Here is a 112,833-nt window from a genome sequence, read left to right as displayed (position 1 = left end):
CAGCGACAAGGTCAAGGACGTCGGCAGGCACCTCGTGGAGGACCACACCAAGCTCGACGCGGCGGTCAGGGAACTCGCCGCCAAGCTCGCCGTCCCGCTGCCGGACCAGCCCAACCCGGACCAGCGCGGGTGGCTGGACGAGATGGCCGCCGCGCGCGGCGCCGGCTTCGACCGCGTCTTCGCCGCCCGCCTGCGCGACGCGCACGGCAAGGTGTTCACCTTCGTCTCCGCCGTACGCGCGGGCACCCGCAACAGCTTGATCCGCGACTTCGCCGGGCAGGCGGTGGACGTCGTGATGAAGCACATGACGCTGCTCGAAGGCACGGGCCTCGTCGACTACTCCACCCTGCCCACCCCCACGGTCTAGAAGGCACTGTCCAAGGAGCATCCATGCGAAAACGGCTCGTGCTCGCGATGGCGGGCGTACTGATCGCAGGTTCGCTGACCGGTGTGGGCCGGCCCGCGTTCGCCGACCACTGCGATCCCTCCGTCCAGGGCGCGGAGTGCGAGGACGTCGGCCCGGCCCTGGAGGACTTCGTCGACATCCGGCAGGTCCCCCCGGGCGACACCGGCGTACGCGCCGGGCGCGGCACGTTCACCTCACGCTGCGGACGCAACGAGAACGGCCACCGCAACTCCGACAACCACATCGTCACGCCCGGGGTGTCGAACGGCGCGCACCACGTGCACGACTACGTCGGCAACCTCACCACCAACGGCTTCTCCACCGACGACAGCCTCGCCGCGGGCGGCACCACCTGCAGGTTCGGCGACAGGTCGGCGTACTTCTGGCCCGTGCTGCGCGCCCGGACCGGTGCCGGCGCCCAGGCGACCGCCTCCCCCTCGTCCTCCCCGGACAACAGCGAGCAGTTCCGGACCGGGCAGAACCGCGGCCGGGGCACAGGCACGGGCACGGGTACGGGCACGGGCACGGGCGCGGACGAGCCCGGCGGCGCGTCCGAGGGCAACGTCGGCAGGATCCTCCTGGCCCGGTCGGTCACGCTGCAGTTCCGCGGCAACCCGGTCGGCAGGGTCGTGGCGATGCCCCGCTTCCTCCGCATGATCACCGGCGACGCGAAGGCGGCCACCAACGGCGGCGCCAACGCCCGGGCGCAGTGGACCTGCACCGGCTTCGCCAACCGGCTGACGAGCAAATATCCGCTCTGCCCGCGAGGCAGCCTGGTGCTGCGCGTGCTCGACTTCCCCAGCTGCTGGGACGGACAGAACACCGACAGCGCCAACCACAGGACGCACGTCGTGTTCCCCGGTGCGAACGGCGCCTGCCCCGCGGGCACCCGGGCGATCCCGCAGCTGCGCATGACCCTGGCCTATTCGGTGCCGGGCGGGCCGTCGTTCGCGGTGGACAGCTTCCCCGAGCAGCAGCACAACCCGATCACCGACCACGCCGACTTCGAGAACGTCATGCCCGACCGGCTGATGAGCACGGTCGTCTCCTGTGTCAACCGCGGCCTGCGCTGCTGAGCCGCCTAACCCCGATGATCGTGCCGTTCCCCGTCCGGTCCTTCGCAGACCACCCCCGCCTGAGGACGGGGAGCGGCGCCCCCCCACTTCGAGCCCGCATTGATCAGACGGAGGAATCATTGCCCAGCAGACGGGCTCCCCGGCACACCCGGCCCGATTCCGGCCTCGATCTCGAAAGGCGCGGCGTGCGGATCGGCCTCGGCGCCGTGGCCACTCTGGCCCTCGTCGGAGGGCTCGCCGCCTCCCAGACCAGCGGCGGCGCGGTGTTCCTCGCCGACGCCCAGTCGTTCCTCACGTTCTACGCCGGGGTCTTCTCGCTCGTCGGCCTCACGACGACGGTCGCCCTCGGCCTGGCGGCGACCGACCGCGTCGTCCTGCCGATCTCCCAGCGGGTGCGCGTCCAGCTCGTGCACCGGGCCATGGCGCTGCTCGGCATCGGCTTCCTGATCGTCCACATCGGCATGAAGATCGCCGCCGGGCTGGTGCCGCCGTACGGGTCGGTGATCCCCTCCACCGACGTCTACGTGTCGCTGGGGGCCGTGGCCTCGGACCTGTTCGTCGTCATCGTCGCGACGGGCGTGATGCGCGGCAGGTTCGCCCAGGCGGAGCGGCCCTGGCTGTGGCGCGGGCTGCACGACCTGGCCTACCTCGCCTGGCCGGTGGCGATCCTGCACGGCCTGACCGCGGGCCGGGCCGCCGCCCCCTGGGTGACCTTCAGCTATGTGGCCTGCCTGGCGGCGGTCGCCGCCGCTCTGCTGATCCGGCTCGCCGCGGCCACCCGGCCCGCCCGGCAGGCGGCGACCGGCGACTGGAACGCCGAGTGGAGCGCCGGCCGCACCTCCCGGGAGGACCGCACCTCCCGGGAGGACCTCGCGACGCCGCGGCCCGCCATGCGGCGGCGGCAGACGCCGCGTGAGGCCGCCGTCCTCGGGCGCACCGGCACCGATCCCTTCGACGTCCTCGACACACCTCCCACCCCCCAGGAACCCCGTCTCCGGAGGATCGTTTGATTCCCTACCGCGTCTCCCACGTACGGCGCCTCGGCCCGGCCCGGCTCACCGCGGGTCTGGACGACCACCGCAGGCTCGACCTGAACGCGCACTACAAGTTCCACGACCGGCTCGCGGGCCAGACCGTGGACGAGCTCATCTCGATGGCCGAGGAGGTGGACCTGCGGGGCCGGGGCGGGGCCGCGTTCCCGTTCGCGCGCAAGCTGCGCGCCGTGGCCTCCCGCGCCCGCGACAGCGAGACGGTCGTGCTGGTGAACGCCGCCGAGGGCGAGCCCGCCAGCCTGAAGGACAAGACCCTGCTCACCCGGGCGCCCCACCTGGTTCTGGAAGGCGCCCTGCTCGCGGCGAGCGCGCTCGGCTCGCGGGAGGTGGTGATCGCGGTCGGCGCCGGCGAGCTGGCCGAGGCCTCGGTCACCGCCGCCGTGGCCGAGCGCGGCCTGACCGGCCTGGTCCGGGTCGCGGGCGTCCAGGAGCGGTTCATCTCCGGCGAGGGCGGCGCGCTCGTCCGCGCGGTCAACGGCGAGGCGGGCCTGCCCCCGGGGCGGAAGGTCCGCTCCAGCGACAGCGGGGTGCACGGGCTGCCCACCCTGCTGTCGAACACCGAGACCTTCGCCCAGCTCGCCGTGCTCGCCGAGCTGGGGCCGGAGGAGTACGCCGCGGTGGGCACCGTGCAGGAGCCGGGGACGATCCTGCTGACCGTCGGCGGCTCGGTGACGACCCCCGCGGTCGTGGAGGCCGCGCCGGGCGTGCCGCTGGCCGACGTGCTCACCCTGTGCGAGGCGAAGATCGGCGACGGCCTGCTGCTCGGCGGCTACCACGGCATGTGGATGTCCGCCGAGGACGCGTACGGCGCGATCCTGTCCCGCCGCGGCGCGAAGGAGGCGGGCGGCGAGCTGGGCGCGGGCATCGTGGTGGTGCTGGGCGAGGACACCTGCCCGCTCGGCGAGACGGCGCGGGTGGCGAACTACCTCGCCGCGCAGTCGGCCGGGCAGTGCGGGCCGTGCCGCCTCGGCCTGCCGGACCTCGCGCGGGCCTGCCGCCGGCTCCAGGACGGCGACCCGGACGGCCCCGACCTGGTCCGCCGCGCCGCCGCCGCGGTGAAGGGCCGGGGCGCCTGCTTCCACCCGGACGGCTCGGCCAGGTTCGTGCTGTCGGCGCTGGACGCGTTCGCCGACGACGTGGAGGAGCACCGCTTCCACGGCGGCTGCGGGCGGGCGGCGAAGGGCGTGCTGCCGCTGCCGATCGAGGACGCGCAGGACGCCAGGCTCGTCGTCGACTGGACCCGCTGCCAGGGCCACGGCCTGTGCGCGCACCTCGTGCCCGAGCTGGTCAAGCTCGACCGCCACGGCTTTCCGGTGTTCATGGACACCGGCGTGCCCTCGTGGCTGCTGGGCGAGGCGCAGAAGGCCGTGGAGATGTGCCCCGCGCTGGCCCTGCGTGTAGGAACGAAGTGATGGGCTTGTTACCAACCGGACCGGTTCCATGAGCGTCTCAACGAGGTAGATCACCACCTCGGGAGTACGACCATGATCGACAGACGGAGTTTCCTTCGCGTCTCGGCCCTGGCCGGGGCCGCCGCCTTTTCCGGCACGGCTTTCGCCGCGGCGGGTCCCCGTCCCGCGGACTGGTCCGCGCTCGGCCGGGGACTCGACGGCAAACTGATCCGTCCCGGCGACGCGTCGTACGACAACGCCCGCCACGTGTTCAACTCGGCCTTCGACTCCCTGCGGCCGGCCGGGGTGGCCTACTGCACGACGGCGGCGGACGTGTCGGAGTGCCTGGCGTTCGCCCGGCGATACGGCGTGCCGGTGACCTCCCGGTCGGGCGGCCACAGTTACGCGGGCTGGTCCACGGGCAGCGGGCTCGTCGTCGACGTGTCGCCGATGAGCGGCGTGTCCTACTCGGGCGGCCACGCGACGGTCGGCGCCGGGGCGCGCCTGGTCGACGTGTACGCCAAGCTGGCCGCGCACGGCGTCAGCATCCCGGCGGGTTCCTGCCCGACGGTCGGGGTGGCCGGGCTCACGCTGGGCGGCGGCATCGGCGTCGTGTCGCGGCAGTACGGCCTGACCTGCGACGTGCTGGAGTCCCTGAAGGTCGTCACGGCGGACGGGAAAGTGGTGACCTGCTCGCCGAGCTCGCACCCGGACCTCTACTGGGCCTCCCGGGGAGGCGGCGGCGGCAACTTCGGCGTGGCGACGTCGTTCACGTTCCGGACCCATCCGACGCGTTCTGTGACCCTGTTCTTCCTGCACTGGCCCTGGTCGAAGGCCGCGGCGGTGCTGAAGGCGTGGCAGGCGTGGGCACCCTCCGCGCCCGACGCGATGTGGTCGAACTGCCATCTCGACCGCGACCCGTCGCTCGACGTGATGGTCGGCGGCCTCTACCTCGGCGGCAGGACGGCGTGCGAGAACCTGCTGCAGAAGCTCGTCGACCGCGTCGGCTCGGGTCCTTCGACCCGCTACGTGGCGACCTCCGCCTACGACCACGCGATGATGGTGGAGGCGGGCTGCGCCTCGATGTCGGTGGCCCAGTGCCACCGTCCCGGCACCCTTCCCGGGCAGAACGCGAGCGGAAAGCTCGTCCGCGACTCGTTCTCGGCCAAGTCGCACTTCGCCTACACGCCGCTGTCGTCCGCCGGGATCAAGGCGCTGCTGGCCCAGGTCGCCGCCCCGGGCCGGCACTCGGTGATGCTCGACGCGCTCGGCGGCGCCGTCGCCCGGGTCCGCCCCGACGCCACCGCCTTCCCGCACCGCAAGGCGCTGTTCAGCGTGCAGTACTACTCCCACTTCTCCGGCGCCGCCGGCTGGGCCCGGGCCGCCCACGCCGCCATGCGGCCGTACTTCGGCGACCACGCGTACGTGAACTACATCGATCCGGAGCTCAAGGACTGGCGGCAGCAGTACTACGGTGCCAACGCCGCGCGCCTGGCCCAGGTCAAGGCCGCGTACGACCCGAATCGCCTGTTCCGCCTCCCCCAGGGCGTCTAGTTCTCTTCCTTCCCGTGCAGCGCCAGACGGGAGAGCAGGGTGTCGGGGGCGATCGCGAGGTGCTCCTGGAGGAGTGGGTGGGGGAAGGCGTAGCCGCCGCCGATGCGGCGCAGGAGGATGCGCTGTTCGGCGTCGTGCAGGAACTGCTTGCAGCGGAAGGGGGAATCGCCGCTCGCGGCCAAGCAGGCCCGGATCGTCCAGTGACGGACGAGGGCCAGGCCGCCGTAACGGTAGGCGCGGGCCATGCCGAACAGCGACGCCGGGAAGCCGGCCATGAGGAGCGCGTTCGGCAGGGGTGCTCCCGCGGTGCGGAAGACCGCGAGCAGGCAGCCCGCGACCAGGGTCGCGTGGGCGGCGCCTTGGACGATCGCGAAGCGTAGCGACCTGCGGATTCCCTCGTTGGGAGTCGCGCGCTCCTCCTTGAGCGAGGGTTCGAAGTTGTTGCCGGCGAGGTAGAGGGCCACGAGGACGAGGCCGGCCGCGGCCGTGGCCCACCTGTGGCCGGGGAGCAGCACGCCGGACAGGTAGATCAGCAGTGCTGTCATCGCGACGGTGGTCGCGACGGTGAAGACGCCTCTGTGCGGAAGGGATCCTCGAAGGGAGGGTCCGGCTTCGCGGGGCGTCCAGCACCACCGGATCTGCTCCACGGGTGTGAACACCGGGAAATACCAGGTCTCGAGGCTGCCGAGCTGCAGCCACGCCCAGGTGAGGATCATGGCGATGATGCCGGGGGCCAGCCAGTCGACCTTCGTGAGGGGCAGCCACATGACCATCACCACCGGAACGTTGGGCATGACCCCGCGCAGGCGCGGCCTCGGGTTCCGGATCCATGTGGCCTGCGTGATCAGAGCCTGGGTCGCGCTCGTGACCAGCATGGCGCGGGTGACCTGGAAGGCGTCGGAAAGGCTCGTGTCGAGCGCTCCGGCGGCGACGGCCGCCGTCAGCCACAGCAGGGTGAGCACCTCTCCCGTCGCGGTCCGCAGGAAGGGCGGAAGCGCCCGTGGCAGCACCTGCCGGCTACCCAGGCGCAGCCACTCCAGGTCAAGCCGGTCCAGGTAGAAGATGTGCGCGCGCCGTTCGGTCAGGCTCCGCGCCAGCCAGGTGAGCCACGTCACCGTCCGCTCCGGCGGGTCGGATCTGCGGAGCGGGCGGTTGTCCAGCACCATGCGCCGCACGTACGCGTCGAAGATCATCTCTCGGCGCTGGTTGTCGGACTTCTCCGGAACATGCAGTGCGGTCGCGGATCTTTCCTGGTAGGCGACATAGATGACGTCGAGCATCAGCGGGGACCGAAGCAACGTCCCCAGAGCCGGATTCGCCTTGAGCGCGGCATGCACGTCGGCGAGGGCGTCCATGTTCTTCTGCAGATACTCCTCCACATCCTCCTTGGTGGGGGTGGACAACTGGACGTACCGGGCGGCCCCGACGCCCCTGGCTATCGAGAGGTCGTCATAGCGGCAGCTGACCACGATCCCTGTGCGGCGTGCCCGGAATCGGCGGATCTGCTCTGCGCACTCGGCGCGGCCCGCGTCGGACGGCACCTGGTCGAGGCCGTCCAGCAGGGGCAGCAGAAGATCCTGAGCGAGCCAGCCGCGCGCCAACTCCTCCGGAACGCCCAGGTACTGCCGGTTCACCGCGGCCGGCAGCCAGTCCTCCAGCGGTCCGCCGCGATAGTCCGACAGGTTGAGCAGGATCGGAACCGGCCGGATGGACGCCCCACCCAGCCGGTCGAGATCCTCGAGCGCCTCGGCGGCGAGCCGGTCCGCGAGCCGGGCCAGCTGAGTCGTCTTGCCCATGCCGGGCTTGGCGAGCAGGACCAGTTCTTCGGCGGCCTCCTCGTAGAGGTCTCTGATGTCGATCTCGCGGGCCTTCCCCTTCGAGTCGACATCGTGGAAGCGCGCGGTGAGGCAGTGGTAGGCCTCGGCAGGCTCGATGAGATCCCGCATGTCCCGGCGTATCTGCTTGAGCATCACCACCCGCTGGCGCTCGTTGTGGCGGGCTCGCATGTTCCGCCACGGACGCGCCGCGAGGACCATCGCGGCGCGTACGAACCGCAGGACCGGACGGCCGGACGCTGTGCGGTCCTGGGCGAAGGGGTCGGTCTCGTCGTCGTTCGCCCAGGGCAACGGGATGAGTTTCCGGTTCCGCTGAACCCTGAGGTACGCCTCCCGCCAGGCCGACATCGCGGAGGCCTCCTCGACCCCGCACGCGGCGAGCACCGCCTCGAGCTTCTTCCATCGCGGGAAACTCTTTCCCGACACCATGTCGTGCAGTGTCGACGTCGACATCTCCGCCTCGTTGGCGACGTCGAGATAGGTGCGGCCGTCGCGGCGGAAAAGCTCCCCGATCGCCTCGCTCAGCTCAGCCTGGCGGGTGACCCGCTCCAGCTCGATTCTCATTCCCGGCCCGGCCCTCCATTCGGTTCGGGCCGAGAGCCTAGGAATTCAGATCCCTGCGACCTGCCGTTGTTTCCGATTTGTGATCGCCGAATGACAGGGAACGCCGCTTGTCAGACCCTCGATCCCATGACCACATCGATTTTGGCGTTCATCGGCGCGCTCACCGTCATCCTCACGGCCGCCACCCGCGTTCCCGCCGCGCTGGCCTCCCTGATCCGCGCTTTCATCCCCGTCGTCGCCGCCCTGCGCGCCCTCCGCGCCTGCGCCGAGCAGCTCGGCTCCGGCAAGGCGGACAACCGTTAAGGCTTCCCGGCCGGCTTCGAATGACGATCGACCGCCGTCTCACCGGAAGCCCGTCCCCATCGGCCGCTTCTGCCGCACGGAAAAAGGCTCTCCCTTAATAGGATTTTCTTCATCTCGCCGTGTCGAGGGGGCGACGAACTCGCCATTCCCTCGACGGCGGCCCAATTCGATTGCCTATCCGGCCCGGCTGCGCGAACCTCGCGGTATGGGTGCGGAACGGCACGGACTGGCCGGGGCCGGCGGCGTCCCGGTGATGAGCTACATCGAGGGCGTGCGCGACGGCGGCCCCTGGGCCTACGCGATCGAGGACATCGGCCCGGGCGCCGCCGACGCGATCACGTCGCGGATGCCCGGTTGGGTGGTCTCCGCGCCGGTCGAGCTCGGCCGGGCCCTGCTCGACCGGGGCGCACGGCTGCTGCGGCACATGAACGTCATGCGGTGCGATCTGCCGATCGCCCGGCCGGTCGCGGGCGCCGCTCCGGACGGCTTTCGCATCGTCTCCTGCGACCGGTCGCCCGCCGACGTCTTCCCCGCGTGGTTCGCCGCCTACCCGCCCGGCCATCCCGACTACCGCCCCCGGGATCGCGAGAAGGCCCTGAAGGAGGAGCTCGTTCCGCTCCTCGGCGGCGAGGAGATCGGCCCCCTGCTTCCCTGCAGCGTCCTCGCCGTACGGGACGGTTCTTCTGGGATGGGCGAGGTCGTGGGGGGAGTTCTCGTCACGGACTCGAACCGGGGACCGTGGATCGCGGACGTGTTCCGGCACCCGGACCGGTCGCCGCGAGGTCTCGGCGCGCTCATGCTGTCGGCCACCCTGGCCCAGGCCGGCGCGGACGGTCTGACCTGTGTCGGCCTGGTGGTCACCGAGGGCAACCCCGCCCGCCGCCTGTACGAGAGGCTCGGTTTCCGAGTGGTGGACAGCGCGATGACGGTCAAGATCTGACAGCCGGACCACCGGACGTCGGGGTTCGGTAGCGACCCGGGGTCGTTCCGATGATGTTGGTGAACGCAGCGATGAAGCTGCTGGGGTTGGCCCATCCGCAGGCGTAGGCGGTTTGGGTGGTGCCGTGGCCGTCGGCGAGGAGCACGAGCGCGTGGTAGACGCGTAGCTGCGTGCGCCATTCGTAGAAGGTCATGCCGAGTTCGTTGTGGAACAGGCGGCTGAGGGTGCGGGTGCTGGCTCCGATCGTCTTCCCGAGTTCGGCCAGCGAGGTGTTGTCCGCCGGCTTCTCGTACAGCATCCGGGCGATGGCTTGCAGTCGATCGTCCCGTGGCTCCGGCAGGTGCAGTGGCTGTTCGTGTGCTTCGCCTAGTTCGTCGACGAGGACTCGAAGGAGGCGAGAGCGCGCGGAGCGGCTGTAGCCGGGCGCGGCGTCGCCGTAGTTGCGAGGGCCGGTCAGGGCGAGCAGGACCTCACGGGCGAGGTCGGAGGCCAGGAACACGGCGGGATGCTCCGGTATGAGCCGGGCGAGGGACGGCGGGAGAAAGACGATCCGCATGTCGGTGTCGCCGTGGGCGCGGTGGTAGTGCGTGAACCCGCCCGGGGTCCAGGCGACCCGGTTGGCGGGAACGATCGACGTGCCGCGCTCGGTGTGAACCGCCAAGACGCCGCTGGCCGCGTATACCAGGTGTCCTCGTGCGTGCGACTGCACTGCGCTTGTTTCGCCGGATGGCCAGATGTGGCGCCCGCCAGACGGCCATATATGTGACGTCACACCGGCGATCGGACGAGGTTGGCGGCGAACAGACATCGGTTGGCATCCTATCGGTGGCCGGCCACACCATGATCTGGCGACACTGCCTTATGCGGAGTGGTCTTCAGCGGCGCAGAGCGCCGGACCGAACCACATGTCATCAAGGCAGCGTGCCTCGGTGCCGCCGCGTGAGAGAGAAGGAGAAACGCATGGCGACGTTCGTCCTCGTGCCCGGCGGTTGGCACGGCGCCTGGTCGTTCGAGGCGGTGGTTCCGCTGCTGGAGCGTGCCGGTCATGCCGTACACGCCCTGACCCTGACCGGTCTGCGGCCGGACGACGACAACGCGACGGTCGCGACCGCCAACCTCGACACGCATGCCGAGGACGTCTTGCGGCTCCTCGATCGCGCCCACATCACGAGCGCGACGCTGGTCGGCCACAGCTATGGCGGGATGGTGATCGCCGCTGCCGCCGATCGCGCCGACGGCCGGATCTCACGGCTGGTGCATCTCGACGCCTACGTGCCGCGCGATGGCGACTCGTGCTGGTCGTCGGCTACCGAGCGCTACCGGGAAGCGTTCGCCGCCGGCGCTGCGAGCACCGGCTACGCCGTCCGGCCGCCCGGCGACGGCGATCCCCGCCGCCGCCCCCATCCCCTCGGCTCGTTCCTGCAAGCGATCCGGCTCACAGGCGCCGTCGACCGCGTGCCCCGCCGCGAGTTCGTCTACTGCTCCGGATGGGACGACCGCACACCCTTCGCCGAACTCCGCGCCCGGCTCCGAACCGATCCCGACTGGCAGGTCCACGACCTCCCAACCGGCCACGACGCAATGCATGAGGCCCCGGAGGCGGTCGCTGCACTGCTGCTCGGCGAACGCATCGCGGACGCGTCGACGCACGGGCGACAGACGTGCCGTTGACGGCTGGAGACAGCCCGGTTCATCCGTCCCCCGCGTGACTTCGCCCTCGGTTCCGCGATCTCACCGACTACAGGCCAAGCGCCTGCTCACTTACCACGAGCGCGTCTGATGCCCGGAGTGAAAGCTCAGGGACCTGCAGATGACCCGTGCCCAGTCACCAGCCCTCCCGTTACTGATTGTGATAAGTATCTTGCAGACAGCAATCACTCGGGGGGAAGTCCATGAACGTATCTCGATCCCGCGCGTACCTGGCCGGCGGCATCGGCGCCGCGGCGGCGGGTGTGGTGGCCCTGGCCCTGACGGTCGTCCCGTCGGTCGCCGAGGGCGCGTCGGGCGGCACCGGCGCGAGCATCAGGCCGGTCGCCGACCCCTCGCCGAAGCAGCCGGGCGGCCACACCGTGCTGACGTGCGCGATGAGCACGAGCAGCACCCAGCCGATCACCGCCGACCCGGTGGTGGGCAAGGAGGCCCGCACGGTGACCGCCAAGGGCACCCTGACGCTCACCAACTGCGCCTCGCCCGACGGCAGCTTCCCCAACATCCGCTCGGGGACGGTCGCCCTCCAGGGCAGCGCCCAGGCGTCCTGCACGGGCGTCCAGAACGTCACCGGCACGGGCACCGTCACCTGGAAGGACGCCCAGGGCCAGACGTTGGGCACCTCCACGATCGGGCCCAACATGGACGGAATCGCCTCGTACAACCCCGGCGACATGATGCTGGTCGGCGAGGTCACCGAAGGGAAGCTGAAGGGTAAGCGGATCGCCGGGAAGGCCGCTCCCACCTCGGACATCGGACAGTGCTCCACCAAGGGCGTGAGCAGCGTCCAGGGCAGCGGCGCGGTCGCGTTCATCGCCGTCGACACACCGCAGTAGCGACGCACCTCAGTGGCGCAGCCAGGTGGGACCGGGTCGGAGGAGGTGGCGCGTGCCGTCGGATGAGCCCGTGCTGCGGGTGCGGGACGTACGGAAGGGCTACCGGGGTGGCCCGGTCCTGCGTGGAGTCGATCTCGATCTGCCGCCCGGCCGGGTGGTGGGGGTCGTCGGGGAGAACGGCGCGGGCAAGACCACGCTGCTGCGCGTCCTCGCCGGCGACCTGCGGCCGGACGGCGGGTCGGTGCGCCACCGTGGGCGCGTGGGTCACTGCCCGCAGGAGACGGTGCTGCACGACGCGTTCACGGTCGAGCAGCACCTGCGGTTCTTCCAGGTCGCCTACGGCCTGGAGAGCCTGCGCAGGGCCGAGGAACTGCTGGAGGTGCTGCGGTTCTCCGGCTCCCGCCGGGCCCGGCCCACCACGCTGAGCGGAGGCACGCGCCAGAAGCTGAACCTCGTCCTCGCCCTGATGCACGACCCGGACGTGCTCCTGCTCGACGAGCCCTACCAGGGCTTCGACTGGGAGACGTACGTGCGGTTCTGGGACCTGGCCGAGGAGCTGCGCGCGCGTGGCCGCTCGGTGCTGGTCGTCTCCCACCTCGCGTACGACGCGGCACGCCTCGACACGCTCCATCGGCTGGAGGGCGGCCTGCTGCATGTCGCGGACAGGACCGGTGCCCTGTGAGACGCCATTGGGACTGTTACGCCACCGCGGTGCGCATGACGTTCGTGGAGCATCTGCGCAACCGGCTGGCCCTCGTGATCATTGTCGTCTTCATACCGGTGTGGGCGATCCTCATCTACGCCCTGTCGCTGGAGGTCGCGCTCCCGTTCCACGTCCGCGCCGCGGAGCGGGTCGTCACCCTGCCGGCCAACGTGCTCAACCAGCTCGCCGGGGCGCTGCAGATCCTCGCGTTGATCACCGGGTTCATGATGTTCGTGACCATGTTGAGCTCGGCGTCCTTCGATCGCCGGCTGGTGCGCTCGGGTCTCCCCCAACTGTGCCTCATCGCGGCGAAGCTCACCGCCTTGGTGGTGGTCGCGCTCTGCGTCGCGGCGTACGCGACCGGTCTGATCTGCCTGACCCACCGGCCCGCGCAGCCCCTGCTGCTCGCCGCCGCCCTCTTCGGCGGGGCGCTGATCTACGGGGGGATCGGCATCGTCCTGGCCGCCGTGCTCACCAGCGACCTGGCCGGTCTGGTCCTCGTCACCGTGATCTGCTCGGTCGATCTGGCCCTGCAGAGCCCGCTCGCCACTCCGGCCGCGGCCGGCGCCCTGGTGCGTTACCTGCCCGATTACGGGCCGATGCAGGGGGCGGTCGCGGCGGTGGCCCTGGACACGGTGCCCTGGAGCGCCGTCGCCCCCGCCGTGTGCTGGGCGTTCGGCACGGCGGTCCTCGGCATCTCCGCCTTCGCCGGCCGCACGCGCGTCCACCAGCCGGTGGGCGGGCCGTCGACGGTTTCCGCCTGAATCCCCCGTCAGGAGCATCCATGACATCTGAGATCGTTTCCCGTGTCTTCCCCGCCCTGGAGTCCGACCTGGAACGGGTGCGCGACATCGTCGGCCTGGCGGACGTGCCGAGCCGCGCTGATCTGACGGCGCTGACCAGGCAACCGGCCGGTCACCGCCACCTGATCCGGCCCATCGTGGCACTGCTGTCGTACTACGTGTTCGCCGGCCCGGAGCGGGCCGCCGACGTCCGCGCCGTCAAGTCCGCGGCCGCCGTCGAGCTGCTGCACATGGCATCGCTTCACCACGACGACGTCATCGACGACGCGCGGCAACGGAGGGGCCGGCCGAGCGTCAACAGCGTGTGGGGCGCACGCCTGGCGGTCCTGGCCGGTGACCTCCTGTTCATCAGCGGCAGCCGGATCGTCGCCGAGCTGGGCGAGCGCGAGGCGCGGGTGGCCGCCGAGGCCGTCCAGCACATCTGCTCGGGGATGATCGCCGAGACCGCCGATCGCTTCCTGCTCTCCCGCACCGAGGAGGCCTACCTGGAGGTGACCGGCGCCAAGACGGCCGAGTTGCTGTCCCTCGCCTGCCGGCTGGGCGCCATGCAGGCCGGGCGGGGCCCGGAGGCGGAGGAGGCCATGGCGCGGTTCGGCTGGCATCTCGGCATGGCCTATCAGGTGCGCGACGACATCCTCGACCTGACCGCCACGACCGAGGAGCTCGGGAAACCCGCCAACTCCGACATCGTCGAAGGCGTCTACACACTCCCCGTGATCAGGGCCCTGGCCGGCGAACCGGCGCTCGCCCGGCTGCTGCGTCGCGGCCTGACGACGGCCGAGGCCGAGCGCGCACGGCACCTGGTCCTGTCCTGCGGAGCCGTGGAGGAAGCCCGGAAGGTCGCCGACGAGCAGGCGGAGGCGGCCCTTCGGCAGCTCAAGGGCGTCGGCGATCGTGGGTCACGAGAGGCGCTGGCCGACTACGTGCGGTCGGTCATGGGCTCCGTCGGACAGGCCGGCCCGGCTGCTGTCACCGTGCCCGCGCCCTCCCCCGCATCCGCTTCCGCTCCCTCCCCCGCTTCCGCTTCCGCACCCTCCCCCGCTTCCGCTTCCGCTCAGGGCGACGTCCTGGTCCGGGCGGTGCAGGAGCGGTTGGACACCTGGTTGCTGGACACCGGGCTGGCCGCCACACCGGAGGAGACCCGCCACCCGCGATGGAGCGGCGTGGCCGCGGCCACCGCGCTGATGTGGCCGGGCGCCGACGCCGAGCAGCTCGAAACCCTGGCCCGGTGGATGCTGGTGTGCGTCGTGCTCGACGACCTCTTCGACGAACCGGGTCTCGCGGACCACGCGGAGGCCGCCCGGCTGCGCCACCGGCTCGCCGTACTCATCGGCGGGCTCGACGACACCCCTCTGACCGGTGGAGCGGTCGCCACGGCTCTGGCCCAGGCGTGGGAGCGGATCCGCCCGATGCAGCCGCCCTGGTGGCGGACGCGGGCCATCGGCCACCTGCTCGATTGGCTGGACGCGGCAGAGCGCGAGGCATGCCATCGGCTCAGCGGGTTCATCCCCAGCCTGCGCGACCAGTTCCCGCTGCGCCTGGGGAGCGCCGGGGTGCCCGTCTTCCTGGACGCCTTCGAGATGACATGTGGCAGCGGGTCGACGTCGTCCGTACGCGACCATCCGCTTCTGCGGCGGTTGCTGGACCTCGGCTCGGCCACCGTGCTCGCGGAGAACGACCTGCGGACCCTGGATCAGGACGAGGCCGCCGGCACTCCCTACAACCTCGTCAGGGTGCTCCGCCACGAGACCGGCTGCACGAGGCGGGAAGCGATCGCCGAGGTGACCCGCCAGGTCGAGGACGGGTACGCCCAGGTGGACGCCATACTCACCTCCGGGCCGGCCATCCTGGGGCCCGCTTCGGGCGGCGCGGACGCCGTGCCGGTCATCGGAATCCTGCGGATCGTCCGGGACCGGCTTCCGGGCTGGCGTGCCATTCACGACATCGACCGCTACAGCTCGTCGTCCTACGACGGCGGGACGCACCTGGCCCGGCTGCGCCGGGAACTCCTGCTCGACCACGCGGGGACCGGCGTGGCGCGCTGACTCCGGACGACGCGCCGGGAAGTCAGGCGGATCCGTCCGCGGCGAGGCGGTCGAGCCATTCGCCGAGCACGTGGCGTTCGCCGTCGGTGAGAGCCGTGGCGTCCGGCAGCGCGGCGCGCAGTGCCATCGCCGCCGCGGCCGGTCCGGGGGTTTCGACCGCGGGGGCGTCGGTGGTGATGGCAGCTATCACCGCGGCGCGGGCCACCTCCGACAGGCGCGGGTCGCGCCGTTCCTCGGGCAGGGCGAGCAGCGTGAAGACCGTGCCGCAGCCCGCGGCGTGCACGAGGTCCGCCGCCAGGCGCTCGCCGACCTTCAGACGGCCGGCGGCGGCGATGGCGCGGATGCGCTCCCCCAGCATGCGGAAGGCGGCGAGGGCGGCGGGCGACTGCCGCCCCGGCGTGGGATCGCCGTACATGAGGGAGAACAGGGCGGGGTTCGCCAGCCCGAAGCCGACGTGCAGATCCCATCCGGCACGCAACGCGTCGACCGGGTCGCCGGCCGGCGGGCTCGCCTTCTTGTCCTGCAGATAGGAGCTGAAGCCATACTCGGCGACCGCGTCGAGCAGGCCCTCCTTGTCGCCGAACAGCCGGTAGATCGTCGGCGCCTGCGTCCCCGCCGCGGCGGCCACCGCCCTGGTCGAGACGGCCTCTCGCCCGCCGCTCGCGAGCAGCCCGGCCGCGACCGACACGATGTGCGCCCGCGTCCTGTCTCGGCCGCTCGCCGACTCGCCCTCAGGATCACTCATGCTTTCAACGATATCAGCTTGTTGCTATCGATGATTTTCCAGTGTTAGCTTTCTTCCGATACCAGCGATAGCTTGGAGTGGATCGTGATCATCATCACCGGAGCGACCGGTCAGCTCGGCCGCGGCGTCGTCGAGCACCTGCTCGCCCGCGTCCCCGCCGGCCGGATCGGCGTCAGCGTCCGCGACCTCAACAAGGCCCAGGACCTCGCGCACCGCGGCGTACGCGTCCGGCAGGGCGACTTCGACGACCCGGCGAGCCTGGCGTACGCGTTCGAGGGCGCCTCGCAGGTGCTGATCATCTCCGGCCCGGCGGACGCCCGCCCGCACCGTACGGCGATCGAGGCCGCCACGGCCGCGGGCGCCGAGTGGATCCTCTACACCAGCCACATGGGCGCGAACCCGGCCTCCCCCTTCGCCCCGATGCCGTCCCACGCCGAGACCGAGCAGGACCTGCGCGCGTCCGGGGTCGCGTTCACCGCCCTGCGCAACGGCTTCTACGCGACCACCGCGATCCAGTTCGTGAGCCAGGCGCTCGAGAGCGGCACGCTCGTCGCACCCGAGGACGGACCGGTCTCCTGGACCGCCCACGCCGACCTCGCCGAGGCCACCGCCGTCACGCTGACCGAGGAGGGCAGGCTCGACGGGATCACGCCGCCGCTGACCGGTCCCGAGGCGCTCGACCTCGCGGACGTCGCCGCGATCGCCTCCGACCTGACGGGGCGCGAGATCACCCGCGTCACGGTCCCGGACGACGAGTGGGTCGCGGGCATGGTGGCGCGCGGCGTTCCCGAGCAGCAGGCCCGGTTCCTGCTGGGCATGTTCGAGGCCAGCCGTCAGGGAGAGTTCGCCGAGGCCGGACCCGGCCTCGGGGAGCTGCTCGGCCGTAAGCCGATCGCGCTCCGCGAGCTGCTGGCGGCCGCGCTCACGAGCTGACGCCCTTTTGCGCCTGATTCCGCCCGTTCGATTCGCGTGATCGTTACAGTACGTCGGACGGAGCGTTCCCAGGGGGTGCAGGCATTGGGCAGGCGCAAATACCGGAACGAACGCCGTCACTACAGATACATCGAGGCCGTGGCGCTCGAGCGGGTTCTCGACGAGAACACCCAGTCGGTGCTGCGAATGCTGCCCGGGCAGCCGATGGTGACGGCGGACCATTTCTCCGCATCCGTGGATTGGGACGACTACACGCGGGAGATGGAGAAATTCGTCGAGCAGACCTTCGACGCCTGGCTGTTCTTCGACAACTACGGTCCCCGTACGGTCGCCTTCCGGATCCCCGGCGAGGCGCTGCCGGCGCGGGCCGTCGCCCCGTACGCGCACGGCGACGCGCTGGAAGGGCTGACCGTGGAGACGGGCGGCGACCATCTGCTCCTGCGCTTCGGCATGTGGACCGAGGACGCCGAGCTGTTCAACCTGCACGAGTCGGGCACGGGATGGCTTCGCGACATCCTGCCGGTCCGCGAGGAACTGATGTCGGGCAGGCTGGACGCGCTGGAGCTGGGGCGGGTGGTCGGCACCCACTGGGACGAGGTCGACCGCGACCTGTCCGCCGAGTATGGGCTGTCGAAGGCGTCACGCGTCCTGGCGGCATACCTGCTCGTCGCGCCGCGCGAACTGGAGCGCTTGGCGGCCGAGCGGGGGGAGGCAGGGAGCGGGGAGTTGCCGCCGGGGTGGCTGTCCACCTGTTCCGGTCTCGAGCCGGTGGCCCTCTGGGAGTTCGCCGCCGCCGATCCGTCCAAGTCCTTCCAGATCACTCTGGGCCGGCTGCCGAGCGGCTGCGAGTACGGCGACTGGTACGTGACGTCGTCGGAGCCGCGCGGCAGGCCCCTGGCCTTCCGCACCGAGGAGGACGCCCGTCGTGGCTACCACGACGAGGCGCTACGACTGCAACGACTCAACGACCCCGGCCGATGGCGGCAGCTGGACCACCCCGTGTGAGCCACGCGGGCCCGGGACGAGGGCGGAAACTTTCATCGGCCGAGATCGCCCACCAGCACGTCCACGCCGCCCACGCCGCCGAAGATGGCCGCCGGGAAACGGCGAATCTACGCTGACTTTCGCGCGCCCCGAGATCGTGCCCATAAGCGGGGATCAGAGCACATCCTGCACTGTCGCTATTCATCAGGCCCTCACAGGAGGCGCGAATGGCTCAGCACGATGAACCGTACGGAAAATCCTGGCGTATTTCGCTCGCCGGCCGATTGACGATCCTGGTGGCGTTCGTCGTGGCGGGGATCGGCCTCAACTCGGCGGCGGCCCACGCCGACACCTGGCGGACGGCGACCGGCTCGGCATGGGGCCAGACGCAGGCCACGGCTTCGGCGGCGGCCCAGGCGAGCGCCCGTACGGCCCTCGCCAACATGGCCGCCCAGTTGGGGGAGGTCTGCACGAACGTGACCTCCTCGGCCACCCTCGTGTACGTCGTACCGAGCGGAGGCGGCTACCAGTACAGCGGGACCGCGACCGGCCTGTGCGCTCCCGCGCCGCCGCCGCCTTCCTACACGGTGCCGCGCACGGCGACGGCTCGCGGTGAGGCCGGCACGTACTCAGCGGCGGTGCAGAACGGCGCGACAGCGGCACGTGCCGCCATCCTCGCGGCCGGAGGCGACTGCACCGGCTACCAGACGACCGCCGTGAACTACGTGTACGTGACGCCTACCGGAAGCTGGTACATCTACGACGTGACCGTGTCCGCTCTCTGCGTCCAGTAGCTTTCCGGCTGATCGCGGGGCGCGATCTGCCGACGATCCAAGGCATTATCAGGCGTAATGCCTTCGAGCGGCCTCGTTTTCCGGGTCGATTTCCCTGCCGGGACATCCGGCGACCTCACCATGGCCAGATATAAAGTGTCAGGAAAACGTGTGAGGAGGCCGGAAATGCTGGTCGAGTGGCTGGCAGCGGTGGCCGCGGCGGGCGGCACCGCGGTGGTGCAGGCCGCGGGCACGGACGTGTGGGTGACCGTGCGGCAGCGGGTGGCCCAGGTGCTCGGCCGCGACGATCCCGAACGTGAGCAGGCGGAATTGATGCGGCTGGACCAGACCGCGACGGATCTCGCCTCGCTCGCCCCCGGGGAAGCGGCGCTGATACGGGCCCGGCAGGAGGCGTCCTGGACGGCCCGGTTCGAGATGCTGCTGGAGAGTCTCGGCGAGGCCGAACGCGAACGGGTCGCCCGCGAGCTGAACGACATCGCCGACCAGGCCCGGCAGGCGTCGGTGGGCGGAGTGTCGGGGAACGTCTTCCATGGACCGACCGCGTTTCAGGTCGGGGATCACAACCGTCAGGACAACCACTTCGGGCCGAGGGCATGACCCGCGACTCCGAATCAGGAAGAGACGGAGTATCGGGAAGAGACGGAGTATCGGGAAACGTCTTCCACGGCCCGGCCCCCTTCCAACTCGGCGATCGCAACGTCCAGATCAACCACATCCACCACCCGGCGCCGCAGCGCCGCCCGCTGGTCCTCGCGGGTGCGGCGGTCGCGACCCGGGAGGAGCTCGCCGCCGCCATCCGCGGCGACTGGACCGCCGCGAGGCGTCAGTTCTTCGAGGGCGCGGGCACACCCGGCGCGCCCTCCGACGGCTGGCTCGGCCTTCTCGCGTGGCTGCACGAGCTCGACGGTCTCACCGCCGACGACCTGACCGCTCAGATCGAGCTCGTCGACCACCGGCTCCGCGACGGCGGACTCCCGGCCGACCTGAAACTGCTTCACCTGCTGGGCTGGCTCGATCCTGCGGGAGAAGCCGTCTGGCGAGGGACGGTCGTGACGCCGGAGTCGCTCTCCGAGGCGCTCAGGATCGGTCGTCTGCGAGAAAGCGGCCCTGAGTGGGAGCTCTACCGGGATCTGTGCGAGGGCGGCTTGCTGGACGCCCTCTCCAGGTTCACGGTGCTGAGCGCGCTGCGCGGAACGCAACAGGCCTGGGACGAGGCCTGGGATTCGTGGCGGCGGTTGGCCGCCGAGGTTCCCGGACTGCCGACCGAAGCCCGGGAATGGGCCGAGAGCGGGGCGTGCGGGCTGCTGCTTGCGGCCCTCCTGCCCTACCCGGAGACCAAGGCGTGGTTGCGCGCCGCCTGCGAGCACGTGGCGCCACCCTCCGTTGGTGAGATCGCGTGGTACGACTGGCTGCGCGCGCGGGACGGCGGCTCGGATACCCCCATCGGGTGGCTCCTGCGCACCGACTTCACTGCCTTCGCCGCGGCCCAGGCGGACCAGCGACGGCACCAGGCGGCAGTCGACCGGCAGAACCAGCGGCTGACGACCGTGCTGGATCACGCCTCCGCACTGCGGGACCGTCAGTGGGCCGACTACGAACGCCGGCGGCTGTCGCCCACCGCCCGATTCGAAGCGGTCGTCCGCGCGACGCTGTGGCTCGGGGCCTGGGGTGCGGCCACGATCCCGGTGGCCTGGATCGTGTGGGGCTGGGCTCGTCCGGACATCGCGGCGACGTTGTCCTGGTATGTCGTCGCGCTGACCCTGGCGGCGTACGCAGGCTGGCTACCGAAAGTCATCCAGCTCGGCGAGGCGTACCAGCCTCCGCTGCGGCGCCTGCGCGAGTGGGCCGAGCAGGCCCGGGCCGACCGCCGGAGCATCCGGAGAGGTCTGATCAGAGTCGGCTTCGTGGCCGGAGCCGTCCTGATCGCCGGGGTGCTCCTGCACGACGTCGGCCCCATCGTGACGACGGTTCTCCTCACGCCCCTGCTGGCCGTGGCGTTCTACTTCGCCCGCATCGGGGCGATTCACGACTGGGCGGACGACCATCGGGAACGACTGCGGGACTACCAGTCCAGGCGGGCCGGCTCCGGCGGCATCCCGCAGAGCATCGTCCGAGGCGCTCGATCGCCGTCGGCCAGAGTCCGGGCCGACGCCTACCAGGCGTACGTGCGGCAGTTCATCGGCCTCGACCACGGCGGGAAGGACGACGCCGACGGCGGCCAATAGGATCCTTGTCGATCTGTCGAAGAGCATTCCGGGGGCGATGTGAACGGCGGCAGCGAGGCGGGGGGCTTACCCGGGCAGCATGAGCCCGGCCTGCGGGCAGGCGACCCGCACCAGGTCGGGCCGTACCGGCTGCTGCGCAGACTGGGCGAGGGCGGCATGGGCACCGTCTACCTGGGCGAGGCCCCGAACGGCACGCACGTGGCGGTCAAGCTGCTCCACCACACGATCGCCGCCGACCCCGACTTCCGCCGCAGATTCCGCCGCGAGGTGGAAGCGGCCAAGCGGGTCGCCCGCTTCTGCACCGCCGCCGTCCTGGACGCCGAAGTCGACGGTGAAACCGTCTACCTGGTCACCGAATACGTGCCCGGGCCGACCCTGAGGGAGGCCGTCGAACGAGACGGGGCGCTGCGCGGCTCCAGCCTGGACGGCCTCGCGGTCAGCATCGCGACCGCCCTGCGCGCCATCCACGCGGCCGGCATCATCCACCGCGACCTGAAACCCGGCAACGTCCTGCTGTCCCCCATCGGCCCCAAGGTCATCGACTTCGGCGTCGCCCACCTGTCCGACACCGCCACCCACAGCAGCGCCGTCGTCGGCACCCCCTCGTTCATGTCCCCCGAACAGTTCGACGGCGGCCCCCTCACACCCGCCTCCGACGTCTTCGCCTGGGCCGGCACAGTCGCGTACGCCGGCACCGGCCACGCCCCCTTCGGCAACGGGCCGCTGCCGGTCGTCATCAACCGGGTCATCAACGGAGAGCCCGACCTGACCGGCCTCGACGGGCCGCTGGGCACGCTCGTCGCCCGCGCCCTGGCCAAGAACCCCGCCGAACGCCCGACCGTACAGGACATTCTCGACACCCTCACCGGCTCGTCCCCGGTCGACGCGTCGTGGGTCACGACACTGCCGGGGGGCGGCAGACGCCGCCGCAGGCTGCTGACCGGGGTCGGGGCCGGAGTGGCCGGGCTAGCAGTGATCGCGACGGTGGTCGCCGCATGGCCCTCCGGCGGCGACCCGCATGCCTCGGCGTCCGCGACCTCCTCCGTCGCCTCCACGCACTCGGCCGTGGTGGTCTCCGGGGGGCCGACGCCCACCACTCCGGCCGCGTCGAAGGCTCCGACGGGCAGTGGCGGCAACCCGCTCCGCGAGCCCGGCGTACGGTTCGCGTACCGGCCGGATCCCGAGGCGCAACGCCAGGCGAGCGTCTGGAGCGCGCAGGGCAAGGAGACCGACGCGGCGTTGATGCGTGCTCTCGCCGCGGTGCCCCATCCCGTGGACCTGAACATGCCTGCCGCCGAGGCCGGGCGCACGGTCGCGTCCACCGTGCGGGTGGCCGCGGCCCGTCATGCCGTTCCCGTGTTCGTGACCGACCACGTGCCGATGAAGGACTGCTCCCAATGGGGAGAGCCGGACGAGCGGTCGTACCGTGACTGGATCGACCGTGTGGCGCAGGGCATCGGCGCGGCGCGGACGGTGGTCGTGCTGGAGCCGAACAGCCTGACCAGACTTCCCGGCTCCAACAGTTGCTCGCAGGGGACCAAGGCGGGCGCGGCCGAGCGCTACCGTGAGCTCGCGTACGCGGTGAACCGCCTGGGGAAGCTCCCGCACACCGCGGTGTACCTCGACGGCGGCATCAAGGGCTGGCCCAGTCTCGTCGAGATCGCCGATCGGCTCGTGAAGGCCGGGGTGAAGCGAGCCGACGGCTTCTACCTGAACACGGCGGACTTCCAGGAAACCGACGAGCTTCTCAGGTATGGGGAAAGCCTGTCCCGTTGCCTCTTTTTGAAGATGAGCAACGGAGGGAGCACCTGCACCGGCGCCGAGCTCGACGCGGTGCCGGCCGGGGCGGCCCTGACCCACTTCGTCATCGACACCAGCCGCAACGGCAAGGGTGTGTGGCAGCCGCCGGAGGGCAAGTACGCCGACCCGCAGATCTGGTGCAACCCTCCGGGCCGCGGCGTCGGCCGCCGCCCGACCGCCGACACGGGCAGCGAGCTGGCCGACGCGTTCCTGTGGCTCCGCTCCCCCGAGCAGTCCAACGGCCAGTGCACCCGGGGCGGCAAGGGTCCCCAGGACCCCGTCTACCACCAGGTCGACCCGATAGGCGGCACCTGGTGGTCGGTGCTCGCCCTCGACCGCGCCCGCAACGCCGTCCCCCCGCTGCGCTGACTCACTTCTACCTGTGCGCGTAGACCTGAACTGGACGCGACAACCCGGGAGGATTCTGTCCAATGGCGACTTACGTGTTGATCCACGCTGCGGCGGTCGATTCTTGGTATTGGGGACCGCTATCGGCCGCCCTGCGCGACCGGGGCCACGACGTGGTGGCACCGGACCTGCCGTGTGATCAGGAGTCGGCCGGGCTCGTGGAGTACGCGGACACGGTGGTCGAGGCGATCGGCGGGCGCACCGATCTGGTCGTCGTCGCCCACTCGTTCGGTGGGTTCACCGGCCCGCTGGTGTGTGACAGGGTGCCTGCCGACCTGCTCGTGATGCTCCAGGCTCAGATCCCGGCTCCCGCCGAATCGCCCGGCGAGTGGTGGGGCAACACCGGCTACTGGGCCGCACGGCAGGAAGCCGATCGGCGCCGAGGCGTCCCAGGCGACATGGAGGAGGACACGTTCTCCCTCGTGCTGCACGACACCCCAACCGACCTGGCCGCCGAGTTCGTAGCCCGGCACCAGCGGCACCAGGCGCCTACCCCATTCGGCAAGCCGTGGCCGCTGGCCTCCTGGCCGGACGTGCCGACCAGGTTCCTACTGGCCGCCGACGACCGCTTCTTCCCGGCCGAGTTCATGCGCGGAATCGTCACCGACCGTCTCGGTTTCCAACCGGACGAAATGCCGGGTGATCACTGTCCGATGCTCGGTCACCCGAAGGAACTGGCCGACCGCCTTGAGGCGTACCGCACCGGGCTCTGAACAGTGCCGGCCCGTCAGTCGCCGTTGGCCTGGCGGAAACAAACACGGACCGTACGGCGAACCAGCGGGCCCATGTCCTCCAGCGCGGCGACCAGGCCGGCGAGCTGCTCCAAGCTCTCGAACGCGCGCTCCGCGCCGTCCTTATCGACGCCCTAGTACAGTTCGAGGCCGACGAAGGCCGCCGCTGTGGCGGGGGCGAGTTTGTCGTCCATCTGGCTGCCCGCGAGCATCTGGGCGAGCACGGCGAGGTTCCCCGCCTCGCGCTCGTCTGTGTGCAGCGAACGGCCGAGGTCGAGCAGTTCCCGCAGGGAGTTCACGGCCGCGAAGCGGGCCCGTAGGCGGCCACCCGCTGTGTTTAAGGCGCCGCCGTACAGCGCATGCCACGTCCAGGGATGTGGGATTTGGGACAGCAGACGGCGTGCGAACGTCCAGGCGACGAAGCCGCACCTGCTTACCCCGTCATCCGGCGGCGCGAAACCGCTCGTAACGCTCCTCAAGCAACTCCCGCTTCGGCTGATCCACCCGCCTGCGGGGAACCACCAGCCGTAGACCATTCATCTCTTGCAAGCCGTGCTTGAGCATCGGCCCATCGACCTCCTCGAGGATGTCCGCACGCACCTCGATTGCGAGATCAGGCCGGACACCGAGGATATTTTGGTCGTAGGCAGCATGGTGGATCTTACATAAGGCCATTCCGTTGGAGACGGCTGGAACGCCCTGCTCCTCCCGGTCGGGGATGATGTGCGCCGCATCCAACAGGGACAAGTGCTTGAGATGGCACATCGCACACGCGGCTCCGTACGCCTGAATCACGCGCTGCCGGAAAACCGGTTGATGCAACCGTCGCTTGACCATGCCGTTGTAATAGCGGCGCTCAATCTCGCTGACCGGGCCCTCCAAGCTGAGATGCCGCTGGGCCTCTTCCAGCGCAACCGCCACCTGAGACTGTTCCGGCTCAACGGCCACGATCCAGACTGGGAAGTAGGGCAGATATAACCCCGGCTTCACCCCGAAGAACCACATCAACGGCACCCCGAACTCGTGAGCACGTTGAAGGCCGACGTTCGTGTAGTGGTTCGGATTGCCCTGGAACTTGTAGCGCAGCAGCCCATCGGCTCCGACACCGTCTTCGTACGGCGCACGCTCCCCTTCATGGGTATAGGTCGTCAGAATTGACAGCGCGGCGACCATCCCCTGGGGCTTACGTATACCGAGCTGGTTGTCGATCAGCGGGAATGTTCGCCCTTCGAACTGGAAACCCAGTAGCTCGCTCCGCTCCACCACCGGATTTTCCGGCGTGCATCGCTGCCGCAGCCACGTCATGGCTGCGGTCCGGATGCGGCCGTCGAAATCGTCACCCATTGGCATGATCACAACCGAGTTCTACACCGCTGCCCGGCGCGCCCGCCAGCCCGCCAATGATTCAGGGGACAATGTCGATCTCAGTCGACTGACCAGCTTCGCCTACCTGGACCGACTCCATGGAACGTGAGGCACACGCCTGGTACTCATCCTGGCCAGATGTCTCGGCCTACCGACCACAACTCGTTGACGTGGTACGCGAAGCGGTCGTAGAGGCCGTCCTCCTGATGGCGTTTGAGATGCAGGAGCGGCGAGTCGTGGCCGACCAGCTTGGCCAGGTGTGGGGTGACGAGCATCTCGTCGTCGAACTGGAATGCCGACAGGGCGATGTGCTCGTCACCGAAGCGCGCCTCGATGCCGGGTACGTCCTTGAGCTGGTCGAGCTCGGCCAGAGTGATACGGATCCGAGTGGACACCGTGAGCGGGACAGCTTCGGCTTCCTCCCGTCGGCGGGTTACCTCACTGTCTGGGTCACCGATCAGGAAACGGACGCGGCAGCCCTGCTCAGCTTTGCGCTTGAGCACCTTCGCCAGATTGGGGTGCTCCAGCCAAAGGAAGTAGTTCGTGTATCCGGCCAGGGTGATGTTCGACTTCGCCTCGGTGATGAGCGCCCGCCATACGCTCTTTGGGCAGGCTGACCGATAGGGGTAGACCGAAAGAACCTCCCGATCAGGCCCAGTCTTGACCGTGTTCCTTATCGCCTCGGGCCATAACACGGACTCATCCACTCCCAACGCTTCGGCAGCGGCCCACCGATGACGTGGGTGCGGCACGCGTGCCTCGTCAGCCAGCCAGCGGGACACCGTCTTGACGTCAACCTCGCATCGCAGCGCGAGATCCCTCTCGGTAAGTCTCGCATTGGTCATGGCATGGCGTAGAGAGTCGTTAGCCACTGGCGGCCTCGAATCGGGAGGACGTTGAGGACGTGTCCAGACGGTAACGCGGAACGTCCCGCACGTCCCGGAAACGCGGTGTAGACGACCTAGCGCGCTACGTCACGCTGTCGCCATGTCCACGACGACAACCTTCGAGGCCGCGTTCCCCCACTGGACGATCTGGCGGAGCTCAGCGGATCGCCTATGGGCCACACGCAATCAGCGACTCACCGACGCGCAGTTGAGTCACGGGCTGAGCCACACCATCGACGCTGATAACGCCGACCAACTCGTTGCGCAGCTCCACGACCAGGAGGAGCTCGCAGCAGGAGTGTTGCCCCAGTAAGTGCCCTCCGAGCGTCGGCCGTCGGGCGCTCGGATGCTCTGGCGCAGGCCGACTCCGCCTGTCCCGGGTTGCATGTGGCTCCCCAACAGACTGGCCACGTCGCGATCCGGTGGATGCGGGAGACCCGGCGCAGTGTCCGGGTCCGGGTCGTGGCCCACACCTGCGACCGCTGCTCGCCGCTGGCGTACGAGCTGTGTGCGTCGGGCGGGCTGCTGTTCGTCCGCCGTAGGGACCGAACCGACAGAACACCGGAAGTCTGTGAGACCGAACGCCTGCCCGACGCGCGGGCGCGCCAGCTGTGGATGGAACTGCTGCTCGGCCACGCCAGATGAAGACGCCCGCCCGGCGAACCGTCCGAGGTGGGACCACCAACAGGAAAGGAACGCGATGGAGCTGTACGACCGCGACCTCGCCGGAGTGCGCTTCCGGCGGCTGTGCGGCGGCAACCAGCAGGAGGAGGACATGGAGTCCTGCGTCGAGCTGGCCCCGATTCCGGGCGAGGCCGACGCCTTCGCCCTGCGTGACAGCAAGAACCCGGATGCCGGGACTCTCCGGTTCACCGGTGCCGAGCTTCGCGCGGCCGGCCTGACGACACTGTAGGAGCACGGTGGCCCCTGCCCGGTGATAGCAGGCAGGGGCCACCCCCACTGTACGGAGCGTCATGCACCTGCACTGCTACGTGTGGAGCGGGATCGGGGAAGAGCTGCGCAACGAGGCCGAGCGGCGGCCGCCGCTGCCGCCCGCCGACCCCGGCGCGTTCACGAGCTCCCCGCTGCCGCCGATGCGTACGTGCGACTGGCTGCTCAAGCCGGCCCGCCGGATCGACGCCTCTCCGGCCACGCCCGACGACGCACTCGCCTGGCTCGCGGAGCGCTATCGGTCGATGGAGAGCTCCTTCCTTCGCCCGGCCGACGAGGCCCGGATCGGGCTCGACCACCGGCTGCGCAACGCCCGCGAGGCGCTCACTCACGGCGTGGACGTGCAGTGGGGCATCTGGCTGACCGGCGGCCGGTTCCTCACCTGCGGCGTGGTCTGCTGCTCCCCCAACCGCCACGCCGCCTACCGCTGCCCCGCCTCCTGACCCTTCTCGTCAGTCCAGGACGAGGAACTGCCTGCCGTCGATCAGCTCGCGGACCGCGTCGAGATGACCGGCGTGGGTCGCCGTCTCGACGATGACGTGGAGGATCGCCGCACGCAGGTCGCGCGGCGGCCGATCGTCGCGGTAGTCCGGCCACCAGCGCGGCGCCTGGTCCAGGTCGCTGGAGGCGATCACCTCGTCGGCGCGCGCCGTCTCTTCGCGGTAGAGGTCGAACACCTCTGAGGCGGGCCGGTCGCCGGGCACCTGCCATGCGTCCGCCGGGGTGGCGAGAGAGGCCACCGCGTCGGGGTCGGCGCCGAAGACCGCGCGGAACCAGAAGCGCTCGACGTCGATGGCGAGATGGCGGACGAGGCCGGCCGGGGTCCACGCGGATGGAAGGACCGAGCGCCGGAGGTCGGCCTCGTCCAGGCCGTCCAGGATGTCGAGGACGTGCCGCCGCTTCCAGTTCAGGTAGCCGAGGAGGGACGTGACCTCACTCGACGCCGGTGACGGGCTCACGTTTGATCTCCTAGATGAAGGGCGTCCAGCAGCCGCTGGAGGGTCGCACGGTCGCCGGTGATCTCCAACTGCTCCCCTAGCTGGCCGGGCGGCGTTCCGTCGATCACCAGGGCCTTGAGGACGGCGGGATCGGTCCGCAGGGCCGCGTCCCACCGATCCGGCTCGCCTCGGCGGATCGCGAGGTCGCCCCCGGACACGCGGAGGGTGAAGACCTCCCCGCCGACGTCGACCAGGAACGTGGCGTCGAGGTCGCCCAGTCGGGCGGATTCGAGATGGCTTTTCACAGCGAGCATCAGCGAATCGGTCCCCAGGGGCGTCGCCGTCTCCTTCAGCGGGGAGTGCCGGCCCCATCGGCCCAGGTGCACGAGGATCGGCTCCAGGTCGTGGCCCCACTCGGTGAGCTCGTAGACCCATGCGCGCGCCGGCGGGCCCAGCTTGCGCCGCCGGATCACCCCGCCCTCCTCCAGATCGCGCAGCCGCTGCGAGAGCACGGTGGGACTGGCGTTGGGCAGGCCGCCCTGCAGGTCGCTGTAGCGCTTCGGACCGAAGAGCAGATCCCGGACGATCATCAATGCCCAGCGCTCGCCCAGCAGGTCGAGAGCGCGCGCGGCGGCGCAAGGGTCGCCGTACGTGCGTGCCGTGGTCACGCGCTCATCCTACTCATCCCGGAGCAGATGCTTGCTTTCCCGTAGTGCGGTCCGAAGCGTCAGCCGGGCATCGCGGCCGGTGAGCTGTGGTAGGCCTCGACAAGCCATTCGCCGCCGCGCCGCACGAGCGTCCAGGTCGCCAGCTCCCACCGGTCGGCCGGGGGTTCCGCCTCCCCGGCGAACGCGGTAGCGCTGCGCGTGACCACCAGGGCCACGTCCGGGCCGAGGAACCGGACGCTCTCCGTCGTGTGGAGGCGCCTGGACCCCTTCAGCGGCCCCGCGAAGGCGGCGCCCATGGCGGACCGGATGCCGTCCCTGCCCCGCAGGTACACCCCGGGCAGGATCACGGTGGCGTCCTGCGCATACCGACCGACGAACGCGCCGCTGTCGCCGTCCGACCACGCGGCCGACGTCGCCTCGAACAGGGCCCGTACGGCGCGCTCCTCCGCCGGTCCGATGGCCGCCTGGTGCAGTTCCGAACTCATTTCATCCTCCAGAGATGTCCGCATCGTCACCAGCGCCGGCCGCCACCCGCGCGCCCGAGGAACGCCGCCGCGTGGCCGCGGGCGAACTCGGCGAAGCTCGTGGGCCGCACGCCGAAGGTCCGGTGGGTCTCCAGCCGCACGTGGGACTCGGGACGCCGCCTGCGCTCGGCGAACAGCTCCCTCAGGATCCGGACGGACGGTTCGGGCACCCCCGCCTCTCCGCACTCGCGCAGCTTGTCCTCCAGAGGCAGCTCCACATGGCGGAAGGCGGTTCGCGTCGCCTCCGAGATGTGCTCGACGACCTCCTTCATCGTCAGCGCCTCCGGGCCGGTCATGTCGTACGCCCTGCCCTCGTGGCCGCCGGAGTGCAGCAGCGCGACCGCGACCTTCGCGACGTCCTCGATGGCGACGGGCGCCAGCCTGCTGTCGCCGATGGACATGCGCAGCTCCCGCCGGCGCGGATCCACGCCGGTGAGGGTGCCGGGCAGGTAGAACTCCATGAACTGGCTCGGGCGCAGGTGGGTCCAGGCCAGGCCGGACGCCTCGAGGTGGCGCTCAATCTCCAGGTGCTCGCGCGTCCCTGTGAAGCTGCCGGGATCGAAGCCGATGCCCGACTCCTTGCCGGAGTACTTCACGATGTGCGGCACGCCCGCGGCCTTGGCCGCGTCGATGAACGTGCACTGTGTCTCCACCATCCGCTCCCTCGGGGAGGAGATCAGGAGCACGCGCTCCACGCCGCGCAGGGCGGCCGTCAGGGTCTCGGGGCGCAGCATGTCGCCCTCGACCAGTTCCACACCGGGCAGCCCGTGCAACTTCCGGGCCTTGTCCGGGTTCCTGACCAGCGCCCGGACGGGAGCGTTCTGCCGGGCGAACTCCTGGACGACGAGCGATCCGCTGAGCCCCGTCGCTCCGGTGACAAGAATCATGTCTACGACGCTAGTACTCCTCACTACGGAAAAACAAGTAACTTGTACAAGAAGCGTATCTTGGCACGTACGAGCGAGAGGGGTCCGATGTCGGACCGCATGACCGACCGAGCCTCCGGCGGGCCGGCCTGCTCGTCGCCCGTGGCCCACTGCATTCGATCAGCGCCGCGACGACCGCAAGCGTTCCGCGACGGCGGAGCCTAGCTCACCGACGGGCCGTTCGCGACAACCAAGGCCGGACCTCGTACGGCCGTCGCCCGAGGTGCCACGCCAGAGCGCTCCACTGCGGCATGGGCCCGTGGGGCATTTGGCTAACCGGCGGTCGGTTCCTCATCTGCGGCGTGATGTGCTGCTCCCCCAACCGCCACGCCGCCTACCGCTGCTCCGCCCCTGATTCGCTATGAGCCTTCCGACCAGAAGAGCTGCAGGCGAGCAAGCGCCTCGTCCCTCGACATCCGGGCGACCTCGGCATCCGTGTGCCCCACTCGATGAATGAGGAGGTGCACGAGATCCGCAGGAAGAGCCTCTGGCGGCGCCTGAGGGCCTCCTCTATCAGGAACGACGCCATCCCGGACACAGCCCCAGAACTCCTCCTCGGAGACCTGGAGCTGGTCCCGCAGGATGTGAGCCCAAAGGCTGGGCCCGTAAGTCGTGCGGTCAGGTGGATGTGAGATTCGCGTCCGCAGGATGCCGCCCGTGGGGAGGTCGAACTCATACGTGACGTGGTGGGTGCCCACCCGTCCCCTGGCATCGCGAATTCGTCGCCAGCCTTCGTTCTTGCAGAAGCGCTCGTGATCCTCCCGAGTCGGCTGCGGCCACGTCATGGAGCCACCCCGGTTAGCCACTCCCGTAGCTGGTCGTCGCTGCTCAGGCAGATCATCTGCACCAGACCCCAGTTGTCCCGGTGGTTAGGTGCGTCCAACAGGTGGTCCTGCCAGTCCTCCGCGTACTCCCGAAGCGCGTCGATCATCTCGTCGATGGCCTCGTCGAACGTCGATCCGTCCGCGGCTACAGGCAGTCCTGGAATGAAGACCGACCATCCTCCATCCTCAGCCACTACCTGAGCGTTGGATGGGCAGATACGAGCCAGGAAGTAACGCAAGCGCTCGCCGTCTACTACGGCGGCGGTCCGATCGTCACGGCGGACGGTCGCACTCCGACCCCGCTCGGCCGCATCGAGGAGCTCCTTGAGCTTGGCTCTGGCCTCCGTGTAGCTGGCGAAATGCACTCCCATGCCACTTCCTCTCGTCCAACTGCCAGTATTGGATTGAGAGGCACGTACGTCAAGTACGTGAAGTACTTATGGATCCCGGCCTGGGTATCGAACCTCAGGCTCCGCCGGTCACTTTGATGGCCTGTCCGGTGATGCCGGTGTTGGCGGCCGAGCCCAGGTAGACGACGGCGCCCGCGACCTCGGCGGCGTCGAGCAGGCGGCCGATGGGAGCCCGCGCGCTGTAGTGCCCGCCCGCCTGCTCGACCATCGCGACGTTGGTCTCGGTCCTGGTGAAGCCGGGCATGACGACGTTGGACAGGATGTCGCCGTCCCTCCCGAGCCCGAACGCGGCGGACCTGCTGAAACCGTGCAGCGCCGCCTTGGCCGCCCCGTAGTACTCCCCACCAGGCATGCCGTCGACCGCGATGCTCGACGAGATGTGCACCATCCGGCCCCATCCGCGCTCCCGCATGGACGGGACGACCGCGCGACTGAGCCGCAGCGTGCCCTCGACGTTGGCCCGGATCGTCTTCTGCCATCTCTCGTCGGACACGGCCTCGAAGGGGAGGTCCGGCTCCGGCTCGGTGGCGCCCCAGTGCACGGCGTTGTTGACCAGCACGTCGATCCGGCCGGACCATCCGAGGACGGTCTCGACCAGACCGCGGGCCGATTCGTCGTCGTCCAGCGCGTACGGGGCGACGAGCGAGCGTCCGCCGATCTCCTTGGCGAGCCGCTCCGCGCCCTCCTGCGAGCGGTGATAGGCGAGCACCACGTCGGCCCCTTCGGCGGCGAAGCCGCGGGCGATCTCGCGCCCGATGCCGCCGGAGGCTCCCGTCACGATGACCGTACGGCCGGTGAGTCCCAGATCCATGTCGGCGCTCCTCACGAAGTAGAGAACTTGAGCAGGGCCAAGGATCCGGCGGCGGGAACCACGGGAGGGAGACCGGGCCGAGACTGGCCCCCGCAGGGCCACGATCGGAACCGTGGCCACTCGGTAGCCTGCCAATCGTGAGCGACAACAGTCTGGGCGAGTTCCTGCGGGCCCGCCGCGAGGCCGTCACCCCCACCGAGGTCGGGCTCCCCGGCGGCGGCCGGCGCCGCACCCCCGGCCTTCGCCGTTCCGAACTGGCCACGCTCGCCGGGATCAGCGTCGAGTACCTCACCCGGCTCGAGCAGGGACGTGATCGTCACCCCTCGGTGCCCGTGCTCGCCGCCCTCGCCGACGCGTTGCGCCTGTCCGCCGACGAGCGCCTCCATCTGCTCCACCATTTCAAGGCGGCCGACGGCGCCGGCCGGCTCGTCGGCCCGTGCCAGGGGCCGCCCGCGCAGTCGGTGCGTCCCACCGTCCGGGCGCTGCTCGACCGGCTCGAACCCGCCCCGGCGCTGGTGGTCAACCGGCTCGGTGACGTGCTCGCCCACACGAACGGCTACGAACGGCTGGCCGGCCCCATCGGGCTGCTGGACCGCCGGCCGCCCAACCTGGTGCGGTACGTCTTCGCCGATCCCCGCGCAAGAGCCGCCTATCCCGAGTGGGACCGGGTCGCCGACGAGCGGCTCGCCGGGCTGAAACTGGGCGTCTCCCGCGAGGACCCACACGTCGAGCATCTCGTCGACGAACTGACCCTCGCCGTCGGCGCGCCCTTCACCGACCGGCTGACGACCGCGCCCGGGCCGTCCAGGCGCACCGGCATCGAACGGCTGGCGCATCCGGAGGCGGGCGAACTACGGCTGGCCTACGAGACCCTCGGCCTGTCCGACGACGACAACCAGCTCCTGATCGCCTACCTCCCCGCGGACGACACCACCGCCGCCAGGCTCGACCGCCTCACCGGCCGCCACCCCGGGGCCCTTCGCGCCGTCACCGGCTGATGATCTCCGCGCTAGTGTCGAAGAGCATCGAGGGGAGGCGGCACGGTGAGCGAGCTTGAGGTACGGCTGCGGCCGGTGACAGAGGACGATCTCGCGATGTTCCGGCGTTTCGTCACGGAGCCGGGATTGATCGGCCTCGACTGGGCGGGGTTCCGCGACGCCCAGGCCCCGGCGCGGCGCTACGCCAAGGACGGATACCTGGGCGAGGACGACAGCAGGCTCGTCGTCGAGGCCGACGGCACGGCCGCAGGCCTGGTGAGCTGGTCGGCGCGGGGGTTCGGGCTCTCCCGATACTGGGAGATAGGCATCGCTCTGCTGCCCGACTGGCGCGGGCGCGGCATCGGCTGGCGCGCTCAGGCGATGCTGTGCGACTACCTGTTCACCCACACCCCGGTCGAGCGCATCCAGGCGTTCACCCATCCGGAGAACGTCGCGGAGCAGAAGTCGCTGGAGAAGGCCGGCTTCACGTTGGAGGGCGTCCTCCGCGCGGTGGAGTTCCTCCGCGGTCAGTGGCGCGACGGCTGGATGTACAGCAGGCTGCGCAGCGATCCGTATCCGTCGAATCCATGAGCAGGCCGGCGCTCACGCGGCGAGACGTTCGTCCACCCGGTCGAGCCATTCGCCGATGAACGCCGCGAGCAGCCCGGCCTGCTCGTGCGGCAGCGCGTGGCCGGCGCGGTCCAGGACGGCGTACGTGGCATGCGGATACCGCTCCACCAGATCCCATGCACCGGCGTATCCCACCGTGGCGTCCTGGCGCCCGGCGAGGATCAGGGTCGGGCCCGTGTACGGCGGCGCGTCCCCGGAGGCGTCGCTCAGCCGCCACCGTTCGGACATCCGCCCGAGGCCGTCCCGGTCGACGAGGGGCAGGGCCGGAGCCACGTACTCCCGGAACCGCTCCACGGTGGCGGGCGTCTGCACGACGAAGTAGTCCCGGAACGCGGCCTGCTCGGCCGGATCCAGGACGTCGGCCACGTCGACCGAGGCGTGCAGCACCGCATGCGGAGGCACGTCACGCGCTTCCTCGCCGAGGGGGCAGATCAGCGCCAGCCCCGCGACCTGGGCCGGGCGCCGGGCGGCGACGCCCCCGGCGAGATACCCGCCGAAGGAGTGGCCGACGACAGCGAGCTTCTCCTCCCCCACGACGGCGTCGATCAGGCCGAGCACGAGATCGAGGACATCGTCGGTGCCACGGAACCAGTCCGGCACCGGAGTGCGGCCCATGCCGGGCAGGTCCGGGTAGACGCGCCGATAACCAGGCCGTTCGCGGAAGACCGGCTCCAGGGCGCCGGCCATCTCGCGGTGGTCCACCCCCGCTCCGTGTAACACCAGAACGGGAAACCCGTCGCCGTGCTCGACGAAATGCACCGGTAAGCCGCTGATCTCTTCCATACCGACAACTTAATCAAGCAGCGAGCCACTGCTCTCGGGTGATCGCGTACTCGACCTCACCGAGATCTCTGCCGGGGAGCGGTTCCTCCCAGTCCATGTGGAACGTACGGACGTGCTGCATGCCGATCGCGGTCATCGTCGCGCGGGAGGCGGCGTTGACCGCCATGGTCTCGGCGAAGACGCGGGTCAGTCCGAGGTCTTCGAATCCGTAACGAAGGAGCTCGCGGGCGCCCTCACTGGCCAAGCCCTGGCGCCAGCAGCGTCGCAGGAGCCGGTATCCGAGTTCGGCCTGCCCTTCGACCGGGCCCTGGTCGGCACGCGTGGGTGCCTCCAGCAGCCACCAGCCGACGAACCGCCCGTCCACGAAACCGGCCCAGAAGCCGAGCCCCGCGACGCGGTCCGCGGCGGCGAGCCGCTCACGGTGGAGGGCCTCCACTTCCTCACGGCTGCGTGCACGGCCGGTGAGGTACCGCATGACCTCGGGATCGGCGTCGAGTTCGATCTCGTGCTCGAGGTGTTCGTCGGACAGCGGGACAAGCGTGATGCGGTCGGTGCGCAGTATCGGCTGAGACATGGCGGCGATTCTCGCGCGTGAGCCGCTTGCCGGTCATTCGCTTTTCCCGTGGCCGCGATGACGCTTCAGAGCCAGCCGTGCTCGTCGGCTATCAGTGCGGCCTCGGCGCGGGTGCTCGCGCCGGTTTTGCCGATCGCCGCCGACAGGTGGTTGCGTACGGTCCCGGCGGACAGGTGCAGGCTGCGCGCTATCTCCGCCACGGTGCCGCCCTGCCGGGCCGCACGAAGCACGTCGCGCTCCCGCGCGGTCAGCGGGCTCGACCCGCTGGCGAGCGACTCGGCCGCCAGGGCGGGATCGACCACGCGCAGGCCCGCGTGGACCCGGCGCACCGTGTCGACCAGGTGCTCCGGCGGCGCGTCCTTCACGACGAAGCCCGAGGCGCCGTTCTCCATGGCACGGGCGAAGTAGCCCGGCCGCCCGAAGGTCGTACAGATCACCACCCGGCAGGACGGGAGCGCGGCGCGCAGGTCGGCGGTGACTGCCAAACCGTCCCTGCCCGGCATCTGCACATCCAGCAGCGCCACGTCCGGCCGGCTGCGCCGCGCCGCCTCGACGACCTCCTCGCCCGAGCCGACCTGGGCCACCACCTCGATGTCGGGCTCCAGCGCGAGCATCGCCGCCAGCGCGCCGCGTACGAGCGCCTGGTCGTCGGCGAGCAACACCCTGATCATGCGCGGCTCGCCCGCAGCCGGAAGCCGCCCGCGGGCAGCGGGCCCGCCTCGATCCGCCCGCCGACGGCGCGCAGCCGTTCGGCCAGCCCGGACAGGCCGTTGCCCGGCTTCGCCGCCTTCTGCCCGTGGCCGTTGTCGCGCACCTCCAGCCAGTCGTCTCCGAGCACCACCTCGCACCGCGTGGCGCCGCTGTGCCGGATCACGTTGGTGACCGCCTCCCTCAGGACGTACGCGAAGGGCTCGGCCAGTTCGGCCGGCACGTGAGGCGCGGACGGCGGCAGGACGGCGCTGATCCCGGCGGCCCGCAGCGCGGCGCGCGCCCCCGCCAGTTCGGCGGCGAGCGACGGCCGGCGGCGGCCGGACACGGTCAGGCGCACCTCGCTGTGCGCCTGCCGCGACAGCCGCTCGACGTCGCGCAACTCGGCCAGCGCTTGTTCGGGGTCGCCGCCGCTCTCCAGCACCCGGCGGGCCAGGCCGGTCTTCACGGTGATCGTGGTCAGGCTGTGCCCGAGCACGTCGTGGAGGTCCCTGGCCAGCCGGTCGCGCTCCGCCGCGGCGGCCAGCGCCGCGATCTCCTCGCGGGCCTGGCCGAGCTGGACGACGAGCCGGATCAGCAGCGCCACGGCCACCGGGATCACGATCCCGGGGACGAGCCCGCCCACATGCTCCCAATGAACCGGACCGGGGGCCGAGCAGTACGCGAGCACCTGGACCACCCAGATCGCCACCGCGAGCAGCACGCCCCAGCGCGCCGGGAGCAGCCAGGCCGCCACCGCGAGCACGAAGCTGAACACGCCGGCGTGGCCGAGGTAGAGCGGGCCGTTGCGCAGCAGGGCCGCCACGACCGCCAGCGCGAACAGCGTCCCGACGAGCAGGATCCGCCGCCGGGGCGGCAGGCGGACCCCGGCGACCATGGCGCCGAGCCAGCCCGCCGCGTACACGAGCGTGACGACGCCGATCGCGATCCGCAGGGCCGGGGCCTTCGGCCAGGCCCCGTCCGGTCCCAGCGCCTCCCACAGCGGCCAGACCAGGAGGAGCGACAGCACGACGACGCCACGGATGTGGGCCACACGGGAGGCTGGTCCCGCCCGGTCCCACGTGGGCCAGGCGGAACGGCCCCACACGTCCTGCTCGCCCACGTCAGCCACCCTAGGCCCGAGCGGTGTCTCGGCGATACCGGACGGCCACGGCGGCGCCCAGCACGAGCGCGTACAGCGCCAGGACCAGCGCGGCCTGCCAGCCGTCGTTCCCGCCGCCGGCGCCGAGCGCGGCGGCGTGCCCGATCTGCGCGAGCCAGTAGCTCGGCAGGACCTCGGCCACCGTCGCGAGCGCCTGCGGGAACGTGCTCACCGGGATGAACAGCCCCCCGACGAAGCTCAGCACCAGCACCACCGCCCCCTGGTAGGCCTGCAGGTTCTGGGCGGTGGCGAACTGGCCGATCAGCAGGCCGAGCAGGGCGAACGGCACCGTGCCCGCCCACACGCCGAGCACGGCCAGCGCCCACCCGCCGGCAGACAGGCGCACCCCGCCGACGAGCGCGGCGACCAGCGACACCCCGGCCACCGGCGGCAGCGCCACGACCATCGCCACCGACGCCTTGGCCAGCAGGTAGCCGCCGCCGCTGAGCGGGGTCAGCCGCAGCTGGCGCTGCCAGCCGATGCCGCGCTCCACCGCCGCACGGGCGCCGACGTCGAGCGCGGCCTTCATCGCCCCGAACGCCGCGACGCCGCCCATGACGTACGACGCGGGAGCGCCCTGGTCGACGAAACGGTCGGCCATCAGCAGGTAGAGCCCCACCGGCAGGGCGACCGCGAACAACAGGAACTTGGCGTCGCGCAGGGTCCGCCTGATCTCGAACGCGAGATATCCGGTCATCGCACGGCCTCCGAGGCTCCGGTCAGGCGCAGGAAGGCGTCCTCCAGGCCCAGCGCGCCGACCTCGACGTCCCTGGCCTCGGGATAGCGCGTCAGCAGCTCCCGTACGACCAGGTCCGAGTCGGTGCAGCGCAGCTCGGCCCTGCCGTCGCGGACGTGCGCCGCCGTCACGCCCGGCAGCACGCCCAGGTCCTCGGCGCGGGCGCCGGGCACGGTCGCGGTCACCGTACGGCCGGACACCTCGGCCATGACCGCGGACACCGGGCCGTCGGCCACGACGCGGCCCGCGTGCATCAGCACGACCCGGTCCGCGTACGCCTCTGCCTCCTCCAGGTAGTGGGTGGAGAACAGCACGGTGCGGCCGGTCTCGGCGAGGGCGTGCATCGACTGCCAGAACTCGCGCCTGGCCGTCACGTCCATGGCCGCCGTCGGCTCGTCGAGCACCAGCAGGTCGGGGCCGGGCACCAGTGCCATGGCGAACCGGACCCGCTGCTTCTGGCCGCCGGACAGCAGCGCGGCCCGCCGGTCGGCGAGGTCGGCCACCCCGGCGCGGCTCAGCGCCTCCTCCACGGGCAGCGGCGTGCGGTGCAAGGACGCGATCAACGCCACCGTCTCCCGGACGGTCACGTCGTCGAGCAGCGCGCCCTCCTGCGGCATCACGCCCACCACGCCGCGGCGCACCGCCTCATGGGGAGACGCGCCGAACACGGCGATCTCCCCGGCGTCCGGGCGGGCCAGCCCGACGACCATGTCGATCGTGGTGGATTTGCCCGCGCCGTTGGGGCCGAGCAGGGCCACCACCTCCCCCCGGTCCACCACCAGGTCGATCCCGTCGACCGCACGGGTCTCGCCGTACGTCTTGCGCAGCCCCGCGACGGACAGGGCGGGGGCGCCGTCGTGAATGTTCATACGGCAAGCCTCCGCCGCCACCCCGGTGCGGACCCCCGCCATCTGTCACGACCCGCCCACGACAGATGTCACGGTTCCCGGAACCGAGGCGGCGTACGACCCAAGTCTTGTCGATCCGCAATATTTCGGTGAAACTCCGAAACATTCGCCATGAGGAAGGACGGACGCTGTGGAACCCCTCAAGGTCATGGCACGACCCGTGATCCGCCGCATGCTCGTCCTCGGCGCCGTCGCCGCGCTGTCGATGGGCCTCGCGGCGATCGCCATCGCCGACACATCCGCCGACACGCCCGGCACCACGCTGGGCACGGCGGCGGCGCGCAGCGGCCGCTACTTCGGCACGGCGATCAACGGGAGCAAGCTCGGCGACCCGGCGTACACCACGATCGCGGGCCGCGAGTTCGACATGGTGACGCCCGAGAACGAGATGAAGCTCGACGCCACCGAACCCCGGCAGGGCCAGTTCGTCTTCACCAGCGCCGACCGGATCGTCGACTGGGCCGTGCAGAACGGCAAGCGGGTCCGCGGCCACACCCTGGTCTGGCACTCCGGGCAGCCGCAGTGGCTGCAGAGCCTCAGCGGCAGCGCGCTGCGTCAGGCGATGGTCGACCACATCAACGGCGTGATGGCCCACTACAAGGGCAGGATCTACGCCTGGGACGTGGTCGACGAGGCCTTCGCCGACGGCACCGGAGCCCGGCGTGACTCGAACTTCCAGCGCACCGGCGACGACTGGATCGAGGTCGCCTTCCGCGCCGCGCGGGCCGCCGACCCGGCCGCCAAGCTGTGTTACAACGACTACAACATCGAGAACTGGACCTGGGCCAAGACCCAGGGCGTCTACGCCATGGTGAAGGACTTCAAGCAGCGCGGCGTGCCCATCGACTGCGTCGGCTTCCAGTCCCACTTCGCCGGCGGCAGCCCCTACGACGCCAACTTCCGCACCACGCTGCAGAACTTCGCCGCGCTCGGGGTCGACGTCCAGATCACCGAGCTGGACGTCCAGGGCGCCCCGGCCGCGACGTACGCCGCCGTGGTCGGCGACTGCCTGGCCGTCCCGCGCTGCGACGGCATCACGGTGTGGGGCGTGCGCGACCCCGACTCCTGGCGAAGCAGCGACACCCCGCTGCTGTTCGACGGCGACGGCGACAAGAAACCCGCCTACACGGCGGTCCTCGACGCCCTCAACGCCGCCGTTCCCGGCCCCTCGCCCAGCCCGGCGCAGTCTCCCGGGAGGAGTTGCACCGCGACGCTCTCCGCGGGCGCGAAGTGGCCCGACCGGTACAGCCTGCGCGTCACCGTCACGGGCTCGGACGACTGGGTCGTGACCATGACCCTGCCGCATCCCGAGAAGATCATCGCGACCTGGAACGTCAGCGCCACGTGGAACCCCGCCAGGACCGTCATGACCGCCAGGCCCGACGGCCACGGCAACACCTGGGGGGTGACGATCAAGCACCACGGCAACCGGACCTGGCCCACGGTCTCCTGCCGTGCCGCCCGCTAGATCGGATCTAGCGGGCCTGTGCGGCGGATCTGGCGCCTCTTCCGTGAACGGCTGAACGGAACGGAGACGACAGATCATGCGGGACCGGACAACAGATCTGGCGATAGAGACATCGGGCCTGGTCAAGACATTCGGCGAGAACCGCGCGGTGGACGGGCTCGACCTCACCGTGCCCGCGGGCACCGTGTACGGCGTGCTCGGCCCCAACGGGGCGGGCAAGACCACCGCGGTCAAGATGCTGGCGACCCTGCTGCGCCCGGACGGCGGCGAGGCCAGGGTGTTCGGCCACGACGTGCTGCGCGAGCCCGACGCCGTACGCGGCCGGGTGAGCCTGACGGGTCAGTACGCCTCGGTGGACGAGGAGATGACCGGGATGGAGAACCTGGTCCTGCTCGGCAGGCTGCTGGGCCACAGGAAGGCCGCCGCCAGGGACAGGGCCATGCGGCTGCTCGAGGCGTTCGGGCTGACCGAGGCCGCCGGCCGGCAGGTCAAGAACTACTCGGGCGGCATGCGCAGGAGGCTGGACATCGCGGCCAGCATCCTCAACACGCCCGACCTGTTGTTCCTGGACGAGCCCACGACCGGCCTCGACCCGCGCAGCCGCAACCAGGTCTGGGACATCGTGAGGATCGTCGTCGCCCACGGCACGACCGTGCTGCTGACCACGCAGTATCTGGACGAGGCCGACCGGCTCGCCGGGCGCGTCGCGGTCATCGACCACGGCAGAGTCATCGCCGAGGGCACGCCCGGCGAGCTCAAGTCGTCGGTCGGCTCGGGGTCGGTGCACGTGCGGCTGCGGGACGCCGCGCAACGGCCCGAGGCCGAGCGGGTGCTGGCCAAGGAGCTGAACACGCAGGTCCACCTGGAGGCCGATCCCGTGGCCCTGACCGCCCGCATCTCCGGAGAGGACGCCGACGCCGGTGCGGAGCGGGCCTCGCGCGCCCTCGCGGCGCTGGCGGCGTCGGGCATCGTCGTGGACGACTTCTCCCTCGGCCAGCCCAGCCTCGACGAGGCCTTCCTCGCGCTGACAGGCGCGCCCCCCGGGGAACCGGCCACCGACGAGGAAGTGAAGGAGGCGGCGGCATGAGTACCACGACCACCGAGACCGGCACGTCCTTCGTCCCCGCGGCCGACACGCTGGGCGCGGTCCTGGCTCCCGGGGCCCGCCCGCCGCGTCCCGGCGCCCTGTCGGCCTCGCTGACGTTCGGCTGGCGGGCGATGCTGAAGATCAAGCACGTGCCCGAGCAGCTGTTCGACGTCACCGCGTTCCCGATCATGATGACCTTGATGTTCACCTACCTGTTCGGCGGTGCGCTGGCGGGCTCGCCGACGGAGTATCTGCAGTTCCTGCTGCCGGGCATCATGGTGACGAGCGTCGTGATGATCACGATGTACACCGGGGTCGAGGTCAACAAGGACATCGAGAAGGGCGTCTTCGACCGCTTCCGTACGCTGCCGATCTGGCGGCCGTCGACCATGGTCGGCTACCTGCTCGGCGACGCGTTCCGCTACACGATGGCCGCGACGGTCATCCTCGTCGTCGGCCTGGTGCTGGGCTTCCGCCCGCAGGGCGGGGTCGCCGGCGTGGTGGCCGCGATCGCGCTGCTGGTGGCCTTCTCGTTCGCGTTCTCGTGGATCTGGACGATGTTCGGGCTGCTGCTGCGCAGCGAGAAGTCGGTGATGGGGGTCAGCATGCTGGTGCTGTTCCCGCTCACCTTCCTCAGCAACGTCTACGTGGACCCGCAGACCATGCCGGGCTGGCTGCAGGCGTTCGTCGGGGTGAACCCCATCTCCCACCTGGTCACCGCGGCGCGTTCGCTGATGGCGGGCAGCCCGGACACCGGGGAGATCACGTGGGTGCTGGTCAGCGGCGCGGTGTCGATCGTGGTCTTCGGCGCGCTGACCATGCGCCTCTACAACCGCAAATAGGTCACAGGCGCCAGGTGATCTCGTGGTCGGGCTGGTAGCGGCAGGTGGCGCCGGTGGAGACCGCCGCGCGCAGATGGGCGGCCATCGCGGGATGAAGCCGGTCGAGCTTGCGCAGCACGTCACGGATGCGGGCGGTGACGGCCTTGCGGGCGCGCTCGGCCTCGTCGCCGAGGCGGCGGTCGCGCCCGCCGAGCCCGGAGGCGGAGCGCAGCTCTGCCAGCAGGGCCGCCCGTTCCCTGTCGAACTCCGCCGCCCGGCCGTCGTCTCCCCGCTCGGCCGCCCGGTCGATCTCCTCGTCGAGCAGGGCGAGCCGGCGCCGGTAGCGCGCCTTGGCCTCCTCGTCGAGGACCGCGTCGCCGCCCATCCCCCGGGCGGCGACGACGAGCTCCCCGCCCTCCGGGTCGAGCAGCCGTACGGCGGACAGGTCGGTCCCGGGATGGCCCAGCAGGCAGTGGAGGTCGCGCAGGCCCTTGGCGTCGGGCAGGTGAACGGTGTGGCCGTCGAACCCCAGGGTCCAGACCGCTCCGTCCCGCCGGAACTCGGCTCCGGGGCCGGGCGCACGGCTCCTGCGGGCGCGCTCCAGGATGTGCCGCATGCCGAGCCGGGCCGCTTCGCCCTCCACGTCGTCCAGCAGCTTCCCGGCCTTCTCCGCGTCGCCCGGGCGGCCCCGCCGCAGCAGCGCCTCGCCGAGATGCGCCCGCGCCTCGACGGACCACGGGCGGGCGAGGAGCAGATCGGCGGAGTGCCAGGCGGCGGTGAACCCGTCGATCGCCTCGTCCCAGCGTTCCTGCGCCGCGTCGACGAGAGCACGCAGGAGGACCACCGGGCCGCCGATGTCCCAGCCGTACATCGACACCGCCCAATTGCCGAGGTAGGGGTCGAGCTCGGCCCTCGCCTTCTCGCACAACTCAGGGTCGCGCGACCACGCGGCGGCCATGGCCTGGAACCGCAGCCACAGGGGCCGGATCGAACGCCGCGGCTCGCCTCTGGCCACGGTGTCGCGCAGGTGGCGCAGCGCGGTCGCGCCGTCTCCCCTCCGCAGCGCGGTCATCGCCTCCAGCAGGCCCGGGCAGGGGTGCCGGCTCCTGCGCAGGGTTCGGTGGATCTCGTCGAGGCCGTCGTCGCGGCCCTGGAGCATCCGCACCGCCCAGCGGTGGTGGTCCAGCATGTACGCGAAGTTGTCGTGCCCGTGCTCGAACGCGGCGAGCTCGTCGAGCAGGGTCTCCGCCTGGTCGAAGTCGCCCGTGAGCGCGGCGATGATGCTGCGGTCGCTGGCCGTGGCCATGTCGAGGCGCGGCAGGTCGGCGCTGCCGCCGAGCGCGACGAACTCGCGGAACTGGCCGAGATAGGCGGGGTCGCCCTGCTCGAGCAGAGCCACCCAGCGCAACGCGGCGGCGATGCTCTCCATCTCCACGTCGCCGGTGCGGCGCGCCAGGGTCAGCAGCTCTCCGGTGAGCGCCGCCCTCTCCGGTGCGGTGCCGGGACCCCAGATGGCGTCGTGGAAGGCCCACAGGCTGAAGGCCAGCGCCTCGTCGTCCTCGCCGTGCCGGGCGAGCAGCGCCACGTGGATGGCCAGCTCCCGCGCGAGGTGGTCGAGGGAGAGCTCGTCGGAGGTCCGGCCGTCCCGGACCAGCGCCCCGTGCGCCTCCCGCAGCAGGTCGGCGGCCAGTGGACCGCCGTCGCCGCCACAGGCCGCGTAGACGGACAGCGCCACCCGGGCGACCAGCTCGGGCTCGGCGGCCTCCCGGGCGACGGCGGCCGCCTCCTCGAACGCACGCCGGCCGCCGTCGCGGTCGTCCCCGTGGTAGAGCTCGCGGCCGAGTTCGAGCGCGATCACGACACGACGGCGCGGCTCGCCGGCGACGGCGGCCAGTTCGAGCGCCCTGCGATAGTGCCCGAGCGCCTCCTCGCCGGCCAGGCGAGCGGCGGCGTCACGGGCCGCGGAGAGCAGCCGTTCCGCCGCGTGGGCCGGCTCGACGTGGTCACCGGCGAGATAGGCGTGCCGGGCCACGTCGGCGGGGAGCACATGCTCGGCGAGGGCGGGCGACCGGTCGACGGCGTGGACGACCGCGGCGTGCCGCCGGGATGCCGTCTTCTCGTCGAGAGACTCGTAGAGCGTCTGGCGGACCAGGTCGTGCGCGAACGCGAACTCCTCCCCGCCCTTCGCCGCCACGAGCCGGGCGGCCACCGCCTGGTCGAGCAGCCGTTCCACGTGGAGGACGGGAGCCGCGGCGACGGCGGCCAGCACCTGGCGGTGGAACTCACGCCCGAGCACCGCGGCGGTGACGAGAAGGTCGACGACCGGTGTGGGCAGCAGGGACAGCCGCCGCATCAGGGTGTCGCGGACGCCGGGAGCGATCGTGGTGACCGAACCGCCGCTGCGCCACAGCCGCGCCGTCTGCTCGACGAAGAAGGGGTTGCCGCCGGTGCGCCGGTGCACCTCGGCGACGAGGTCGGCGGACGGATTCCGGCCGGCGGCGCGGGTCATCAGCGCGCCGACCTCCTCGCGTTCGAGGCCGGTCAGGGTGACCGTGGTCGCCCGCGCCACGAGCGGCAGCACGAGAGGCCGCAGCGGATGGTCCGCCGACTCCACCTCCACGTCGCGGTAGGTGCCCACCAGCAGCACCCGCTCGAACCAGGTGTGCTGGGCCGCGAACTCCAGCAGCCTGAGCGACGCGGCGTCCGCCCAGTGGAGGTCTTCGAGCACGACCACCAGGGGACGGCTCTGGGACACCGCCACCAGGGCGCTCGTCACCGCGTCGTACAGCCGGAAGCCCTCGGCCGCGTCGGCGCTCGGCGACTCGCCGAGCAGCGCGGCCAGTCCGGCGCCCGCGGCGTCCTCGGCCGCCGCCCACTCCCCGGGCGCGGCGCACCGCCGCAGCCCCCGCAGGATCTGCACCCACGGCCAGTAGCCGGGGGCGCTGTCGGAGTCCCAGCACGATCCGCTGAGGACCAGCGCGCCCAGACGCCTTGCCTCCTCGGCCGCGCTGGTGACGAGCGTGGTCTTGCCGATGCCGGCCTCGCCGGCGACCAGCGTCAGGCCGCCGTGGCTGCCGACCGCCCTGGCGATCTCGGCGCGCAGCATCGCGGCAGGATGCTCCCTGCCGATCAGCCCGCTGCCGATCGACTCAGTGCCGATCGACTCAGTGGTCGCGCCGTCGATATGCATGCCGACTCGAAGGTATCCGCCCGCTCCGACAGTTTCCGGCGTCCGGCGCCGGAGGACGCTCAGCCGAAGAACTTCGTGAGGATCTGCGCCAGCGCCGCGGGCCGCTGCAAGACCGCGTGGTCCTCTCCGGGCATCACCGTCAGTTCGGCGCCGGGCACGGTCGCCGCGACGGCCTTCGTCCCCTCCGCCAGGTTCGGCGCGGTCTGGTCGCCGTAGACCGCAAGCACCGGCACGGCGATCCCCGCGAGCCGGTCGAACGGCATCACCTGCCAGGGCGCGCTGACCAGCACGTCGTACGGCAGGCTGGGCGCCTTGTCGGCCATGAACGACCACCCCTCACCGGACTTCATCCCGGCGATCGCCTCGGCCGGAACCCCGACCGCCTCGTGGAGGAACAGCTCCACCGCGCCGTCGCGGTCACCGGCGGCGACCAGGGCCTTGAGCCGGTCGTAGATGTCGGCCGCCGGCCTCGGCTGGTCCTCGTCCGCGCAGTACGGCGGCTCGTAGACGGCCACCCGGTCGATCGGCAGCCCGCGCATGGCCCCCTCCAGCACGAGGATGGCCCCAGAGGAGTGGCCGAACACCGAGGCCCGGCCGCCCACGTGCTCGATGACGGCCGCCAGGTCGTCGACCTCGTTGGCCACCTGGTAGTCGTCGCTCTTGTCGTCGCTGCCCACCCGGCCGCGCCGGTCGTAGGTCACGACGGTGAACGCCGACGCGAGCTCGGCGCCGAGCCCGGCCACCGTCGAGCGGTCGTTGAACGCGCCGCCGACGAGGATCACCGGCGCGCCCTGGCCGATCGTGTCGACGGCGAGGGTCGTGCCGTCCTTGGACGTGATGTTCTCGGTCATGTCTGTCAGCCTTTCAGGGGGCTAGCGTCGTGTGAAGGTCATGTGGGTGACGCCGCTCGGGGTGGTCACGGACTCGATCCGGAATCGCTTCTCCAGTCCTTCGAGCCCGTCCCACAGCCGTTCGCCGCGGCCGAGGATGATCGGGACGACGGCGACGTGCATGTGGTCGACCAGGTCCGCGGCCAGGAACTGGCGGACGGTGCTCGGCCCGCCGCCGATCCGCACGTCGAGTCCGCCCGCGGCCTCGCGGGCCTGCCGAAGCGCCTCCTCGGGGGTGGCGTCGACGAAGTGGAACGTGGTGCCCCCCTCCATCTCCACCGAGGGCCGGGGGTGGTGGGTCAGAACGAAGACCGGCGTGTGGAACGGCGGGTTCGGCCCCCACCATCCGGTCCACTCGTGGTCCTCCCACGGGCCGCGCTGCGGCCCGAACTTGTTGCGGCCCATGATCTCCGCGCCGATGCCCGCGTCCCACGTACCGGTGACGGCGTCGTCGACCCCGGTGCCGCCGCCGGGCTTCCCCTGCATGGCGTGGAAGGTCCGGGTCGTGAAGAACCACTCGTGGAGCCGTCCGCCGGCGTGGCCGAACGGCTCGTCCAGGCTCTGCCCCTCGCCAGTGGCGAAGCCGTCCAGTGAGACGGAGAAGTTGTGCACTCTGACACGAGACATTGCTGATCTCCTGTTTTCGACCACTGCTTGCGGATTGCAACTACCGAGAGGAACTGTAGACTAGGTGGTGGCAAAACGCAATCAGTTGGAGGTCGGCCATGCGAGACGAGCCGCGGTCGGGATGTGCGATCAACGCGGCAGTGGAGGCGTTCGGAGACAGATGGAGCCTCATCGTCCTGCGCGACGTGGTCTTCGGCGGGCGCCGGCACTTTCGCGACCTGCTCGCCAACTCCGAGGAGGGGATCGCGTCGAACATCCTCAGCAGCCGTCTCAAGGCCCTCGTCGCCGGAGGCCTGCTGACCCATGAGGACGCGGGACGGGGACGGCGAGGGACCTACAGCCTCACCGAAGCGGGCATCCAGACGGTCCCGGTCATGGTCGCGCTCGGTTCCTGGGGCCTGCGCCATCGGCCGACGACACCGGAGCTGACCGTCCGGGCGCGGCTGCTGGAGGAGGGCGGCCCGCCCCTCTGGGAGGACCTGATGGACGAACTGCGCGAGGCGCACCTGGGCATCCCCCGCCCCTACCCCGACCGCCCGCGCGCGTCCCAACTGCTCCAGGAGGCGTACGAACGGGTCCTGGCGACGTCGTCGACAATGAACACGTGACATCCCAGGATCAGCAGCACCCGCGCGGCCGTGTCGTCGAACTCAGTCATGTGGTCAGGCACGGCATGATCACCTATCCGGGCCTGCCCGCACCGGAGATCGGCGACCACCTGACGCGCGAGGATTCCCGGGGCCGGTACGCCCCGGGCACCGAGTTCCAGATCGGCCGCATCGCGATGGTGGCGAACACCGGCACCTACCTCGACACGCCGTTCCACCGGCTCGCGGACGGCGAGGACCTGGCCCAGGTCGACCTGTCCCGGCTGGTCGACGTCCCCGGCCTGCTGATCGACGTCTCCGGCTCCCCCGGGCGCGGCATCGGCACCGAGGTGTTCGAGAGCGTCGACGTCACGGGCCGCGCGGTCCTGCTGCGTACGGGCTGGGACAGACACTGGGGCGGCCCGTCCTACGGCGACCCGGAGCATCCCTTCCTGACGGCGGACGCGGCCGCCCTGCTCGCCGACCGGCAACCGGCCCTCGTCGGCATCGACAGCGTCAACATCGACGACATGGCCGACGGGCTCCGCCCGGCCCACACCGCCCTGCTCACCGCGGGCATCCCGATCATCGAGCACATGCGCGGTCTGGAACGGCTGCCGCACACCGGGTTCCGGTTCCACGCGGCGCCCGTCGCCGTGTCCGGCATGGGCACCTTCCCCGTTCGCGCGTACGCCCTCGTCTCCTGACCGCCTCACCCGTACGCGACGTTCGCGGCCCCCAGGAACGGCAGCAGGCGTTCGGCCTCCTCCGTCACCTCGTCCCTTTCGGCCGCCCGCAACGGCCGGAACGGGACGAGCCGCAGCGTGCCGTCCTTGACCGACCAGCTGCCGTGGACGAACCCGTCCACGAGGAAGGTCGGCAGCACCATCGCCGCACCCGGCATCACCCGCTTGCGGTCGGCGTCACTGATCACCCGGGTCCGGTCGGCGTGGCCGAGCAGCAGATTGTCGAAAGCGGGCAGGAACCGCACGGGAACCGGTGTGCCGGGATCAGGCAGCTCCGGCGCGGTCTCCCCGTCGAACTGCAGGTCGAACAGCTCCCTGCCCTCGGGGTCGCGATGGCAGCGCAGCTCGCCGCGCATGGCGTGGATCACCTCGCGCAGCCGCGTCAGCCCCGACCACGCCTGCACGTCCATGACACCGGCCGGGCCGTAGGCCGCCAGATAGCGCCGGACCAGTTCCTGGGTCGAGGCCGGTGTCATGGGCGCACCGAGCCAGTCCTCGGCGCGGGTGACCGAGACGGCGTTCCGGGTGCCCCAACTGCCCCACGTCGCGGTCTCGGGGGTATGGACCAGCGGGGTTCTCAGCTCCACCTCCCCGGCCAGGATCTTCCCCTCCCTGCCGGGGTAGCGCAGCGCCAGCAGCCGGGCCAGCTCCCGCCGGGGCAGCGTCCGGCCCGCCAGGATCCGCGCTCCGGCCGCCGTGAGCTCGCCGGTGTCGAGTTCCCCGCTCACCCGCCTGAAGTACGGCGTGCTCGCCGTACGGTCGAGAACCGGTTGCAGCACGGGACGGAACCGGCGGAAGTCGCCGGCCACGGCCAGGTGCTGGGTGCTGCGCAGCAGCGCCGAGCGGACCACCGTCCGCTCCTCCAGCAGGACGCTCAGCTGGGCCTGGGTGAAGCCGTCGACGCGGCTCCACAGTCCGACGTAGGGCCAGTTCGGCTCCTGTGCCTGCATGGCGACCAGGTGTCCGAGCACCTGCAGCGCGGTGCGGCCGGTGCGCTCCACCAGGAACTGCCGGTGCAACAGCGCCCGGTTGAGCGCGCGCGGGGAGAGCACGCTCACGTCAGCCGCACCGCGACGTTGCCCCGGTAGGAGCCCTTGAGCAGGGACAGGAACGCCCCGGGCACCTGCTCGATGCCGTCCACGACGTCGAAGAAGACCGTGATTCCCTCGCCCACGGCGAGATCCGGGCTTCCGGACCGGACCACGGTGCCCTCGACGGCGGCCCCCACGCGGTCACCGGGCTGCCAGGCGGGCACCGGGATCCGGCAGTCGGCCCGCATCAGCTCCAGGTAGGTCGCGGCCAGCCCCACGTAGTCGGTCCTGACGGTCACCTCGCCGCCCACCTCGGTCTCGGCGACGGTGAAGTGGCCGGGGCCCGGCTCGCCGGTGACGGGCGCGGCCAGCCGGATCTCACGAGTGATCATTCCTGTTTCCTTCCGCAGGGCTTCGAGATCCACGCTAGGGAGGCTTCCGGCCACTTTCCGGCCGGAAGTCCGGACAGACTGGAGCCATGGCGAACACGAGCTCACGCACCCTCCGGCTGCGCTGTCCCTCCTGCAGACCCACCGCCGCTGGGCGGGCGCGGATTGCGCCGCCGCGTGGACGTCCTGAGCGAGGCGATGGTCTCCACGACCCCGGCGCAACCGGTCGTCGCCGTGGACGTGCTGACCGTCGTCGCCCAGGCCTGCCGTGACGAGGAGCGGCTGCGCTTCTCCTACGCCGCGCGGGGCCGCGAGCCCTCCCCGCGGGAGGTCGAGCCCTACCGGCTGGTCACCGTCGGCCGCCGCTGGTATCACTAGACTGGCCGATTCAGGCGCTGGGCAACGTGGGCGCGGAGTTCGAGGTGCTGGGTCCGCCGGAGTTCGTCGCGTACGTCCGCGAATGGGGCGAGCGCTTCGTCCGGGCCACAGTCACTGCTCGGGCGCGAAATGGGTGAGGACCTCGGGGTTGGCCATGGCGTCGGGGTTGGCGGCCTTCTCGACCGGCGTGCCGAGCAGGATCTTCCGTACGGGGACCTCCAGCTTCTTGCCCGACAGCGTCCTCGGGATGCCGGGGACCACGTGGATCTCGTCGGGCACGTGCCGGGGCGACAGCTCGGTGCGCAGGGCCGTGCGCAGGCGAGAGGTCAGCTCGTCGGACAGCGCCGCGCCGTCGGCCAGGGTGACGAACAGCAGCAGCCTGCCCTCCTGGCCCAGCTGTCCGGTGTCGATGACGAGACTGTCGGCGATCTCCTCGAAGCGCTCCACGACCCGGTAGAACTCGCTGGTGCCCATCCGCACGCCGCCGCGGTTCAGGGTCGAGTCGGAGCGGCCGTAGATGACGCAGCCGCCGTCGGGGAGGATCTTGATCCAGTCGCCGTGCCGCCAGACGCCCGGGTAGTCGGCGAAGTACGACTCCCGGTAGCGGTCGCCCGAGGGGTCGTTCCAGAACATGACCGGCATGGACGGCATGGGCCGGGTGATGACGAGCTCCCCCACCTCGCCCACGATCGAGGCGCCCGCGGGGTCGAAGGACTCGACGGACGCGCCGAGGCAGCGGCACGGGATCACGCCGGCCCGGATCGGCAGCAGCGGCACCGCGCCCACGAACCCGGTGCACACGTCCGTGCCGCCGGAGAACGAGCCGAGCTGCACGTCGGGCTTCACGTCCGAATAGACCCAGGCGAACCCCTCGGGCGGCAGCGGCGAGCCGGTCGAGCCGATCCCGCGCAGCCGGTCGAGCCCCTGCGGCTTCACCCCGGCCTTCATCGACGCCATGATGTACGGCGCTCCGGTGCCGAAGTACGTCACGCCCTCCTCGGCGGCGAGCCGCCACAGGGCGCCGGTGTCGGGGTGGGCCGCGCTGCCGTCGTACAGCAGGACCGTGGACCCCACCAGCAGGCCGCCGATGAGGTAGTTCCACATCATCCAGCCGGTGGTGGTGTACCAGAAGAACACATCGCCCTCGCCGAGGTCCTGGTGGAAGGACAGCGACTTGAGGTGCTCCAGCACGATCCCGCCGTGACCGTGGACGATGGGCTTGGGCAGGCCGGTGGTGCCGGACGAGTACAGCACCCACAGGGGATGACCGAAGGGCACCCGCTCGAACTCCAGCGGCGCGGTCTCGGCGCGCAGGTCGTCCCAGCTCAGTGTGGTGCCGGCGGCGTCGTCGGGCGCGTCGGCGCCGAGCACGGGGATCCAGACGGTGGCCTGCAGCGTCGGCAGCTTCCCGGCGATCTCGCGCACCACCTCCGACCGGTCGTACGCCTTGCCGCCGTAGCGGTAGCCGTCCACCGCGACCAGCACCTTCGGCTCGATCTGGGCGAACCGGTCGGTCACGCTGGGCGCGCCGAAGTCGGGCGAGCAGGAGGACCAGATCGCCCCGAGCGAGGCGGTGGCCAGGAAGGCGATGAGGGCCTCGGGGATGTTCGGGACGTAGGCGGCGACCCGGTCACCACGCCCGACGCCCAGCCGCACGAGGCCCGCCCGGACCCGCGCGACCTCCTCGCGGAGCTCGCCGAGCGAGTACTGCCATCGGCTGCCCGATTCGTTGCGGAAGACGACCGCCGTCCTGCCGGGGTGGCCGCGCAGCGCGTTCTCGGCGTAATTCAGGGCCGATCCCGCGAACCATTCGGCGTCCGGCATCGTTCCTTGGATGACGGGCCCGTCGCCACGCGTACCGACCACGCCGAAGTAGTCCCATATGGATGTCCAGAAGTCGGCCGGAGACTCGACCGACCACTTCCAGACGTCCTCGTAGTCCCCCGTACGGCCCAGTCGTTCCATGTAACGGGTGATCCGGGCCGCACGTACGACGTCGGGCGTGGGTTCCCAGAGCAGAGCGCCTTCCTCGACCATGCCCCCATCTTTGCCACGCTTGGGCCGCATGTCACCCTCCCTGCCCACATAGAAAGGGTCCGTCATATGTGGGTTCTGAGCTGGTCGATCGCCATCCGGGCGGCGGCCCCGATCGCGGCGTCGGCGCGCGGCTGGTTCTGCGCCGTGCCGAACGACCGGGTGAACACGGCGACGGCGTAGCGTCCGCCGTCGGGATACTCGACCACCCCGACCTCGTTGCGGAGCGTGGGCAGCGTGCCCGTCTTGCCGCTCACCGCGACGTCGTCGAACGGGAACCCCGAGGCCAGCCGGTGCGGCCACACCTGCAGGGCCATGAGGCGGCGGATCGCCGCGCAGGAGGCCGCTCCCGCCGCCTCGTCACGCCAGATCAAGGCCAGCAGCCGGGTCATCTCACGCGGCGTGCTCCGGTTGCCCAGCGCCGGGTCGAGCGCGCGCAGCCGCGCCACCACCTCGGGGTCGGTGCACGCCTGGGTCACGGCCGACTGGTCCGCCACGCCCGCGTCCACCCACAGGCTGGTGAGCATGTCGCGGCAGTTCTGCACCACCCGCGTCGCCGTCAGCCCGAGGCCGTCGAGCAGCGCGTTGACCGCCTCCCGGCCCACCCGGGCGAGCAGCACGTCGGCCGCGGTGTTGTCGCTCACCGCCATCATCAGGTAGGCCAGGTCGCGCAGCGACAGCGTGGCGTCGTCCAGCATCGCCGCCAGCCCGGTGCCCCCAGCCGTACGGTCCGCCGCCGGCACGCCGACGCGTTCGGTGAGGTCGAGCAGCCCGCGCTCGGCCTGGCGGTGCAGTTCCAGCAGCAGGGGCACCTTGAAGACCGACGCGAGCACCACCGGCTCGTCGGCCCGCAGGCCCACCTCACGCCCGTCGTCGATGTCGACCGCGTGCAACCACCCGGTGACGCCTGCGTTGCGGAAGACGCGCTCCACGGAGTTGGTCGCGGGGTTCATGCCGGTGTTCATGCGAGGAACCCGGTCGCCGGACGTGGCGTCACCCGCGGCGCGGGCGGCACACCTTCGTCCACCATGCCGGCGCTCTCTTTCAGCACCTGTACGGCCACGGTCGTGAAGTCTCGCACGTACGGCCCCGGCTCGGTCCGCCAGGCCGGGGAGCAGCGCCAGGCCAGGGGCGTGCCCGCGAGGGGCCGCCACACCACGCCCGGCACCTCGGCGGGGGCGCCGAAGGCGACGGCCGTGCCGGACAGCACCAGGCCGAGGGCGAACTCCACGCGGTCGGTGCAGATGATCTCGGTGGGGACGAAGCCGCCCCGGCGGCACGAGGCCAGCGTGTCGTCGTACAGGCCGGGCTCGGCGTCCCGGGGAAACAGCACCAGATCCCGCCCGGCCAGGTCGCCGAGGTGCACGGTCGCCCAGGCGGTCAGCTCGTCGTCTTCGGCCAGCAGGACGCCCGGATGCCGCACGAGCACCGGCCCGTACGCGAGCCCGTTCGCGGCGACCGGATGGCGCAGCAGCCCGACGTCGAGCCTGCCCTCCAGCAACGCGGCGACCTGCGCGGCCGTGCCCATCTCAGTCAGCGACAGCCGTACGTCGGGGCGGCGGTCGCGAAACCCCGCGATGAGCGCGGCGAGCACGGCGGCGCCGAGGTCGGCGGGGACGCCCGCACGCACGACCGCCGCGTCGCCGCGCGCCAGGTCGGACATGAGGTCGCGCATCCGCTCGACCCTGGCGACGATCTCGCGGGCCTCGGGCACCAGCAGCCGCCCCGCCTCGGTCAGCGCCACCCGGCGGCTCGACCGCTCGAACAGCCGCACGCCCAGCTCCTCCTCCAGCCGCCTGATGCGCTGGCTCAGCGGCGGCTGGGCCATCCCCAGCCGCGCGGCCGCGTTCCCGAAATGCAGCTCTTCCGTCACAACGAGGAAGTAGCCGAGATGCCGGACAAGGTCCACGAGCTGGGAGCATATCCGAACTGCACATGAAGCACGTCGATATCCATATTGGACATACTCCTGACCGGTCTGCTGCTCTTGGCGTGCACTCGACTCGAAGGGGGACGCATGCGAGAGCGAAGAAGGCGCTGGCCGTACGTCACGGCGGCGGTGCTCGTGCCGGTGGTGGCCGCGGGGGTCACGGTGTGGGCGCTGCGGACGAAGGGATCGCCCGAGGAGACGGCGCGGGACTTCCTCGCGGCCTGGTCGCGCGCGGACTACGCGGCGATGCGCACGCTCGCCGCCGATCCGCCGGCCGGCTTCGAAAGCACCTACCGGCGCTTCCACGACGACCTGAAGCTCACGGGACAGCGATTCCAGGTGACGGGCGTCCAGAACGAGACCGTACGGTTCCGGGCCCGGCTGACCGGCCCGCTGCCCATCGCGTACGACGGGAGGCTCCGCCTGGTCGAGCGCGACCGCGCCTGGAAGGTGGCATGGACCCCGACGGCCATCCACCCCCGGATGACCGACGGCATCCGGGCCAAGCTCACCACCGTGGCCGCCGAACGCGCCCCGATCACCGCCGCCGACGGCACCCGCATCGACACCCCCGACGCCCCCGGCTCCGTGCAGCAGATCGTCGAGGGGCTGCGCGAGCAGTACGCCTCCCGCCTCACCGGCACCGTGTCCGCCCGGGCCGACCTGGTCGACAGCCGCACGGGCTCGAAGGTCGCCACGCTGGCCGAGGGCGGATCGAAGCCCGGCAAGCCGCTGCCGACCACCCTCGACCTGCGGGTGCACCGGGCGGGGGCACAGGCACTGGAGGGCGTGGACAAGCCCGCCTCGCTCGTCGCGCTGCGCTCGTCCACGGGTGAGGTCCTCGCGGTGGTCAACAAGCCGGGCGGCTACAACCGCGCCCTGCTCGGCGCGTACCCGCCCGGCTCGACCTTCAAGATCGTGACCGCCTCGGCCCTGGTCGCCGGTGGCGTCACGCCCGGCCAGACCGTCGAGTGCCCGGCCGAGAAGACGATCGGCGGCTTCCCGTTCCACAACGCCGAATTCCACGACTACGGCACGCTGCGCTTCGTCGACGCCTTCGCCCACTCGTGCAACACGACCTTCGGCGACATGGCGGTGCGGCGTCTCGGCGCCGACCGCCTGTCCAAGGTGGCCGCCGACTTCGGTTTCGGCGCCAGCATCAAGATCGGGGTGCCCGCTGTGGACGCCGCCTTCCCCGCGCCGCATGACGACACCGACCTCGCGTCCGCCGCCATCGGTCAGGGGCGCGTCCTGGCCAGCCCGCTGAACATGGCCGCCGTCGCCGGCACCATCGCCGCGGGCACCTGGCGGCAGCCCCGGCTGGTCCCGGCCTCACTCGTCCCGGAGGGCGGCACGCCCCCGCGCGCGCTGGAGCCCGCGGTGGTGTCCGCGCTGCGCCGCCTCATGCCCGCCGTCGTCAGCGAGGGCACCGCGAGCGGCATCTCCTTCCCCGCCGGCACGGCTGGCAAGACCGGCACGGCCGAGTTCGGCTCGGCCGAGAACGGCAAGAACCCGCCCACGCACTCCTGGTTCATCGGTTACAAGGGCGACCTCGCCTTCGCCGTCGTGGTCGAAGGCGGCGGCACCGGGGCCCAGGTTGCGGCTCCCGTCGCGGCCCGCTTCCTGCAAGCACTGTGATCAGGCAGCACCGGACCTCGCAGCACTGTGATCAGGCAGCACTGTGACCTCGCAGCGCTGTGATCTCGCCCATCGCGCCGCCGGCCGCCTCATTCCCTTAGCCGCCGGGCTCTGGTGCGCGCCGGGTGGTAGGTGAAGGCCCAGCGGTCGGTGCCGACTGTGCGGCGGGTGTAGCGGTCGGGGTGGCGGTAGCGGTCGCGGTTGTGGAACTGGCAGGCGGGGCCGAGCAGGTTCAGGTCGGTGAGGCCGCCGGTGCTCCAGTTGTCGGCGTGGTCGATCTGGCACATCGTTGCCGGGAGTGGGCAGCCGTCGATCCAGCAGGTGGCGTAGCGGGCGAACACGGCCCTGCGTTGGGCGGGGGTGGCCAGGCGGACCTTGCGGCCCATGTCCAGCACCTGCCCGTCGGCGTCCATGACCAGCCGCACCAGAGTGCTGGTGCGGGCAAGGCGGTGCACGCTGGAGACGGGCAGCATCTGCCCGGTCGCCAGCAACAACCCCGGCGCCGTCCCCAGCCACAGCCCTGGTCCCTGGCACTGCTCACCGCGCACGCCGGCCTGGTCTTCAGACGTGCCCTGCCCATGCCGGCAGTCCCCCGCAGGCCGATACCCAGCGTGGGCGTGATGCGCGGCAGCGTCCTCGGGAGGAGGATCCGGCTGCGCTGTCGGCAGAGGCGCTGTGGCCGGGGAAGCTGTGTGCGGGGGCACTGTGGACGGCGGCGCTGTCCGCGGAGGCGCTGTGGGCGAATGCGCGCTACCACCGCATGCGGGCCATGCTGCTGCGCGCCTCGGGTGCGTTGCTCCAACGTGGGCCGCACCACGGTCGCAGTCCCCGCCCTTGGCGCGCCCGATGTCGTCGCCCTCGACAGTGTCACCATCCTTGGCAACGGCGGCGCTGTCGACAACAGCACCCGCGGCTGCACCGGCATCTGCCCCGGCAGTGCTGAAATCGGCAAGACGGCAAGGGCCCTCATCCTCGGCAGGGGCAGCGGCGTCAGCATCGGCCACCTCATCGGCACCTCCGGCGTCGCGGGGGGCACAGGCGCTGGGGGCACGGTCGCCGGTGTCGTCGCCCTCGCCAGGAGCGTCAGTGCTTCCGCTGCCGCTGCGGGCATGGGTGCTGGGGGCGCGGTCGCCGGTGTCGTCGGCCTCGGCAGGGGCGTCAGCGCTTCCGGCCTCGCCGGGCTCGGCGGCTTCTGGCTGATCTGGCTGATCTGGCTGATCTGGGTGATCGGGGTGGCCGGCCTCGGCGGCTTCGGGGTGATCGGCGGCGTCGGGACGGGCGGGGTGCGAGTGGGCCGCGTCCTCGGGATCGGTAGGCAGGGATTCGGCGGTGACCAGGACCAGGAGTTCGGTGGCGATCTTCTCCTCCAGCAGCGCGATGAACGCATCCGCGTTGCGCACGCTCGGCGGGCGGTCATCGCCCTCCGCCCGCGGCTTGGCGTAGGCGTCCAGCAGGGCCCGCAACCGGGCGGCCGCCTCACGCGGCAGACAGAACTCCCCCTCCAGCCCCCCGCTGCGGGTCGGGCGGACCCGCAAGAACCGCCGCGCGTAGTCGGCCTGCTCATCGCGGTCTTCCCCGTCGGGGTCGAGCACCGCGCGCAGATAACGCCCGGCCTTGGCCACCTCCGCCGCGCCCGCCTTGCCCGCCAGCTCCAGCAAGATCGGCTCAGCCAGGGCGGCCTGCTCATCGTTCAACTGCGCGGTGGCCATGCAGATCGCCTCCACCACCCCCGCCGCCAACTTCCCGGCGGCGAACCTCTCCCGCACCCGCGGCAGACGCGCCAGCTCCACCGCCAAGGTGAGCAGGCGGCCCGCCCCCGCCACGGTCATTCCTCCGGCGGAGCGCAGCCAACTACGGGTCGAGGCATGCCCATGCTCCTTGGCCCGCCCCGCCCCATGCACCCGCCCCACCCGATCAGCAAGCGCACACGTGATCCGATCCCGGACGAACATCAACTCCTCAGCCTCAGCAAGGCAGACGTCCACGTCCTCAGGCAAAGGTGTCAGCGCCAACGCCTGCGCCGACTCACGCAGACCACCCACTAACACCCACGACGACCGGCCCTTGCCCCGAGCGGCACCGGGCACGCCGTCGCCGGTGTCCTGGCCCGCGTCCTGCGGCACCTCGGGGTCGTTGATCGGGAAATGCTCACGGACGGCCGAGCCCTCCGACGACCACAACGGCGAACCAGAGGCCAACCGGTCCCACCAACCGTCAGCGCTGTCAGAGCTATTCGAACGACGAAGGTGCTCAGAATCAGAGTCGAACAGATCCATCACACCTCCAACCAAGAATTCGAAATTATGTATGAATTCTTTCACCCCGTCTCCGCTGACAGCAACCAGCGGAACCGGATTAGTTGGAGTTGCAGGTGAATCGGGTGAACCGGAAAAAGCCACCCCTCGTGGTCCGCTCCTCCTTTACCCGGGTGGTAATCGACCCGCCGCGCCTCCACCGGACAAGCTTGCGTCATGAGCAATGACACGCGCGAAATCGTGGAAGAACTGCTGCGCCGGCTGGCCGAAGGCGATCACGACCGCACGGCGGAGTTGTTCGCCGAGCCGGTCGACTGGCTGCTCAGCTGGCCCGTCGAAGGGCATCCGGCGGTGCCATGGATCCGATCGCGGTCAAGCCGCGCCGACGTGGCCGACCATTTCCGATCGCTGGAGGCCCACCACGTACCCGAACTGAACGGCACCTCCGTGGCGCGGATCCTGGTGGACGGGCCGGACGCCGTCGTGCTCGGTGAGATCGCGCAGACGGTCCGGGACGGCGGCGCCTCGTACACCTCGCCGTTCGCGCTCCACCTCACGGTCGAAGACGGGCTCGTCACCCGCTACCACATCTATGAGGACAGCCTCACGGTCGCGCGGGCCCTGACCCCGCCTGATCAGCGCCTGTTCAGTGCGCCGTACGGTCCGGGGTGGTGAGGCGGGCGACAGCGGCGACGACTTCGGAGGGGTTGGACAGGTCGGACAGCACGATGTCCGCGCCCGCCTCGCGCAGCTCGGCGGCCGTGGACCGGCCCGACGTCACACCGATCATTGCCGCGCCGCCGATCTTCGCCGCCTGGACGTCACGGGTGGAGTCGCCGATCAGCACGGTGTTGCCGGCGGTGAAGGCCGCGCCATGCCTGGCCTTGGCCCGCCCCTGCGCTACCTGGAGCAGGGTGGCCTTCGGATACACCTCCTCGCCGTAGCCGCCCACCTCGACGTCGATCCACTTGTCCAGCCCGAACGCCTTGAGCTTGTGCACGGCGTTGCTCTTGATGGTGCCGGTGAGCACCGACTGCACGACGCCGTCGAGGCGGGACACGGCCTTGAGCGCGTCCTTGGCACCCGGCAGCGCGCGGCCGTCCTTGGCCAGCCGATCGCGCCGCTCGGCGAAGCTGACGGCCAGCGCATCGACGAACCTGGGCAGGTGGTGGTCCTCGACGGCGATGCCGTTGACGGCCAGGGTCTCGAAGATGATCTCCGAGTCGGGACGGCCCAGCGCCGGTGCGAGCTTCACCAGCGGCCGCCCTGTCACCATCCGGAACGCGTCCGCGTACGCGTCGCGGGTGACGATGGCGACGTCGACGAGCGTCAGGTCGATGTTCCAGAGAACGAGGCGGTTGATCGCGGCCTCCGTGGGGGTGCGGTGTGGATCGTGCTCAGCGTACGGCCCACGCGGGGCACCCGCCGCATCCACAGCCACGGCGGCGGCTACACCGGCGGCGGCGCTCCACACCACTCCGGCCCGAGCTTCGGCTCCACGGTCAGGAGCGACACCCCGGCCGGCGTCGCTCCGCGCACGTTCACCGCCCTGGGCGGACGGCGTACGGACCGGGCGGCCCCGCGGACATGCTCGACACCCGGGGTGAGAACTTCACGGAGAGCCGCAGGCCCGCTGATCAGACGAGGTCGAGGGCGTCGGCCAGCGAGTCCACCACCGGAACCCCGACGCCCTCCAGCTCCAACCGCCTGGTCATGCCGCCGGTGTAGAGGATGGCGCGGGCGCCCACGTGCTGGGCCGCGTGGGCGTCGTCCACACTGTCACCGATGACGACGACCTTCGCCGAGTCGAGGCCGAGCGCGCGCAGGTGCTCCACCATGTGCTCGGCCTTGTGGCCCCCGGTCGCCGAGCGCGAGCCGTCGATCCGGGTGAAGTGGCCGTCGATGCCGAACTCGCCGGTCTTGCGGACCAGCCGTTCGTGGCCCCACATGGACAGCAGCGACTGCGTGCGGCCCGACTCCTCCCAGGCGCGCAGGCTCGACAGCGCCCCCTCGGCGAGGCTGCACGCCTCCATCAGCCGGTGGTAGTGCTCGTGGAAGCCCGCGTCGAGCAGTTCCCACTCGCCCTCCCTGAGCGGCCGGCCGAGCATCCGCTCGTACGCCACCCAGATGGGGCGGGTGTACACCTCACGGAAGCCATCCGCGTCGTACGGCCCCAGGCCGTACGACTGGAAGAGCTCGTTGGTCGCGCCGACGACGGCGTCGATGTCGTGGAAGAGCGTCCCGTTCCAGTCCCAAACAATGTGTGTCATCTCGCTTCCAGCTTAGACGCCGGGCGTGACAACTCCATGAACTTCGCGGGTCAGGTGAGCAGATCGGGGATCTCCTGCGTGGCGTACCACAGCAGTTCGTGGTCCTCCGCGCCGTCCACGACGAACTGCGCGTCGTCGTCCCCGCCGTCGGCCGCGGGCAGCGCCGCGATCGCCGCCTCCACGTCCGGCGTGGCGTCGGCGTCGTCCACGTGGACCGCGGCGACCAGCCGCATCGGGATCGGCTCCAGCACCCGCACGCGGGCGCGCTCCTCCAGATCCGCCCCGGCCTTCACGGTCTCGTCGGGCACCTCGGCCGCGATCACCACCCGCCGGGCGGCCACCTCGACGCCGTCCTTGCGGTCGGCGGCCAGCATGCGCAGGGAGGTCCGGGCGGCCTCGGTCAGCGCGACGTACTCCAGCTCCTCGGTGTCACCCGAGACGTACCACTCGATCAACGCGGGGGTGACCGCGAAGCCGGTCAGCGGGGCCGGGCCCAGTTCCCCGGCGGCGACGACGCGCGCCAGCGCGGGGATCGTGGACGGCAGATAGACGCGCATGCGTTCCTCGACTCGGTCTCTGGTTCAAGCTACAGATAGGCGGCGGCGCCGGGCTCGCGGAAAGACAGGCCGAACAGACGCTCCATCTCGGCGATGGTCTCCGAGGGATCGCTGTGGTGGACGCCGACCAGGCCGATCGCGCGGGCCGCCACGATGTTCGCCTCGATGTCGTCGACGAACACGCACTGCCCCGGCTCGAGCCCCAGCAGGCCGAGCGCATGCCGGAAGATCCGTTCCTCGGGCTTGCGCATGCCGACCTCTCCCGAGATGACGACCGCGTCGAAGAGGACCTCCCAGCCCTCACGCGAGTAGTGGTCGCCCCAGGAGTTGGACACCAGGCAGGTGCCGAGCCCGGCCGCCCGGGCCTGGCGGAGCATCCCGTTCATCTCCTCAACCGGCCGGAACCCGGCGAACATCCGGACCAGCAGGCCGTCGGCCTTCGGCGGGCCGCCGTCGAGGGTCACCAGCCGGGCCGCCAGGGCGCGTTCGAACTCCAGGACCGGGATCTCGCCCCGTTCGAGCGCGTGGATGGGGTTCTCGCCGTCCGGCTCGACGCCGGCCCGGTACGCCTGCGTGACCAGCGCGCGCATGACCTCCCGGTAGTGACGGGGGTCGATCCGGTCCGCCTCGATCCACTCCGCGACGGACTCGGCCAGGCTCGTGGTCAGAACCCCGCCCCAGTCGATCAGCACACCCTTGAGCACCGCGCCTCCCACCCGACGTGCCTACAAATATAGGGAGTGGTCAGTCGGGCCGCTCGAACGGCCTGAGCAGGCCGCCGAACCACTCGTCGACGGCGTCCGGGCCGAACGACTCGCCGGGCGCCATCTCCCTCAGCGCATCGCTCACCATCTGACGGGTCTGCCGTTCCGCGTCCTGCTGCGCCCGGCGCAGGGCCAGCAGGAGTTCCTCGGCCAGCGTCCGGCTGGGCAGGCGCATGGCACGGGGCTCGATGACGACCTCACGCACCTGGCCGTACGCCGTCGTGACGACCTGGATCCGGCCGTCCGCCGCCCGGCCGTGGCCGGTGACGGCCTCGATCTCGCGCTGCCCGTCCTCCAGCCACGCCTCGATCCGTGCGGCCCGCTCCGCGTCCTGCTCCAGGTCGTCGCCCCGGCCTGCGGAGTGCCGGTCGGCAGAGTGCGGGCCGAAACCGTCCGCTCCCGCGTCCAGCTCCTCGGCGAGCTGGTCGAACCGGTAACGCACGAACGTCTCGTCGAGCGGGGCGGTCAGTCCGGTCACCCTGGTCTGGGCGGCGGCGACAAGCCCGTCCGTCCTCTCCTTGGCGGCGTCCTGGGCGGTCCTGATCGCCCTCGTCACCGCCGCACTCAAGGCGGCCGCGTCGAGCCGCATGACCCGCGGGTCCAGCGTGATCGCGGTGACCTCTCCCCGGCCGTCGGCCCTGGCCCTCACGAGGCCGTCGGCGCCTTCCCCTTCGCCGGTGACCCGCCGGATCTCGGCCTGGACGTCCGCGAGGCCGCGCATGACGTCCTCGGCCTGGCGAATCATCTGCTCCAGCAGCTCCAGGTCGCTGCCACCCGGAAACGACAGGGACAAGTACTCCTCCACAAAAGGGACAAAAGGCTTTTACTGTGCAATTCACCCGTCCGTAATTCGCGGGTCATGCTAACGTGCCGCGCATGTACGGGGAACTCGGTATCGAACACAGCGGGGTGGACCGGGCCTCTTCTCGCCTGGTGGAGCACGGCGACGAGTTCGTGACCGCCCTGCGGTATCTGCGCGAACGGGCGGGCGCCGCCTCGTGGGGCGACGACGGGCTGTTCGGCGCCTTCGTGGCCGCCTACAACCGTTCAGCCCTGACGGCCGTCGAGGCGTACGCGCACCTCGGAGGGACGGTGGGCGGCACGGGAGACGCGCTCGCGGTCGCGCGCCGGCGGGTGTCGGACGCCGAGGGCGACGCGGGGCGCCAGATCACAGGGGCGCACGAAGAAACGGGTCTGGCATGAGCGAGCGCAGCGAGCGCATCAGTCGGCACAGCGCCCGGCGCATGCCGCTCCGAGCCGAAGGCGAGGAGGTGGCATGGGCCTGATGCCGCCGGACTGGGCACAGCCGATCGCGAGCCTGGTCAACTTCCCGAAGATCGACGAGACCGACATTCGCGCGGAAATCCGCCCGTGGCAGGTCGTGCAGGCCGGCGCCGCCTCCGGGGGAAGCGGCGCGGAGGACGAGGTCAGGCGACTGCCGGGCGTGTACCAGGGCGTGTCCAGCGACGCGATGCGCACCAGCTGGAGCAAGACCGGCACCACAGAACACCTCCGTACGGCCGTCGGGGCCGCCGCGTACGCGCCGGCGGTGCTCGAGGGCACCGCCACCGCGGTGACCGCCACGAAAGTGGCCATCATCACGCAGGCCGTCGCGGGCGCGACCAAGCTGGCCGCGACCCTCGTCGCGGGCGGCCCGTTCGCCGCGGCCTCGGCCACGGCGGGGCTCCTCGCCACCCGGTACGCCATGCGGAAGATCCTCATGGAGGCCGAGGAGGGCGGCGCCCGGGTGCTGGCCCCGGCCGTCACGCGGCACATCACCGAACCGCTGGAACGCATCCTCAAGAACACCCGCGGCCCCTTCGGCGGCGGTCCGTCCCTGGCGGGGGCGGGCGGCCCTCACGTTCCCCTGAGGGGCACGCCCGTGCGGACGGCAGGTGAGACGGGGCCCCGCGGCGGCGTCAAGCTCGACATGGGCAGGAGCCGCAAGCCCTATTCGAGACAGAGCGGCCCCCAGCTGTCCGCCCAGGAGCAGGCCGCGCTGGATGCGAAGAAGGCCGGTCAGCCGTACGACAGGAAGGCCGCCAGAGCGGCCGAGCAGAAGGTGAAGACCGGCGAGAAGCTCGACGGTGAGCGCAACGCGCAGAAGCGCGGCACCCAGTCCAACCAGGGCAACGCGAACCAGCAGCAGGGCCAGCAGCAGGGCCAGCAGCAGGGCCAGCAGAATCAGAACACCCAGGGCAAGAAGAAAAGGCGTTTCCTGTAGGGACTGTCATGACCAAGCCAATTTCGAGCCAAATGTACCATTTTACCCAGAACAATCCGGAAGGAATTGGACAGGACAGCGTGCCTGCGCTGCTCCGCCGGGTCGCGACCACGATCGAGGAACTGGGCCAGGTCGAGGTGTACGACCTGATCATGCACAACGAGGTCACCGACGACGGGACCGACTGGCCGTCGATCACGGTGTACTTCGACTACACCAACGTCGACGAGCCGGAAGAGGACGCGCCCGAAGAGAACAAGCCCGGCGTCACCTGACGGCGGCGAAGACGCGCTCCGCGACCTTGCGGTGCGCGGCCGACTTCAGCGCGCCGGGGTCGGTGCGGATCGGGCCGAAGACGCCGCGCTTCTCCTTCAGCCGCAGGATCCGCAGCACCGACTCGTCGATCCTGCGTTCGGAGATCCTGCCCGACTTCACCGCGTCGAGGACGGCGTCGTACGCCTTCGGCAGGTTCGGCGGCATGAGGAGCATGTCGGCCCCGGCGAGCACGGCCCGCACGGCGACCTCGGCGTCGCCGTACTTCTTCCGCACCCCGGCCATGTCGAGCGCGTCGGTGCTGATCACGCCGTCGAAGCCGAGTTCCTCGCGGAGCAGGCCGGTGAGGATGCGGTGGGACAGCGTCGCGGGGTCGCCCGAGGGGTCGAGCTTCGGCATCACCACGTGGGCCGACATGATCGCGTCCACGTCGTGCGCGATCGCCGCGCGGAACGGCGGCGCGTCCAGCTTCCGCCACTGCGTCTTCGAATGCGTGATGACCGGCAGGCCCGTGTGGCTGTCGACCGAGGTGTCCCCGTGGCCGGGGAAGTGCTTGGCGACGGAGGCCACGTCCGCCGCGTGGAAGCCGTCGACGGCCGCCCCGACCATCGCGGCCACCTTGCCCGGGTCGGAGCCGTACGCGCGGGGCCCGATCACGGGGTTGCGGGGGTTGATGTTGACGTCGGCGACCGGCGCGAAGTCGAGCGAGATGCCGAGGTCGCGCAGTTCCTCACCGGTCGCCCTGGCGACGTCGCGCGCGTTCGCCGTCTTGCCGGTCTCGCCGATCTCCGACGCGCCGGGGAACTTGGTGACGAGAGACTTGAGCCGGGAGACGAGGCCGTTCTCCTGGTCCACGCCGATCATGAGCGGCGCCCCGCCGGACTCGGCCGCCGCCTCGCGCAGGCCGGTGGTGAGCGCGGCCACCTGGCCCGCGCCGGAGACGTTGCCCGCCCAGTCGAACAGGATCACTCCGCCGGGGCGGAACTTCTCCACCACCTGCGCCGGCGTCGCCACGCCGTACCGCGCCTCGTTCTCCTTGCTCGCCGCCCCGGCCTTCTGGCCCCACACCACGATGGTGAACAGCTGCGCGACCTTGTCCCGCAGGCTCATCTCCGCGAGCGTCCGCTCGGCCAGGCTTCCGGATGGGCGGACCGAGGGCGACGACGGGGACACGGACGACGGGGACACAGACGGCCGGGACACGGACGCCGGTGCGGACCCGCGCGGCGAGGGCGCCTGGCTCGCGGCGCCGATGCCGGACGAGCATCCGGTCACGAGGAGGGCGGCGATCATGACGACACCGTGTCTGATTCGTGGCACGTTCTTTACCGTAGCCGCGCCCGGCCGTGACCGGGCCCGGAACCCGGTCACGGACGGTCAGAGCGCGAGTGCGTCCAGGCCCGGCAGTTCCGCGCGGGCGGCGGCCTTGGCGGCCTGCGCCGACGTGGCCGAGCGCGCCGCGGCGGCGGCGTCGCGGCACTGCGCGAGCGTGTGCCGCGACAGGGCCGCGCGCACCCAGGGCAGTGCGGGAGCGCCCATGGACAGCGAGGTGACCCCCATGCCGACGAGCACGCAGGCGAGCACCGGATCGGCCGCGGCCTCGCCGCAGACCCCGCAGCCCTTGCCCGCCGCGGTGGCGGCCGAGGCCGCCGTCGCGATCAGGTCGAGCACGGCCGGATGCCACGGGTCCTGCAGTCCGGCGACGGCGCTGACCTGGCGGTCTGCCGCGAGCGCGTACTGCGTGAGGTCGTTGGTGCCGATCGAGAAGAAGCCGACGGCCCGGATGAGGTCCGCCGCGCGCAGCGCCGCCGACGGCACCTCGATCATGATGCCCGCGTCGTCGAGCCCCGCCGTACGGCAGGCATCGGCGAACCACTCGGCCTCCTCGACGGTGGCCACCATCGGCGCCATGACCTGGACCTTGGCCGAGACACCCGCGGCGGCCCGGGCCAGCGCGCCCAGCTGGGCGGTCATGATCTCCGGATACCGGCGGAACATGCGCAGGCCGCGCTCCCCGAGCGCCGGGTTCGGCTCCTCCTCCGGCGGCGGCAGGAACGCCAGCGGCTTGTCCGCGCCGGAGTCGAGCGTGCGCACCACCACGCGGCCCTGTGGGAACGCGTCGAACACCGCCCGGTAGGCCTCCTCCTGCTCGCTTCCCGACGGCGCGCTCTCACGGTCGAGGAAGAGGAACTCGGTGCGGTAGAGGCCGACGCCCTCGGCGCCGTTGGCCAGCGCGCTCTCCAGGTCGCGGGGGCCGCCGATGTTGGCGAGCAGGGGGACGGGATGGCCGTCGGCGGTCGCGCCGGGGCCGGTGGCCGCCGACAGCACCGCCCGCCGCGCCTCGTCGGCGGCGCGCGCCTCGGCCACGCGGGCCGGGCCGGGCGTGAGCAGCACCTGCCCGGACGCGCCGTCGACCAGCACGGGGGTGCCAGGGGCGATCGCGGTCGCGCCGGCGCAGCCCACGACGGCGGGCACGCCCATCGAGCGGGCGAGGATCGCCGTGTGGCTGGTCGGCCCGCCCTGCTCGGTGACGAACGCCGCGACCACGTCCTTGGACAGCAGCGCGGTGTCGGCCGGGGCGAGATCCTTGGCGACGAGCACGAACGGCTCGGCGGCGCTGGCCGGCACGCCGGGCATGGGCAGGCCGGTGAGCACGGCGATCACCCGGTCACGGATGTCGTCGAGGTCCGTGACGCGCTCGGCCAGGTAGCCGCCGGCCGCCGCGAGCAGGTCCCGATACTTGCCGAAGGCGTCGAAGACGGCACGTGGGGCGGCCACGCCCCGGTCGATGAGCTCGCCGACCTCCACGGCGAGGCTCGGGTCGCGGGCCATCAACGCCTGCGCGCCGAGCACCTCCTGGGCCTCGCCGCCCGCCCTGGCGCCCCGTGCCTCCAGGTCGGCGGCCACCTCCTCGACCGCCCGCTCGGCGCGGGCCCGTTCGGCGGCGGCGTCGCCGTCGTGGCGCGCCTCCTTGTCGGGCTCGGGGATCTCACCCGCGAGCACATGGGCCGGGCCGTACCCGGCGCCGGGGCTGACCCCAGTACCGGCAAGCACAGTGCCGGCAAGCACAGTGCCGGCCAGCGACGTGCCGGCCGGCGGCCGCGCGCCGCTCTCGTCCCCCGCCGTCGTCCCCGTCTTCTGCTGCCCGTCCACTGGCGTCAGGAGGCCGAGGCGATCTGGGCGAGCTCGTCGAGCAGGTCTTCTGCGCCATCGCCCTCCGCACTGATGACGATCGACTCCCCCTGCCGTACGTCGAGCGCCAGAACCGACAGGATGCTCTTCGCGCTCACCGGCGAACCACCCGCCTTCGCGATGGTGACGTCGTAGGGCGCCTTCGCCGCGGTCTGCACGAACGTCGCCGCCGGACGGGCGTGCAGCCCGACCTCGGACGCGACGCTGACTGTGCGTTCGGCCACGTTTCCTCCTCCTGCGGCGGTGGTCTAGACCGCCGGTAGTTCCGTCAAAGGCCAGTCAATACCCGACATATCGGGTATTACCAGATCCGCGTGCGACAGTTCATCCGGATGATGCGTGGTGGCCACCGCAACGCAGGTCATACCCGCGGCCCGAGCCGCCGCTATTCCGGCGAGCGAGTCCTCGAACACCACGCACTTGGCCGGGTCCACCGCGAGCAGGTCGGCCGCCAGGAGGTAGCCGGACGGGTCCGGCTTGCCCACGGCCACGTCCTCGGCGGAGACGATGGTCCTCACCACCTCCACGACGCCGATCTCCGTGAGCCGCTCCACCGCCCACCATCGCTGGGCCGAGGTGACCAGGGCCAGTGGAGCCCCCTGCTCCGCGACCCGGATCACCAGCTCCGCCGCCCCCGGAACCGGCACGATGTCGGGCAGGTCCGGATGGTCGTAGTAGGAGCGGATCTCCTCCAGCACGACCTCCGGATCCAGGCCGGGCAGCACCTCGGGGACGACGTCCACCCCGCGGCGGCCCATGACGCGCCGCAACAGCGTCTCGTCGTACGTGATGCCGTGGTCGTCCAGGAACATCCGCCACAGGGCGCGGCTGCGCACCTCGGTGTTGACCAGGGTGCCGTCGAGATCGAAGAGCGCGGCCTCCGTCACCTGAGCATCACGACCACTTGAAGAGAGGGTCGCCCGCGGTCACGCGGCCCTCGGCGACCTCGCCGACCGAGCCCGCCACGGCGTCGAGCGCCACCACCGGGCAGACCGGCGAGCGCCCCCCGGCCTCGACCGCCGCGGGGTCCCAGGCCACGACGGGCTGCCCGGCGCTCACGTGGTCCCCCTCGGCCGCGAGCAGGCGGAAGCCCTCGCCCTTGAGCTGCACGGTGTCGATGCCGAGATGCACCAGCACGCCCCTGCCGTCGTCCCCCACCACGACGTACGCGTGCGGGTGCAGCTTCACGATCGTGCCGCTGATCGGCGCCAGCGCCTCGACGGGCTGCCGGAGGGGATCGATCGCGGTTCCCGGGCCGACCATCGCCTGCGAGAACACCGGGTCCGGCACGGCGGCCAGGCCGATGGCCGCCCCCGCGACCGGGGCGAGAACAGTCGTCAATGAAGAGCCCTTCCCTGAGATCCGGGCAGGCGTCGTCACAGGTCCGGCCGAGACCGGCGGACCCGCGACGAACTTCCCGGTTCAGCCGATGATGTCCTCGATGTCGCTGGCGATGGTGTCGGCCTCGGGGCCCACCACGACCTGGACGACGTTGCCCGCCGCCATCACTCCGTGGGCGCCGGCCGCCTTGAGCGCGGCCTGGTTTACCTTCGAGGCGTCGTGCACCTCGGTGCGCAGCCGGGTGATGCACGGCTCCACTTCGATGATGTTGTCGGCGCCACCGAGCCCGGCGATGATCGCCTCGGCGTCTGCAGCCATGGGGGTCCTCCTGTTGTTGGGCCGGTCTGTCGTCAGTCGGTCTGCGTGACCTTCTTCAGACCGCGAGGGGAATCGGGGTCGATACCGAGCCTGCGCGCGAGCGCCTCGGTGAGCAACTGCCCGGGGACGATGAGTCCCAGCGGAGCCACCCACTCGGGCAGGTCCGGACCGTTCAGGGCGGCGGTCGAGGCCGCGGCGAGCCGTTCGCCGCCCCCGACGCCGAAGGCGGCGGCGCCCGCGCCGGTGACCCGCTCGGCCAGCGCGACCGTGCCCGCCAGTGTCGGGCCCTGTCCCGCCGCCACCAGGATCGCCGGGGTCTCGGCGTCCACGACCGCGATCGGGCCGTGCAGCAGGTCGGCGTACGACAGGCCCATGGCGTGCAGGTAGCACGCCTCCTTGAGCTTGAGCGCCAGCTCAAGCGCGGTCGAGAACGCCAGGCCGCGGCCGGACACGACGACGCCGGGCTTGTCGGCCAGGCCCTCGACCACGGCGTCCAGGTCGCCGGGGTCGGAGATCAGCTTCTCCACCGCGTCCGGCACCCGGCGCAGGTCGTCGGGGTCCACGTCGGCGCCGAGGCCGATGGCGAGCACGGCCAGCGCGGCGAGCTGGGTCGTGTAGGTCTTCGTGGCCGGGACGGCCTTCTCCTCGCCGGCGAGCGTGCACAGCGCGAGGTCGGCGGCCTGGGCCAGCGGCGACTCCTCGCCGCCGTTGGTGATCGCGACGGTCTTCGCCCCGCAGTCCTTCGCCCACTGGAGGGTCTCGACGATCTCCTCCGTACGGCCGGACTGGGACAGGCCGACGGCCAGCACCCCGTCGAGGTCGAGCCTGCGGCGGTAGGTGGTGGCGACCGAGGGGGCGCCCATCGCGGCCATCCGGCCCGCCCGCGCCTCGATCAGGTAGCGGCCGTAGACCGCCGCGTTGTCCGAGGTCCCCCGGGCGACGAACAGCAGGTGACGGGTGCCCCGCGCGACCGCCTCGACTTCCCCGGTCCTCGGAAGGAGGGCGTCCAGCGTCGCCCGGATCGCCGCCGGCTGCTCGGCGATCTCACCGCGCATTCTGGTCGTCATCGATGATCATCCTCTGCTTGGCGAGATTTGTCCGTTATCGATCCGTCGCCGGCCCATACATTGACACACATTTCCCGGCTGTGGTCTAGTCCGGACTAGACCAGTAAGAACCTTAACTTATTCGGACGATCCAGAGCGAGAGGGGAGGGATCAGTGGCCCAGATCGATCCGGACAGCCCGGTGCCCAAGTACTTCCAGCTACGGGAGATCCTGCTCGACCTCATCGAGAGCAACGAGCTGCCGATCGGCGCGGCGATCCCCTCCGAACGTGACCTGAGCCAGCGCTTCGACCTGTCTCGTATGACGGTACGGCAGGCCGTCGACCACCTGGTGTCCGAGGGCCGGTTGCACCGGGTCCCGGGCAAGGGAACGTTCGTGGCCCGCCCGAAGATCGAGCTGGCGCTCCAACTCACCTCATTCACCGACGACATGCGGGCGCGCGGCATGGAGCCGGGCTCCCGCGACCTGGACCGGCGGGTGGTCCGGGCCAGTGCCCACCTCGCACGGCAGCTCGGCATCCAGCCGGGAGACGCCGTCCACTTCATCGAGCGGCTGCGCACGGCGGACGGGGAACCGCTGAGCATCGAGCGCGCCCACATCCCGGTCGCGCTCGCACCCGATCTCGATGCTTACGACCTGACCGGACGATCCCTGTACGCCCTGCTCGAGTCGCGCTACGGGCTCGTGATGGACGCCGGGGAGCTGACCATCGACGGCGGCCTCGCCGATCCGAGCGACGCCGACCTGCTCAAACTGCCCCGGGGCGGAGCCGTGCTGCTGCTGCAGCGCCGGTCCTTCGCCGGCGGGGTGTGCGCCGAACTCGGCGTCTCCACCTATCGCGCCGACCGCTACCAGCTCCGGACACTCCTCGGAGCCCCGGCCAGACGCCTCTAGTAGTCCCCCCATCCTGGAGGAACACCCGATGAGTTCCACCTCCGCCGACGCGGGCCTGCCGGCCGCGCCTTCCGGCCAGAACGCGGTGATGACCGCACTGTCCCGCATCGGCCGTTCCCTGATGCTCCCGATCGCGGCGCTGCCCGCCGCGGCTCTCCTTCTCCGGATCGGCCAGGACGACCTGCTCGGCCGTACGGACAACGCGACGCTCGACAAGATCGCCCACGTCATCGGCAACGCCGGCGGCGCCCTGTTCGACGCGCTGCCGCTGCTGTTCGCGATCGGCGTCGCGGTCGGCTTCGCCCGGCGGGCCGACGGCTCGACTGCCCTGGCGGCCGTGGTCGGCTACCTCGTCTGGGACCGGGTCACCCACCTGATGTTCTTCGACGCCTCGGCGGACTCCGCCGTGCACAAGAAGGTGGCCCAGACGCTCGTGGGGGCGGACGGCAAGCCGGCGGAGGCGCTCAACCTGGCGGCGGCCAACCCGACCGGAGTGCTCGGCGGCATCCTCATGGGCCTCGTCACGGCCATCCTGTGGCAGCGGTACTACCGGACGAAGCTGCCGGCCTACCTGGCCTTCTTCGGCGGCCGCCGCTTCGTGCCGATCCTCACCGCGCTGGCCGGGCTCGTCCTCGGCGTCGTCTTCGGCCTGATCTGGCCGCCGATCGGGCAGGGCCTGACCAACTTCGGCGACTGGCTGGCGACCCACTCCACGCTCGGCGCGGGCATCTACGGCGTCGTCAACCGCGGCCTCATCCCCTTCGGCCTGCACCACTTCGTCAACTCGATCGTCTGGTTCACGGTGCCGGAGTGCACCGTCGGCGCGACCCACGCGGCGGGCGACCTGAACTGCTACTTCGCGGGCCAGGACGGCGCGGGCGCGTTCATGGCGGGCTTCTTCCCGGTCATGATGTTCGGCCTGCCGGCCGCCGCGATCGCCATGTGGCGGGCCGCGCCGCCGCACCGCCGCGCCACCGTCGGCGGCATCATGCTCTCCTCCGCCCTGATCTCCTTCTTCACCGGCATCACCGAGCCGATCGAGTTCGCGTTCATCTTCGTGGCCCCGGTCCTGTTCGCGGTGCACGCGCTGCTCACCGGCGTCTCGATGGCCGTGGTCGCGGCTCTCGACGGCCGGCTCGGCTTCGGGTTCTCCGCGGGCTTGATCGACGCCGGCCTCAACGCGTCCAAGGACAACACGCACAACTTCTTGCTGATCATGCTGATCGGCGTCGTCTACTTCGTCCTCTACTACCTGATCTTCAGCTTCCTCATCAAGAAGCTGAACATCATGACGCCCGGTCGCGAACCCGAGCCCGACGTGGACTCCGGGGAGAGCGCCGACACGGCGCGCGCCCGCGCCTGACGCGTCAGGTCCCCCTCTCAGGGAGCAGGGGCGCCCGGTGATCCCGGGCGCCCCTGTTGTGTTTCCCGCCATTGCGGATGCCGTTAATCGCCGATCAACCTGTGCTCAAATCCGATGCGGTCCCGCCAACCCGGGCGAATCTTTCCGGACGAACGGCGGCACAAAGGCTCGCCACTCGGCAAAGTTGGCGTTTCCCCGTATCAGGACGGATGACCGCAACCTCTATTAGGTGTCAGGTTCACGGCGCACGAGAGCGGAGTCCCCGATGCCCAAGCCCGTCCCCCTGCCACGGCTCGCGTCCGTCCCCCCGGCCGATCCTCCCTACGACGAGCGTGACGGCGCCGGCCATGTCACGCGTCCCGGCACGTACGGCGCGCTCGCCCTGGCCCCCGTCCCGCACCGCACGGGCACGCCCACGGACGAGCGCCGCCTGCGGGGACTCGGCCAGGCGCTCGCGGAAGTCCTGGCGGGCCGCAGACCGCCGGAGACGGTCGCCGGGCGGCTCACCGAGCGGGCCTACCGCGAACTGGTCCGGGCCGGGAAGATGATCGACACCGAGCGGCCGCCCCTGACGGGCCTCCCCCACGTGCAGCGACCCCGCGACGGCGTGATCGAGATGTGCCTGCTCGTCCACTGCGGGCCGCGCAGCCGCGTGCTCGCCGTACGGCTGGAACGGCGGGGCGTGCAGTGGCTGGTCACCGAGTTCGAGACGGCGTGACCGGAGGCCGTGGACGCGAAGGACCCCGCCGAGGCCGGCCCGGCGGGGTCCTCTCAGGTCATCTCACGCCTGCTGGTTGCGCGGGTCACCGTGGCAGCGCTTGTACTTCTTGCCCGAGCCGCAGGGGCAGGGCGCGTTGCGCTCGGTGTCGCCGTACGCGGCGCGCTGCTCGGGGGTCGACCGCACCCGGCTGACCTCCACGTCGCCGCTCTCGCCCGGCGCGGTGTAGACCATCTCGGTCGGCCGCGACGGCTGCCGCAGCGCCCGGGCGATGATCGAGCCGGTCTCGGAGAGCGCCGTGTCCTCCTCGGCGTTCTCCTCGACGATCGGGTTGGCCTGCACCTCGACCTCGAGGTTGAACAGGTAGCCGGCCGACTCCTCCTTGATGCCGTCGAGCATCGCGGAGAACATCTCGTAGCCCTCGCGCTGGTACTCGATCAGCGGGTCCTTCTGGGCATAGGCGCGCATGCCGATGCCCTCCTGGAGGTAGTCCATCTCGTAGAGGTGCTCGCGCCACTTGCGGTCGAGCACCGAGAGGATGACCCGGCGCTCCAGCTCGCGCATCGCCTCGGAGCCGAGCTGCTCCTCGCGGCGGTCGTAGGCCGCGAGCGCGTCCTCCTTGACCTTCTCGGCGATGAGGTCCGCCGTGAGCTCCTCCCGGTCGCCGCCGACCTGCTCGATGAGCTCGTCGACGGTGAAGGAGATCGGGTAGAGCTGGCCGAACGCCTTCCACAGCTTCTCGAGGTCCCACTCCTCGGCGAAGCCCTCGGCCGTGGCGCCCTTGACGTAGTCGTCGACGACGTCGGTGACGAAGCCGCGGACCTGCTCGTGCAGGTCGGCGCCTTCCAGCACCCGCCGCCGCTCGGCGTAGATCACCGTGCGCTGGCGGTTCATCACCTCGTCGTACTTCAGGACGTTCTTGCGGATCTCGAAGTTCTGCTGCTCGACCTGGTGCTGCGCGGAGGCGATGGCCTTGGAGACCATGCCCGACTCGATCGGCACGTCGTCCGGGATGTTGAGCCGCGTCATGATCATCTCGACCCTGGCCGAGTTGAACAGCCGCATGAGGTCGTCCTCGAGCGAGAGGTAGAAGCGCGACTCGCCGGGGTCGCCCTGACGGCCGGAACGGCCGCGGAGCTGGTTGTCGATGCGCCGCGACTCGTGCCGCTCGGTGCCCAGCACGTAGAGGCCGCCGAGCTCGGTGACCTCCTCGTGCTCGGCCTTGACGGCCTCCTTGGCCTTCTCCAGCGCCTCGGGATAGGCCTTCTCGTACTCCTCCGGAGTCTCGGAAGGCGACAGGCCGCGCTGGTGAAGCTCCAGGTCGGCGCGGAACTCGGGGTTGCCGCCGAGCATGATGTCGGTGCCTCGACCGGCCATGTTGGTCGCCACGGTGACCGCGCCCTTGCGGCCCGCCTCGGCGACGATCGCGGCCTCACGCGCGTGGTTCTTCGCGTTCAGCACCTCGTGCGGCACGCCCTGCCGCTTGAGCATCCGCGACAGCTTCTCGGACTTCTCGACGCTGGTGGTGCCGACGAGGACCGGCTGGCCCTTCTCGTAGCGCTCCTTGATGTCCTCGACGCACGCCTGGAACTTGGCGTCCTCGGTCTTGTAGACCACGTCGGGCTGGTCCTTGCGGACCATCGGCCGGTTCGTCGGGATCGGGACGACGCCCAGCTTGTAGGTCTGGTGGAACTCGTTGGCCTCGGTGGCGGCCGTACCGGTCATGCCGGCGAGCTTCTCGTAGAGGCGGAAGTAGTTCTGCAGCGTGATCGTGGCGAGAGTCTGGTTCTCGTCCTTGATCTTCACGCCTTCCTTGGCCTCGATGGCCTGGTGCATGCCCTCGTTGTAGCGACGGCCGTGCAGGACGCGTCCGGTGAACTCGTCGACGATCAGGACCTCGCCGTCGACGACGATGTAGTCCTTGTCCTTCTTGAACAGTTCCTTGGCCTTGAGCGCGTTGTTGAGGAACTGTACGAGGTGGGTGTGCTCGGGCTTGTAGAGGTTGTCGATGCCGAGCCAGTCCTCGACCTTCTCCACACCCGCCTCGAGGATGCCGACGGTGCGCTTCTTCTCGTCGACGACGTAGTCGCCGGTGCTCTCCTCGCCGTCCTTGCCCTCGGTGCCGCGCCGCAGCCTCGGCACGATCTTGGCGAACTCCTGGTACCACTTGCCCGACTGCTCGCCCGGGCCGGAGATGATGAGCGGCGTCCTGGCCTCGTCGATCAGGATCGAGTCGACCTCGTCCACGATGGCGAAGTTGTGGCCGCGCTGGACGCACTCCTCCATCGACCACGCCATGTTGTCGCGGAGGTAGTCGAAGCCGAACTCGTTGTTCGTGCCGTACGTGATGTCGGCGTTGTACTGCTTGCGGCGCTCCTCCGGCGGCATGTTGGCCAGGATGACGCCGACCTCCAGGCCGAGGAACCGGTGGACGCGGCCCATGGTCTCGGCGTCGCGCTTGGCCAGGTAGTCGTTGACCGTGACGACGTGAACGCCCTTGCCGGAGATGGCGTTGAGGTAGGCGGGAAGCGTACAGGTGAGCGTCTTGCCCTCACCGGTGCGCATCTCGGAGATGTTGCCCATGTGGAGGTTGGCGCCACCCATGAGCTGCACGTCGAAGTGACGCTGACCGAGGACCCTGCGGGCGGCCTCGCGGACGGTCGCGAACGCCTCCGGGAGCAGGTCGTCGAGGGACTCGCCCTCGGCGTGACGCTGCTTGTACTCGGCGGTCAGCGCGCGGAGCTCGGCGTCGGACAGGCTCTTGAAGTCCTCTTCGATGGAGTTGACCTGCTCGGCGATGCGCTTGAGCTTCCGCAGAGTCTTGCCTTCGCCGGCGCGAAGGATCTTGTCGAGAATGGCTGGCACTTTTAGTAAAGCTCCTCGCAGGTCTACCCCGGTTGATCACCGGGGTGTGAGGACGAGACATACTTCCCCGCTAGCCATCGTAGGCGGTTCCAGTACCAGACACACCCACCTGCAATCGACGGAGCGCCGCGGCACAATCGCATAACTCATAGGGGAAAACCGCCCCCAAGGTTCCCCCGATGTTCCGACCACCTCCGCCATCAGGTAGAAAACGGGGTATGGCACAGAGCGGACACCAGGGCAGCCACGCGGGAAGCGCCAAATCTTGGCTCGCCGTCAGCATCATCCTCATCGGCTTCACGATCGGGGGTGTGGCGCTGACCCTCGGCCCGAGCTGGCTCTTCGTCTGGATCGGCGTGGGCATCTGTGCGGTCGGCGGGCTGCTCGCGCTGGCGTTCGACATCTTCTCGGACGTGATCGTCGACGCCCCCCGGCAGGTGGCGGCGCAGGAGCACCACTCGCCGTTCGAGCACCGCTCCATCAGCTCCTGAGGCCTCCCGGCCCCACGCACGAACCGCCGTAAGCGTTTTGTCGGTCACGGCGTCTAGCATCTCTGGCTGTGACCGACCTGACCGCCGACGAGGCCCGCAGGATCATCCTCCGGGCCCAGGGTTTCCTCGGCGCCACCGCCCGCGGCGGCGGCGTCCCGGCCATGCTGCGGCGCGTCGGCGCCGTGCAGCTCGACACCATCTCCGTCCTCGCCCGCTCCCACGAGCTCGTCGCGTACGCGCGTCTCGGGCCGGTCGGCCGTTCCGTGGTCGAGCGGGCCTATTGGGACGACCCCGCCCGCGCCTTCGAGTACTGGTGCCACGCCGCCTGCGTCCTGCCCATCGAGCAGTGGCCGCTGTACGCCTTCCGCCGCCGCGCCTACCGGGAGCGGCGCTACCGCTGGCACGAGGTGCCACCCGTGGTCGACAAGGTCCTGGAGCAGGTGCGCTCGGACGGCCCGCTCACCACGGCCGACATCGGCGGCGCCAAGAACGGAGGCCCGTGGTGGGACTGGTCGGACACCAAGATCGCCATCGAGTTCCTGCTCGACATCGGTGAGGTCGTCTGCACCCGCCGCGTCGGCTGGCGGCGCGTCTACGAGCTCGCCGAGCGCGCGGTGCCGGCGGACCTGCTCGCCCAGGACCTGTCCGACGACGAGTGCGTGACCCGGCTGACCGCGATCGCCGGGCGTTCGCTCGGCGTGGCCACCAGGGCGGACCTGGTCGACTTCACCCGCGTCAAGGGCAGGCACGCCGCCATGCTCGACGCGGCGCTGCTGAGCGGCGCCGCCGGTCTCGTGCCCGTACGCGTGTCGGGCTGGCCCGCGCGGCGCGGCGCGGACCAGGACGGTCCGAACGCCTGGGCCGACCCCGCCGCGCTTGAGAGCGAGCCGCGCGGGCGGCACCGCACCACACCCTTGTCGCCGTTCGACTCGCTCATCTGGGAGCGGGCGCGGGCCGAGCGCGTGTTCGGGCTCAACCACCGCCTGGAGGCGTACGTCCCGAAGGACAAGCGGGTGCACGGCTACTTCGCGATGCCGGTGCTCGCGGGCGGGCGGATCATCGGCCGGGTCGACCCGGCCCGCGAGGGCGCCACGCTGGTCGCCCGGCAGGTCGGTTTCGAGCCGGGCGGCGGCCGGGCCAGGGCCGTGGAGGCGATGGCCGACGCTCTGTGGGAGGCCGCGAGCTGGGTCGGCTGCACCGACGTGCGGGTGGAGCGGGTCGGCGCACCGGACCTGGAGGCCCCGCTACGCGCCGCGGTGGCCCGCGGCCCTCGCTCGTCAACCTAGGTGATCTCCAGCAGCCGCTCGCGCACGGCGTAGACCACGGCCTCCATGCGCGAGTGGAGCTGGAGCTTCTCCAGGATGTTGCGGACGTGGTTCTTCACCGTGTTCTCGGAGATGAACAGGTCCTTGGCGATCTCGCGGTTGTTCATGCCCTTCGCGACGAGGCGCAGGACCTCCATCTCCCGGTCGGTCAGGCGGGGGACCGGAAGCTGGGGGGGCCGCTCGGCCTCCTTGCGGCTCATGTTCGCGAACTCGCTGATCAGCTTGGCCGCCATGGCGGGGTTGATGAGCGACTGGCCCTCGTGGACGCCGCGCACGGCGTCGGGCACCTCGTCGATCTGGACGTCCTTGAGCAGGTAACCGGTCGCACCCGCCTTGATCGCCTCGAAGAGGTCCTCCTCCTCGTCGCTGACGGTGAGCATGATGATCCGGGTGCTCGGCACCGACTCCTTGATCTTCCGAGTCGCCCCGATGCCGTCCAGCTTCGGCATGCGGACGTCCATCAGGACCACGTCCGGCATCAGCCGGTCCGCGAGCTCGACGGCCTCCTTGCCGTCGCTCGCCTCGCCTACCACCTCGATGTCCGCCTCCGCCGCCAGGGCGAGCTCCAGGCTGCGGCGGATCAGCGCGTGATCGTCGACGATCAGCACACGGATCGGCTCGCTTCGACCGGCTGCTCGAGCCGCCTCGTCGGGTCGGGTCACGGAACCTCCTTGCGGGGGCCAAGGACGCTGGATCGCCATCATTACACGGGTTCCAGGGTGGTTAGGGATCTTCGTCGCGCCGGTCTGCCCCTCTCCTCCCGATTCCCACCGGATCGTGCGGCGCCCCGGCCCGGAGCGTCCGGACCGGGGCGCCGGGAGAGCTAGCTCTCCACGAGCCTGAGGACTCCGTAGTCGTAGCCGCGGCGCCGGTAGACGACGCTCGGCTGGCCCCCTTCCTTGTCACGGAAGAGGTAGAAGTCGTGACCCACGAGCTCCATTTCCAGGAGCGCCTGGTCGATCGTCATGGGGTCGGCCTTGTGGAACTTCTCGCGTACGATCAGCGGTCCTTCGCCGTCCATCTCGATCGGCACGATGGGCTCGGAACTCTCGGTCCGCCCTCCGCCGGCCTCCGCCGGGATCTCGGCGACCGGCTCCGGCTCCTCCCGGACGGTCGTGACCACCCCCTGCGCGTTCTCCGTCACCGCGGTGAGCTCTGCCATCGAGGGAGGGCAGTTCTTCCCGTGATGGATCTTGCGGCGATCGGCGAGCCGCCTCAGCCGCTCCTCCAGCTTGCCGATGGCGATGTCCAGTGCGGAGAACCGGTCGTCCGCGCAGGCCTCCGCGCGGATGGCGGGGCCCCGCGAGTGGATGGTCAGCTCCACCCGTTCACGTTGCCCGCTTTGCCGGTGGTTAGGTTCCTTTGAGACCTCTACGTCGATCTGGATGAGCTTGTTGTTGAGCTTCTGGATCCTGGCCAGCTTGGACGTCACTTGATCGCGGAACCGGTCACCCACAGTGGTGTGCCGTCCCTTGACGATGATTTCCACGCAAAGCCCCCCTTCGCACATCGACGGTGGTGCACGCGCTCCTGGACACCCGTCCGGCCGACCTGGTCTTCGTCCCCACATCCGCCTGCTGAGGGGTTCGCAGCTCACTCGCCACTACTGCCCTTCTCCTCTTACGGGGGACATCTGGACCCCCGGGAGGGCAGGACTTACCTCTAAGCCGCACCGTGATCAGTCGACCAAGAGTCGCCTTACGTGGGCCGTTTCGCCTGCGGCTGGCATCGGCTAACCAGGCCGGACCCCGCGAGGGAGTCGGCCCGGCGCAACCACGGACCCGAACGGGTGCCATGTCTGAACGCTAGTCGCTACCGCCTCGGATGTCAGCCAGGAGATCGGCTAAACGATCACTTTGCGTGATCCCGGTTGCCGTCTCGCCGTCGGAAAATTCGTGGTCATATTCTGGGAATCCCCGCAACCGCGGCGTCCACACCTGCTTCGAGCAGGGAAGTCGCCGCGAATTCGACCGATGGTCACGCTCCGACGGCAAGCCCTGCGCTTACCCGATTCTTTACTGACCGTAATAATCACCAATCCGGCGTCTCCGGCGTGTCGCGGCGACGGTCACCGCCGCGGACGGCTCGGCGCCCGCGGCGCGCAGCGCCCTGGCCGCCTCCGCCAGCGTCGTCCCCGTCGTGACGACGTCGTCCACCAGGACCATGGCGACGGCCCCCGGACCGCTGCCGCAGGTCCGTGGCCGCGCCGCAGAGCCCGGCACGACCTCGAACGCCCCGGACAGGTTGGCGGCCCGCTCCGCCGATCCCAGCCCCGCCTGGTCGGCCACCCGCCGGCCTTGCCGCAGCAGGGGCGCGAGAGCGGCGGGCAGGCCTCGCCGGCACAGCTCGCGGGCCGCCGCCGCGGCGACGGCGCGGACGGGGTCGTGCCCCCGGCGGCGGGAGGCGGCCCTGGCGCTCGGAACCGGCACCAGCCACACCTCGCGGCGCGCTCCTGCCCCGCCCGCCGCCCACGCGGCCACACAGGCGCTCACGGAGGCCGCCAGGACCGGCACCAGGGCCGTACGGCCGCGTTCCTTATAAGCGAGGATCATCCGGCGGGCCGCGCCGTCGTAGGCGGTGGCCGACCAGCAGACCGGCAGGCCCGGAGGCGGTGGATCCGGCGGCCGGGGAGCCGGCTCCCGCAGCAACTCGGCCCTGCAGGACGGGCAGGCCAGGGCGCCCGGCGCGCCGCATCCGGCGCAGCGGGGCGGGAGGATCAGATCCAGCAGGGCGGGCGGCACGCCCTCAGCATGCCGCCCGCCACCGACAGTTCACCGTCGCCGGTCGCCGCGGTCGTTCCGGCCGGCTCAGCCGAGGGGATAGACGGGGTCGGTGGAGCCGTTGTCGGCCCGCGGGGTCCAGGCGTGCTTGTCCACGCTGTAGGTGAGCACCTGGCCCTCGTCGGCCGCCGCGAGGACGTGGTCGGGGACGGCAGCGATCGACTTGATCTTCGAGTCGAGCTTGATGGGGCCGTCGTTGGGGACGACGCCCTCCATCACCGACCAGGTGGCGAGCTCCTGGCCGCTGCTGCCTTCGGACAGCACGAGCAGATCGGCGGCGTCCTGCCAGGCGATGTCCTTGATCTTGCGCGCGTCGCGCGGCTCGATGAGCGTCCGTACGGACTCGATCCGCGTCTGCTGGCCGTTGCGGACGATCGTGCCGATCTTCACCGAGGTGCCGAGACCGTCGTCGACGATCGCGGCGATCCGGGCCCCGTCGCGGGAGACCCGCAGCTCGAGGATCCTCCCGTACGACAGCTCGTCGTCGATGTCCACACGGCGGGCCCGGCCGTTCTCGGCCGTCCAGACCCGGCTCTCGTGCGGGTTCACCCTCTCGGCCGACCAGACGGCCCCGTAGCGGTCCCAGGAGGGCGGGGTCATGTCGCCGCCCGCGATCCACCGCTGCCACTGGCTGCCGGGGGTCATCGTGGCGACGTAGACGCCGTCGCCGTTGACCAGGGCGGCCACGAGGGGCGGGAAGTCGTTGGTGTTGGAGACGGCCGGCTGGGAGAACTTCCCGGCCTGCTCGCCGGCCGCGCCCGGCACCGGGGTGCCGTCGCCCTTCTCCTTGAACTGCAGCAGTCTGCCGCCCTGCATGTAGTAGGCCTGCAGGGAGCCGGTCAGCACGTTCGGGTCGTAGCGGGCGTAGTCGGCGGGCCGGAACCGCATACCGGACTCGCCGTTCACGCGGATCTCGACGGTCCGGCCGGTGACCAGCTCGCCGAGCGTCCACACGAGCTGGGCCTTCAGCGCGTCGAGACGCTCGGAGGGCACCGACTCCAGCGCGGAGGAGAAGTCGAGCACGACCGTGTCGCCCTCGACGGTGATCCGGTTCAGGTCGGCGCCCGGTGGGAACGCGCTGCTCACCGCGTTCCTGATGGACGAGGTCGGCCCCGCGAGCAGGCGGCGGACCAGCGTCTCGGGCACGCCCCTGCTGGGTTCGATCGGCACCCACACCCGGTCGGCCACGAGGCCGATCTCCCGGGTGGCCGGCGGGTAGTACAGGTCCACTCTCCGGTAGGCGCGTTGCAGATCGTCGTACGACAGCAGGCGGCCGTCGGAGAGCACGTCGATCCGCCACTCGCCGTTCTGCTTGACCAGCGTGAACGGCTCGCCGATGGTGCCGGCGGCAGGCGTGGACCTGCCCTCGGGGTCGATCGTGGCGACCGCGGTGCCCTTCAGCGTCACCGTCGTCCGCGTGGCCTCCTGGAGGTTCTGCGTGTGGTCCGACTCGATCTTGCCCTCGTAGATCCGAGTCTGCCGCCACGGGTTCCAGCGCTTGGCCGCGCCCTGGGTCAGGTACTGACGGGCGACGCTCAGCTCGCGGTCGTCGAAGGCCGCCATGGCGGCCTGGAAGCCCTTCACGATGTCCTCGGGCGGGGCGCCCTTCTTGGGCGGGGTCGCGATGAGCCGCACGTACGGCTGGCTGAGCGTGTCCTTGCCGTGGTCCTCCTGGGCGGCGCGGGGGCTGCCGCTCGTGGGCACGGTGGCGCACCCGGCCCCGCCGCAGACCAGCACGAACGCCGCGCCCGCGGCCGCGGTGAGACGGCGGGCGCCGCGCCGCTCACTCCGCATCGAAGGCCCCCGCCTCGGCGTTCTCCCGCGCCCGCGGCGCCGCGTCCTGGACGGCGCCGACGGCCGGGGTCAGGACCGGCGTGGCGTGGCCGCGCCACGTGCGCCGCATCTCGACCTCCGGCGGCACGAGCGGGAGCGGCGACCCGCGCAGCGGGGCTCCCGCGACGCGCGGCAGCGACAGGCGGAACTGGCTGCCCTCCCCCGGCGCGCCCCACGCCTGGAGCCAGCCGCCGTGCAGCATGGCGTCCTCCCGCGAGATCGCCAGGCCGAGCCCGGTGCCGCCGATCGTCCGGGCGCGGGAGGGGTCGGCCCGCCAGAAGCGGTCGAACACCATCGTCTCCTCGCCCGGCTTCAGGCCGACGCCGTGATCGCGTACGGCCACGGCGACGGCGTCGCGGTCGGCGCCGAGCGTGACCACGATGTCCTTGCCCTCGCCGTGCTCGATGGCGTTGAAGAGCAGGTTGCGCAGGATGCGCTCGACCCTGCGGCTGTCCACCTCGGCCGTGCACGGCTCGTTGGGCAGGCGCAGCTCGAACCGGGTGGCCTGCCGCTCGGCGAGCGTCTCGGAGTCGCCCACCGCGCGCAGGACCACGTCGCGCATGTCGACGGGCTCCAAATCGAGGGTGGCCGCCCCCGCGTCGTACCGGCTGATCTCCAGCAGGTCGGCGAGCATCGACTCGAAGCGTTCGAGCTGGTTCTGCATGAGCTCGGCGGCCCGCGCGGAGGCGGGGTCGAAGTCCTCGCGGCCCTCGTACAGCAGGTCGGCGGCCATGCGGACGGTCGTCAGCGGCGTGCGCAGCTCGTGCGAGACGTCGGAGACGAACTGCCGCTGCACCTGGGAGAGCTCCTCCAGCTGGTGGATCTTCAGGGCGAGGTTGGACGCCATCTCGTTGAACGAGGTCGCCAGCCGGGCGAGGTCGTCCTCCCCGCGCACCTTGAGCCGCTCCTCGAGCCGGCCGGCGGCGAGCCGTTCCGCCGCCTGGCGCGCGAGCCGTACAGGTGTGACCACCTGCCGCGTGACCAGCGAGGCGACGCCGGCCAGCAGCAGCACGAGCGCCGCTCCCGCGCCGAAGACCATCTGCTGGACCGTGACCAGCGTCTTCTCCTCGTCGCCGAGCGGGAAGACGTGGTAGATCTCGTAGGCGCCGTTCACCCGGCCGCCCACCACCCAGGCGCTCTCCGGCTGCTTCGCGCCGATGTACCGGATCTTCACGGTCTGGGCGTAGAGCTTCTGCTCCTCGCCGCTTTGGACCTTCACCCGCATGGAGGACGGGATGCTCGACCAGTCGACCTGACCGGACGCCCGGCCCTCGCCGACCGAGCTGTCGTTGAAGACGACGACGTCGTAGCGGCCGCCGGAGCGGTCGGCCAGGGCCTTGGCCGCCGCGTCGACGGGGTTCATCGTCTGCCCCTGGGCGGTGGCGTCCTGCGTGAGGTCGGTCGAGTCCGCGGGCTGGGTGAGGTAACCGCTCGCGGTCGCGATGTTCGCCCGCGACTCCTCGACCGCGGACACCTCGCTGCTGGTCAGCACCGACGCGACGATCGACTGCATCAGGAAGACGCCGAGGACGATCACGACGGCCATCGACAGCACCAGCGTGCTGGTGACGACGCGGAGCTGCAGCGAGCGGCGCCAGGCGTGCCGCAGCCGGCCCGCGAGGCGGCGCGCGCGTCTACGGACCCCGCGGGCGATCTGGCCCGGGGTCCGGCGACGGGGTTTCCTCGCGGAGACCGGCATGACGGATGACGGGCGGCCTAGGCCGGGCCGGCCTTGTAACCCACACCCCGGACCGTGACGACGATCTCCGGGTGCTCGGGGTCCTTCTCGATCTTCGCGCGCAGGCGCTGGACGTGCACGTTCACCAGGCGGGTGTCGGCGGCGTGCCGGTAGCCCCAGACCTGCTCGAGCAGCACCTCGCGGGTGAAGACCTGGCGGGGCTTGCGGGCCAGCGCGACCAGCAGGTCGAACTCCAGCGGCGTGAGGTTGATGGTCTCCTCGCCGCGCTTGACCGAGTGGCCGGCCACGTCGATGGTGATGTCGCCGATCTGCAGGATCTCGGGCGTGGGCTCGTCGGTGCGGCGCAGGCGGGCGCGCACGCGGGCGACGAGCTCCTTGGGCTTGAACGGCTTGACGATGTAGTCGTCCGCACCGGACTCCAGGCCGAGCACCACGTCGATGGTGTCGCTCTTGGCCGTGAGCATCACGATCGGGACACCGGACTCGGCGCGGATGCGGCGGCAGACGTCGATTCCGTCGGCTCCGGGGAGCATCAGGTCGAGCAGGACGAGGTCCGGCCGGGTGTCCCTGAAGGCGTCGAGCGCCTTGTCGCCATCGGACACGAACGACGGCTCAAAGCCCTCCCCGCGCAAGACGATGCCGAGCATCTCGGCGAGAGCGGCGTCGTCGTCGACGACCAGCACGCGTCCTTTCATGGCCCCTCATTCGTACGCGTATGGGAGATTTGGGCGTTTGTCACAGTTTCCCCCGCAGGCTACCGTGGCCACCGCTTTGGTGTTACACGACCACGACAGAGGATGGAGTTTAGGCGCAGCAGACGTAGCGCGCGATTATCTGACCAGATGCGGTCACACCGGCGGGAATCCCCTGGTGCGGTCACGTTCCAAGTGTGCGCCCGCACCCCCTGTTTCGGCCATCCCCCCAGAGCCCTCCTGTACGACCGCGCGGCGCGCGCGTACATCATGCCAGGATTGGGACATGACAGACGGCCCCGGCTCCACCCCCGACATGCCCTCCGGCTGGGCGGCCGAGCAACCTCCCCCGTACGGCGGGGCCGCCGGGGCAGCCGGGTCCTCCTGGGCCTCTCCCGGCGCCGGCGCGCCGCAGGGCGCGAACCCGTCCGCTCCGCCCCCCTCCGCCCCGCCCCCGTCAGCGTCGTATCCGTCAGCGCCGTATCCGTCCGCTCCCCATCCGTCCGCTCCCTATGCGGCGCCGGCCGGCGGGCCGTACGGGCACGGGTACCGGGCGCCGGACGCGCCGCGGCCGGGCATCATCCCGCTGCGCCCGTTGACGCTCGGCGACATCCTCGACGGCACGATCAAGCTGATCCGATCGAACCCCAAGGCCACGCTCGGCCTGTCGGCGATCGTGGCGGCGGTGACCGGGATCCCGGCCGCGATCGGGCAGGCCATCTCCTTCGGCTCGATCGGCGACCTCCTCGCCGACCCGTACGCCGCCGACGCGGCGAACGCGCCGATCGCCGGGGTGGCCGCGCAGTACATCGGCGCCATCATCAGCTACGTCATGACGTTCGTCGGCACCACCGTCCTCACCGGCGTCCTCACCCGGGTGCTCGGCCGCGCGGTGTTCGGCGGGCGCATCACGGTGGGCGAGGCGTGGCGGCTGGCGCGCTCGCGGGTGCCCGCGCTGTTCGGGCTGGTGCTGCTGCAGGCGCTCATCCTCCTGCTGCCGCTGCTGGCGCTCGTCGCGGTGCTCGTGAGCCTCGCGGCGGCCAACGCGTTCGACGGCACGGGGAGCTCCGGCGCGGGGGTCGCTGTCCTCGTCGTCCTGCTGTTCTTCCTGGCCTACGTCCCTTATCTACTGTTCTTCTACACGCGCCTGTCGCTGTCGGCCCCCGCCATCGTGCTGGAGGGCCGCGGGGTCACCGACGCCATGAGCAGGTCGTGGCGGCTGGTGAAGGGCGACAGCTGGCGGGTGCTCGGCATCCTGCTGCTCACCGCCATACTCGCGGCCATCATCAGCAGCGTGCTGGCGATCCCGTTCACGTTCGGCGGCTCGCTGATCGGGATGCTGAGCGGCGGCACCGTCGCCGCGACAACGCTCGCGGCGCTCCTCCTGGCGATCGGCCAGGTCGTCGCCTCCATGATCTCTTATCCCTTCCAGGCGGGTGTGGCCGGGCTGCTGTACGCCGACCGGCGGATGCGGGCCGAGGCGTTCGACCTCGTGCTGCAGACGGCGGCGGCGCAGAACCAGTCGCAGGGCTGGGTCCACGCCGGGGTCGACGACCTGTGGCACCCGAGCTACGCCGCCGGGACGGGGCCGGGCTCCGGGCCGTACCACGGGGCTCCGCCGTACGGGCCGTACGGGCCCTACGGCCCGCAGGCGTGACGACCGTGCGGGCGGCGGCGCTGCTCGCCTCGCCGGTCGACGTCGGCCGCGACCAGGCCGCCCGGGAGGCCGCGCGCGAGCTGTCCAGGGCGGGCTACCAGCACGAGCCGCTGTTCGACCGGTTACAGCGGGAGATCTCCCAGTTCCTCGGCGACCTCATGAGCGGCGGGGGGACGGGCGGAGGCGGCGTGAGGTCGCTCGTCGTGATCGCCGTCGTCCTCGCCGTCCTGGCCGTGCTGCTCCTGTGGGCCCTGCGCCGCTTCTCCGGCGGCCGGCGTACGGAGAGCGGTGCGGTGTTCGGGCAGCGTGAGCGGACGGCCGCCGAGCATCGCGCCGAGGCCGAACGCCTGGCGGCCGAGGGCGGCTGGGCCGGGGCCATCCAGGAGCGGCTCCGCGCGATCGCCCGCGAGCTGGAGGAACGCGCGATCGTCACCCCGATGCCGGGGCGCACCGCCGTGGAACTGGCCGAGATCGCCGGGCAGGCGCTGCCGCCCCACGCGACGGACCTGCGCGCGGCGGCACGCCTGTTCGACGACGTGACCTACGGCGGGGCGGGCGGCACCAGGGAGGGCTACCTGTCGCTCACCGCCCTGGACGAGCGCCTGCGGTCGGCCCGCACGGGCGTGGCCGCATGACCGCCAGGACGTCGGGGCGCGCGCGGCGGACGGCCTGGGTCACGTTGCCGGTGGTGCTCGTGCTGGTCACGGCGGTGCTGCCCCTGCTGCTGACGGGCGGGCAGTCCGGCGGCCGCGCCCTCGATCCCGCCGACACCTCGCTGAACGGCAGCGCCGCACTCGCCCGGCTGCTGGAGGCGCACGGGGTGGAGGTGGTCCGGGTGGAGACCCCCGGCGCGGCGGTGGCCGCCGCCGGGCCGCAGACCCTGCTGCTGGTCACCGAGGCGAGCTTCCTGAACCGCGACGCCGCCCGCCGCATCGCCGAGGCCCCCGGAGACCGGCTCGTGGCGGGCTCCGTGCCGGACCTCGACGTGCTCGCCTCCGGCGTACGCAGGCAGGGCCCCGTGCGCACGCGGTCCCGGGCCCCGCAGTGCACGCTGCGGGAGGCGGCGCTGGCAGGCGACGCCTACACCGGCGGCACGTCCTTGGCCGGGCCGCCGGGAGCCACGGGCTGCTACCCGGCCGGCGACGGGAACACCCTGGTCCGCTACACCGCCGACGGGCACACGGTGACCGTGCTGGGCGACGCGTCGTTCATGACCAACCTGCGCCTCGCGGAGGACGGCAACGCGGCGCTCGCGCTGAACCTCGCCGGGGCGCGGCCGAAACTCGTCTGGCTCGCCGAGCCCGACGACCCCGACGAGGCAGGCGGCACCGGCGAAGGGACGGACGGGCAGGCCCGCTCGCTCGGCGACCTCATCCCCGGCGGCGTGAAGTGGGCGGTCGTCCAGCTCGTCGTCGCGGTGGCCCTGACCGCCCTGTGGCGGGGACGCAGGCTCGGGCCCGTCGTGGTCGAGCGCCTGCCCGTGGTCGTGCGGGCCGCGGAGACCGTGGAGGGGCGCGGACGCCTCTACCGGTCCCGCCGGGCCAGGGACCGGGCGGCCCTCGCCCTGCGGGCCGCCGCGGCCGACCGGCTCGCCCCCCGCCTCGGACTTCCCCGCACCGCGACCGCGGACGAGATCGCCGTCGCCGCGGCCGCGCGCACCGGCCGCGACCCGGAGCCGGTGCTGGCGCTGCTGTGCGGCCCGCCGCCCGGGGACGACACCGCGCTGGTGGCCCTCGCCGCCCACCTGGACACACTTGAAAGGCAGGTACGAGACTCGTGACCACACCTGAATCGGACGCGGACGCCGCCCGCGAGGCGCTCGCGGCGCTGCGGGCGGAGGTGGCCAAGGCGGTCGTGGGCCAGGACCCGGTCGTCACCGGCCTGGTCATCGCGCTGCTGTGCCGGGGTCACGTGCTGCTCGAAGGCGTGCCCGGCGTGGCCAAGACCCTGCTCGTACGCACGCTGTCGGCCACGCTCGCGCTGGACTTCAAGCGGGTGCAGTTCACCCCCGACCTGATGCCGGGCGACGTCACGGGGTCGCTGGTCTACGACGCCAGGACGGCGGAGTTCGAGTTCCGCGAGGGGCCGGTCTTCACCAACCTGCTGCTCGCCGACGAGATCAACCGCACGCCGCCGAAGACCCAGGCCGCCCTGCTCGAGGCCATGGAGGAACGGCAGGTCAGCGTCGAGGGGGCGGCCCGCGCGCTGCCGGACCCCTTCATCGTCGTGGCGACCCAGAACCCCGTCGAATACGAGGGCACCTACCAGCTCCCCGAGGCGCAGCTCGACCGGTTCCAGCTCAAGCTGACCGTGCCGCTGCCGCCGCGCGAGCAGGAGATCGCCGTCCTCGAACGGCACGCGCTCGGCTTCGACCCGCGCGACCTGACGGAGATCAAGCCCGTGGCCTCCGCGGCCGACCTCGCGGCGGGACGCCGGGCGGTCGCGCAGGTCCGCGCGAGTGCCGAGGTGCTCGGCTACATCGTGGACGTCGCCCGGGCCACCCGGCAGTCGCCCTCGCTCCAGCTCGGCGTCTCGCCCCGCGGGGCCACCGCGCTGCTCGCCGCCGCGCGGGCGTGGGCGTGGCTGTCGGGCCGGTCGTACGTGACGCCGGACGACGTGAAGGCCCTGGCGCGGCCCGCCCTGCGCCACCGCGTGGGGCTGCGCCCGGAGGCCGAGCTGGAGGGCGCGACTCCCGACGGCATCCTGGAGGGCATCCTGTCCGCCGTCCCCGTTCCCCGGTGAGGGCCGCGTGGCGCTGACCGGACGCGCGGGGCTGCTCGCCGCCCTCGCCGCGATCGTCGTGCTCCTCGCCCCCGAGCCCGGCCTGGTCGTGCCGGCCGCCGCGCTCGTGCTCATCGTGCTCGTGACGGCCGACCTGCTGCTCGCGGGCGCCGTACGCGGGCTGCGGTTCCAGCGCGACGGCGAACGGCGGGTGCGGCTCGGGCAGTCGGCGGCGATCGGCCTCGTCGTGGACAACCCGGGCCCGCGGCGGGTCCGGGGCGTGCTGCGCGACGCGTGGCAGCCCTCGGCCGGGGCCGCACCGCGGCGGGTGACGCTCGACGTGCCGTCCCGCGAGCGGCGGCGCCTGGTCACGACGCTGACGCCCACCCGCAGGGGCGACCGGGAGGCCGTCGCCGTGACGGTCCGCTCGGTCGGGCCGTTGGGCCTGGCGGCGCGGCAGCGGACCTTCCACGTGCCGTGGACCGTCAGGGTGCTGCCGCCGTTCCTCAGCCGCAGGCATCTGCCGGCGCGGCTGGCCCGCCTGCGCGAGCTCGACGGACGCCATCCGGCGCTGGTGCGCGGCCAGGGCACGGAGTTCGACTCGCTGCGCGAGTACGTGGTGGGCGACGACGTCCGCTCGATCGACTGGCGGGCGAGCGCCCGGCGCAGCGACGTCGTCGTGCGCACCTGGCGGCCCGAGCGCGACCGCCGCGTGCTGATCGTGCTCGACACGGGCCGCACCTCGGCGGGCCGGGTCGGCGTGGCCCCGGTCTCTGTGGCACCGGTCGGGGGTGACCGGACCTCCGGCTGGCCGCGTCTGGACTGGTCGATGGACGCCGCGCTGCTGCTGGCCGCGCTCGCCGCGCGGGCCGGCGACCGCGTCGACTTCCTCGCCTACGACCGGACCGTACGCGCCCAGGTGTCCGGCGCGTCGCGCACGGAACTGCTGTCGTCGCTGGTGGACGCGATGGCGCCGATCGAGGCGGAGCTGGTCGAGGCCGACGCCGCGGGGATGGTGGCGGCCGTGCTGTCCAGGGCCAGGCGGCGCTGCCTGGTGGTGCTGCTGACCGACCTGAACGCCACGGCCATGGAGGAGGGCCTGCTGCCCGTGCTGCCCGGCCTGTCGTCCCGGCACATGGTCGTGGTGGCCTCGGTCGCCGATCCGCGCGTGGCCGGCATGGCGGCCGGGCGCGGCACCGCCGAGGCCGTCTACGACGCCGCGGCGGCCGAGCGGCTGCGCGGCGAGCGGCGTGAGATCACCGCGGTGCTGCGCCGCCACGGCGTGGAGGTCGTGGACGCCCTGCCCGAGGACGTCGCCCCGGCGCTCGCGGACGCGTACCTCGCTCTGAAGGCCGCCGGCCGGCTCTGATCAGGCTGTCGGGGCGAGGTCGGGGGCCTGCTCGATGTCCCCCGTCTCGTTCGCGCGTTCCGCCCGGCGGCCGAAGACGATCACGTAGGCGAGGAAGAGGACCTCCGCGAGCGCCCCGATCGAGATGCGCGCCCAGGTCGGCAGGCCCGACGGGGTGACCCCCGCCTCGATGAGCCCGGAGACGAGCAGCACCACGACCAGGCCGAGCGCGACGCTCATCACGGCCCTGCCCTGCTCGGCCAGCGCCTCCGCGCGCCGCCTCGGGCCGGGGTCGACGACGGTCCAGCCCAGCCGCAGGCCGGCGGCCGCCGCCAGGAAGACCGCGGTCAGCTCCAGCATGCCGTGCGGCAGGATCAGGCCCCAGAACACGTCCGCCTTGCCGTGCGAGTGCATCAGGCCGCCCATGAGCCCCACGTTGGCCGCGTTCTGGAACAGGATCCAGGGGATGGGCAGGCCGAGCAGGATCGCCGAGACCACGACCTGCATGGACAGCCAGGCGTTGTTGAGCCACACGTGGCCGGCGAACGACGCCGCCGGGTTCTCCGAGTAGTAGTCGGCGAAATCGTGCTCGACGATCTGGCGGATCTCCTCGGGTGTGCCGATGAGGCTCTGCACGGCGGGATCGCGCGCCACCCACACGCCCACGACGTACGCGACCGCGAGCGAGGCCACCGTGACGCCGATCCACCATCGGCGCGCCCGGTAGGCCACCACGGGAAACGACACCGTGAAGAACCGGGCGACCTCCCGCCAGGCGGGGCTGTGGGCGCCCGTGACGGCCGAGCGCGCCCTCGCCACCAGCGACGACAGGCGTCCGACGAGAAGGGCGTCGGACGACCCCGACCGCACGATGGACAGATGGGTCGCCGCCCGCTGGTAGAGCTCGACCAGCTCGTCGACCTCCTCGCCGCGCAGCCTGCGCTGCCGCCGCACGAGGTCGTCCAACCGGTCCCAGGACGGCTTGCTCGCGGCGACGAACGCATCGATGTCCACGAATCGGACCCTATCGGCGGCGGCACAGTAGGGTGCGCAGTGTGTCCGAAGTCGTGACCGGCGAGGCGGTCGTCGTAGAGGTTCGCGTCGCCCAGCTCCCCAGCCGCGCCCTGGCCTTCCTCATCGACTGGGCCGTCCAGTGGGCCGTGATCATCCTGGCCGTCGTGCTGGTCGCGCAGGCGTCCCTGGTGACCGACGAGTCGCTGGCCACCGGCCTGCTCATCCTGTTCGTCGTGCTGGTCACGGTGGGCTACCCGGTCGCGTTCGAAACGATCACCAGGGGCCGCTCGCTGGGCAAGCTCGCCCTCGGCCTGCGCGTGGTGAGCGACGACGGCGGGCCCGAACGCTTCCGGCAGGCGCTGTTCCGCGGGCTCGCCGGGTTCCTGGAGTTCTGGACGTTCCTCGGCGCCCCCGCGCTCATCACCTCGCTCCTCAACCAGCGTGGCAAGCGCCTCGGGGACGTGTTCGCGGGGACGACCGTCATCGGGGAGCGTTCGCCGCACCAGGCCCCGCCGCCGGAGATGCCTCCGGCGCTCGCGTCGTGGGCCGCGACGCTCGAGCTGTCCGGGCTGTCGGACGACCTGGCCAACACCGCCCGGCAGTATCTGTCCCGGTGGAGCCAGCTCAGCCCGCGGACGCGGGACGAGATGGGGCTGCGTGTGGCCGGACAGGTCAGCGCGCAGGTGGCGCCGCCGCCACCGCCCGGCGTTCCGCCGTACGCCTACCTGGCCGCCGTGCTGGCCGAGCGCAGGCGCCGTGAGGAGCTGCGGCTGGCCCGGGTGCGTTCCACGCCCCCGCCGTACGGCCCGCAGGGGTACGGCCCGCAAAGGCAGGGCCCGCAGGGATATGGCATGCAGGGACACGGGGGGCAGGGGTACGGAGTGCCGGCGCCGGCCCCGCCGAGGGAGGCGGGACCGCCGCACGGAGAGGCTCCGACGACATCGGGAGGATTTGTTCCTCCCGTTTAGGTGTAGACCCCGATTTGCGGGGCACCTGTGGTCATTGCAGGTCATGGGGCATACCTGCAGTGGGGTTGAGGCGGGTATCGCCGGTGCGTTGAGGGAGAGGCCGCACCGGCGATGCCCGCCTCCTTGTATCACTCGCCGGACGGGTCACTCAGGCTTTCAGTGGCCGCCGGGCACACCCCCGCCGTGCTCGCGGTACGAGCCCTGGCTCTGCACGTTGAGGATGTCCGTCTTCACGCTGTTGGCCTGGTTCGTACGCGGGTCGTTGATCCTCAGGACGTCGAGTCCCTTGTTGAAGTCGCTGCCGTAGATGTAGCCGTTGTAGTAGTAGGCCGACCAGAAGCCGCCGCTCAGCGGCTGCGACCACGGGCCGCGCTCGAAGTAGCCGATCTCCTGCGGGTGCGCCGAGTCGGTGAAGTCCCAGATCGAGACGCCGCCCTGGTACCACGCCTGCACCATGATGTCGCGGCCCTTGACCGGGATCAGCGAGCCGTTGTGCGCCACGCAGTTCTCGGTGTCGGCCTGGTAGCGGCCGATCTTGAAGTAGCTCTTGAAGGTGAGCTTGTTGCCCGGAGCGATGTCGTAGATGGCGTCGGCGCCGCGGTTCGGGCCGATCGCCTCGTTGCAGGTCGCCGCGCCGCCGCCGCCGAGTTCGTCGGTGAAGACCACCTTGGTGCCGTCGTTGTTGAACGTCGCCGAGTGCCAGAAGGCGAAGTTCTCGTCGTCGCGGACGACGTCGAGAACCTTCGGGTGCTCGGGGTCGCGGATGTCCATCAGGATGCCGTCGCCCATGCAGGCGCCCGCGGCCAGGCCCTTCTCGGGGTAGGCGGTGATGTCGTGGCAGCCGGTCGTCGCGGACGTGCCGTAGGGGTAGGGCTGCTTGTCACCCGGGTTGCCGCCGTCAGGGAACAGCACGGGCGCCGCCACGACGGACGCGGCGGTGGGGTTCTTCAGCGGGACCTTGATGATGGAGATCAGGTCGTGGGGCGGCTGACAGTCGGGGAAGGCCGCCGACGGGCTGTAGGAGGAGACGTAGATGTAGACGTTCTCGCCCGTCTTGTCCGGCACGAGGGTGTGGGTGTGGGACCCGCAGTTCGTCTCGACCGACTTGATGTACTTCGGGTTCGACTTATCGCTGACGTCGAAGATGCGGACGCCCTCCCACGACTCCTTGACCGATGCCGGCTGGGCCGTGCTGGCGCACGAGTCGTTGTTGCGGGAGGAGTCGACGGACCCGAACAGCAGGTCGCCGTACACGGACATGTCCATCTGGGAGCCGGGGCAGACCACCGAGCTCACCACTGCCGGCTGCTTCGGGTTCCCGATGTCGAAGATCGTGAACCCGCCGTAGTTGCCGACGTAGGCGTAGTCGCCCTGGAAGGCCATGTCGGTGTTGATGGTGCCCGTCAGGGCGGCCGGGGTCGGCACGTTCGCGACGTGCGTGACGTTCGCGCTCATCGCGATCTCGTCCGGGGCCAGCACGTCGGCGGCCTGCGCGGGACCTGCGGACAGGGCCAGGACGACCGCCGCTCCTGCCACGGCCAGCGCACGACCGCTGCGGCGTAAGGTGAACAACTCGCTGTCCTCCATATAAGAGGGAGATAAATGATCAGATCGTCACCTTTGACAGGGATGTCCCGCCAGTTGTCAGTCTGTCAAGAAAACTGGCACATGTAGCCCTTTGACCTATTGCTCATGCCGGGTTAGCGTCGTGATCTCCATACGCTCCGTGACAGGGAGGCAGGGTGCGAATCGCATGGCAGGGCGGGGCGCGGCTGGGGCTCGTCCTCATGGCCGGTGCCGCGTTCTTCCTGAGCGCCTGCGCGGAGGACGTACGCGGAAGTGCCCCCGTCTCGACCGCCCCCGTGATCGCGCCCGGCCGACCCGGCGAGGATGCGAGGACCCTGGGCCCCGCCGAGGCCGCCACCGCGGTCCCCTCCCCCACGATCAACGCGGCCGACGTGCGGTATGTCCAGGACATGATCGTCCACCACCGGCAGGCGCTGGACATGGCGGCCCTGGCGCCCACGCGGGCCTCCTCCGCCAAGCTGAAGGCGCTCGCGGCCCGCATCCATGACGTGCAGGAGCCGGAGATCCGCGTCATGACGTCGTGGCTCGACCGGGAGCACCTTCCCCGGCCCGACCACCACGCCGACCACCACGACATGCCGGGCATGGCCACCCCCGAGCAGATGAACGCGCTCAGGGCGGCGTCCGGCGCCGCGTTCGACAGCCTGTTCCTCCAGATGATGGTCGCCCACCACGAGGGCGCGATCACGATGGCCACCAAGGCGCTCACCGAGGGCTCGCACCTCACCGTCGAGCAGTGGGCCACGGACGTGATCGCCGAGCAGACCGCCGAGATCCGGCGGATGCGCGAGATGCAGGGAACCTGACGCGCCTGGCGCAGGCAAGGGTCAGGCGAGCCGATACCCCACGCCCGGTGTCGTCATGACGACCGGTGGCTCGCCGAGCTTGCGGCGCAACCGCCCCATCGTCACGGTCACCGTGTTGGTGAAGGGGTCGGCGTTCTCGTCCCAGACCTGCTCCAGCAGGGCCTCCGCGCTGAGGAAGCCGGGACTCGCCCGCATCAGCGCGTGCAGCAGGGCGAACTCCTTGACGGAGAGGTTCAGCTGCCGGCCGTCGCGCACCGCGGTCCGGCGCACCGGGTCCAGCTCGATCCCGGCGGCGCGCAGGGTGCGCGGCCGCGCGCTCGGCTTGCGCCGGGCCAGCGCCTGGATGCGCAGGATCAGCTCCGGGAAGTGGAACGGCTTGGCGAGGTAGTCGTCCGCGCCGAGAGTCAGACCGCTGACGCGGTCGTCGGGCGTCCCGGCCGCGGTCAGCATCAGCACCATCGGGCGGCCGGGCCGCTCGCTGATCATCTGGCACAGCGCGTCGCCGTGCAGGCCGGGCAGGTCGCGGTCCAGGACCACCACGTCGTACGCCGTGAGGTCCAGTTTGGCGGCGGCGGACAACCCGTCGTGACTGACGTCGACGGCCATCCCCTGGTCGCGCAGGCCCTCGGCGACAACCTCGGCGAGCGACCGCTCGTCCTCGACGACCAGGATCCTCACGGCCGCGCCTCCGCCGGGACCGGGACGCACGGCAGCGCGATCGACACTCGCAGGCCGCCCTCCGGCCGGGCGAGCAGTTCGAGCCGCCCGCCGTGGGCCGCGGCGATCGCCGCCACGATGGACAGCCCGAGGCCGGAGCCGTTCTCCGACCCGGTTCGATCCGCGCCGAGCCGCTCGAAGGGCCGTGCGAGCCGGTCCACGTCCCGCTGGTCGAGGACGCGTCCGCCGGTCTGCACGACGAGCCGGACCTCGGCGCCCTCCCGGAAGGTCTCCACCTGGATCCAGCCGCCCTCCTCGTTGTGCGCCACGGCGTTGTCGACCACGTTCTCCACCATCCGGGAGAGCAGGGCGGCATCGCCCCTGGTGAGCGTGCCGGTCCGCAGATCCTCGGTCACGCTCAGCCGTCTCGCCGCGATCCCGGCGCCGCGGTCGCCCACCGCCCGCGCGACCAGCCGGGCCACGTCGACCTCGGCGGCGCCGTCGAACGTGCCGTGCTGCGCGCGGGCAAGCGCGAGGAAGCCGTCGAGCAGCTGGTCCACGCGGTCCAGCTGCGGACGCAGCCGGTCGCCCAGGGCGAGCGTCTGGGGAGCCACGCCGGGCTTGGCCACCGCGACGTCCAGGGACGCCCGCATGGTCGCCAGCGGAGTCCGCAGCTCGTGCGAGGCGTTGGCGACGAACCGGCGCTGGGCGGCGAAGGACGCCTCCAGCCGCTCCAACAGGCCGTCGATGGTGTCGGCCAGGTCCTTCACCTCGTCCGCCGGGCCGCTGACGGCCAGCCGCCGGTCCAGGTTGTCGGCGGAGATGCGCCGGGTCGCCGCGGTGATCACCCGCAGCGGGCGCAGCACCCGGCGGGCGAGCACCCGGCCGGCCAGCACGGAGACGACCGCCATCACCGTCAGCGCGAGCAGGGAGCCGATCAGCAGCTGCCGGGAGTGCTGCGCGTTCATCTCGGCCAGTTGCTCCTGCAGACGGCGAACCTGCTGGTTTATCCCGTCCGTGCCGCCGTCGGCGGGTGGTCGCCAGCCCGCGGGGGCGCTGGAACTTCCCCCGCCGGCGAGCAGGAAGGTGAGAGCCAGCAGCCCGATTCCCGACACGAGGAACACTCCGGCGTACAAGATCGTGAACCGGAGTCCCACGGTGCCGTTGCGCAGCCTTGTCACGCCTCCAGGATGCCCGGCCGGACCTAACACCAGGGTGACAGGGGCGGTTCTGGTGGTGTTAGGCACGCCCCCGTAGAACGACGGCGTGCTCACTGGAGAACTTCTTCGCCGGGAATGGACGGCCTTCCGCCGCCCCGCCCGGCTGATCGCCCTGGCCACGGCGGCTCTCGTCGTGATCGCCGCCGGCCTGCTCTACGCCTTCGGCAGCCAAACGTCCTGCGGCGGGCCCTGCCCGAGGGATGGAATCGCCGCGGACGGGTCGATGGTCGGCGACCAGTTCTGGTTCCTGCACCACGACCTCGGCCCGCGGGGCTCCATCACCGTACGGATGACCTCGATGACCGGCACGATCACCTACCCTCCGCCCGACCACGACAAGATCGTCTCCGGCCTGGTGCCGTGGGCGAAGGCCGGGATCATCGTCAAGGACGGCGTCCGGCAGGGCTCCTCCTATGCGGCGCTCATGATGACCGGCGGCCACGGCGTGCGGATGCAGTACGACTACCGGAACGACATCGCCGGGAGCGCGGGCGGCCTCTCACCGCGATACCCGCGGTGGCTGCGCCTGACGCGGTCCGGCGACACCGTCACCGGTGCCGAGTCGGCCGACGGCCGGCTCTGGCACACCGTCGGGACGGTGAAACTGGCCGGTCTCCCTGAGACGGCGCAGGTCGGGTTGTTCGCCACGTCCCCCGGCGACCTCACGCTGCGGAAGGTCGGATTCGGCGGAGCAGTCGAGGAGGTCCGCTTCACCCAGGCCACCGGCGTCTTCGATCACGTCACCCTGGCGGGCGCGCCCGCCGGCGCGTGGCGCAGCGAGGCCGTCGGCGAGATGAACCACACCGACTGGGAGAAGCACCACAACGCATCCGGCGTGGTCGAGAAGGACGGCGTCATCGCCGTGAGCGGGACCGGTGACATCGGCCCGAGCGGGAGCGAGGGCGAGGGCACCGTCGAGAGGTTGCTGCCCGGCCTGGTGATCGCACTGATCATCGTCGTCGTCCTGGCCGCCCGATTCGGCGCCCGGGCCGGCACATCGGCGTCTCGCCACGTTCTGGCCGCTCGGGCTGTGGTGGTCGGCGCAGCGACCTTCGTGACCGGGCTCGCCGCCGTCGGGGTGGTCCTGCCGGCCGGTGTCGCGATCCTGAGCGGCAACGGCGTCCCCGTGCAGCCGGTCTCCCCGCTGACCGGCGTCCGGGTCGTCGTCGGGGTCGCGGCGGTGCTCGCGCTCTGCGGTGTACTGTCGTACGGGCTGGGGGTCCTGCTGCGGCGTGGCTGGGCGGCCGTCATCCTCGCGCTGTCGCTCGTCGCCGTGCCCTACGCGGTGACCGCGTTCCCGTTCCTGCCCGACGTCGTGTCGCGGTGGCTGCTGCGGCTCACCCCGGCAGCGGGCTTCGCCGTCCAGCAGACGGCAGTGGAATATCCGCAGGTGGTCGCTCACTACGCGCCGTCCGCCGGATACTTCCCGCTCCCCGGCTGGGCCGGCTTCGCCGTGCTGTGCGCGTACACGCTGGCGGTGGTGTGGCCGGCCGTGAAGCGCAGGCCGGGCGACCAGGCGCTGTGACGGCCGCGGTGGTCTCAGGACCCGAGGCGCCAGGAGTGGAGATACTCCTGCTGCTCGGCGGTGAGCGCGTCGATCGAGATCCCGGCGGCGGCGAGCTTCAGCCGGGCCACCTCGGCGTCGATGTCGGCAGGGACGTCGTACACGCCGGGCGCCAGCCGGACCGACTCCCGGACCAGCCATGCGACGGCGAGGGCCTGGGCGGAGAACGACATGTCCATCACCGCGGCCGGGTGGCCCTCGGCGGCGGTCAGGTTCACCAGGCGCCCCTCGGCGAGCAGCAGCAGCCTGCGGCCGTCCTCCAGGACGTACTCGTCGGTGTTGGGGCGGATCCCGAAGCGCACCTCGCGCGCCATCTCCTCCAGCGCCCGCACGTCGATCTCGACGTCGAAGTGGCCCGCGTTCGCGAGGATCGCGCCGTCCTTCATGGCGGCCAGGTGCTCGGCGCGGATGACGTCCCGGTTGCCGGTGACGGTCACGAACACGTCGCCGGTCTCGGCGGCCAGGCTCATCGGCCGCACGTCATAGCCCTGCAGGGCGGCGTCGAGGGCCTTGACCGGGTCGATCTCGGTGACGATGACCCGCGCGCCCAGGCCCTTGGCCCGCTCCGCGACGCCCCGGCCGCAGAAGCCGAAGCCCGCCACGACCACGGTGCGGCCCGCCAGCAGGACGTTGGTGGCCCGCATGATGCCGTCGAGCGTCGACTGGCCGGTGCCGTAGCGGTTGTCGAACATCCGCTTGGTCCGGGTGTCGTTCACCGCGACCATCGGGAAGCGCAGCGCGTTCTCCGAGGCCATCTGGCGCAGCCGGATGATCCCGGTCGTGGTCTCCTCGCAGCCGCCGATCACGCCGTCGAGAAGTTCGACCCGCTCGGTGTGCAGGGTGTTGACGAGGTCGCATCCGTCGTCGAGCACTACGTTCGGCGCGATGTCGAGCGCCTGGTGGATGTGCCGGTAGTAGGTCGCCTTGTCCACCCCGGCGCGGGCGTGCACGGCGATGCCGTACGTTCGCAGCGCCTCGGCGACGTCGTCCTGCGTGGACAGGGGGTTGGACGCGGCCAGGGCGATCTGCGCGCCGCCCTCCCGCAGCGCCCCGAGGAGCACCGCCGTCTCGGCGGTCACGTGCATGCAGGCGGCGATGCGCAGGCCGTCGAGCGGCCGGTCGGCGCCGAAACCGGCGCCGATCGCCTGGAGGACCGGCATCGACCGGGCCGCCCACTCGATGCGCCACTCTCCGGCCTCCGCGATGTCCGGCTGAATCACGCCGTCTGCCTCCTGGCCGGGGGCGCGGGCCGGGCCCGCGCCCCCGTCGTGCGATCGCCGTCAGTAGCGGTAGTGGTCCGGCTTGTACGGGCCCTCGACGTCGACGCCGATGTACTCCGCCTGCTTCTTGCTGAGCTTGGTCAGCTTCACGCCGAGCGCGTCGAGGTGGAGACGGGCGACCTTCTCGTCGAGGTGCTTGGGCAGCACGTACACGCCGACCGGGTAGTCGTCGGTCTTCGTGAACAGCTCGATCTGGGCGATGACCTGGTTGGTGAACGAGTTCGACATGACGAACGACGGGTGGCCGGTGGCGCAGCCGAGGTTCATCAGGCGGCCCTCGGCGAGCACGATGATCGAGTGCCCGTCGGGGAACACCCACTCGTCGACCTGCGGCTTGATGTTGATCTTCTTGACGCCCGGGATGCGGGCCAGGCCGGCCATGTCGATCTCGTTGTCGAAGTGGCCGATGTTGGACACGATCGCCTGGTGCTTCATCTGCGACATGTGCTCGGCGCTGATGATGCCGTAGTTGCCGGTGCAGGTGACGAAGATGTCCGCGATGCCGACGACCTCCTCCAGGGTGGTGACCTGGAAGCCGTCCATGGCGGCCTGGAGCGCGCAGATCGGGTCGATCTCGGTGACGATGACCCGGGCGCCCTGACCGCGCAGCGCGTCGGCGCAGCCCTTGCCCACGTCGCCGTAGCCGCAGACCACGGCGACCTTGCCGCCGATCAGCACGTCGGTGGCGCGGTTGAGGCCGTCGATCACCGAGTGGCGGCAGCCGTACTTGTTGTCGAACTTCGACTTGGTCACCGAGTCGTTGACGTTGATCGCCGGGAACAGGAGCGTGCCGGACTTGTGCATCTCGTAGAGACGGTGCACGCCGGTCGTGGTCTCCTCGGTGACGCCCTTGATGTCCTCGGCCACGCGGGTCCACCACTTGTCCTCGGAGACCGTACGGCGGAGCGTGTCGAGGATGACCGCCCACTCTTCGGGGTCGTCCTCACCGGCGACCGGCACGGCGCCGGCCTTCTCGAACTCCACGCCCTTGTGCACGAGCAGCGTCGCGTCGCCGCCGTCGTCCAGGATCATGTTGGGGCCGGAGCCGTCGGGCCAGCGGAGGGCCTGCTCGGTGCACCACCAGTACTCCTCCAGCGTCTCGCCCTTCCAGGCGAAGACCGGGACACCGGAGGGGTTGTCCACCGTGCCATCCGGGCCGACGACGACCGCGGCGGCGGCGTGGTCCTGGGTGGAGAAGATGTTGCAGCTCACCCAGCGCACGTCGGCGCCGAGCGCGACCAGCGTCTCGATCAGCACCGCCGTCTGGATCGTCATGTGCAGCGAGCCCATGATCTTCGCGCCGCGCAGCGGCTGCGCCGCGGCGTACTCCTTACGGGTCGCCATGAGGCCCGGCATCTCGTGCTCCGCGAGGCGGATCTCTTTGCGGCCGAATTCCGCAAGCGAAAGGTCGGCGACCTTGAAGTCCATGAGTGTCTCCTCCGTTGTCCGTCGGTGCGAGTTTAGGCGTCGCGGACGCAGGAACGCATGCGCAGGCCCGCGAACCTGACACAAGAATGTGAGATTCCCTCGCCGACGGGTGCCGGAGGGCCGCCGGACTGTCTAGCGTGGACCCCAGGAACGGGGACCGGAGGCACGATGCGCATCACCGAGGCGGCCAGGCGGCTCGGCATGTCCCCCCGGATGTTGCGCTACCGGGAGGCTCTCGGCCTGCTGCCGCCCGTACGGGACAAGGGCGCCCATCGGCGCTTCGGGCCGGACGAGCTGGAGGCGGTGCGCCAGGCGATGGAGCTGGAGCGGCGGTTCGACGTCTCGCCGGCCGAGCTGGCCTTCGCGCTCCGGGCGCTGTCCGAGCCCGCGGTGGCCCAGGCCGTACGCGATCTCGGCGTGCGCATCGGGCGCATCCAGGCGCCGCGCCGGGCGCTGGACTTCGAGAAGGAGAAGGCCCTGCGGCTGCTGCGGCACCGGTGACGCGGGCGCTCCCAGGCCTTTGAGGGTCAGGCGCCGACCACGAGGTGGAGGTCGTCCGCCCGCAGGGAGTCGGCCGTGACGTACGGCTGCTCGCTGACGATGTCGGTCATCGTCAGCGGGACGTTCAGGGACGGCACCAGTTTGAGCGCCCTGACCAGGAGGTTCGGGTGGTCGGCCGTGAACTCCTGCGGCACGCCGAGGAGCTTGGCGGTCATCTTCGTCGTGCAGATCACCACGTTGCCCTCGAAGGTGAACATGCTGCCGGTCAGCGTCGTCGGGCCCATCGTCTGCTGAGGCCGCTCCAGCACGGCCTTGTCCATGGTGAAGCGGAGCATCTTCACGGTGCCGGTCGCGGTGGGCATCTCGACCACGCCGGTGAACTTCATCCCGGTCATGGTCAGCGAGGGCGCGCGGACGGCGGCCGTCTCGGTCGCGACCGTCACCGCTCCCTTCGCGGAGGAGGCCCCCGGCTCGTCCTCGCCGCCCTCCCCCGGCGACGGCGAGGGACTCCTCCTGCCGGTGAGCGACCCCACGGCGTCCTTCAGGTCCGTGGGCAGGGCACTGGGCAGGGCCGTGGGGACCGCGCTGGGCAGGACGCCGCCGAGGACGTCGGACAGGCCGCTGGGAACGGCGCTCGGGACGACACCGGGCAGGAGGGAGCCGCCCTGTCCGCCCGTTCCGGGGTCCTCCCGCACCATGCCCGTCCCGGCCGCCAGGATGACCGGCAGCACGGCGATGGCCAGCGCCTTGGCCGCGGGACCCGGACCCGTGTCGCCGCGCCCGCCGCCGTCCGGACGTACGCCACCGTCGCCACGGCCGCCACCGGGGCCCTCGCCCGGGCCCTCGCCGGAGTCGCCGGGGTCGTCGTCGGAGGAGGACTCCGGCCCGGGATCGGCGGCGGGATCGGAGGCGGGATCGGCGTCGCGGCGGACCCGGGCGACCAGGATGCGCGGGCCCTCGTCCACGGGCTCCGCGGCTTCCACGGGCTGCTGCGGCCGGGTGGCCTCCAGGCGCTCGTCGCCGCTGACCACCCGGCGCTCGGTGAAGGTGATCCCCCCTCCAGCCGGCGCGGGCGACGCGGCGGGCCCGGCCGGCGCCGCACCGGCCTCGGTGGCCTCCGCGGGCGCCCAGGCGACCGCGAGCGCGCCCCCGACCAGGCCGAGCAGCATCCCGATCAGGAAGCCGCCCAGGTTGGCGTAGACGAACGACGCGATCGAGACCAGTACGGCGACCACACCGAGGAAGGCCCGCTGGCCGGGCTGGAGCCAGATCATCAGGCCCAGGATGATCAGCACCAGCGCGATCAGGTAGGTGGCGCCGACCGTGCCCGACTGGATGACGAGCGGCAGGGCCTGGGTCGCGAACGGGATGCTCAGCAGCTCCAGGCCCGCGGCGAGCACCAGCAGACCACCCCAGAACGGCCGCGACCGCCGCCATTTCACCGGCCGTTCCATCAGAAGCACTCGTGCTCGCCCGGCTCCACGGCCAGCTTCAGCCCCGGCAGCTTGAACGTGGCCGCGTTGACCGCCCAGGAGACCTGCCGGAAGTCCTTGATGGTGATTGCGCCGGCCTGCTGGCCGAACATGCCCGCCGCGCCCTGGGCGTCCGGCAGCTGGTCGAGGGTGCTGGCGTCGCGGCCCGCCTCCAGCTTCGTGAAGACCGCGTTGCCCTCGATCTGGGTGGCGTCGACGATCATGTTCTCGGCGGTCACCGGGTCCTTGCCCGTGCCGGCCGTGATCCTGATGGTCACGGCGCCGACGGGCGACTTCACCAGCACCGTCTGGCACATGTTGGTCAGGGTGGCCTTCCGGATGCCGGAGACGGCGACCGGGATCTTCTGGCCCTTCTTGTTCTCGACCGTGCTGCCGTACTGCACGAAGCCCTGGCCCTGCAGCGTGTCCGCGGAGACCTTGAACGTGTCACCCGAGACCACGAACGACGCGCCGATCGCCCCCTCGGCGGTCGCGCCGACCAGCACGGAGGCGACCGCGAGCGCGGGCACGAAGACGAGGGCGAACCGTTTCCACCGCACGCGTCCCTGAATCATGAGTCACCTCCGGGGTCAACCAGCCGTAATGTAAAGGTAAAGTTACCGACCGGTACCGCCAGCGTTGAAGTGACTCTGCATCACATTTCAATCACGGTGCGCGAGGAAATGCGGCTGCCCGTAACGGGGGTTACGCGCCGGCGCGCTGCCCCGAGGCGGCGTCCGCCCGATAGAGGTCCGGCTCCAGGTAGATCACCCGGGCGATCGGAACCGCCTCGCGGATGCGCCGTTCGGCCTCGTCGATGCCTCGCGCCACCTCACCGGCGGTGTCGTCGTGCTCCACCGCGATCTTCGCGGCGACCAGCAACTCCTCCGGGCCGAGGTGCAGGGTGCGCAGGTGGATGACCCGGCTGACCTCGGGGGCGGCTTCCAGGGCGGCGCAGATCTTCTCCTCCACCTCGGGCGTCGCACTCTCGCCGATCAGCAGCGACTTGGTCTCGGTGGCCAGGATGACCGCGATCACGGCGAGCAGCAGGCCGATGACGAGGCTGCCCACACCGTCCCACGCGCCGTTGCCGGTGACCACGGCCATCGTCACGCCGAACAACGCGAAGACCAGACCGAGCAGCGCGCCGAAGTCCTCAAGCAGCACCACGGGAAGTTCGGGGGCCTTCGCCCGGCGGATGAACGCCACCCAGGATTGGTCGCCCTTGAGCGCGCTCGACTCCTTGATGGCGGTGCGGAACGAGAAGCCCTCGGCGACGATCGCGAAGACCAGCACCGCGAAGGCCCAGATCGGCGACTCCACGGGCTGCGGGTCGGCGATCTTGTGCCAGCCCTCGTAGAGGGAGAACAGGGCACCGATCGTGAACAGCACCACGGCCACCACGAACGCGTAGAAATAGCGCTCCCGGCCGTAGCCGAAGGGGTGCTTGCGGGTTCTCCCCTTGGCGGCGCGCTTGCCGCCGAGCATCAGCAGCGCCTGGTTGCCGGAGTCGGCCACGGAGTGGACCGACTCGGCGAGCATCGACGACGACCCGGTGAACAGGAACGCCACGAACTTCGCCACAGCGATCGCCAGGTTGGCGCCGAGCGCCGCGAGGATCGCCTTGGTACCGCCACCCGCACTCACGTTGAACTCCTCATTTCAATCGGCCGAGGCGATCCTATTGCGAAATCCTGGCCTGGAGTTCGGTTGCCGCCGCGGCCGATGCCGGGTCCATCCCGTACCCGAGAGCGAGGTAGACACTCGCGTAGTCGCACAGGCCGATCAGGGCGGCGAGCCGGTCCAGCGGGTGCACGCCCTCGGCCAGGATCTCGGACACCGGAACCCCCCGGTCCTCGGCCAGCCGTACGGCGGCCGTGCGGGACCTGGTCACCTGCGGGTGTTCCTCCATGTCGCGCAGCAGGAACAGGCGCAGGCGCGCGCCCTCCCCCGGCTCGTCGGCGAACGGATCGGCGAAGACGTCCCGCCCGGCGAGGGGGCCGTCGAACGTCACGATCTGGTTGTGGGCGGCCTCGGGCAGCTCCCCCCAGATCGCCGGGTAGCCCGCGTCCTCGCTCAGCCGGGCGGCCAGGCGGTGGGCCGCCACCGCGGCCAGCGGCGAGGTGCCCCAGACGACCGGAAGCGTCCCGGCCAGTTCCATCGCCAGCGCTTTGCCGGGGTTGATGAACGACTCGCTCGACGGGCGGCACCGATGGGCCAGGTCCTCCAGCCGCTTGGCCACCGACTCGAACTCGCTCTCCCCGGCCGGGACCAGCCCGAGCGCCGCCGCCACCAGGATCGGCGGCACCATGAGCGACCACAGCGTGGCCCTCGGCTGCCCGGCCACCCCGGTCGCCCCGCCCACCGGCACGTACGGCCCGCCCGCCCGCTCGACCAGGGCCGACAGCGGCGTGTCGGGCGCGCCCGTGCCCACGAGCGCGCACCCGCGCCGTACGGCCTCGGCGGCCACGGCGACGGTCTCCTCGGTCCTGCCGGAGCGGGAGACGGCGATGACGAGATCGGCGGCGCCCACCCAGCCGGGCAGCCGGTGGCCGCGCACCGTCACCACCGGGACCGGGGCGCCGTATCGGCACAGCGCCTCGAGCACGTCCCCCACGAGGGCGGAGGCGCCCATGCCCGCCACGACGATCGCGCGGGGGCGGCCGTCCCGGCCGGCCCGGGCCACGCCGTTCTCCACCGCCGACCGGTACGCCGCCCGCACCTGGGCGGCCGACGACGCCACGGAGCGGAGCATGCCGGAGGGGTCGCCCTCCACCAGGTATGCCTGGTCATCGAGCCGGTCGGGCTCGAACCGGGCCCCTCCGGCACCGCTCATGCCTTGCGGGCCTCGTCGACGAGGAGCACCGGGATGTCGTCGCGCACCGGATAGACCAGCCCGCACGACTCCGAGGTGCAGGCCAGCTCGTCCGCGTCGGGCACGGCGCGGAGCGGGGACTTGCACGCCGGGCAGGCGAGGATGTCCAGCAGCCAGTCGTCGATCTTCAACTCGTCAGCTCCTTACAACGGCGAGAACTTCGTCTCGGACTGCGGCGACCTTCTCCTCGTCGGCGGCCTCCGCGTTGAGCCGGAGCAGCGGCTCGGTGTTGGACGGACGCAGGTTGAACCACCAGTCCGGACCGCTGACGGTGAGTCCGTCCAGCTCGTCGAAGGTAACACCCTCCCGGCCCGCGAAGGTCTCGCGTACGCGGGCCAGGGCGGCGGCCTGGTCCTCGACCCTGCTGTTGATCTCCCCGGACGCGGCGTAGCGCGAGTACTGGGACAGCACCTCCGACAGCGGCCGGTCCTGCTCGCCCAGCGCGGCGAGCACGTGCAGGGCGGCCAGCATGCCCGAGTCGGCGAACCAGAAGTCGCGGAAGTAGTAGTGGGCCGAGTGCTCGCCGCCGAAGACGGCGCCGGTGCGGGCCATCTCCGCCTTGATGAACGAGTGGCCGACGCGGGTGCGGACCGGCTTGCCGCCGTGCTCGCTCACGATCTCCGGCACGCCCTTGGAGGTGATCAGGTTGTGGATGATCGTGGCGCCGGGGTTCTTGGCCAGCTCCCGCACCGCGACCAGTGCCGTGATCGTGGACGGTGCGACGGACTCGCCCCGCTCGTCGATGACCCAGCACCGGTCGGCGTCGCCGTCGAAGGCGATGCCGATGTCCGCGCCCTGCGAGACGACCGCCTTCTGCAGGTCGCGCAGGTTCTCCGGCTCGATCGGGTTGGCCTCGTGGTTGGGGAAGCTGCCGTCGAGCTCGAAGTAGAGCGGGGTCAGCTCGATCGGCAGGCCCTTGAAGACCTCGGGGACCGTGTAGCCGCCCATGCCGTTGCCGGCGTCCACGACCACCTTCAGCGGCCGGATGCCCGACAGGTCGACCAGCGTCTTCAAGTGGGCGGCGTAGCCCTCCAGCAGGTTGCGCTCGGTCACCGTGCCCGTGCCGGGCGCACCGCCCGAGTCCGAACCGTCCAGTCCCGTGTCGAGCAGTTCGGCCGCGCGGTCGCGGATCTGCAGCAGGCCGGTGTCGGTGCCCACCGGCACGGCGCCCGCCCGGCACATCTTCATGCCGTTGTACTTGGCCGGGTTGTGGCTCGCGGTGAACATGACGCCCGGCAGGTCGAGGCTGCCGCTGGCGTAGTAGAGCATGTCGGTCGAGCCGAGCCCGGCGTTGATCACGTCGGCGCCCCGGGAGGTCGCGCCCCGCGCGAACGCCGCGGCCAGCGGGCCGGACGAGGTGCGCATGTCGTGCGCCATCACCACCGAGGACGCGCCGGTCAGCTCGACGAAGGCCGCCCCGACGGCCTGTGCGATCTCCTCGTCGAGCTCGTCCGGCACCACGCCCCGCACGTCGTACGCCTTGAAGATCCTGCTGAGGTCGGCCACTGCACGCCCCTAAAAGTCGTTAAGTCTTCGCACCTGAGCCTATAGCGCCTGATTGCCCACACAATGAGCCGTCCAACGCGCCGCGTGCGATCTCATCGCGGGGTGTCATCGCTCCCTGTTGGGCTGGGCGGACTTGAGCACCCGCAGGTGACCTCGGCGGCCCACCTCGACCGCCTGGCCGACGGGCTCGCCGGCGGCGGGAGCGGGGCGCGCGGCCTCTCGGACCGCGTTCGCCAGAGCCTCCAGGTCGTCCCCGCTCGGGGCGACGGACTCGGACGGGAGGCGCACGACCTCCCACCCCCTGGGCGCGGTGAGCCGTTCCGCGTGCTCCGCGCACAGGTCGTAACAGTGTGGCTCGACGTACGTCGCCAGGGGGCCGAGTACGGCGGTCGAGTCGGCGTAGACATACGTGAGTGTGAAGACGGCAGGCTGCCTGCAGGCGGTACGGGAACAGCTGCGGACGGGGCTCACGGAGGGACCGTATCCGGTCCGCGTTCACATTGCCACCACCCCGCCGCTCTTATTGAACGTGTCGCCACAATTCCGCGATCTCTGAAGTCGCCATGACGTTGGTGGGCAAAGCGGACACGACCCGCCGGACCCACCGCACCGGCGGGACGGGCTTTAAGCTGACTGCGTGAGCGACAGGAGCGGTGACAGGCCGGATCGAGGGCGGCGGGTGCGCCGGCGTGACCGGCACGGCCGCGGCATGCGCGGCCCCCTCGCGCCCTCGCACGTCCCCATCGCCAAGTCCCGCGGCGAGCGGTTCGACGACCTGGTGATCGACGCGGTCGACCGGCTCAAGCCGCGGTGGGGCACCCAGCTCGCGTCGGTCGAGTTCGCGATCGAGGAGGTGCCGCCGGCCGCGGAGCTGGTGGACGGCCCCGCCCGGCTGTCCTCCGACCCGATCCCGCTGGGCCGGGCGGAGTCGGCCTCGGGAGACGAGCCCGCCGCCGTCGTGCTGTACCGCCGCCCGCTGGAGGCCCGGGCCCGCGACCGCGACCAGCTCGGCACGCTGGTCCTCGACGTGGTCGTCGAGCAGGTGGCCAGTCTGCTGGGCCTCACGCCGGAGACGATCGACCCCGGTTACGACGACCGGCATTAGCCCTCACGGGAGCACGGCGCCCGGGAGATCGACGGTCGGGGGCACCAGCGCCCAGGTCCTGGCCATGGCGAGCGGCTGCGCGGTCACCAACTGGCCGTCCTTGGCCCCCTCGTCGAGGACGCGCCCGCCGTACACGGGCCCCGAGCCCGGCATCGGCCGTACGACCACGCTGAAGCCGCCCTTGCTTCCCTTCGGCGGCGCGAGCCTGAGCTCCTTGGTGCGGGCGGCGGGCAGCTTCACCTCGACCGGGGCCGGCGCCGCACCCTTCGAGGGCACCAGCCGGACCTCCACGGTGGCCGCCGCGAAGGGCGCCGACAGCACCAGCCAGGAGGTCTGCTTGCCTTCCGCCCGGCCGTCCGCGACGACGCTGCCGAGGTCGACGGAGGCGGCGCCGGCGGTGAAGGCGACGTCCTGCCTCGTCCCCGTTCCGGTGATCTTGAGGCCCGCCACGATCGGGACGTCGGACTCCAGCACCAGCGCGGCCGGCTGCCCGCCGATCCCGGTGGACAGGTCGAGCGAGGCCGCCGATCCGGCCGGCACCTCGATCGTCTCCTTGTTCTTCAGTGCGTAGGAGCCGTCCTCCAGCACCGCTTTGATCCGCACGACCGTGTCCCGCTCCCCCGGCGTGGCGACGTACAGCTCCCGCTGACCGGCGGTGCCGGGGATGCCGGGAACGACGACCCGGGTGGCGGGGGCCGCGGCGACGGGCAGCCAGTCGACGCCCCTGCCCTCGCCCAGCACGGCCTTGACCGCGGCGGCCACCCTGCCGCTGCGCGTGCTCACCTGCAGGGCCATGATCAGCGGGGAGGGCGCGAGGTCGCGCAGCCTGATCACGCGGTGCTGGCCGGGCTTGACGACCACGCCGTTGCCGCGCTCGCTCAGCACCGGGCCCTCGCCGGAGTAGACCATGAACGAGACGTTGGCCGGAGCCGCGTCGGGGTTGGCGAGGTAGAGGGTCATCTCCGCCGCGGCCGGTCCAGGCCCGACGAACCAGCTCTCCGCGCCCGGCTCGACGCACCGCACCCCGGCGAGCCCCCGCTGGGTGCCCGACGTCTCCCTGGCGGTCTGGGCGCTCTCCAGTCCTGCGGCCATCGAACCGGTGGCGTCCACCACGAGAGGGCCGCCTCCGGGGGCGATCTCGCGCTGCCACAGCAGGCCCGGCCGGTCGATCACGTCGTCCTTGCCGCCGCCCTTCTCCCCCGGGCCCTCGATCGCCGACAGGGTGGCGCTGCCCGGCCCCTGGTTCTGTTGCTCCGGGTTCTGCTGCTCCGGGTTCTCCTGCTCCCGGGTGGGGGTCACCACGCTCACCCGGCTGCCGGACGGCGCGGGGCACACGGCGGTCACCGACTCCACCGGCGCTTTGACGGCCTGCGGGCGCACCTGCGCGGCCGGCGCGGGCCGGCTGACGAAGGCCACGCCGTACAACGCGCCCAGCGCGACCAGCACCAGGGCGAGCAGGCCGAAGCGGTTCTCGATCAGTCTCCTCACGCGGGCACCCGCTCTTCCTTCGCTCGGCGGCGGCCCCGCGGCCCCTCTTCGACGGGGGCGTCGGCGTAGTCGCCCTCCGGCTCCTTCGTACGGGCCCCGGGCGAGGCCAGGATCAGCACGAGCACGAGCAGCGCGCCCTGAGCCCACAGCCAGCCCCGATGCAGCGCGCCCGCGGTCGCGGGCGGCGGGGGCACCGTCACCTGGCCGGCCACGCGCCACAGGCCGCCTGTCTCGGACAGGCTCACCCTGACCAGGGCGGGCTGCGAGTCGAGTGCCTGTTGCAGGGCGGGGTCGACGCGGCCCGGCACCGTCACGAAGCGGACCCCGGACGACGCGAGCGTCTGGACGTACGTGCTGCCCCGGCCCGAGGCGAGCCCGCCGACCGCGGTCGTGAAACGGTCGGTCGCCTCCCGGGGCGATTCGAGGTCGGACTCGCCGATCAGCGGGCCCCGGCCGCGCATCAGCGTGTAGCCGACCCTGCCGTCCCTGGGACGCAGCAGGAGCGTGCCCTCGCCGGGTGCCGACTGGAGCTCGGCGAGCACCGGCACCGGGTCGCTCAGGTCGCTTCGCAGCGGGCCGTCCGCGCCTCTGGTCACCCATAGCCCGGCGGCGGCGAGCGGGGTCGCAAAGGCGACCACGACGATCAGCATCGCGCCCAGGCGGCGCAGCCCCCGCGCGGCGCGGAACTCCGCGATCCGGTGCGCCTGGTGCGCCGCGGCCACCAGCAGGCCCGTCGCCGCGAACGCCAGCGGCACCCCCGGCCACGCCGCGTCGTTGACCCGGCTGACCACGATCGCCACCAGCAGCCCGAAGAGCATGACGCCCCAACCGATCGCGACGACCATCTGGTGACGCCGCAGCAGCAGCGCGGCCAGCGCGACCGCGATCAGGCCCGCCGTCGCCCAGACGGGCGGCACCCCCGGCCCGCCGGGGCTCAGCATGAGCAGGGAGCCGGCGCCGAGGCGGGGGTCGATGAGGCGGCCGTCGTGCAGGCCGGACTCGAGCAGGATCCGGCCCGGCTCCCTGGCGATCTGGACCAGCCACGGGAACAGCAGGACGACCGGGGTGCCGAGGCCGATCACGAGCGACCGTCTGACGCCCTTGCGAATGCCGCCGAACGACACCGCGGCGAGCCCGCCGAGGATGGCCACCAGCACGTACACGAGCGGGACGAAGGCCGTGCCCACGGTCAGGAGCAGGCCGAAGCCCCAGGCCGCCCGCCGCGACCCTGCGATCACCCGCGTGGCGAGCGCCGCGTAGACGGGCAGCAGCACGATCACGATCGCGGTGCCGAGCCGCCCGCCCGCCACCACGCCCGTCGTGACCGGCAGCAGGGCGTAGGTGGCGGCCAGCCAGACCCGCGCCGGTGTGTAGGAGATCATCCGCTTGGTCGCCGCGTACGCCGAGATCCCGGCCAGCGGCACGCAGCCGAGCAGCAGCACGGCCACGGCCAGCCACGTCTTGCCCAGCGCGACCGCCGACAGCCCGGCCAGCACGGCGACGTACGGCGGGGCCCAGGTCTGCGAGCCGAGCCCGGCGGCGTGGTGGTCCTCGATGTAGAGCCGCCACAGGTCGGACGCGCTCCCGGTGACCGGCACCAGAGCGCCGCCGCCCAGGTGCCCGTCGGAGGACAGGAGCCCGGGCAGCAGCGTCCTTTCCGCGGCCAGCGTGATCACCGCCAGGATCAGGCAGAGCACCACGCCGGGGCTGCTGAACACGCGCTGGACGCCACCGGAGTCGGTCAGCAGTTCGTCGCCGTCGTCCTCCTGGGCGCGGTCCGCGGCCGCGTGGTGGCGGCCCGCCGAGTCCACCGGGCCGGCTCCGGCGAGGAAGCCCTGCACCATGTCGGCCAGCCGCCGCAGCGCGGCGCCCGGCGGGCTGAGCTTGCGCCGGATCGCGGGCCAGCCCTGCTTCCTGCCCTTCTTCCTGGCCTTGCGGGCCCGCCGCAGGCGCAGGGGGTGGCCGATGACCGAGCCGAGCGCGGCCAGTTCGTCGAGAGCGTTGGCCGGCTGCTTGGCCAGCAGGAACAGCAGGGCCCGCAGCACGGACGCGAAGACGTTGCGCAGCACCGACCGCACGAGCGCGCCGAACGGCAGGTTCGCCATCAGGACGAACAGGCCGTTGCGCCGGTCGAGCCTGCGCGGATGCTCCTCGCTGGTGGCGATCCTGCGGCGCCGCCGCGCCGACGCCTCCGCGTGCCAGGCCACCGCGTCGCTCACGTTGAGCACGCGGTGCCCGGCCGTACGGGCCCGCCAGCACAGGTCGAGGTCGTCACGGAACAGCGGCAGCGCGGTGTCGAGGCCCGACAGCTCGTCCCAGACGTCCCTGCGGATGAGCATGCCCGCCGTGGAGACCGACAGGACGTCGGCGATCCCGTCGTGCTGGCCCTGGTCGTACTCCCTCGGCTCCAGGCCGGTGTCCCGCCGTCCCGACCTGCTGACGGTCACACCCATCTCGAGCAGCACCCGCCGGTCGAGCCAGTCGCGCAGCTTGGGGCCGAGAACGGCGGCCTTGGGATCCTGCTCCGCGGCCCACAGCAGGGCCTGCAGCGCGTGCGTGTCGGGCGCGCAGTCGTCGTGGAGCAGCCAGACCCATTCCTGTCCGGGCGCGGGCGGCAGCCGCCGCAGCACCTCGTGGACGGCCTCGCCGAACCCGGTGGACCGGGGCAGGGTCAGCACGTTGCCCGAGCCGAACGCCTCGGTCAGCAGCTTCCCGCTGTCGTCACGGCTGCCGTTGTCGACGCCGACGACACGGTCGAGAGGCCGGGTCTGGCGCAGCACCGCCGCCAGCGTCTCCTTGAGCCAGCGGGCGCCGTCGTGGGCGACGACGATCGCGGTCACCGAGTGCACGTCGAGTCCTAGGGGGGTCGTACGGCTGAGCGCCGACCACGATACGGCAACCCGGACTCACCCGATCACATCCAGGCGAAACAGGATGTCAGCAGCAACCCGGACATGAGTGCGGGGCCGCGCGTCGAACGCACGGCCCCGCCCACATCAGCCTCAGGGACACGACCTAGACGGCCTGGCGCTTGATCTTGCGCCTTTCCCGCTCGGACAGGCCGCCCCAGATGCCGAAACGCTCATCATGCTGAAGTGCGTATTCAAGGCACTCGGCGCGCACCTCACACGAACGGCACACCTTCTTTGCTTCCCTGGTGGAACCGCCCTTTTCAGGAAAGAACGCCTCAGGATCGGTCTGCGCGCACAAAGCGCGCTCCTGCCACCCAAGATCTTCACCATCGAGCGCCTGTGCCATGACCAGATCGGTCATTGCACACCTCCCTGTCGCTCGCCCGCCCAC

The 112,833-nt window shown here is 71.4% G+C and carries 111 protein-coding genes and 1 pseudogene (1 of these 112 running past the window's edge); 50 read left to right on the top strand and 62 right to left on the bottom strand.

All coding sequences use genetic code 11. From position 1 onward, the window contains the following. The 5 genes from ABZ860_RS09580 to ABZ860_RS09560 all read left to right on the top strand — a co-directional run. Window positions 1-367, top strand: the 3' portion of a protein-coding gene (locus tag ABZ860_RS09580; RefSeq protein WP_357217420.1) for a DUF4142 domain-containing protein. 236 nt of this gene lie to the left of the window's left edge; the window shows 367 of its 603 coding nt (coding positions 237-603); its start codon lies beyond the left edge, outside the window; the stop codon is at window positions 365-367. 23 nt (window positions 368-390) lie between these two features. After that, entirely contained in the window at window positions 391-1,482 is a 1,092-nt protein-coding gene (locus ABZ860_RS09575) for a DUF1996 domain-containing protein (RefSeq protein ID WP_357217417.1), read from the top strand. Between the two features lie 119 nt (window positions 1,483-1,601). After that, window positions 1,602-2,492, top strand: a complete 891-nt coding sequence (locus ABZ860_RS09570) for a hypothetical protein (RefSeq protein ID WP_357217415.1) — start codon at window positions 1,602-1,604, stop codon at window positions 2,490-2,492. Beyond that, the gene (locus tag ABZ860_RS09565) at window positions 2,489-3,946 is read left to right on the top strand and encodes an NADH-ubiquinone oxidoreductase-F iron-sulfur binding region domain-containing protein (protein WP_357217412.1); all 1,458 of its coding nucleotides are present in this window, start codon (window positions 2,489-2,491) and stop codon (window positions 3,944-3,946) included. Before ABZ860_RS09570 ends, ABZ860_RS09565 begins: the two co-directional genes overlap by 4 nt. Before the next feature lie 72 nt (window positions 3,947-4,018). Beyond that, window positions 4,019-5,479: an FAD-binding oxidoreductase gene (locus ABZ860_RS09560; RefSeq protein ID WP_357217410.1), complete on the top strand. Its 1,461-nt coding sequence runs from the start codon at window positions 4,019-4,021 to the stop codon at window positions 5,477-5,479. On the opposite strand, the gene ABZ860_RS09555 is transcribed toward ABZ860_RS09560, so the two are convergent. After that, on the bottom strand, window positions 5,476-7,878 hold the full coding sequence (locus ABZ860_RS09555; protein ID WP_357217407.1) for a helix-turn-helix transcriptional regulator: 2,403 nt from the start codon (window positions 7,876-7,878) through the stop codon (window positions 5,476-5,478). The two genes, ABZ860_RS09560 and ABZ860_RS09555, sit on opposite strands and share 4 nt — an antisense overlap. A 126-nt stretch (window positions 7,879-8,004) precedes the next feature. On the opposite strand from ABZ860_RS09555, the gene ABZ860_RS09550 reads away from it, so the two are divergent. Both ABZ860_RS09550 and ABZ860_RS09545 read left to right on the top strand, forming a co-directional pair. Beyond that, a complete protein-coding gene (locus ABZ860_RS09550; RefSeq protein WP_357217405.1) occupies window positions 8,005-8,181 on the top strand; it encodes a hypothetical protein in 177 nt (58 codons plus the stop codon). 205 nt (window positions 8,182-8,386) lie between these two features. Then, complete coding sequence (locus tag ABZ860_RS09545) at window positions 8,387-9,121, top strand: GNAT family protein (RefSeq protein WP_357217403.1); 735 nt, start codon at window positions 8,387-8,389, stop codon at window positions 9,119-9,121. Here ABZ860_RS09545 and ABZ860_RS09540 read toward each other — a convergent pair. Next, window positions 9,111-9,782: an AraC family transcriptional regulator gene (locus tag ABZ860_RS09540; RefSeq protein WP_357217401.1), complete on the bottom strand. Its 672-nt coding sequence runs from the start codon at window positions 9,780-9,782 to the stop codon at window positions 9,111-9,113. The genes ABZ860_RS09545 and ABZ860_RS09540 overlap by 11 nt on opposite strands. Before the next feature lie 299 nt (window positions 9,783-10,081). On the opposite strand from ABZ860_RS09540, the gene ABZ860_RS09535 reads away from it, so the two are divergent. The 5 genes from ABZ860_RS09535 to ABZ860_RS09515 all read left to right on the top strand — a co-directional run bounded on the left by ABZ860_RS09535 (window position 10,082) and on the right by ABZ860_RS09515 (window position 15,215). Then, window positions 10,082-10,792 carry an alpha/beta hydrolase family protein gene (locus ABZ860_RS09535; RefSeq protein ID WP_357217399.1) on the top strand — a complete coding sequence of 237 codons (711 nt, stop codon included), beginning with the start codon at window positions 10,082-10,084 and terminating at the stop codon, window positions 10,790-10,792. Window positions 10,793-11,013: 221 nt separating this feature from the next. Beyond that, window positions 11,014-11,664 carry a hypothetical protein gene (locus ABZ860_RS09530; RefSeq protein ID WP_357217396.1) on the top strand — a complete coding sequence of 217 codons (651 nt, stop codon included), beginning with the start codon at window positions 11,014-11,016 and terminating at the stop codon, window positions 11,662-11,664. 52 nt (window positions 11,665-11,716) lie between these two features. Further along, window positions 11,717-12,346, top strand: coding sequence for an ABC transporter ATP-binding protein (locus ABZ860_RS09525; protein ID WP_357217394.1), 630 nt, complete (start codon window positions 11,717-11,719; stop codon window positions 12,344-12,346). Further along, window positions 12,343-13,131 carry an ABC transporter permease gene (locus ABZ860_RS09520; RefSeq protein WP_357217392.1) on the top strand — a complete coding sequence of 263 codons (789 nt, stop codon included), beginning with the start codon at window positions 12,343-12,345 and terminating at the stop codon, window positions 13,129-13,131. Before ABZ860_RS09525 ends, ABZ860_RS09520 begins: the two co-directional genes overlap by 4 nt. A 20-nt stretch (window positions 13,132-13,151) precedes the next feature. Next, window positions 13,152-15,215, top strand: coding sequence for a polyprenyl synthetase family protein (locus ABZ860_RS09515; protein WP_357217390.1), 2,064 nt, complete (start codon window positions 13,152-13,154; stop codon window positions 15,213-15,215). 22 nt (window positions 15,216-15,237) lie between these two features. Here ABZ860_RS09515 and ABZ860_RS09510 read toward each other — a convergent pair whose 3' ends face one another. Next, window positions 15,238-15,960, bottom strand: a complete 723-nt coding sequence (locus tag ABZ860_RS09510) for a TetR/AcrR family transcriptional regulator (protein ID WP_357217388.1) — start codon at window positions 15,958-15,960, stop codon at window positions 15,238-15,240. A gap of 84 nt (window positions 15,961-16,044) precedes the next feature. On the opposite strand from ABZ860_RS09510, the gene ABZ860_RS09505 reads away from it, so the two are divergent. The 7 genes from ABZ860_RS09505 to ABZ860_RS09475 all read left to right on the top strand — a co-directional run bounded on the left by ABZ860_RS09505 (window position 16,045) and on the right by ABZ860_RS09475 (window position 23,817). Then, a complete protein-coding gene (locus ABZ860_RS09505) occupies window positions 16,045-16,893 on the top strand; it encodes an SDR family oxidoreductase (RefSeq protein ID WP_357217385.1) in 849 nt (282 codons plus the stop codon). An 84-nt stretch (window positions 16,894-16,977) separates the two neighbouring features. Beyond that, entirely contained in the window at window positions 16,978-17,898 is a 921-nt protein-coding gene (locus ABZ860_RS09500; protein WP_357217383.1) for a hypothetical protein, read from the top strand. Between the two features lie 206 nt (window positions 17,899-18,104). Continuing rightward, entirely contained in the window at window positions 18,105-18,671 is a 567-nt protein-coding gene (locus ABZ860_RS09495; protein ID WP_357217381.1) for a hypothetical protein, read from the top strand. Between the two features lie 165 nt (window positions 18,672-18,836). Next, the gene (locus ABZ860_RS09490) at window positions 18,837-19,268 is read left to right on the top strand and encodes a hypothetical protein (RefSeq protein WP_357217379.1); all 432 of its coding nucleotides are present in this window, start codon (window positions 18,837-18,839) and stop codon (window positions 19,266-19,268) included. Next, a complete protein-coding gene (locus ABZ860_RS09485; protein ID WP_357217377.1) occupies window positions 19,265-20,896 on the top strand; it encodes a hypothetical protein in 1,632 nt (543 codons plus the stop codon). Before ABZ860_RS09490 ends, ABZ860_RS09485 begins: the two co-directional genes overlap by 4 nt. Before the next feature lie 39 nt (window positions 20,897-20,935). Beyond that, window positions 20,936-23,065, top strand: a complete 2,130-nt coding sequence (locus tag ABZ860_RS09480) for a glycoside hydrolase family 6 protein (RefSeq protein ID WP_357217374.1) — start codon at window positions 20,936-20,938, stop codon at window positions 23,063-23,065. Window positions 23,066-23,127: 62 nt separating this feature from the next. After that, complete coding sequence (locus ABZ860_RS09475) at window positions 23,128-23,817, top strand: alpha/beta hydrolase (RefSeq protein ID WP_357217372.1); 690 nt, start codon at window positions 23,128-23,130, stop codon at window positions 23,815-23,817. Window positions 23,818-23,969: 152 nt separating this feature from the next. On the opposite strand, the gene ABZ860_RS09470 is transcribed toward ABZ860_RS09475, so the two are convergent. The 3 genes from ABZ860_RS09470 to ABZ860_RS09460 all read right to left on the bottom strand — a co-directional run bounded on the left by ABZ860_RS09470 (window position 23,970) and on the right by ABZ860_RS09460 (window position 26,045). Continuing rightward, window positions 23,970-24,134, bottom strand: coding sequence for a hypothetical protein (locus tag ABZ860_RS09470; protein ID WP_357217369.1), 165 nt, complete (start codon window positions 24,132-24,134; stop codon window positions 23,970-23,972). A gap of 142 nt (window positions 24,135-24,276) precedes the next feature. Continuing rightward, window positions 24,277-25,179 (bottom strand): HNH endonuclease, encoded by a 903-nt coding sequence (locus tag ABZ860_RS09465; protein ID WP_357217366.1) that lies wholly within the window; start codon window positions 25,177-25,179, stop codon window positions 24,277-24,279. 146 nt (window positions 25,180-25,325) lie between these two features. Then, window positions 25,326-26,045 (bottom strand): DUF5919 domain-containing protein, encoded by a 720-nt coding sequence (locus ABZ860_RS09460; protein WP_357217363.1) that lies wholly within the window; start codon window positions 26,043-26,045, stop codon window positions 25,326-25,328. A 468-nt stretch (window positions 26,046-26,513) separates the two neighbouring features. On the opposite strand from ABZ860_RS09460, the gene ABZ860_RS09455 reads away from it, so the two are divergent. From ABZ860_RS09455 to ABZ860_RS09445, 3 genes are all read left to right on the top strand, one after another. After that, window positions 26,514-26,732, top strand: coding sequence for a hypothetical protein (locus ABZ860_RS09455; RefSeq protein ID WP_357217360.1), 219 nt, complete (start codon window positions 26,514-26,516; stop codon window positions 26,730-26,732). A gap of 55 nt (window positions 26,733-26,787) precedes the next feature. Next, window positions 26,788-27,000: a DUF397 domain-containing protein gene (locus ABZ860_RS09450; protein WP_357217358.1), complete on the top strand. Its 213-nt coding sequence runs from the start codon at window positions 26,788-26,790 to the stop codon at window positions 26,998-27,000. A 61-nt stretch (window positions 27,001-27,061) separates the two neighbouring features. Beyond that, entirely contained in the window at window positions 27,062-27,481 is a 420-nt protein-coding gene (locus ABZ860_RS09445; protein WP_357217354.1) for a hypothetical protein, read from the top strand. A gap of 9 nt (window positions 27,482-27,490) precedes the next feature. Here ABZ860_RS09445 and ABZ860_RS09440 read toward each other — a convergent pair whose 3' ends face one another. The 6 genes from ABZ860_RS09440 to ABZ860_RS09415 form a co-directional block, all read right to left on the bottom strand. Further along, on the bottom strand, window positions 27,491-27,997 hold the full coding sequence (locus tag ABZ860_RS09440) for a DinB family protein (protein ID WP_357217351.1): 507 nt from the start codon (window positions 27,995-27,997) through the stop codon (window positions 27,491-27,493). Continuing rightward, complete coding sequence (locus tag ABZ860_RS09435; protein ID WP_357217349.1) at window positions 27,994-28,644, bottom strand: winged helix-turn-helix transcriptional regulator; 651 nt, start codon at window positions 28,642-28,644, stop codon at window positions 27,994-27,996. Before ABZ860_RS09435 ends, ABZ860_RS09440 begins: the two co-directional genes overlap by 4 nt. Window positions 28,645-28,703: 59 nt before the next feature. After that, complete coding sequence (locus tag ABZ860_RS09430; protein WP_357217347.1) at window positions 28,704-29,129, bottom strand: SgcJ/EcaC family oxidoreductase; 426 nt, start codon at window positions 29,127-29,129, stop codon at window positions 28,704-28,706. Window positions 29,130-29,155: 26 nt separating this feature from the next. Beyond that, window positions 29,156-30,055: an SDR family oxidoreductase gene (locus tag ABZ860_RS09425; protein WP_357217344.1), complete on the bottom strand. Its 900-nt coding sequence runs from the start codon at window positions 30,053-30,055 to the stop codon at window positions 29,156-29,158. 820 nt (window positions 30,056-30,875) lie between these two features. Further along, entirely contained in the window at window positions 30,876-31,289 is a 414-nt protein-coding gene (locus ABZ860_RS09420) for a prevent-host-death protein (RefSeq protein ID WP_357217341.1), read from the bottom strand. Window positions 31,290-31,383: 94 nt separating this feature from the next. Next, on the bottom strand, window positions 31,384-32,139 hold the full coding sequence (locus tag ABZ860_RS09415; protein WP_357217338.1) for an SDR family NAD(P)-dependent oxidoreductase: 756 nt from the start codon (window positions 32,137-32,139) through the stop codon (window positions 31,384-31,386). 137 nt (window positions 32,140-32,276) lie between these two features. Here ABZ860_RS09415 and ABZ860_RS09410 point away from each other — a divergent pair, with 137 nt between their 5' ends. Then, the gene (locus ABZ860_RS09410; protein WP_357217336.1) at window positions 32,277-33,137 is read left to right on the top strand and encodes a helix-turn-helix transcriptional regulator; all 861 of its coding nucleotides are present in this window, start codon (window positions 32,277-32,279) and stop codon (window positions 33,135-33,137) included. Between the two features lie 45 nt (window positions 33,138-33,182). Then, window positions 33,183-33,707: a GNAT family protein gene (locus ABZ860_RS09405; protein ID WP_357217334.1), complete on the top strand. Its 525-nt coding sequence runs from the start codon at window positions 33,183-33,185 to the stop codon at window positions 33,705-33,707. A 12-nt stretch (window positions 33,708-33,719) separates the two neighbouring features. Here the strand turns inward: ABZ860_RS09405 and ABZ860_RS09400 are convergent, their stop codons facing one another. The 6 genes from ABZ860_RS09400 to ABZ860_RS09375 all read right to left on the bottom strand — a co-directional run bounded on the left by ABZ860_RS09400 (window position 33,720) and on the right by ABZ860_RS09375 (window position 38,557). Further along, a complete protein-coding gene (locus tag ABZ860_RS09400) occupies window positions 33,720-34,529 on the bottom strand; it encodes an alpha/beta hydrolase (RefSeq protein ID WP_357217331.1) in 810 nt (269 codons plus the stop codon). A gap of 13 nt (window positions 34,530-34,542) precedes the next feature. Further along, a complete protein-coding gene (locus tag ABZ860_RS09395) occupies window positions 34,543-35,103 on the bottom strand; it encodes a GNAT family N-acetyltransferase (protein WP_357217329.1) in 561 nt (186 codons plus the stop codon). Between the two features lie 65 nt (window positions 35,104-35,168). Then, window positions 35,169-35,774, bottom strand: a complete 606-nt coding sequence (locus ABZ860_RS09390; RefSeq protein ID WP_357217327.1) for a response regulator transcription factor — start codon at window positions 35,772-35,774, stop codon at window positions 35,169-35,171. Continuing rightward, window positions 35,771-36,913, bottom strand: a complete 1,143-nt coding sequence (locus ABZ860_RS09385) for a histidine kinase (protein WP_357217324.1) — start codon at window positions 36,911-36,913, stop codon at window positions 35,771-35,773. Before ABZ860_RS09385 ends, ABZ860_RS09390 begins: the two co-directional genes overlap by 4 nt. A 10-nt stretch (window positions 36,914-36,923) precedes the next feature. Beyond that, window positions 36,924-37,649 (bottom strand): ABC transporter permease, encoded by a 726-nt coding sequence (locus ABZ860_RS09380; protein ID WP_357217321.1) that lies wholly within the window; start codon window positions 37,647-37,649, stop codon window positions 36,924-36,926. Continuing rightward, window positions 37,646-38,557: an ABC transporter ATP-binding protein gene (locus ABZ860_RS09375; protein ID WP_357217319.1), complete on the bottom strand. Its 912-nt coding sequence runs from the start codon at window positions 38,555-38,557 to the stop codon at window positions 37,646-37,648. Before ABZ860_RS09375 ends, ABZ860_RS09380 begins: the two co-directional genes overlap by 4 nt. A gap of 169 nt (window positions 38,558-38,726) precedes the next feature. On the opposite strand from ABZ860_RS09375, the gene ABZ860_RS09370 reads away from it, so the two are divergent. The 3 genes from ABZ860_RS09370 to ABZ860_RS09360 all read left to right on the top strand — a co-directional run bounded on the left by ABZ860_RS09370 (window position 38,727) and on the right by ABZ860_RS09360 (window position 41,993). Beyond that, window positions 38,727-40,064, top strand: a complete 1,338-nt coding sequence (locus tag ABZ860_RS09370) for an endo-1,4-beta-xylanase (protein ID WP_357217316.1) — start codon at window positions 38,727-38,729, stop codon at window positions 40,062-40,064. 76 nt (window positions 40,065-40,140) lie between these two features. Beyond that, the gene (locus ABZ860_RS09365; protein ID WP_357217314.1) at window positions 40,141-41,151 is read left to right on the top strand and encodes an ATP-binding cassette domain-containing protein; all 1,011 of its coding nucleotides are present in this window, start codon (window positions 40,141-40,143) and stop codon (window positions 41,149-41,151) included. After that, window positions 41,148-41,993: an ABC transporter permease gene (locus ABZ860_RS09360; RefSeq protein WP_357217312.1), complete on the top strand. Its 846-nt coding sequence runs from the start codon at window positions 41,148-41,150 to the stop codon at window positions 41,991-41,993. The genes ABZ860_RS09365 and ABZ860_RS09360 overlap by 4 nt, the downstream gene beginning before the upstream one ends. 1 nt (window position 41,994) lies before the next feature. On the opposite strand, the gene ABZ860_RS09355 is transcribed toward ABZ860_RS09360, so the two are convergent. From ABZ860_RS09355 to ABZ860_RS09345, 3 genes are read right to left on the bottom strand one after another with little or no spacing between them, the layout of a single operon-like run. After that, window positions 41,995-45,162, bottom strand: coding sequence for an AAA family ATPase (locus ABZ860_RS09355; protein WP_357217309.1), 3,168 nt, complete (start codon window positions 45,160-45,162; stop codon window positions 41,995-41,997). 59 nt (window positions 45,163-45,221) lie between these two features. Further along, entirely contained in the window at window positions 45,222-46,013 is a 792-nt protein-coding gene (locus tag ABZ860_RS09350; protein ID WP_357217307.1) for an alpha/beta hydrolase, read from the bottom strand. Window positions 46,014-46,034: 21 nt separating this feature from the next. Then, complete coding sequence (locus ABZ860_RS09345) at window positions 46,035-46,679, bottom strand: dihydrofolate reductase family protein (protein WP_357217305.1); 645 nt, start codon at window positions 46,677-46,679, stop codon at window positions 46,035-46,037. A gap of 98 nt (window positions 46,680-46,777) precedes the next feature. Between ABZ860_RS09345 and ABZ860_RS09340 the strand changes: the two genes are divergently transcribed. Then, window positions 46,778-47,287 (top strand): helix-turn-helix domain-containing protein, encoded by a 510-nt coding sequence (locus ABZ860_RS09340; RefSeq protein ID WP_357217302.1) that lies wholly within the window; start codon window positions 46,778-46,780, stop codon window positions 47,285-47,287. A 65-nt stretch (window positions 47,288-47,352) separates the two neighbouring features. Then, entirely contained in the window at window positions 47,353-47,973 is a 621-nt protein-coding gene (locus ABZ860_RS09335; protein ID WP_357217625.1) for a cyclase family protein, read from the top strand. A gap of 5 nt (window positions 47,974-47,978) precedes the next feature. Here ABZ860_RS09335 and ABZ860_RS09330 read toward each other — a convergent pair whose 3' ends face one another. Next, the gene (locus ABZ860_RS09330) at window positions 47,979-49,070 is read right to left on the bottom strand and encodes a winged helix DNA-binding domain-containing protein (protein WP_357217300.1); all 1,092 of its coding nucleotides are present in this window, start codon (window positions 49,068-49,070) and stop codon (window positions 47,979-47,981) included. Continuing rightward, on the bottom strand, window positions 49,067-49,435 hold the full coding sequence (locus ABZ860_RS09325) for a hypothetical protein (protein WP_357217297.1): 369 nt from the start codon (window positions 49,433-49,435) through the stop codon (window positions 49,067-49,069). Before ABZ860_RS09325 ends, ABZ860_RS09330 begins: the two co-directional genes overlap by 4 nt. Before the next feature lie 234 nt (window positions 49,436-49,669). On the opposite strand from ABZ860_RS09325, the pseudogene ABZ860_RS09320 reads away from it, so the two are divergent. Next, a pseudogene (locus ABZ860_RS09320) lies at window positions 49,670-49,804 on the top strand (WYL domain-containing protein); the annotation flags it as partial. 117 nt (window positions 49,805-49,921) lie between these two features. Here ABZ860_RS09320 and ABZ860_RS09315 read toward each other — a convergent pair. The 3 genes from ABZ860_RS09315 to ABZ860_RS09305 form a co-directional block, all read right to left on the bottom strand. Next, complete coding sequence (locus ABZ860_RS09315) at window positions 49,922-51,847, bottom strand: acetoacetate--CoA ligase (RefSeq protein WP_357217622.1); 1,926 nt, start codon at window positions 51,845-51,847, stop codon at window positions 49,922-49,924. Window positions 51,848-51,909: 62 nt separating this feature from the next. Next, complete coding sequence (locus tag ABZ860_RS09310) at window positions 51,910-52,809, bottom strand: serine hydrolase (protein ID WP_357217295.1); 900 nt, start codon at window positions 52,807-52,809, stop codon at window positions 51,910-51,912. Then, a complete protein-coding gene (locus ABZ860_RS09305; RefSeq protein WP_357217293.1) occupies window positions 52,806-53,753 on the bottom strand; it encodes a LysR substrate-binding domain-containing protein in 948 nt (315 codons plus the stop codon). The genes ABZ860_RS09310 and ABZ860_RS09305 overlap by 4 nt, the downstream gene beginning before the upstream one ends. A gap of 108 nt (window positions 53,754-53,861) precedes the next feature. On the opposite strand from ABZ860_RS09305, the gene ABZ860_RS09300 reads away from it, so the two are divergent. Further along, window positions 53,862-55,412 carry a penicillin-binding transpeptidase domain-containing protein gene (locus ABZ860_RS09300; RefSeq protein WP_357217290.1) on the top strand — a complete coding sequence of 517 codons (1,551 nt, stop codon included), beginning with the start codon at window positions 53,862-53,864 and terminating at the stop codon, window positions 55,410-55,412. 89 nt (window positions 55,413-55,501) lie between these two features. Here the strand turns inward: ABZ860_RS09300 and ABZ860_RS09295 are convergent, their stop codons facing one another. Continuing rightward, window positions 55,502-57,688, bottom strand: coding sequence for a DUF222 domain-containing protein (locus tag ABZ860_RS09295; protein ID WP_357217288.1), 2,187 nt, complete (start codon window positions 57,686-57,688; stop codon window positions 55,502-55,504). Window positions 57,689-57,883: 195 nt separating this feature from the next. Between ABZ860_RS09295 and ABZ860_RS09290 the strand changes: the two genes are divergently transcribed. Then, window positions 57,884-58,342: a nuclear transport factor 2 family protein gene (locus ABZ860_RS09290; RefSeq protein ID WP_357217285.1), complete on the top strand. Its 459-nt coding sequence runs from the start codon at window positions 57,884-57,886 to the stop codon at window positions 58,340-58,342. Here the strand turns inward: ABZ860_RS09290 and ABZ860_RS09285 are convergent. From ABZ860_RS09285 to ABZ860_RS09265, 5 genes are all read right to left on the bottom strand, one after another. Beyond that, window positions 58,314-59,030, bottom strand: a complete 717-nt coding sequence (locus ABZ860_RS09285; protein WP_357217620.1) for a haloacid dehalogenase-like hydrolase — start codon at window positions 59,028-59,030, stop codon at window positions 58,314-58,316. The two genes, ABZ860_RS09290 and ABZ860_RS09285, sit on opposite strands and share 29 nt — an antisense overlap. Before the next feature lie 274 nt (window positions 59,031-59,304). Then, window positions 59,305-59,937 carry an HAD family hydrolase gene (locus ABZ860_RS09280; protein WP_357217283.1) on the bottom strand — a complete coding sequence of 211 codons (633 nt, stop codon included), beginning with the start codon at window positions 59,935-59,937 and terminating at the stop codon, window positions 59,305-59,307. A gap of 50 nt (window positions 59,938-59,987) precedes the next feature. After that, window positions 59,988-60,494, bottom strand: coding sequence for a hypothetical protein (locus ABZ860_RS09275; RefSeq protein WP_357217280.1), 507 nt, complete (start codon window positions 60,492-60,494; stop codon window positions 59,988-59,990). A gap of 29 nt (window positions 60,495-60,523) precedes the next feature. Further along, a complete protein-coding gene (locus ABZ860_RS09270; protein ID WP_357217278.1) occupies window positions 60,524-61,198 on the bottom strand; it encodes an HAD family phosphatase in 675 nt (224 codons plus the stop codon). A 40-nt stretch (window positions 61,199-61,238) separates the two neighbouring features. Further along, entirely contained in the window at window positions 61,239-62,051 is an 813-nt protein-coding gene (locus ABZ860_RS09265; protein ID WP_357217275.1) for a YbaB/EbfC family nucleoid-associated protein, read from the bottom strand. Window positions 62,052-62,134: 83 nt separating this feature from the next. Here ABZ860_RS09265 and ABZ860_RS09260 point away from each other — a divergent pair, with 83 nt between their 5' ends. The 3 genes from ABZ860_RS09260 (at window position 62,135) to ABZ860_RS09250 (ending at window position 63,757) form a co-directional block, all read left to right on the top strand. Next, window positions 62,135-62,461, top strand: a complete 327-nt coding sequence (locus ABZ860_RS09260; protein ID WP_357217272.1) for a hypothetical protein — start codon at window positions 62,135-62,137, stop codon at window positions 62,459-62,461. Window positions 62,462-62,534: 73 nt separating this feature from the next. Continuing rightward, window positions 62,535-63,482, top strand: a complete 948-nt coding sequence (locus tag ABZ860_RS09255) for a hypothetical protein (protein WP_357217270.1) — start codon at window positions 62,535-62,537, stop codon at window positions 63,480-63,482. Window positions 63,483-63,562: 80 nt separating this feature from the next. Next, complete coding sequence (locus ABZ860_RS09250) at window positions 63,563-63,757, top strand: hypothetical protein (protein ID WP_357217267.1); 195 nt, start codon at window positions 63,563-63,565, stop codon at window positions 63,755-63,757. Here the strand turns inward: ABZ860_RS09250 and ABZ860_RS09245 are convergent. The 7 genes from ABZ860_RS09245 to ABZ860_RS09215 form a co-directional block, all read right to left on the bottom strand. After that, window positions 63,750-65,075, bottom strand: a complete 1,326-nt coding sequence (locus ABZ860_RS09245; protein WP_357217265.1) for a glycoside hydrolase family 3 protein — start codon at window positions 65,073-65,075, stop codon at window positions 63,750-63,752. The genes ABZ860_RS09250 and ABZ860_RS09245 overlap by 8 nt on opposite strands. 57 nt (window positions 65,076-65,132) lie before the next feature. Further along, window positions 65,133-66,809 carry a phosphoenolpyruvate--protein phosphotransferase gene (gene ptsP, locus ABZ860_RS09240; RefSeq protein ID WP_357217618.1) on the bottom strand — a complete coding sequence of 559 codons (1,677 nt, stop codon included), beginning with the start codon at window positions 66,807-66,809 and terminating at the stop codon, window positions 65,133-65,135. A gap of 104 nt (window positions 66,810-66,913) precedes the next feature. Next, window positions 66,914-67,171: an HPr family phosphocarrier protein gene (locus tag ABZ860_RS09235; protein ID WP_357217263.1), complete on the bottom strand. Its 258-nt coding sequence runs from the start codon at window positions 67,169-67,171 to the stop codon at window positions 66,914-66,916. 24 nt (window positions 67,172-67,195) lie between these two features. Further along, a complete protein-coding gene (locus ABZ860_RS09230) occupies window positions 67,196-67,834 on the bottom strand; it encodes an HAD family phosphatase (protein WP_357217261.1) in 639 nt (212 codons plus the stop codon). Window positions 67,835-67,841: 7 nt separating this feature from the next. Beyond that, window positions 67,842-68,288, bottom strand: a complete 447-nt coding sequence (locus ABZ860_RS09225; RefSeq protein WP_357217259.1) for a PTS glucose transporter subunit IIA — start codon at window positions 68,286-68,288, stop codon at window positions 67,842-67,844. An 81-nt stretch (window positions 68,289-68,369) separates the two neighbouring features. Then, window positions 68,370-68,606: a PTS glucose/sucrose transporter subunit IIB gene (locus tag ABZ860_RS09220; protein ID WP_036329147.1), complete on the bottom strand. Its 237-nt coding sequence runs from the start codon at window positions 68,604-68,606 to the stop codon at window positions 68,370-68,372. Between the two features lie 32 nt (window positions 68,607-68,638). Then, window positions 68,639-69,673: an SIS domain-containing protein gene (locus tag ABZ860_RS09215; RefSeq protein ID WP_357217256.1), complete on the bottom strand. Its 1,035-nt coding sequence runs from the start codon at window positions 69,671-69,673 to the stop codon at window positions 68,639-68,641. Between the two features lie 153 nt (window positions 69,674-69,826). Here ABZ860_RS09215 and ABZ860_RS09210 point away from each other — a divergent pair, with 153 nt between their 5' ends. The 3 genes from ABZ860_RS09210 (at window position 69,827) to ABZ860_RS09200 (ending at window position 72,648) form a co-directional block, all read left to right on the top strand. Next, window positions 69,827-70,567 carry a GntR family transcriptional regulator gene (locus tag ABZ860_RS09210; RefSeq protein WP_142562894.1) on the top strand — a complete coding sequence of 247 codons (741 nt, stop codon included), beginning with the start codon at window positions 69,827-69,829 and terminating at the stop codon, window positions 70,565-70,567. Between the two features lie 28 nt (window positions 70,568-70,595). Beyond that, the gene (locus ABZ860_RS09205) at window positions 70,596-71,930 is read left to right on the top strand and encodes a PTS transporter subunit EIIC (RefSeq protein ID WP_357217254.1); all 1,335 of its coding nucleotides are present in this window, start codon (window positions 70,596-70,598) and stop codon (window positions 71,928-71,930) included. Between the two features lie 265 nt (window positions 71,931-72,195). Then, complete coding sequence (locus tag ABZ860_RS09200) at window positions 72,196-72,648, top strand: Rv3235 family protein (RefSeq protein WP_357217251.1); 453 nt, start codon at window positions 72,196-72,198, stop codon at window positions 72,646-72,648. 63 nt (window positions 72,649-72,711) lie between these two features. Here ABZ860_RS09200 and secA read toward each other — a convergent pair whose 3' ends face one another. After that, window positions 72,712-75,513: a preprotein translocase subunit SecA gene (gene secA / locus ABZ860_RS09195; RefSeq protein WP_357217248.1), complete on the bottom strand. Its 2,802-nt coding sequence runs from the start codon at window positions 75,511-75,513 to the stop codon at window positions 72,712-72,714. Between the two features lie 218 nt (window positions 75,514-75,731). Between secA and ABZ860_RS09190 the strand changes: the two genes are divergently transcribed. Both ABZ860_RS09190 and ABZ860_RS09185 read left to right on the top strand, forming a co-directional pair. Then, window positions 75,732-76,004 carry an HGxxPAAW family protein gene (locus ABZ860_RS09190; protein ID WP_357217245.1) on the top strand — a complete coding sequence of 91 codons (273 nt, stop codon included), beginning with the start codon at window positions 75,732-75,734 and terminating at the stop codon, window positions 76,002-76,004. A 68-nt stretch (window positions 76,005-76,072) separates the two neighbouring features. Beyond that, window positions 76,073-77,290, top strand: a complete 1,218-nt coding sequence (locus ABZ860_RS09185) for a crosslink repair DNA glycosylase YcaQ family protein (protein WP_357217243.1) — start codon at window positions 76,073-76,075, stop codon at window positions 77,288-77,290. Here ABZ860_RS09185 and ABZ860_RS09180 read toward each other — a convergent pair. The 6 genes from ABZ860_RS09180 to mtrA all read right to left on the bottom strand — a co-directional run bounded on the left by ABZ860_RS09180 (window position 77,287) and on the right by mtrA (window position 84,336). Then, window positions 77,287-77,991, bottom strand: a complete 705-nt coding sequence (locus ABZ860_RS09180; protein ID WP_193202534.1) for a response regulator transcription factor — start codon at window positions 77,989-77,991, stop codon at window positions 77,287-77,289. The two genes, ABZ860_RS09185 and ABZ860_RS09180, sit on opposite strands and share 4 nt — an antisense overlap. 161 nt (window positions 77,992-78,152) lie before the next feature. After that, window positions 78,153-78,818 carry a ribosome-associated translation inhibitor RaiA gene (gene raiA / locus ABZ860_RS09175; RefSeq protein WP_357217240.1) on the bottom strand — a complete coding sequence of 222 codons (666 nt, stop codon included), beginning with the start codon at window positions 78,816-78,818 and terminating at the stop codon, window positions 78,153-78,155. A gap of 526 nt (window positions 78,819-79,344) precedes the next feature. Further along, window positions 79,345-80,070, bottom strand: a complete 726-nt coding sequence (locus tag ABZ860_RS09170) for a phosphoribosyltransferase family protein (protein WP_357217237.1) — start codon at window positions 80,068-80,070, stop codon at window positions 79,345-79,347. 66 nt (window positions 80,071-80,136) lie between these two features. Further along, window positions 80,137-81,903 (bottom strand): LpqB family beta-propeller domain-containing protein, encoded by a 1,767-nt coding sequence (locus ABZ860_RS09165; RefSeq protein WP_357217235.1) that lies wholly within the window; start codon window positions 81,901-81,903, stop codon window positions 80,137-80,139. After that, complete coding sequence (gene mtrB / locus ABZ860_RS09160) at window positions 81,893-83,641, bottom strand: MtrAB system histidine kinase MtrB (protein ID WP_357217232.1); 1,749 nt, start codon at window positions 83,639-83,641, stop codon at window positions 81,893-81,895. The genes ABZ860_RS09165 and mtrB overlap by 11 nt, the downstream gene beginning before the upstream one ends. A 17-nt stretch (window positions 83,642-83,658) precedes the next feature. After that, window positions 83,659-84,336 carry an MtrAB system response regulator MtrA gene (gene mtrA, locus ABZ860_RS09155; protein ID WP_030509347.1) on the bottom strand — a complete coding sequence of 226 codons (678 nt, stop codon included), beginning with the start codon at window positions 84,334-84,336 and terminating at the stop codon, window positions 83,659-83,661. Window positions 84,337-84,619: 283 nt separating this feature from the next. On the opposite strand from mtrA, the gene ABZ860_RS09150 reads away from it, so the two are divergent. From ABZ860_RS09150 to ABZ860_RS09130, 5 genes are read left to right on the top strand one after another with little or no spacing between them, the layout of a single operon-like run. Then, window positions 84,620-85,990: a glycerophosphoryl diester phosphodiesterase membrane domain-containing protein gene (locus ABZ860_RS09150; RefSeq protein WP_357217230.1), complete on the top strand. Its 1,371-nt coding sequence runs from the start codon at window positions 84,620-84,622 to the stop codon at window positions 85,988-85,990. Further along, on the top strand, window positions 85,987-86,625 hold the full coding sequence (locus ABZ860_RS09145) for a DUF4129 domain-containing protein (RefSeq protein WP_357217227.1): 639 nt from the start codon (window positions 85,987-85,989) through the stop codon (window positions 86,623-86,625). Before ABZ860_RS09150 ends, ABZ860_RS09145 begins: the two co-directional genes overlap by 4 nt. After that, window positions 86,622-87,770 (top strand): DUF4350 domain-containing protein, encoded by a 1,149-nt coding sequence (locus ABZ860_RS09140; protein WP_357217224.1) that lies wholly within the window; start codon window positions 86,622-86,624, stop codon window positions 87,768-87,770. The genes ABZ860_RS09145 and ABZ860_RS09140 overlap by 4 nt, the downstream gene beginning before the upstream one ends. Further along, window positions 87,767-88,732 carry a MoxR family ATPase gene (locus tag ABZ860_RS09135; protein ID WP_357217221.1) on the top strand — a complete coding sequence of 322 codons (966 nt, stop codon included), beginning with the start codon at window positions 87,767-87,769 and terminating at the stop codon, window positions 88,730-88,732. The genes ABZ860_RS09140 and ABZ860_RS09135 overlap by 4 nt, the downstream gene beginning before the upstream one ends. A gap of 7 nt (window positions 88,733-88,739) precedes the next feature. Continuing rightward, window positions 88,740-90,080 (top strand): DUF58 domain-containing protein, encoded by a 1,341-nt coding sequence (locus tag ABZ860_RS09130; protein WP_357217219.1) that lies wholly within the window; start codon window positions 88,740-88,742, stop codon window positions 90,078-90,080. Here ABZ860_RS09130 and ABZ860_RS09125 read toward each other — a convergent pair whose 3' ends face one another. Further along, a complete protein-coding gene (locus tag ABZ860_RS09125; RefSeq protein ID WP_357217216.1) occupies window positions 90,081-91,073 on the bottom strand; it encodes a stage II sporulation protein M in 993 nt (330 codons plus the stop codon). Between the two features lie 41 nt (window positions 91,074-91,114). Here ABZ860_RS09125 and ABZ860_RS09120 point away from each other — a divergent pair, with 41 nt between their 5' ends. Further along, window positions 91,115-92,041, top strand: a complete 927-nt coding sequence (locus tag ABZ860_RS09120; protein ID WP_357217214.1) for an RDD family protein — start codon at window positions 91,115-91,117, stop codon at window positions 92,039-92,041. A 156-nt stretch (window positions 92,042-92,197) separates the two neighbouring features. On the opposite strand, the gene ABZ860_RS09115 is transcribed toward ABZ860_RS09120, so the two are convergent. Then, window positions 92,198-93,613, bottom strand: coding sequence for a hypothetical protein (locus tag ABZ860_RS09115; protein WP_357217212.1), 1,416 nt, complete (start codon window positions 93,611-93,613; stop codon window positions 92,198-92,200). A 170-nt stretch (window positions 93,614-93,783) separates the two neighbouring features. On the opposite strand from ABZ860_RS09115, the gene ABZ860_RS09110 reads away from it, so the two are divergent. Beyond that, on the top strand, window positions 93,784-94,434 hold the full coding sequence (locus tag ABZ860_RS09110) for a DUF305 domain-containing protein (protein WP_357217210.1): 651 nt from the start codon (window positions 93,784-93,786) through the stop codon (window positions 94,432-94,434). A gap of 21 nt (window positions 94,435-94,455) precedes the next feature. On the opposite strand, the gene ABZ860_RS09105 is transcribed toward ABZ860_RS09110, so the two are convergent. Together ABZ860_RS09105 and ABZ860_RS09100 are read right to left on the bottom strand one after the other, a co-directional pair. After that, on the bottom strand, window positions 94,456-95,112 hold the full coding sequence (locus ABZ860_RS09105) for a response regulator transcription factor (protein WP_357217207.1): 657 nt from the start codon (window positions 95,110-95,112) through the stop codon (window positions 94,456-94,458). Continuing rightward, window positions 95,109-96,272 (bottom strand): HAMP domain-containing sensor histidine kinase, encoded by a 1,164-nt coding sequence (locus ABZ860_RS09100; protein WP_357217204.1) that lies wholly within the window; start codon window positions 96,270-96,272, stop codon window positions 95,109-95,111. The genes ABZ860_RS09105 and ABZ860_RS09100 overlap by 4 nt, the downstream gene beginning before the upstream one ends. An 85-nt stretch (window positions 96,273-96,357) precedes the next feature. Between ABZ860_RS09100 and ABZ860_RS09095 the strand changes: the two genes are divergently transcribed. Then, on the top strand, window positions 96,358-97,836 hold the full coding sequence (locus tag ABZ860_RS09095) for a hypothetical protein (protein ID WP_357217202.1): 1,479 nt from the start codon (window positions 96,358-96,360) through the stop codon (window positions 97,834-97,836). A gap of 14 nt (window positions 97,837-97,850) precedes the next feature. Here the strand turns inward: ABZ860_RS09095 and ABZ860_RS09090 are convergent, their stop codons facing one another. After that, window positions 97,851-99,095, bottom strand: a complete 1,245-nt coding sequence (locus tag ABZ860_RS09090) for an adenosylhomocysteinase (RefSeq protein ID WP_357217198.1) — start codon at window positions 99,093-99,095, stop codon at window positions 97,851-97,853. Window positions 99,096-99,155: 60 nt separating this feature from the next. Next, window positions 99,156-100,583 carry an adenosylhomocysteinase gene (ahcY, locus tag ABZ860_RS09085; RefSeq protein ID WP_357217195.1) on the bottom strand — a complete coding sequence of 476 codons (1,428 nt, stop codon included), beginning with the start codon at window positions 100,581-100,583 and terminating at the stop codon, window positions 99,156-99,158. Window positions 100,584-100,751: 168 nt separating this feature from the next. On the opposite strand from ahcY, the gene ABZ860_RS09080 reads away from it, so the two are divergent. Further along, window positions 100,752-101,084: a MerR family transcriptional regulator gene (locus ABZ860_RS09080; RefSeq protein WP_079313289.1), complete on the top strand. Its 333-nt coding sequence runs from the start codon at window positions 100,752-100,754 to the stop codon at window positions 101,082-101,084. A gap of 26 nt (window positions 101,085-101,110) precedes the next feature. Here ABZ860_RS09080 and ABZ860_RS09075 read toward each other — a convergent pair whose 3' ends face one another. The 7 genes from ABZ860_RS09075 to ABZ860_RS09045 all read right to left on the bottom strand — a co-directional run bounded on the left by ABZ860_RS09075 (window position 101,111) and on the right by ABZ860_RS09045 (window position 107,408). Beyond that, window positions 101,111-102,526 carry a DUF6114 domain-containing protein gene (locus ABZ860_RS09075; RefSeq protein ID WP_357217192.1) on the bottom strand — a complete coding sequence of 472 codons (1,416 nt, stop codon included), beginning with the start codon at window positions 102,524-102,526 and terminating at the stop codon, window positions 101,111-101,113. 11 nt (window positions 102,527-102,537) lie between these two features. Continuing rightward, window positions 102,538-103,131 (bottom strand): DUF6230 family protein, encoded by a 594-nt coding sequence (locus ABZ860_RS09070; protein WP_357217189.1) that lies wholly within the window; start codon window positions 103,129-103,131, stop codon window positions 102,538-102,540. A gap of 130 nt (window positions 103,132-103,261) precedes the next feature. Next, on the bottom strand, window positions 103,262-104,203 hold the full coding sequence (locus ABZ860_RS09065) for a cation diffusion facilitator family transporter (RefSeq protein ID WP_357217186.1): 942 nt from the start codon (window positions 104,201-104,203) through the stop codon (window positions 103,262-103,264). A 34-nt stretch (window positions 104,204-104,237) separates the two neighbouring features. Beyond that, complete coding sequence (locus ABZ860_RS09060) at window positions 104,238-105,392, bottom strand: SIS domain-containing protein (protein WP_357217184.1); 1,155 nt, start codon at window positions 105,390-105,392, stop codon at window positions 104,238-104,240. After that, a complete protein-coding gene (locus ABZ860_RS09055; RefSeq protein ID WP_076432865.1) occupies window positions 105,389-105,562 on the bottom strand; it encodes a Trm112 family protein in 174 nt (57 codons plus the stop codon). The genes ABZ860_RS09060 and ABZ860_RS09055 overlap by 4 nt, the downstream gene beginning before the upstream one ends. Before the next feature lie 4 nt (window positions 105,563-105,566). After that, window positions 105,567-106,937 (bottom strand): phosphomannomutase/phosphoglucomutase, encoded by a 1,371-nt coding sequence (locus ABZ860_RS09050; RefSeq protein WP_357217182.1) that lies wholly within the window; start codon window positions 106,935-106,937, stop codon window positions 105,567-105,569. Window positions 106,938-107,042: 105 nt separating this feature from the next. Further along, window positions 107,043-107,408, bottom strand: coding sequence for a DUF3499 domain-containing protein (locus tag ABZ860_RS09045; RefSeq protein WP_030509365.1), 366 nt, complete (start codon window positions 107,406-107,408; stop codon window positions 107,043-107,045). 166 nt (window positions 107,409-107,574) lie between these two features. Here ABZ860_RS09045 and ABZ860_RS09040 point away from each other — a divergent pair, with 166 nt between their 5' ends. Then, window positions 107,575-108,042: a metallopeptidase family protein gene (locus ABZ860_RS09040; protein ID WP_357217179.1), complete on the top strand. Its 468-nt coding sequence runs from the start codon at window positions 107,575-107,577 to the stop codon at window positions 108,040-108,042. Between the two features lie 3 nt (window positions 108,043-108,045). On the opposite strand, the gene ABZ860_RS09035 is transcribed toward ABZ860_RS09040, so the two are convergent. The 3 genes from ABZ860_RS09035 to ABZ860_RS09025 form a co-directional block, all read right to left on the bottom strand. Beyond that, entirely contained in the window at window positions 108,046-109,530 is a 1,485-nt protein-coding gene (locus ABZ860_RS09035) for a DUF5719 family protein (protein WP_357217176.1), read from the bottom strand. After that, window positions 109,527-112,379, bottom strand: a complete 2,853-nt coding sequence (locus tag ABZ860_RS09030) for a glycosyltransferase family 2 protein (protein ID WP_357217174.1) — start codon at window positions 112,377-112,379, stop codon at window positions 109,527-109,529. The genes ABZ860_RS09035 and ABZ860_RS09030 overlap by 4 nt, the downstream gene beginning before the upstream one ends. 166 nt (window positions 112,380-112,545) lie before the next feature. Then, on the bottom strand, window positions 112,546-112,803 hold the full coding sequence (locus ABZ860_RS09025) for a WhiB family transcriptional regulator (RefSeq protein ID WP_079313297.1): 258 nt from the start codon (window positions 112,801-112,803) through the stop codon (window positions 112,546-112,548). Window positions 112,804-112,833 lie beyond the last annotated feature (30 nt).

Origin of the sequence: Microbispora sp. NPDC046973, from assembly GCF_040644495.1 — a bacterium.
Lineage (GTDB): Bacteria > Actinomycetota > Actinomycetes > Streptosporangiales > Streptosporangiaceae > Microbispora.
Note: the sequence above shows the minus strand (reverse complement) of the source record. Positions and strands in the feature narration are given on the sequence as shown.

Excerpts from the sequence above, each read along its gene's own strand:
- ABZ860_RS09430 (WP_357217347.1), bottom strand. The coding sequence starts at position 29,129 with ATGAGTTCGGAACTGCACCAGGCGGCCATCGGACCGGCGGAGGAGCGC.
- ABZ860_RS09295 (WP_357217288.1), bottom strand. The coding sequence starts at position 57,688 with ATGGATCTGTTCGACTCTGATTCTGAGCACCTTCGTCGTTCGAATAGC.
- ABZ860_RS09355 (WP_357217309.1), bottom strand. The coding sequence starts at position 45,162 with ATGCATATCGACGGCGCGACCACTGAGTCGATCGGCACTGAGTCGATC.
- ABZ860_RS09280 (WP_357217283.1), bottom strand. The coding sequence starts at position 59,937 with ATGACACACATTGTTTGGGACTGGAACGGGACGCTCTTCCACGACATC.
- ABZ860_RS09365 (WP_357217314.1), top strand. The coding sequence starts at position 40,141 with ATGCGGGACCGGACAACAGATCTGGCGATAGAGACATCGGGCCTGGTC.
- ABZ860_RS09165 (WP_357217235.1), bottom strand. The coding sequence starts at position 81,903 with ATGCGGAGTGAGCGGCGCGGCGCCCGCCGTCTCACCGCGGCCGCGGGC.
- ABZ860_RS09150 (WP_357217230.1), top strand. The coding sequence starts at position 84,620 with ATGACAGACGGCCCCGGCTCCACCCCCGACATGCCCTCCGGCTGGGCG.
- ABZ860_RS09550 (WP_357217405.1), top strand. The coding sequence starts at position 8,005 with ATGACCACATCGATTTTGGCGTTCATCGGCGCGCTCACCGTCATCCTC.
- ABZ860_RS09200 (WP_357217251.1), top strand. The coding sequence starts at position 72,196 with ATGCCCAAGCCCGTCCCCCTGCCACGGCTCGCGTCCGTCCCCCCGGCC.
- ABZ860_RS09560 (WP_357217410.1), top strand. The coding sequence starts at position 4,019 with ATGATCGACAGACGGAGTTTCCTTCGCGTCTCGGCCCTGGCCGGGGCC.
- ABZ860_RS09545 (WP_357217403.1), top strand. The coding sequence starts at position 8,387 with ATGGGTGCGGAACGGCACGGACTGGCCGGGGCCGGCGGCGTCCCGGTG.
- ABZ860_RS09460 (WP_357217363.1), bottom strand. The coding sequence starts at position 26,045 with ATGACCAATGCGAGACTTACCGAGAGGGATCTCGCGCTGCGATGCGAG.
- ahcY (WP_357217195.1), bottom strand. The coding sequence starts at position 100,583 with ATGGACTTCAAGGTCGCCGACCTTTCGCTTGCGGAATTCGGCCGCAAA.
- ABZ860_RS09485 (WP_357217377.1), top strand. The coding sequence starts at position 19,265 with ATGACCCGCGACTCCGAATCAGGAAGAGACGGAGTATCGGGAAGAGAC.
- ABZ860_RS09395 (WP_357217329.1), bottom strand. The coding sequence starts at position 35,103 with ATGTCTCAGCCGATACTGCGCACCGACCGCATCACGCTTGTCCCGCTG.
- ABZ860_RS09510 (WP_357217388.1), bottom strand. The coding sequence starts at position 15,960 with ATGAGTGATCCTGAGGGCGAGTCGGCGAGCGGCCGAGACAGGACGCGG.
- ABZ860_RS09220 (WP_036329147.1), bottom strand. The coding sequence starts at position 68,606 with ATGGCTGCAGACGCCGAGGCGATCATCGCCGGGCTCGGTGGCGCCGAC.
- ABZ860_RS09290 (WP_357217285.1), top strand. The coding sequence starts at position 57,884 with ATGAGCAATGACACGCGCGAAATCGTGGAAGAACTGCTGCGCCGGCTG.
- ABZ860_RS09390 (WP_357217327.1), bottom strand. The coding sequence starts at position 35,774 with ATGATCAGGGTGTTGCTCGCCGACGACCAGGCGCTCGTACGCGGCGCG.
- ABZ860_RS09495 (WP_357217381.1), top strand. The coding sequence starts at position 18,105 with ATGGCTCAGCACGATGAACCGTACGGAAAATCCTGGCGTATTTCGCTC.
- mtrA (WP_030509347.1), bottom strand. The coding sequence starts at position 84,336 with ATGAAAGGACGCGTGCTGGTCGTCGACGACGACGCCGCTCTCGCCGAG.
- ABZ860_RS09530 (WP_357217396.1), top strand. The coding sequence starts at position 11,014 with ATGAACGTATCTCGATCCCGCGCGTACCTGGCCGGCGGCATCGGCGCC.
- ABZ860_RS09190 (WP_357217245.1), top strand. The coding sequence starts at position 75,732 with ATGGCACAGAGCGGACACCAGGGCAGCCACGCGGGAAGCGCCAAATCT.
- ABZ860_RS09465 (WP_357217366.1), bottom strand. The coding sequence starts at position 25,179 with ATGGGTGACGATTTCGACGGCCGCATCCGGACCGCAGCCATGACGTGG.
- ABZ860_RS09575 (WP_357217417.1), top strand. The coding sequence starts at position 391 with ATGCGAAAACGGCTCGTGCTCGCGATGGCGGGCGTACTGATCGCAGGT.
- ABZ860_RS09350 (WP_357217307.1), bottom strand. The coding sequence starts at position 46,013 with ATGACCGAGAACATCACGTCCAAGGACGGCACGACCCTCGCCGTCGAC.
- ABZ860_RS09310 (WP_357217295.1), bottom strand. The coding sequence starts at position 52,809 with ATGAACACCGGCATGAACCCCGCGACCAACTCCGTGGAGCGCGTCTTC.
- ABZ860_RS09080 (WP_079313289.1), top strand. The coding sequence starts at position 100,752 with ATGCGCATCACCGAGGCGGCCAGGCGGCTCGGCATGTCCCCCCGGATG.
- ABZ860_RS09215 (WP_357217256.1), bottom strand. The coding sequence starts at position 69,673 with ATGACGACCAGAATGCGCGGTGAGATCGCCGAGCAGCCGGCGGCGATC.
- ABZ860_RS09335 (WP_357217625.1), top strand. The coding sequence starts at position 47,353 with ATGATCACCTATCCGGGCCTGCCCGCACCGGAGATCGGCGACCACCTG.
- ABZ860_RS09515 (WP_357217390.1), top strand. The coding sequence starts at position 13,152 with ATGACATCTGAGATCGTTTCCCGTGTCTTCCCCGCCCTGGAGTCCGAC.
- ABZ860_RS09455 (WP_357217360.1), top strand. The coding sequence starts at position 26,514 with ATGCGGGAGACCCGGCGCAGTGTCCGGGTCCGGGTCGTGGCCCACACC.
- ABZ860_RS09340 (WP_357217302.1), top strand. The coding sequence starts at position 46,778 with ATGCGAGACGAGCCGCGGTCGGGATGTGCGATCAACGCGGCAGTGGAG.
- ABZ860_RS09475 (WP_357217372.1), top strand. The coding sequence starts at position 23,128 with ATGGCGACTTACGTGTTGATCCACGCTGCGGCGGTCGATTCTTGGTAT.
- ABZ860_RS09535 (WP_357217399.1), top strand. The coding sequence starts at position 10,082 with ATGGCGACGTTCGTCCTCGTGCCCGGCGGTTGGCACGGCGCCTGGTCG.
- ABZ860_RS09450 (WP_357217358.1), top strand. The coding sequence starts at position 26,788 with ATGGAGCTGTACGACCGCGACCTCGCCGGAGTGCGCTTCCGGCGGCTG.
- ABZ860_RS09205 (WP_357217254.1), top strand. The coding sequence starts at position 70,596 with ATGAGTTCCACCTCCGCCGACGCGGGCCTGCCGGCCGCGCCTTCCGGC.
- ABZ860_RS09275 (WP_357217280.1), bottom strand. The coding sequence starts at position 60,494 with ATGCGCGTCTATCTGCCGTCCACGATCCCCGCGCTGGCGCGCGTCGTC.
- ABZ860_RS09060 (WP_357217184.1), bottom strand. The coding sequence starts at position 105,392 with ATGAGCGGTGCCGGAGGGGCCCGGTTCGAGCCCGACCGGCTCGATGAC.
- ABZ860_RS09380 (WP_357217321.1), bottom strand. The coding sequence starts at position 37,649 with ATGACCGGATATCTCGCGTTCGAGATCAGGCGGACCCTGCGCGACGCC.
- mtrB (WP_357217232.1), bottom strand. The coding sequence starts at position 83,641 with ATGCCGGTCTCCGCGAGGAAACCCCGTCGCCGGACCCCGGGCCAGATC.
- ABZ860_RS09425 (WP_357217344.1), bottom strand. The coding sequence starts at position 30,055 with ATGATTCTTGTCACCGGAGCGACGGGGCTCAGCGGATCGCTCGTCGTC.
- ABZ860_RS09315 (WP_357217622.1), bottom strand. The coding sequence starts at position 51,847 with ATGGTCGAGGAAGGCGCTCTGCTCTGGGAACCCACGCCCGACGTCGTA.
- ABZ860_RS09445 (WP_357217354.1), top strand. The coding sequence starts at position 27,062 with ATGCACCTGCACTGCTACGTGTGGAGCGGGATCGGGGAAGAGCTGCGC.
- ABZ860_RS09375 (WP_357217319.1), bottom strand. The coding sequence starts at position 38,557 with ATGAACATTCACGACGGCGCCCCCGCCCTGTCCGTCGCGGGGCTGCGC.
- ABZ860_RS09490 (WP_357217379.1), top strand. The coding sequence starts at position 18,837 with ATGCTGGTCGAGTGGCTGGCAGCGGTGGCCGCGGCGGGCGGCACCGCG.
- ABZ860_RS09415 (WP_357217338.1), bottom strand. The coding sequence starts at position 32,139 with ATGGATCTGGGACTCACCGGCCGTACGGTCATCGTGACGGGAGCCTCC.
- ABZ860_RS09025 (WP_079313297.1), bottom strand. The coding sequence starts at position 112,803 with ATGACCGATCTGGTCATGGCACAGGCGCTCGATGGTGAAGATCTTGGG.
- ABZ860_RS09140 (WP_357217224.1), top strand. The coding sequence starts at position 86,622 with ATGACCGCCAGGACGTCGGGGCGCGCGCGGCGGACGGCCTGGGTCACG.
- ABZ860_RS09325 (WP_357217297.1), bottom strand. The coding sequence starts at position 49,435 with ATGATCACTCGTGAGATCCGGCTGGCCGCGCCCGTCACCGGCGAGCCG.
- ABZ860_RS09345 (WP_357217305.1), bottom strand. The coding sequence starts at position 46,679 with ATGTCTCGTGTCAGAGTGCACAACTTCTCCGTCTCACTGGACGGCTTC.
- ABZ860_RS09070 (WP_357217189.1), bottom strand. The coding sequence starts at position 103,131 with ATGATTCAGGGACGCGTGCGGTGGAAACGGTTCGCCCTCGTCTTCGTG.
- ABZ860_RS09400 (WP_357217331.1), bottom strand. The coding sequence starts at position 34,529 with ATGGAAGAGATCAGCGGCTTACCGGTGCATTTCGTCGAGCACGGCGAC.
- ABZ860_RS09360 (WP_357217312.1), top strand. The coding sequence starts at position 41,148 with ATGAGTACCACGACCACCGAGACCGGCACGTCCTTCGTCCCCGCGGCC.
- ABZ860_RS09255 (WP_357217270.1), top strand. The coding sequence starts at position 62,535 with ATGGGCCTGATGCCGCCGGACTGGGCACAGCCGATCGCGAGCCTGGTC.
- ABZ860_RS09300 (WP_357217290.1), top strand. The coding sequence starts at position 53,862 with ATGCGAGAGCGAAGAAGGCGCTGGCCGTACGTCACGGCGGCGGTGCTC.
- ABZ860_RS09420 (WP_357217341.1), bottom strand. The coding sequence starts at position 31,289 with ATGGGAGTGCATTTCGCCAGCTACACGGAGGCCAGAGCCAAGCTCAAG.
- ABZ860_RS09555 (WP_357217407.1), bottom strand. The coding sequence starts at position 7,878 with ATGAGAATCGAGCTGGAGCGGGTCACCCGCCAGGCTGAGCTGAGCGAG.
- ABZ860_RS09260 (WP_357217272.1), top strand. The coding sequence starts at position 62,135 with ATGTACGGGGAACTCGGTATCGAACACAGCGGGGTGGACCGGGCCTCT.